Below are 111,942 nucleotides of genomic sequence, written 5' to 3' on the forward strand. Positions count from 1 at the left end.
AAGCCGAGGACCGCATTCACGGAGCGGGTGGCCATGCCGGGCGCCTCGTCGGCCCGGCGGGCGGCGGCCATGAAGGAGGTGCGGTCGCGCTGGGCCAGCGAGGCGATGGCACCCTCGGCCCGGTCGCCGATGCCGCGCTTGGGCTCGTTGAGGATGCGGCGCAGGTTGACGTCGTCGTCGGGGTTCACCAGGACGCGCAGGTAGGCCAGGGCGTCCTTGATTTCCTTGCGCTCGTAGAAGCGGGTGCCGCCGACCACCTTGTAGGGCAGGCCGACGCGGACCAGGACGTCCTCGATGGACCGGGACTGGGCGTTGGTGCGGTAGAAGATCGCGACGTCGCCGGGGCGGAGGTTGCCCTCGTCCTGCAGCCGGTCGATCTCCTTGGCGATGAACTGGGCCTCATCGTGCTCGTTCTCACCCACGTAGCCGACGATCTTCTCGCCGTCGCCCTCGGCCGTCCAGAGCCGCTTCTCCGGCCGGTTGGGGTTGCGGGAGATGACCGCGTTGGCGGCGCTGAGGATGGTCTGGGTGGAGCGGTAGTTCTGCTCCAGCTTGATGGTGCGCGCGTCCGGGTAGTCCTTTTCGAACTCCACAATGTTGCGGATGTCCGCCCCGCGGAAGGCGTAGATGGACTGGTCCGAGTCGCCCACCACCGTCAGTTCCGCCGCGCCGTCGCCCTCGCCGACGATCTCGCGGACCAGGGCGTACTGGGCGTGGTTGGTGTCCTGGTACTCGTCCACCAGCACGTGCCGGAAGCGGCGCCGGTAGGAATCCGCGAGCGCCGGGAAGGCCCGGAACATGTAGACGGTCTCGGCGATCAGGTCGTCGAAGTCCATGGCGTTGGCCTGGCGCAGGCGCTGGGTGTAGCCCTTGAAAACCTCAGCCACGGCCTGTTCGAACGGGTCGTTGTGGTTGGCGCTGGAGGAGTAGCTGTCCGCGTCGATCAGTTCGTTCTTGAGCGCGGAGATCTTGTGCTGGATGGCCTTGGGCGCGAACTTCTTGGGGTCCAGGTCCAGGTTCTTGGCCACCAGGGTGATCAGGCGGAGCGAGTCGGCCGAGTCGTAGATGGAGAAATTGGAGTTCAGGCCTACGTTGGCGGCCTCGCGGCGCAGGATGCGGACGCAGGAGGAGTGGAACGTGGAAATCCACATGGTTTTTGCCCGGCCGCCGACGAGTGCCTCGATCCGCTCGCGCATCTCGGCGGCGGCCTTGTTGGTGAAGGTGATGGCCAGGATCTCGCCGTGGTGCGCACGCCGGGTGGCGATCAGGTAGGCGATGCGGTGGCTGAGCACCCGGGTCTTTCCGGACCCCGCTCCGGCCACGATCAGCAGGGCGCCGCCGGCGTGCTTGACGGCCTCTTCCTGCTGCGGGTTCAGGCCCTGGAGGAGGTCCTCGGCACTGGGCAGCCGGTGCCGTTCGCCGTCGGCGTGGCCCTGTCCGCCGTCGCCCCCGTGCCCGTGCGCCAGGGCGGGCATCCCGGTGCCGGCGCCTGCGTGAGCCGCCGCTTTCGCGGGCGCGCCTGGGGTCGCAGCTGCTTGGAAGGGTCCGTCGGCATAGGGGTCAAACAACATATCCATGGTGATAACAAGTCTAGGTGGTGCCACCGACGGTGAGGTTCGGGGCTACTGCACGGACCCCCGCTGGAGCGCGGCGCGGAGCTCCCGCACCGCCGTCGCTCCCCCGGCGATGAACCACTCGAGGCCGTTGACGCGGACGACGTCGGTGCTGCCGCCGGCCGCCCGCACGATCGCCTGGCCGGGCAGCCAGTCCCATTCCGGGCAGCTGTGCTGGAACCAGCAGTCGAGTTCGCCGTCGGCCACGCGGGCCAGGTCGCAGGAGCCGGATCCGAACATCCGCAGCGATGCCGCGGAGACGGCGGCCGCGTGCCAGGGCATGGCGCACATCGGGTCCGCGAGCCAGGTGGGGTGGATGTAGGTGGCTGCGCCCTGCTCCGCGAGGGGGGCCTGGTCCCGCACCGGAGCTACTCCTTCGGGGGCGAAGCCGGTCAACCGTTCCCCGTTCAGGGTGGCGGGGTGGTCGGTGCCGCCGAGCCAGAGCTTGTCCGCCTCGGGCTGGAAGATGGCACCGAGGATCGGCCCGGTTGCGTCCTTGAGCGCCAGGGCGGAGCACCAGTAGCTGGAGCCGTGCAGGAAGTTGTAGGTGCCGTCCACGGGGTCGATCACCCAGGTCCGGCCGCTGGTGCCGGTCTTGGCGGCGCCCTCCTCGCCGAGGATGCCGTCCTCGGGCCGGCACCGCTGGAGCTGTTCGAGGACGTAGGCTTCCGCGGCGTGGTCGGCGGCGGTGACGACGTCGGACACGGAGGTCTTCTGGTGGCCTTCCAGCCCGGCGTGGCGCATCAGCAGGGCCAGGTTTCCGGCCTCCCGGACTAGGGTCGCGGCCAACTCGGCGTCGTCGAGGTCTGGGCTGAGGTCCGCGGCGCTGTGCCGTCCGAGCCGGTGCCGGCCGAGCTCGCTGTGACCGGGATCGTTGCTGTGGCCGAAGTCATTGCTGCCTGTTTCGCTCATTCGTTCAGCCTACCGGCGCCGGGCACCGGGGCGGGGTGCAGGGGCGATAATGGGTCCATGGCCAAAACACCCGCCCAGCGGCTCAAAAAACACGGCGCCAACGCTGCCCTCCCCCAGCATCAGCTGCCTCCGGTGATCAACCCCAGCACCTCCCGGACGCCGCAGAAGGCGCAGAGCAACGGCAACCTGATCCTGATTGCCGGCGTGGTGGCGAGCCTTTTCCTGTTTTGGTACCTGCATCTGCTGACCCTGAACCAGCTGACTCAGCTCAGCGGCGGACTGCCGATGCCCGATTCCCTGATCGGCGGCTTTGACCAGGGGTTCGTTGACCAACTTCGCACGGCCATGGATAACGACGCCCGCGGACAGTTGAGCTATGTGCATAAGACAGCCGGGACGCTCTTCCCGCTGATCTTCGGGTTCACCTGGCTGCTGTTGGTCGGGGTGAACGTGGCCAGGAAGCCGCTGCGTTGGGCGTTCTGGGCACTGCCGCTGCTGTTTGCCGTGGTGCGGCTCTGGGGGAATGCCGCGATCGACGGCATGATGTCGGCCAGCACCCTCGACGGCGGCCAGGTGGCGCTGGCTTCGGCACTCACGGTGGCCGGGTGGGTCCTGTTGCTGCTCAACTTGCTCGCCGGCGGCGGGGCCGTGTTCCTGAACCGGAAGTCGGCCCCGGCGCGCGGAGCTGCCGCGGTCTAGTGCCGGCCGAAGCCGGCCGCTCGCCACAGCCGTGACCACAGGGACACGGGGCCCAGTTCGACGGCGATGAACTCCCGGGTCTGCTCGGCGCGCAATGTCGCGCCGGCCCGGTCGAAGTGGTCGGCGGCGTCTTCCAGGGCCCGCCTAGCCTCGGCCTCGTCACCGCTCTCCAAATAGGCCCTTCCCAGCAGGAAGCAGGCATCACCGGTATTTTGCGGCGTCATGCCCCCACTGCGGCAGAGGTCCTGCAACATTTCGGCAGCCGCCTGCGGGTCGCCCGCCAGGAGGGTCCAGTGTGCTCGGTTGCGGCGCAGAAGAAGCAGGTCGTTTTCGCTGCCGCCGGTGATGTCAGTGGCCAGCTCGGCTCGCTCTATGCACCGAAGCGTTTCCCCGTCGGCAATGTTGGCCGCAAGCCGCATGGCAGCAGATGCCTTGTTGAACTTGGCCCATATATCGAGGTCGCGTGCCGGTGAAAAAGTCGCCGCTGCCAGCTCGTGATACCGCAGTCCTTCTGAAACCTTGTCGCAAAGAAAAGCCACATTACCGATAACCCAGTAGGCCTTCCCAGCCTGCTGGTCATCAACTTCATCGGAGATGACTGCGGCGAGACTTTTACTCTCGCTCCATGCCTCTTCCATTTGTCCGGCATCTGCCAGGGCGGCGATGAGAGCCTGGCGTGCTTTGACGTTGATATCTATGTGAGCTTCATCGTCAGTAAGCATGACCGCTGCCCGGGCCTCCTGTGCAGCGGATTCAAGCAAACCCGTGCCCTGGCTGGCACGGGCCATAAGGATGTGTGCCCGCGCTACGTCGTGCGGCTGCCTGGGACCCGTCGTGTCGGAGAGCAGGTGGGCAGCCAACGCCGCGCAGTCCTCGAACCGATCGGCGTCAAGGAGATTCTCGGCTTGAAGGAACGTCATATTCCACGAGGAAGTGTGGTCACCTTCTCGGTGCGCGATCTCCGCGGCCTGCCGCGCGCTGTCCGCCGCCTCAGCGAAGGCGTGGTTGCTCCGATGCTCGTGCGCTTGGAGCTCAGCGGCTGCATACAGCGGCGATACGGAGTGCATGAGACCAGTATCGAGTGCATCCGAAGAAAAAGAGAACGCGGCACGCGAACTATGCCGTCTCGTGACCACCCGCAACGCACGATTAGCACAGTATTTAAAAAGATCCACGAATTCTTGCTGTGCGGCGTGTCCGGTACCCCTATACTGAACCTGCATTACACATGAGTCACTTCAGCCACTTACGTAACAGGAGCCCTTCATGAAGAAAACCCTTGCAACCCTCCTCGTCGCCGGCGCCTTGGCTGCAGCGGGCGTCTCCGCGGCTTCCGCCGTGTCCGCCAACGGCTCCAACACGGGCTCCGTCGAGGCAGTCGGCTACTGGCCGAACTCCACCCCGAAGAACTAACACTCGGGTTAGCCGCTGAGGGCGGGTGCCGGATCTCGATCCGGCACCCGCCTTTTGTTTTGTTCTCCCGAAAGAAAGTAGCGGCTTACTCCGCGGCCGCACTCCAGGAAAGAATGTTCTCCGCAACGGTCTCGGCCGGGGCCGGCCTGCTGAAGTAATAGCCCTGGCCGCTGGAGCAGCCCAGCCGCACCAGTTCCTCGGCCTGCTCCACCGTCTCGATTCCCTCCGCCACGGCCCGCAGCCCGCAGGCGTGAATCAGGTGCAGCACGGCCTCGACAAACCGACCCTGCTCCTCGTCGGTACCCAGCCCATCGATGAGGCTCCGATCAATCTTGACGACATTCACCGGTAACCGCCGCAGGTAGCTGATGGACGAGTAGCCGGTGCCGAAATCGTCGATTTCGAGCTGGACACCCAACTGCCGCAGGCCGCTGAGCGAGTACTTGTCCACGTCGCCGCCGGTCACCGCCATGGACTCGGTCAGCTCGATGATGAGGTTGGCGGCACCCACGCCGGTCTCGCGGAGAATGTCCTGGACGTGCTCGATCAGCTCCAGGTTCTGCAGCTCGGTGGTGGAGATGTTGACCCGCATGGAGAAGTCCTCATCCAGCGGGAGCTCCTCCTGCCAGGTCCGCAGCTGGCGCACCGCGGTCTTGAGCACCCAGTGGCCCAGGTCCACAATCATCCCGGTCTCTTCGGCCAGCGGGATGAACTGGTCGGGCATCAGCAGTCCGCGCTCGGGGTGGTTCCACCGCACGAGCGCCTCGACGCCCTCCATTCGGCCGGTCGCGAGCTCCACGACGGGCTGGTAGTGCAGCACCAGCTGGTCCTCGAGGATGGCCGTGCGCATCTCGGTCACCATCAGGCTCTGCAGCCGGCGGGCGTAGAGCAGCGCCGGTTCGAAGACCTTAATCCCGCTGTGCGGCTGGGCCTTAGCCGCGTACATCGCGGTGTCCGCCTCCATCACCAGGTCGTCCACGGACTGGCCGGGTTCGGCTACCCGCACGCCGATGCTGGTGCCGCAGGTGATCCGCAGGTCGCCGATCTCCAGGCTTTCGTTCAGTGCCTTCAGGATCCGGTTCGCCACCCGGCGGGCGCGGACCAGGTTCGATTTGGGCAGCATGACGGCGAACTCGTCGCCGCCCAGCCGGGCGACGGTATCCGTGACGCGCACGGCGTCCTGGAGGCGTCGGGCGATGACCCGCAGGACGTCGTCGCCGGCGCTGTGGCCCAGCGTGTCGTTAATGCCCTTGAAGGAGTCCAGGTCAAGGATCAGCAACGCGGGCGGGGCCTCGCCGCGGGAGGTCTCGGCCAGGGCGTGGCTCAGGACGGAGTTCAACGCGGTGCGGTTCGCCAGCTGGGTGAGCGGGTCCGTCAGGGCCATCCGCTCGAGTTCCACCTGGGCTTCGCGGAGCATGGCGGTCCGGCTGTCGACCCGCTCTTCCAGCTCCTGGTAAATAGTCTGCAGGTCATCGGCCATCAGGTTGATGCCGGCAATGACGGCGGCGACGTCGTCCCGCGCGCCCGAGTGGGGAATGCGGGTGCTCAGATCGCCGCTGGCGATCCGGACAATGCCCTCGACCAGGTTATGGAGCCTGGGATCCGGTTCACTTTTCACTCGGTGTACTGCCTTAACCATTCGAGGGCCGCTGGACGGGAAAGAAAAAATTGGGCCGGGATGCTCTCGCTGCGGGAGCGCAGCAGGTAGTGCGCGATCACCCGGTCCACGGGGCCCTCCCCAACGATGGCGACGGCGCGGGCGGCGATCGACTCGGAGTAGGCGTGCCGGGCCTCGGGGCTGACGCCGATGACACCGGAGATGTTGAGCATGACGCCGACGCGGTTGCGTCCCGCGATCGCCTGGACGGCGGCGGCAGCCCGCCGCGCCTCGGGGCCGCCGATTTCGACGTCGCGCGGCATTTCCAATTCAACGAGCGACGGAGTGACGAGCGTGACGGTGATCTCCGACGTCGTCGTTTCGGGAGAGATATCCAGCGGCGGGGCCACCGGGGGTGCTGCCGTCATGGGCGTCCCTCCGGCGCAACAACTACGCGCCCGCAGGCGGGGGCGGGGTCGCCAAATGCCGTCGCTGCCGTGACCGGCACAACCCTTGGTTCAGACATTCGTCCCCAGCACTGCTCAGTCGTTGATTTCGCATGCGCCGAATGGAACCCGGCACAAGAATCCCGGCGTTCCGGCGAATGACCCCATGATAGTGCACGCCAGCGGCCGAATGAGATGCACGACACCCCGTCGCCTGGACGTCCCGGCCGCCCGCAGTCCAACCAGCCAGCGTCCAACCAGCCAGCGTTCAGCCAGCCAGTCTCCAGCCGGCCAGCGCCCCGCCGGCCGCTTACCCTCTGGAACGCAGGGTCTGCGCCTTGCGCGTCGTCCGTTCCTTCCGCACCCGCTGGGCCACGACTAGACCCACCGCCGCGGTGCCGATGGTGATCGGGTAGCCCATCAGCCGTTCGAGGGTTCCCGGCTCGGGGACGGCCATCCCTGTGATGCCACCGGTGATCAGGGCGGCGATTCCCATTGCACCGCAGGCCAGGATGAACCAGCCCAGCGGCGTCCGGCGCCGCCAGAGCCAGCCGATCAACCCCAGGGCCAAGCCGCCGGCCGAGAAGTACGCCACGGCGCCGATGTAATGCCACGGGGAGCCGGCGTCCTCGGGCACCAGCCCCACCACCACGGTCCCGGCACCGGCGATGGTGGTGAGAGCCCGGGCGATGAACGCCGGCACGGACGCCGGGCGCCGGCCCCTGGTGAGGGGCAGCCGTTCGCCGGCACGGGCCGCCACGCCGATCACCGCGGAGGTGAGCAGCATGGCCCCCACCATCATGCCGATGCCCTGAACGATGAAGGAGGCGTTCATGAGCAGGTGGGCCGGGGAGCAGACGTCGCGGCCCGAGTAGGTGCCGCAGTGCAGGGCCCCGAGGTCGCTGATGTAGCCCGTGCGGCGGCTGTAGGCCTCCCTGCCGGCCCAGGCGCCGATCACGGCGGTCTCGGCCACGAAATATTGGAGGACACTCAGTTTGGCCAGCGCCCCGGCGTAGAACCGCGTGGACGCCACATCCGGAAGGTAGAGGAGCTCTCGGTCTGCTGCGCGTGCGGGGGCGGTCATGCCTTGAGCGTAGTACGCGGCCCCACCTTGTATGCTGGTATCCGTGTTCGGACGGGTCGGCTGTGGCCGGCCGCGACGGACGCCCGCCCTCGTAGCTCAGTGGATAGAGCACGGCTCTCCTAAAGCCGGTGTCGTTGGTTCGATTCCAATCGAGGGCACGTGGATTCCCAGAGCCCCGGCACTTCTGCCGGCAGCCACGCCACCGGTCATCACGGGGCGGTCGAGGACATGCACTCTTACCTCGCGGGCACCTGGACCGTGGCCCGCACCATGCTGGACCGCGCTACGGGCACCCGCGGCTCCTTTGCCGGCGTCGTGCGCTTCACCGCGACGGACGACGGCGGCCTCCGCTTCCGCGAAGAGGGCACGGTGACCTGGAACCCGGCCGGCGCCCTGCCCTTCACCGGGCCCGCGAGCCGCGAGTACCTGCTCCGCCCCACCGCCGCCCCCGGCGTCATGGACATGCACTTCGCCGACGGCCGCCCCTTCCACCGGATGGGTTTCGGGCCTGACACCGCCAGCGACAGCCACTGGTGCGATCCGGACACGTACCGGGTCCGCTACACCCGGCTCGGCCCGGACGCCTTCCACTACACCTGGGATGTCACCGGCCCCGCCAAGGACCTGCTGCTGGAGTCGGAACTGCGCCGGGACCCCGTTTCCGGCTCCGCACCGCCGCCCGGCACCAACCCGGACATCGTGGTCTCCGCCGTCTGCGTCTACGACGCCCGCGGCCGGCTGCTCACCGTGCGCAAGCGCGGGACGGACAAGTTCATGCACCCCGGCGGCAAGCCCGAAGCCGGGGAATCAGCGGCGCAGGCCGCGGCCCGCGAACTGGCCGAGGAGGTCGGCATCGTCCTGCCGCCCGAGGCCCTGCAGCCCCTGGGCCGGTGGCTGGCCGACGCCGCCAACGAGGCCGCCACCCGGATCGACGCGACGGTCTTCACCGCGCCCGGGACCTGGACCGCGGCGCCGTCGGCCGAGATCGCGGAGATCCGCTGGCTGGACCTGGCCGGCGAGCTTCCGGGCGACCTGGCCCCGCTTCTGACCGACCACGTGCTGCCTCTGCTCGCGGCGGCGCGCGACGCCGGGGCCTAGGCGGGCCCGGGCCCGGGTCCCCTGCGGGCCGGGCCCTCTGCGTCCGGCCTAGGCGTCCGGCAGCGCGTCGGCCGCGACCGCGGTGGCCTCGGCGAACTGCGTCCGGTACAGCTCCGCGTAGCGGCCCTCGGCGGCCAGCAACTCGCTGTGCGTCCCCCGCTCGACAACCACGCCGCCCTCGATCACCAGGATCGCGTCCGCGGCGCGGATGGTGGAGAGCCGGTGGGCGATCACGACGGCGGTGCGGCCTTCCAGCGCGGCACCGAGCGCGTCCTGGACCGCGGCCTCGTTGGTCGAGTCCAGCGCGGCGGTGGCCTCATCGAGAATGACCACCCGCGGCTGGGCGATGAGCAGCCGGGCGATGGTGAGGCGCTGGCGTTCGCCGCCGGAGAGCCGGTAGCCGCGCTCCCCCACGATGGTGTCCAGGCCGTCCGGCAGCGAGCGGATCATGTCCTCGAGCCGGGCCTGGCGCAGCACGTCCCACATCAGCTCCTCGGTCGCGTCCGGGCGCGCCAGGCGCAGGTTGGAGGCGATGCTCTCGTGGAACAGGTGGCCGTCCTGGGTCACCATGCCCAGGGTCTCGCGCATCGAATCGAAGGTCAGGTCGCGGACGTCGACGCCGGTGCCCGGTTCGCTGCCGCCGAAGCGGACCGCCCCGGAGTCGACGTCGTACAGTCGGGACAGCAGCTGGGCGATGGTGGACTTGCCGGCGCCGGAGGACCCCACCAGGGCCACCGTCTGCCCGGGTTCGACCCGGAAGCTGATGCCATGCAGGACTTCCTCGCCGCCCCGGGTGTCCAGGGTGGAGACGTCCTCGAGTGAGGCCAGGGACACCTTGTCGGCCGAGGGGTAGGAGAATCGGACGTTGTCGAATTCCACGGAGAGCGGTCCACGCGGGGATGCCACGGCGTCCGGCTTCTGCTGGATCAGCGGCTTGAGGTCCAGGATCTCGAAGACCCGCTCGAAGCTGACCAGCGCACTCATGATCTCCACCCGGGCGCTGGAAAGCGCGGTGAGCGGGGCGTAGAGGCGGGTGAGCAGCAGGGCCAGCACGACGACGTCGCCTGCGGCGAGCTGGCCGCCGAGCGCCAGCCAGCCGCCCAGGCCGTAGACCAGCGCCAGTGCCAGCGCGGAGACCAGGGTCAGGGCGGTGACGAAGGTGAACTGCAGCATCGCGGTGCGGACGCCGATATCCCGCACCCGGCCGGCGCGCACGGCGAATTCATGGGATTCCTCGTCCGGGCGGCCGAAGAGCTTGACCAGGGTGGCGCCGGGCGCCGAGAAGCGCTCGGTCATCTGGGTGCCCATGGTGGCGTTGTGTTCGGCCGCCTCACGCCGCAGCTCGGCCAGCCGGGAGCCCATCCGCCGGGCCGGGATCAGGAAGATCGGCAGCAGGATCATGGCCAGCACCGTCACCAGCCACGACTTGTTCAGCATCACGGCCAGGGTCAGGACCAGGGCCACCACGTTGCTGACCACGCCGGAGAGGGTGCCGGCGAACGCGGACTGGGCGCCGATGACGTCGTTGTTCAGCCGGCTCACCAGGGCGCCGGTGCGGGTGCGGGTGAAGAATGCGATAGGCATCTTCTGGACGTGGTCGAAGACCCGGGTGCGCAGGTCCAGGATCACGCCCTCGCCGATGGTCGAGGACAGCCACCGCGTCACGAGGCCCAGGCCGGCCTCGGCAACGGCCACGATCGCGATCAGGACGGCCAGCCAGATGACCGTGCCCGCGTCCGTCTTGGCGATGATCGCGTCGACCACTTGGCCGGCGAGCACCGGCGTGGCGACGGCCAGGACCGCCATCACGATGGAGAGCAGCACGAAGGCGATCAGCCGGTTGCGGTGCGGCCGGGCGAAACCGAAGACGCGCTTGACCAGGGCCTTGGAGAAGCTCCTGGAGCCGTCGGCGCCGCGGGTGATGTTGTAGAGGGAGCTCCAGGCGACCCGGTCCATACTCATGTGTTGGTGCCTTTCGGGGCGCTCGCGCCCAGCAGTTCGGTGACGGTGCCGTCCACGACGTTCCAGCGGACGTCGAGGCGGACGTTTTCCAGGAGCCGGCGGTCGTGCGTGACCAGCAGCAGGGCGCCGTCGTAGCTTTCCAGCGCTTGCTCCAGCTGTTCGATCGCGGGCAGGTCGAGGTGGTTGGTGGGTTCGTCCAGGACCAGCAGGTTCACGCCGCGGGCCTGCAGCAGCGCCAGCGCCGCGCGGGTTCGTTCCCCGGGCGAGAGGGAGTCGACGGTTCGGGAGGTGTGGTCCGCCTTGAGCCCGAACTTGGCCAGCAGGGTCCGGACCTCGGCCGCCGTCTGGTCGGTCAGGACGGCCTCGACGGCGTCGGCGAGCTTAAGGTGTCCGGCCAGCAGCCCGCGGGCCTGGTCGATCTCCCCGACGGCCACGGAGGCGCCCATCGAGGCGTCCCCGGAGTCGGGCCGTTGCACGCCAAGCAGCAGGCGCAGCAGGGTGGACTTGCCGGCCCCGTTGGGGCCGGTGATGCCGATCCGCTCGCCGGCGTTGAGCTGCAGGTTCACCGGGCCCAGGGTGAAGTCGCCCTGGCGGACGACGGCGTCGCGCAGGGTGGCGACGACGGCGCTGGAGCGCGGGGCGGCGCCGATGCTGAACTGCAGCTGCCATTCCTTGCGCGGTTCCTCGACCTCTTCCAGCCGGGCGATCCGGGACTCCATTTGGCGGACCTTCTGGCCTTGCTTCTCCGAGGACTCGGTGTTCGCGGCGCGGCGGATCTTGTCGTTGTCCGGGCTCTTCTTCATCGCGTTCCGGACGCCCTGGGAGCTCCATTCCCGCTGGGTGCGGGCCCGTGAAACCAGGTCCGCCTTGGTGGCGGCGAACTCCTCGTAACGTTCGCGGGCGTGCCGGCGGGCGACGGCGCGTTCCTCGAGGTAGGACTCGTAGCCGCCGTCGTAGACCGCGACGGCGTTCTGGGCCAGGTCCAGTTCCACCACGGTGGTCACGCAGCGGGCCAGGAACTCGCGGTCGTGGGAGACCAGCACGACGCCGCCGCGCAGGCCCTGGACGAAGGCCTCCAGCCGGGCCAGGCCGTTCAGGTCGAGGTCGTTGGTGGGCTCGTCCAGCAGCACGATGTCGAAGCGGCTGAGCAGCAGGGCCGCGAGCGCCACCCGCGCCGCCTGGCCGCCGGAGAGCCCGGTCATGGCCGCGTCCTCGCCTACCTCCAGGCCCAGGTCCGCGAGTACGGCTGGGATGCGGTCGTCCAGGTCGGCGGCGCCGGAGGCCATCCAGCGGTCGAAGGCGGCCGCGTAGGCGTCGTCGGAGCCGGGTGCACCGGAGCCGAGGGCCTCGGCGGTGGACTCCATCTCTACCGTGGCCTGGGCGCAGCCGGTCCGCCGGGCAATGTAGCCCGCGACGGTTTCGCCGGGGATCCGTTCGTGTTCCTGGGGCAGCCAGCCAACAAATGCGTCCGCAGGGGCCAGGCTGACCGTTCCCTCCTGGGGTTCGTCGACGCCGGCCAGCAGCCGGAGGAGAGTGGACTTGCCGGCACCGTTCGCGCCGACGACGCCGACCACGTCCCCGGGCGCCACCGTGAGGGAGAGTTTGGAGAAAAGAGTGCGGTGGTCGTGGCCGCCGGAAAGGTCTTTCGCAACGAGGGTTGCCGTCATGAATCCATCCTCTCACCGGCCGCCCGGACGGGGCTGCGGGGGCATGTTCCGGCTCGCAGCGGGCCGGGCATAGAAGAACCCGCTGGTCCGGACTTGGGGGGTGTACGGACCAGCGGGTTCGAGCAACTAGCATAGTTGATTCGGGCCCGCCGGCAAAATCGCCGGCGTCAGGGTCCGGACTCATGACAGGGCACAGCGGGGGCAGGTGCGAACACGCCGAAAGAGGAACCAGCCCGTGATCACCACTCTCCTGGTCTGCGTCCTGGCGGTCTGCGCCGTCATCACGGTGCTTAGGATTCCCGCTGCGTTGCGCGGCGAAAACCGATCCCTGTTCGGCATTTTCCTGCTGGCCACCGTGGCCATGGTGCTCAGCATCCAGGCAAGCTATAACGCCATCGACCATCTACTGGGGTCTCAAAACTACGCGAACCTGCTGCTGCGGTTCGTCATCTACGGCACCGTGCTGCTGGCCGGCTACAAGATCGCCAAGGGCTTCGAGAACAAACGGAGCCTCCGGCTCCTGCTGGGCCCGGTCGGGCTGACCGCTCTGGCGCTGATCTGCCTGGCCACCGCCGTGCCATTCCTGCTGGCGAACACCGCCGGCACCTCGGTAGGACTGGCCACGCTGCCGGACCAAAGCGAGCACAACCGCCAGCTCATCGCCCTCTACACCCTGGCCGGTCGGCTCTACCCCGCCTACGTGGCCGCCTGCCTCCTGCCGGCAACCATCCACGCGCTGCGGTCCCGCCTCCCGGGGCTGGTTCGGGGAGGGGCGGCGCTCCTGACGCTGGGTTCTATCGCCATGGTTGTGATGCCGTTCAGCGATCTCGTCCCCCGCGGCCTGACTTTCCTCCAGTACTACATCAGCTCGGCTGCCGTCCTGGGGCTGGTACTGGGACTGGCCCTGATCTGGCTGGGACGGCTGTCCGCCCGGCGGTCCGTGGGCTCCGGGCTGAAGAATTCCCACGAATCCCGCATGGCGGGACCGGCGAAGACGGGCAAGAGCGACCTATAATGGTTCTCAGCATTGGGGGGTGCCGGCCATCGTCGGCGGCGTACCGTTAGTGCTGTGAGGCCCTGCCAACCCGCTCCGGTACGAATCCGCAGAAAGTCATAGATGCCCTTACCCGCCAAAGCCTTCCAACTCTGGCTCCATGGTGTTGCGCCCGCGGCAAGCACCGCTGACATCTGCAGGATCTCGGGACTGAAACGGACGACCCTGGCGCAGCAGTTGGTGCGGGGCAAGGTGGCCGAAACCTCCGTGGTCAGCATCAGCCGGGCACTGGGGATCAACCCCGCCGAGGCCCTGTCCTCTTTCGATCAGTACGCCGAGCTCAAGCAGCTGAGGCGGCCTCCCACCTCCGCGGAACTCGTGAGCCAGATCGCCACCATGGACCTCCTGGAGGCTGTCGTGGCGCGCTCCTCGGGCCGGAGCGGACGACTGACACTGAGCCCGCCGCCCCACGCCACCTCCGTGCGGAACTGGGTGGACGCCGTCGACGACGGCGAACTGCGGCACCGGGTGTCGGCCGCCTCCGGCGTCGCCCCGCAAAATTACTCGGCGCAGCTGACCGCCAACCGGTTGTCCCCGGAACTGGCCATTGCCACATCGCGGGCTGCCGGCGTCGGCTTCAGCGCCGGCTTTGTGGCTACCGGCCTGATCACGGAGGCGGAGGCCGGTTGGTCCCCCTCAGCCCGGCAGGAAGCCCTCGACGCCCTGTCCGACGGTGACCTCGTTTCCCTCGGCGGTGACCGGCTCCAGGCCCTGGGCCGCACCCTGCGGCGGCAGGAACAGGAACAGGCCCAGACCGAGAAGATCTGGGAGAACCTGGGGTGATCGACATCCTGCAATGGACCACGCTGGGCGTCTGCGCACTCCTGGCCGTGTTTCGCATCCCTAGCGCCCTCCGCGGGGAGAACCGGCTCATGTTCGGGATCTTTCTGCTGATGACGCTCGCCATCCTGCTCAGCATGGAGGCGCCCTACGTCGCGGTGGACCAGCTCCTGGGCGGCACCAACATTGCCAACCTGGTGCTCAGGTTCGTCATCTTCGGGGTCATTCTGCTGATCGGGCTGCGCGTCGCCCGCGGTTTCGGCGCCGGGCGGGCGCTCTCATGGATTGCCGGGAAGCCGGGCGTCACCGCACTGGCCCTGGCCTGCGCCGCCGTCATCGTGACCTTCCTGCTGATGGACACCCAAGGGTCCTCTGCGGGCCTCAAAGCTATTGCAGCCAAGGACGCTCGTAACGCCGCACTGGTAGAGGTTTACGGCGCGTTCGGCCGGCTTTACCCCTGCTACATCGCGGTGGTCCTGTTGCCGACCATGATCCGTACCGTGCGCAGCCGCCTCCCTGTGCTGATCCGGCTCGCGGCGGTGTTCCTGTCGGTCGGCGCGGTGGGGTTGGTCCTCAGTCTGTCGTCACCGATCATCCCACCGGGCATGGGATTCATCCGGTTCATCGTCAATTACACCGCCGTGCTCTGCTACGTCCTGGGCCTGGCCGCCGTCTGGGCGGACAAAATCAGGGCGCAGGCCCGGCGCCGAAATCCGCTGCCTTCATCCGAGAGCAGCTTCTCCCCCTAGAAACGAGGCATCATGACGTTGCTGGGATGGGGAACCCTGATTGTTTGCGGCGTGGCTCTGCTGCTCCGTGTGCCCGACGCCGTCCGCGGCCGGAACCGGACCGTCTTTGGCATCCTGTTCCTGGCCACCCTCTGCAGCCTGCTCAGCCTCCCGGGCCCCTATGCCGCCGTCGACGGCGCCCTCGGCGGGATCAACCTGACCAATCTCGTCCTGCGCTTCCTGGTCTGTGCCATGGTCCTGCTGGTGGGGCTGCGCCTATCCCGGGCCCTGGGCGGCGCCCGTACCCGGGAACTGGTGACGGGCCGGTGGGGACGCCTGGCCATGGCAGCGGCGTGCGTGGCGCTTGCGGTGACGTTCTTCCTGATGGACACCCGCGGCTCCTCGGCGGGGCTGGAGGCGCTGCCGGACCGGGGTGGGCGCAACGCCGCACTCGCGCCGATGTACGCGGGCTTCGGACGCGTCTACCCTGCTTACATCTCGCTGGTCCTGCTGCCCGCCCTTCTCGCCGCGGTGCGGGCACAGTTGCCCCGGCTGGTGCGCAGCGGCGCGGGCCTGACCGCCGCCGGAGCGGTCGCCGCCATCCTCACGGTCCCCGTTAGTTTTGCGCCAGACGCCTGGGACGACGCACGCATCGTGGTGAACTACGCGGCGGTCCTCGGCTACGTGCTGGGTCTGCTGCTCTTCTGGTTGTCGGGGCGCCTGTCCCGGCCGCAAGATAACGCTCCGGCAACGTTCCGGGAAAAATAACGTCATGCATTCACAAAATCATTAGACCGTGAGAGAATCATGAATGTGTGAAAACGCCGCCCGGTCCCTTGAATGGGGATTCAGTCTGATTGGACCGGCGGTCGTCCAAGCGCCATTGGGGGGATGAGTGGTAGCGGTCCGCAAGGACCGCTCCCACTCAGCCTGGTTTAAGGCCACTTTCCGCCCCGCGGCCGCCCGCAGGTTGCCGGAACCGCCGGAAAGACCCGGTTCAGCAGGCCAGGCGCAGGGTCACCAGCTGGAACGGGCGCAGCTCCAGCACCGCATCGGCCCCGCGGATTTCGACGCCGGGCGCGTCCGCCGGACGCTCCAGCAGGTCCACAGACCAGACCCGGGACACAGCAAAGTACGCCGAGAGTACCCCACGCGAGCGTCGGCCGAGGGCCTCATAGAGCCTGACCACCACGTCACCGGAGCCGTCCTCGGCCAGTTTTACCGCCTCCACCACCAGGGCCGGGTTGCTCACGGCGACCAGCGGCTCCGCCCCGTGCGCCCCCTTGACCATGCGGGGCGCAAGGTTGGTGCGGTACCCCTCCTCGACGGCGTCGGCAATGCCCGCACCGGGCCGCACCGTCACGGTCAGCTCGTGCGGCCCCTGGTCTGCGCCGGGGTCGGGGAACTTCGGCGCCCGCAGCAGCGAGACCCGCACCGTGGTGGTGGTTCCCCCGTCGTCCCTGACCTGGCGGGTGACGTCATGGCCGTAGCTGGCCGCGTTGCTGACCGCCACGCCATACCCGGGCTCCTCCACGTGGATCCAGCGGTGGGCGCAGATCTCAAACTTCGCCGCCTCCCAGGACGTGTTGACGTGCGTGGGCCGGAAGACATGGCCGAACTGAGTCTCCGCGGCGGAACGGTCCGCCCGCAGGTCCAAGGGGAACCCCAGCTTGAGCAGCTTCTCGCGCTCCCGCCAGTCCACGGCCGTGGCGATCTCCAGCGACGCGGACCCCGGCGCCAGCCTCAGCCGCTGCGTCACGGGTGAGCCGCCCGCCATCCGCTCGATCACGACGACGGCATCACCGCCGTCGCGCTCCAGGGTCACGGACCTGGCCTCGGTCAGGGCGGTGACGTTGCGCCGGTAGAAGGAATCGATGTCCCAGGCGTCCCATTCGTTGGGGGTGTCCCGGTGCAGTTCCAGGAGGTTGCCGGCGGCGCCGGGGGCGATCGCCTCCCGTCCGCTGGCGTGGTCCCGGAGCGAGACCAGCAGCCCGTTCGCGTCCACTACGGCACGGATGATCCCGTTGTCCAGCACGAAGCCGCTGTCGGCCGCCGTCGCGTTCACGGCGGCGCCGGCCGGTTCCGGTTCGGCCGCGCCGAGCGCGGGGACCCCGGCGCGGGCGTGCGGGGCGGCGTTGAGCAGGATATCGCGGTCCCCGTCCCCGAGGACGGCGGCGGCCGCGGCCGCGATGATCGCCTCAAGGTCACGGGCGACGGCGTCGTAGTTCCGTTCCGCGTCCTGGTGCACCCAGGCGATCGAGCTGCCGGGCAGGATGTCGTGGAACTGCTGCAGCAGCACCAGGCGCCACAGCCGCTTCAGCTCGGCCGCCGGGTAGGCGGCGCCGGCCCGGACCGCCGCGGTGGCGGACCAGAGCTCCGCCTCCCGGAGCAGGTGCTCGCAGCGGCGGTTCCCCCGCTTGGTGTTGGCCTGGCTGGTGTAGGTGCCGCGGTGGAGCTCCAGATACAGCTCCCCCACCCACACCGGCGGGGACGGATAGTCTTCCGCCGCCTCGCTGAAGAAGTCCGCCGCGGAGCCTATCCGCACCCGCGGCGAGCCCTCCAGGTCAGCGGTGCGCCGCGCGGCCGCCAGCATCTCCCGGGTGGGTCCGCCGCCGCCGTCGCCGTAGCCGAAGGGCAGCAGGGACATGCTGCCGCGACCGTGGTCCCGGTAGTTGCGCTCGGCGTGGGCCAGTTCGCGGCCGCTGATCTCGGAGCTGTAGCTGTCCACCGGCGGGAAGTGGGTAAAGAGGCGGGTGCCGTCGATTCCCTCCCACTCGAAGGTGTGGTGCGGCATCCGGTTGACCTGGTTCCAGGAGATCTTCTGGGTCAGGAACCAGCGGCTGCCGGCGGCCTTGACGATCTGCGGCAGCGCGGCGGAGTAGCCAAAGGTGTCCGGCAGCCACGCCTCGTGGCATTCGACGTCGAACTCGGCCAGGAAGAAGCTCTTGCCCTCGAGGAACTGCCGCGCCATGGCCTCGCCGCCGGGAATGTTGCTGTCCGCCTCGACCCACATCCCGCCGACGGGGACGAACTGGCCGGCGCGGACCTTGTCCCGGATGCGTTCGAACAGTTCCGGGTAGAACTCCTTCATCCAGGCCAGCTGCTGCGCGGAGGAGCAGGAGAAGACGAAATCGGGGTCCTCGTCCATCAGCGCCACCACGTTGGAGAAGGTCCGGGCGCACTTGCGGATGGTCTCCCGGACCGGCCAGAGCCAGGCCGAGTCGATGTGCGCGTGGCCGGTGGCCAGCAGCTGGTGGGCCGAGGCGTAGGCCGGGCGGGACAGCACCTCGGCGAGCTGCGCGCGTCCGGCGTCGGCCGTGCCGGCGACGTCGTCCGGGTCCATGGTGTCCAGCATCCGCTCCAGGGCGCGGAGGATCTCGTGGCGGCGGGGCAGCTCCGTGGGCAGTTCGTGCATCAGCCCCCGCAGCGTCCAGATGTCCTGGTGCAGTTCCCAGACGCACTGGTCCAGTTCGGCGATCACGATCCGGCCCAGCCGGTAGCGGGGCTCGGTACCCGCGGTGGCCTTGTCCCCCAGCGGCGTGGCGGCGAAGGTCCAGCCCTGTGAGAGGTCGGGGTTCGCGGCCGCCTCGACGTAGAAGTCCACCGTCATGCCGCTGCCGAGGAGTTTCAGCGGAATGTACTGGTTCCGCGGCGAGATGGCTTTGATCACGGTACCGTCCGGCCGCCAGGCGGTGCCCTCACACTGGAAGCCCGGCAGGTCCGCGCTGAACCCCAGGTCAACCAGGACCTCGACGGCGGTCGGCGCGCTGCCCCAGGTCTCCGGCACCTCGCCCTGGAGCCGCAGCCAGGTGGTGGACCACGGGCCGCCCCAGGGTGCCCCGGGGTCCTGCGGGGTGAAGTCCTCCTGCTGCAGGGCTTCCAGGGCCGGGACGGGTTCCCCGGGCGCGGTCCAGCTGCTCAGGCGCAGCGGGACGGTGCGGGGGTAAATGGCCGGAACGATGCGTTCGCGCACGAAGCGGTCCAGCCGGACTTCCGTGAGACGGCGGTCGTCGTGCACAGTGAACCTCTTTTTGCTCTGGTGCGGAGGAACCGGGCGCAGGCCTGAATCCAGTCGTTGGATTAATCTACGGCGCCACGGGTGCTTAGGCCAGCCGTCCGGTTGAGGGCAGGGCGGCCGGCACGCCGATCCGTTCGTGGCCGGCGTACACGTTCAGGCTGGTGCCCCGGCTGAAGCCCGCCAGCGTCATCCCGCTGGCTTCGGCGAGTTCCACGGCCAGGCTGCTGGGTGCGCTGACGGCGGACAGGACGGGAATTCCGGCGAGCGAGGCCTTTTGCACGAGTTCGAAGGAGGCGCGGCCAGAGACTTGCAGGACGGTGCCGCGCAGGGGCAGCAGCCCCTCCCGGAGTGCCCAGCCCACCACCTTGTCGACGGCGTTGTGGCGGCCGACGTCCTCGCGCAGGCAGAGGAGCTCGGCGCCGCCGTCGTCGGAGATGCGGAACAGCCCCGCCGCGTGCACGCCGCCGGTCGCGTCGAAGACCGCCTGGGCCTCACGCAGCCGGTCCGGGAGCGCGGCCAACGTCTCGACGGGCACGGCCACCGGGTCCCCCGCGGGGCTGAAGTGCGAGGACTTCTCGACGGCCTCGATCGAATCGGTGCCGCAGATCCCGCAGGAGCTTGAGGTGAAGAAGTTCCGTCCGGTGTCGGGGCGGACGACATCGGGCCGGAGCTGGGCTTCCACCACGTTGAAGGTCTGCACGCCGTCTTCGTCCTCGCCGGCGCAGAAGCGCAGCGAGACGAGCTGGTCGGCGGACCAGATGATCCCCTCGGAGACCAAGAAGCCGGCCACCAGGTCGAAGTCGTTGCCCGGGGTGCGCATGGTGACGGAGAAGGACGTGCTGCCCAGCCGCACCTCCAGTGGTTCCTCCACCGCCAGCACGTCCTCGCGGTACCGGACCGGGAACTCACGCGCCTGCGGGGATCCGTCCAGGACAAACTTGTGCACTTTGCGGCGTTGCGTCACGCGGCCCATTCGGTACTCCTCATCAGCGGTGCGGTGGGGCGGCCCGGCCTGCGGCCGGTTCCCGCCCCTGGATCCATTCTGAACTCGGCCGTGGTGCCAGCCAAGCGGGCGCCAGCCACGCCGGGCCACGTCTGGCCGGTGTCAGCCAAGCAGGGCGCTCCAGTCGACCGGACCGTTGCCGGCCGGTTTCTTCGGGGTGCGCCGCGCGGAGGGTTTCGGTGCGGGCTTGCCGGCGTCGGGCTCGGGCAGCGGCCGCCCCCAGGGCAGCGCGAACGCCGGGACGGGTTCGCCCAGCTGCGCCCCGTGCGGCGGGACCACCAGGACCCCGTCGGCGGCGGCCAGTCCGCGCATCATGCCGGGGCCGGTGTGCTGGGCCGGGGAGGCCATGCCGTAGACCATGCGGAAGGGCATCAGCCGGGTGCGGCCGGGATCGGCGTCGATCATCGTGCCGCACGGGACCTCCGTGACGGGCGGCGGGGGCCGGTGACCCAGCGCGGCCAGGAGTGGTCCGCCGATGGTGGAGAGCGCCATCATGGCTGCGAGCGGGTTGCCGGGCAGCCCGATGATGAAGCGTCCGTCGGGCAGTTCGGCCAGGACCGCGGGGTGCCCGGGACGCATCGCGATGCCGTCGATCAGCAGCCTGCCGCCCAACTGCTCGACGGTGCGGCGGAGGTGGTCGGTTCCGGACCGGCCGGTCCCCCCGGTGGTGATGACGACGTCGGCGGGCGGGGTGTCCTCGTCGTCGCCCACGGGTTCGGGGTCCTCCAGGGCGGCGAGCCATTCGCCGTCCCCGTCACCGATCTTGATCTCGCCGGCGGGGACGCCGCCGAGCAGGTCGACGACGGCGGACAGTTGAGGACTGAAGGTGTCCCGGACCTCCCCCGGCTGTGGCACGCCGCTGGCGACCACCTCGGAGCCGGTGAAAACCAGGCGGACCACCGGTTTCCCCAGCACGGGCAGCGCGTCGTGGCCGGCGAGGGCGGCGAGGGCCAGGTGGGCCGGGTTGAGCACGGTCCCCTTGGGGATCAGAACCTCACCCTCGGCCCCTTCCTCGGCGGCTTTGCGGATGTGGTCGCCGTTGCGGGGCTCCCCCGGCTTCGCGCCGCCGCCAAGCTTGAGCACCGGCAACTGGTCCTCGTCGGGGCCGATCACACCGCTCTCGCTGCGGAGCACGGCCTTCGCACCGGCCGGGATCAACCCGCCGGTGACAATGGGACTGGCCTGGTGAGGGGCGAGGCGCTGCCCCGGCTCGGCCAGGATCCAGGGGCCGCTGCCGTTCACCGCCCAGCCGTCCATGGCCGAGGACGCGTAGTGCGGCATGTCGTGCAGGGCCGTGACGTCGGCGGCGAGGGTGCGGCCGAGGGCGCGGCGCAGGGCCACCGGGGCCGGCGGGATCGGGCTGGCGCAGTCGAACGAGAGCTCCCGGGCTTCCTGCCACGTGTGGGCCAGGTGCCGGTGCGCGGCGGGCTCGGTCCGGGCGTCGTCGGCGTCGTCGCGGGGTGGCTCGGACGTCATTCCCCGGGGGCCTCGGCGGCGTATTCCTTGGCGAGTTTCCGCGCGACGCCCATGGCGGCCCGCATGGAGACCTCGTCGGTGGCCTGGCCGGTGCCGGAGGCCAGCCCGGCGGCGAAACCGGCGATGAAGGTGGTCAGCGGTGCGGCCGGGCGGATCACGGAGTGCGCGGCAACCCCGGCGAGTCCCAGTACCTCGTTGATGTCGATGTCGACGCCGTCGAGCTCGAGGGCCTGGAGCAGCGCGCGGCACCAGTCCTCGAGGGTTTCGTCCTGGCTCTTCACGGTGGGCCTTTCATGTCGTGTGCGGGCGGCCGCTTCCGTTCCCGGCCACGCCGGGACGCGCGACCCCAAGGGCCTGGGCGTCCGCCCAGGTGTCGACGTCGTCGGTGGACCCGGGCGGCACGGGAACCGTCCGCAGGTCCAGACTAGCAAGCAGGCCGAACAACGATCCGCCCACCAGCGTGCCGTGCCGTGCCGCGTCCGCCACCGATCGTTGTAGCGCGGCCGTGTCATAAAGACCGGCCAACGGCTGGATCCGGCCGTCCGCGGAAACGGCGACGCTGCCTTCCGAGCCGGGCTGCGCCCGGGAGCGGTCGGCGAAGAGGGCGTGGACGGCGTCGGCAACCAGCGGCATGTCGCAGGCCAGGACCAGCGTCAGCGGCGCGGGGTTTCGGCCCGCCGCCCCGCCGCCGGCAAGGGCCTCGAGCCCGGCGGCCAGGGCTGCCGCGGGTCCGGCGAAGGGCGGGTCTTCACGGCACAGGAGGATGCCGCCCGGGAGGCTGCCGGCTTCCGGGCCCACGACGGCGACGCTGCGTGCCCCGGCCGCCGCGAGCAGCGACCGCTCCAGCAGGGTGTCCCCGCGAAAGCGGAGGGCGGCCTTGGGGGTTCCGCCCAGCCGGGAGGACCTGCCCCCGGCGAGGATGACGGCGTCGAATTCCACCCGCCCAGCCTAGCCGCCTGCGGGCGGCCGACGGTGCTAGTGCGCGGATTCCGGCAGCAGGAACGGGTCCCATGCGGGGGTAGGCTTCTCCAGCTCCTTGATCTGCCAGATGGTGCCCTTCGGCGGACCGGGAGTGAAACCGAGCTTCCAGCCCATCTCGGCCGGGGTGTGGTCGCCCTTGACGTTGTTGCAGCGCAGGCAGGCGGCCACCAGGTTCTCCCAAGAGTCGGCGCCGCCCCGGGACTTGGGCTGGACGTGGTCGATGGTGTGGGCCGGTTTGGCGCAGTACGCGCACCGGTGGCCGTCCCGGCGGAGCACTCCGCGGCGGCTGACCGCGGTCACCGTGTTGTAGCGGGGGCGGATGTAGCGGTTGAGCAGGATGACGCTCGGCCGGCCGAGGATGTCCTGCGGCCCCACCACGGGGTCGTCCCCCTCGGCCACGACACTGGCCTTGCCCGTCAGCACGAGCACCAGTGCCCGGCGGAAGGTCACTACCGCCAGCGGTTCATATCCAGCATTCAGAACGAGTGTGCGCATCCGCATCCCTCTTCACGGCCGCACCCGCCAGTGGCACGAGGGCCGGCTGCCCTCTGCATGGTCAGGCTAAGGATCGACACCACAAGAGTAAACACGGGTGGCCCGGATTACCGAATTTCGGGCCCCAGGGCATCCGTGGCGGATCCCGGGCCGGTCTGGCACCGGAGGGTTCCGGCACCAATCCAGGCGGTTAACAGAGAAGGACCCCCGCCGGTGGCAGGGGTCCTTTTCGAAGCTTCGCGGGAAGCGGCGGTCTTAGCCGCCGACGCGGATGAAGACCGGGCCGGAACCGACGTTGACGCTGTAGAGGGCGGTGGTGCCGCCGTTCCAGCCGCCGTGGACGGCCATGCCGTTGCCGACGTAGACGGCGATGTGGGCCATGCCCATGCCGCCGTTCTGGTAGTACGCGAGGTCACCCGGCTGCGCTTCGGCGGCGCTGACGGTGCGGCCCAGGGACAGGTAACCTGCCGGCCAGCCGTGGTAGTGGATGCCGACGGCGGCCAGGGCGTTGGTGGCCAGCATGGTGCAGTCCTGGGACACGCCGATCTGAGCGTAAGCGGCGGCGGCGATCGAGGCGCCCATGCCGCTGGTGGCGGCCGGAGCCTTGGTGGCGACGGACGCGTTGACCGCGGTGCCGGCGGCCGGGGTGGCTGCGGCGGTGGTGTCTGCTTCCTGCACCTTGACGACGGGCTTCGGGGCCTCGACGACTGGGGCGGCCGCGGTAGTCACAGCAGGCTTCTCGTAGGAGATGGCGATGCTGGAGGCCGCCGAGATGGTGGCCGGAGCGGTGGACTGAACCTCGGTGGCGGAAGCAGAGGTGGATTCGCGCTGAACGTTGGTCTCAGCGGCGTTGGCCGCGATACCGCTGGTCAGGACCAGGCCGGAGGCAGCAGCGATAACCGCGGCCTGGCGACCCATGCCACCGGCGTTGTCGCCGACGGCCTTGGCAATGACAGCCAGCGAGTTGGTCTTGGTGACCTCCGCGCGGTGGCGTGCAATGGTTGCACGAGTAGTCATTTAGTTCTCTCTTTCGTGATCCTTTGTGTCCGCGCTCTTGAACAGGCGGGACTAAGGACGCTCCGGCATCTTGGGGGTACGCCGGATCGCCCCGAAACGGGTTTCTTTAGCGAAGGGTGTACTGCGAAGACGCGCCAAAAGCAGGAACTGCATTGCGTGAACCATCCCGGGCGCCGGCAAGGGCAACGCGGTGCATGGTAATCAGCGGGCTCGACTGAGCCTCGCCGGCGCGAAAACGCGCAGCATTGTGGCGTGAAGACACGAAAGTAGCCTCTCCCAATGCCTACGAGGTGAGCTGTCGGATTCGGATGGGAGTCACCCGGCCGCTCCGCTTCCTGGGAAGCTTTGCGACTTAACCCCTAGGCCTTCTTGCGAAGACCAAAATTGGTTCCCCCGCCCCTGCCAGACGATGTCATGCGAACGGACCTTGAGCGGTGGCAGAGTTAGGCAATCCACTCAAGAGCGCCAACTTCGGTGAAGTTGGCGTGCTTCATACGGTACAACAGTTCGGACTCAATGTCACATTCAGATCACGGCGTGTCACGGAAGTGTGAGCATTGCGAAGGGCTCTTCTAGAGCCAGCCCAGCGGATCAACGACGTCCCCATTGACCATCACCTCGAAGTGGAGGTGGCAGCCGGTGGAGGCACCGGTTGTTCCGCTCATCGCTATCACATCGCCACGGGAGACCTTCTGGCCGACGTGGACGCTGGATGACGACAAGTGGTTATACGTGGTCTCCAGGCCATTGCCATGGTCGACCACAATCCGGTTGCCGCCCCCGTAGGGGTGCCAGCCGGAGAAGGTTACGGTGCCGCTTGCTGCGGCATGGACGGCCGTCCCGCACTGGGCGGCGTAGTCCTGGCCGCGGTGGAATTCGCCCACCGCGCCGGTAATGGGGCTGATCCGGTAACCGAAGGGCGAAGCCGTGATCATGGTGTCCAGCGGGGCGCCGAGCGTCCCCGCGGATGCGGCGCGGGTGATGGAGCCGACGGATTGCGCGCTGAGCAGCTGCTTGAGCTTGCCGTCCGGGTCGCCCTTGGTGGTGACGGCGGTGCGGTTGAAGTCGATCTGGGCCGCGGCGGCCTTGACCTCGGGCTGGGCCGCCGCGGAGACAGATCCCGAGGTGGGGGCGTCGACGGCCAGAGCGGGGCCGGTAACGGGGACGGCCACGGTGAGCGCGATGCCAGCGGCGGCCAGGGTCATGCCGGCCTTCTGGCCCATGCCGGTGACGGCGGCGAAGTCTGCGACCTGGCGGAGCGGGCTGCGCCGGCTGCGGCGCTCGTCCCGGTGCGCGTCGCGGGGGCGCGGGGCGGTGACGTCGACGGCGGGGCGCGGCTCCGGAGCCGGGCCGGCGGCGCGGCGGCGCCCGCGGACGGTCTGCGTGCTCAAGTGGTTCCTCTCTGAAAAGCCTGCGAAGTTAGCTGTCGGATTCGGGTCAGAGAGTGCATAGACCCGGTCCGCCGATGCAAGCATCCAGGCAGAGAGGCACCCGGAAATGGTGTCCTCAGAGAGTTCGCTTGCCGCTAGCGGACTTCACCCCAAGGCCGGAATTACCGGCCGGTAGTGGTTCCCCCGCCTCTGCCAGAAGGTGATTCGCACCCTGATCCGCTGGCAGAGCTCGGCTTCGGATCAGGTAACGCTTTAGTCTCGGTACTAGTCGATAACTATAGGGGATTAAGACCCGTAGTAATAATTTCGTTATCTCCTAGACGGGCTAGTAAACAGCACACTTACGGTATGCTTCCGCGTCGCCCTACCCGCGGGTAACGAAAACGTGGGCGGCGACCTCGGGCGGCAGCTCGAGCGCGCCCTCAATGTCGGGGACGCGGACGGAGATGTACTCCCCCACCCGCTCCAGCGAGACGGTGGCCCCGGGCCGGATACCGCCCTCGTCCAGCTGCACCAGCAGCTCGGGTTCCACCTGGATGGGTTCGGCAAGCCGGCTCACGGTGATTCTGGAGTCCGCGGCATATCCCGCCATGGCGTCCAGGAGGTTGACGACGCCGTCGGCCTGTTCCGCCGTCGGCAGACCGCCCAGTTCGGCGAGGCCCGGGATGGGGTTGCCGTACGGGGAGACGGTGGGGTGGTCCAGCATCTCGAAGATGCGGCGCTCAACCCGTTCGCTCATCACGTGCTCCCAGCGGCAGGCTTCCTCATGGACATAGGCCCAGTCCAGGCCGATCACGTCGGCCAGCAGCCGTTCGGCGAGGCGGTGCTTGCGCATCACCTCGGTGGCGCGCCGCCGACCCACCTCGGTCAGTTCCAGGTGGCGGTCGCCGGAGACCACGACCAGCCCGTCGCGTTCCATCCGGCCGACGGTCTGGGAGACGGTGGGTCCGGAGTGGCGGAGTCGTTCGGCAATGCGGGCCCGGAGCGCGACGATGTTCTCTTCCTCAAGCTCCAAAATGGTCCGAAGATACATCTCCGTAGTGTCGATCAGATCCGTCATCCAGCTCAGCTCCTTGAGCGCCGTCCTTGCGTCATTCCACCGTACAGCGTGCGGGGTGCGGCCACCCGGGATCCGCCATACGCTCCGGACAGCCTAGCCTATTGTGAATTACTCCGGATAATTTGAGGGCCGGCTTCCTGACCGGACTATGACAGCCCGTTTTCCGGCACCGGGGCCGCCGTCGGGCAGAATGGAAGCGGTCCTTACCGGCCGACCAGCCACCTCTCGCACCCAGCCGACCATTGGAGCCATTGTGAGCGACACCAGCATCACCATTCCCGCGAACCTTCTTCCCAAGGACGGCCGGTTTGGCGCCGGGCCCTCGAAGGTCCGCCCGGAACAGATGGAGGCCCTGGCGTCGGCCTCGACCACCCTGCTCGGCACCTCCCACCGCCAGGCCCCGGTCAAGAACCTGGTGGGCTCGGTCCGCTCCGGCCTCAGCGACTTCTTCCGCGCCCCCGAGGGCTACGAGGTGGTCCTGGGGGTGGGCGGCTCGACGGCGTTCTGGGATATCGCCAGCTTCGGGCTCGTGGAGAACAAGGCACAGCACCTCTCCTTCGGCGAGTTCGGCTCCAAGTTCGCCGCCGCCACGAACAAGGCGCCCTTCCTGGCCGAGTCCTCGATCATCAAGGCCGAGCCGGGCACCCGGCCCGAGGCGCGGGCGGAGGCCGGTGTGGACGTCTACGCCTGGCCGCAAAATGAGACCTCCACCGGCGTGGCCGCCCCGGTCCGGCGGGTGGCCGGTGCGGAGGAGGGTTCGCTGGTCCTGGTCGACGCGACCTCCGCCGCCGGCGGCCTGGATGTCGACGTCGCGGAGTCCGACGTCTACTACTTCGCGCCGCAGAAGAACTTCGCCTCCGACGGCGGCCTGTGGCTTGGCCTGTTCTCCCCCGCGGCCCTGGAGCGGGCCGCCCGGGTCAAGGCCTCCGGCCGCTGGATCCCGGACTTCCTGGACCTGCAGACCGCCATCGACAACTCGCGGCTGAACCAGACCTATAACACCCCCGCGCTGGCGACCCTGGTGACCCTGGACGCGCAGGTGCGCTGGCTCAACGCCAGCGGAGGCCTGGACTTCGCCGCGGCGCGCACCGCCGACTCCGCCGGACGGATTTACCGGTGGGCCGAGGCGTCCAGCTTTGCCACCCCGTTCGTTACGGACCCGGCCGACCGCTCCAACGTGATCGCCACGATCGACTTCGACGAGTCGGTCGACGCGGCCGCGATCGCCAAGGTGCTGCGCGCCAACGGGATTGTCGACACCGAGCCGTACCGGAAGCTGGGCCGTAACCAGCTGCGGATCGCGACCTTCGTAGCGATCGAGCCGGACGATGTGTCGGCCCTGCTGGAGTGCATCGACTACGTCGTGGCAGAGCTGGCGAAGTAGGCCCGGGGCCGCCCTCCGGGGCGGCCTAGCGGCTGGCGGCGTCGTCGGGGTTTACCGCCCGGACGACGCCGTCGTCGTCTGCCGTGCCGATCGCCCCGCCGGGCACCAGCCGGAAGAAGCGCAGGCCGCGGGCCCGCCGGTTGAAGGCGATCCGCAGGTGGCGTGCCCGGATGATCCAGGCCATCCCGATCAGGGCCGCGCCCACGCCGGCTGCAGCGGCGACGCCCATGGACCAGCGCGGGCCGGCGACGTTCGCCACCCAGCCGACGAACGGCGCCCCGATGGGTGTTCCGCCCATGAAGATCGCCATGTACAGGGCCATCACGCGGCCGCGCATGGCCGGGTCCGTGGTGGTCTGCACGTAGCCGTTGGCGCTGGTCATCATGGTGATGGCGCACAGGCCCACCGGAACCAGGGCCACGCCGTACCAGAAGTAGTTCGGGGCCAGAGCGGCCAGCCCGGAGGTGATGCCGAAAACCCCGGCGGCCCCGAAGATCATCCGCATCCGCGGGCGGCCGCGGCCGGCCGAGAGCAGGGCCCCGGCGACCGAGCCGATGGCCATGATCGAGTTCATCAGCCCGAAGGCACCGGCGTCGAGGCCGAACTCGGTGCCCACCATCGCGGCGATGAAGAGCACGAAGTTCAGGCCCAGGGTCCCGACGATGAAGACCGCCACGAGGACCACCACAATGTCCGGCCGGTGCCGTACGTAGCGCAGTCCCTCCCGGATCCGGCCCTTGCCGCCGCGCGCCTTGGGGAGTTTCCGCAGCGACGCCGTCGGGATCCGGGCGAGGCTGGCCAGCAGCGCCACGAAGGTCAGGGTGTTGACCAGGAACACCCAGCCGGGCCCGATCGCGACGGTCAGGACACCGGCGACCGCGGGCCCGATCATCCGGGCGACGTTGAAGGAGGCGCTGTTGAGGGCGACGGCGTTGGGCAGGTAGTCGTCCTTGACCAGCTCCGAGACGAAGGTCTGGCGGACCGGGGCGTCGACGGCCGAGACGACGCCCAAAAGCAGGGCAAAGATGTACACGTGCCAGAGCTGCGCCGCCCCGGAGAGCACCAGCGCGCCCAGCAGGGCGCTCAGCAGCGCCATGGACGACTGGGTGAGGTTCAGGAGGGTCTTGCGGTTGAAGCGGTCGGCCACCAGTCCGGCGACCGGGGCCAGGAACAGCTGGGGTCCCAGCTGGAGGGCCATGGTGATGCCCATGGCGCCGGCGTCCTGGTGGCTGAGGTGATCAAAGACCAGCCAGTCCTGGGCGGTCCGCTGCATCCAGGTGCCGATGTTCGAGACCAGGGCCCCGAGGAACCAGATGCGGTAGTTCAGGATGTGCAGCGATTTGAAGGTGGACCTCATGGAAGGTCCTCCCGCTGCTCCGCCCTGAACGCCGCCAAACCGCTAGTCGGTCCCGGCGACGGACCGGGCGTCCGCTGCGCGTTCGTCGGGTTCGTCCCCGGGCTCGTCCGTCGCGCCGGTCCCGGACTCCGCGGGAGCGTCATCCTGGCCCGACTCGTCCTGGGCGGCGTCCCGCACGGCGTCGTCCCGGGCGGCGTCGGGGCTGCCCGCGTTGTCGGACTCGGCTTCGGATTGGTTCCGGTGCTCAGCCCCGGTGTCCTCGTGACCGTCGTCGGGCTGGGCGTCCTCGGGCCGGACGCGTTCGGCCCACGGCACCCACTCGGGGGCCAAGATGGAGTCCTCCGAGGGCAGCAGCCCCAACTCGTCCACCGTCACCACCTTGGAGCGGGAGTTGCGGGTCAGCACGGCGTACCACTGCCAGCCGCCGTAGCCGGGAAGCTTGGACTCGAACAGGTGGGTCACCAGGCGGTCACCCTCGCTCTTGGCGGCCAGGTGGCGGCCGACCTGCCCGGGCTCGGCGATGCCCTCCACCGCGGCACGGGCTACGTCTACGGACGCGGCCAGGAAGGCGTCGGGCTTGCCCACCCGCCACACGGGCACCCCATAGCGCGGTTTGGCCGCCGACTTCGTGCCCTTCGCTCCGGCGGCGGACGCCTTGGACGCCGGCTTCCGTCCGGAGTCGGGCACCGGGGAGCCGGTCTCTTCAGGTTCCGCAGTCATCGGCCGGACCCTACGCGTCCAGCTCGTCGGCAACCTTGCGCAGGGCGGCGGCAATAGCCTTCGCCTTGTTGCCCTCGGGGTACTTGCCGGCCGACAGGGTGCCGGAGAGGTTGTCCAGCACCGTCACCAGGTCCTGGACCAGGGGCGCGAGGTCCTTGGCGCTGGGCCGCTTTGCCTTGGCGATCGACGGAGTCTTGTCCAGCACCCGCAGGCCCAGGGCCTGGGCGCCCTTGCGGCCGTCGGCCACGCCGAACTCAACCCGGGTTCCGGCCTTCAGCTCAACGACGCCCTCGGGCAATGCGGACTTGGGCAAGAAGACCTCCTGGCCGTCCTCGCCCGCGAGGAATCCGAAGCCTTTTTCCTTGTCATACCACTTGACCTTGCCGGTAGGCACGTAATCAACCTTCTTCGTTCTGCTGGGACGCGGCCGGCGGTCACCGCATCCGCACCGATGTGCGGGTTCAGGGTATGACCGCCCCGACCGTGTTGGTCTGTTCCTTCAAGGTTATCGTGCCCGGGCAGATTTGAGCGCTTGAGGCGCGGATGCAGGCGGACTGTTAGCGTTGCTGTCATGACTCCACAGCGTCTCCGGCGCTCCCTGCTGATCCTCGCCGCCGCCGTCGCCGTCCTTTCCCTGGCCGCCTTCGGCGCGGTGATCGCCCTGGCCGCCGGCAACGCCTTGGCGCCGGTCTGGCTGACCTCGGCCGCGCTGTACGGCCTGCCGGCCGCGTTCTTGCTGATGGCCCTCCTGGTGCTCGACGCCGTCATCGCCCGCCGCCGTGCCCGCGGCCTCGGCAGGGGCTGACGGAGACCCCATGTCCCAGATCCGCGCGCTCGGCGAGGACCTGCAGGCGCGCAGCGACGAGTCGTTGCGCGCGCTGTTCGCCGCGCGGCCGGACCTGATGATCCCCGCGGTCCCCGACTTCGCCGCCCTGGCCGCTCGGGCCAGCGGCCGCGTCAGCGTCCAACGCGCCTTGGAACGGCTGAACCGGCCGCAGATGCAGGTGCTGGAGGCGCTGCACCTGTGCACCAACGCCGACACCGGCCACAGCGCCTCGGCGGCAACCCTCAAGCGGCTGATCAAGGGCTCCACCGTGGCGGCGCTGGAGCGGCTGCTGGCCTCGCTCCAGGACCTGGCCCTCGTGCACCGGGCCGATCCGCCGCACGGCACGGGGGCCCCGGCGGCACGGCAACGCCACTACCTGCCGGTCGGCAGCCTGAAGGATGTCATCGGCATCTATCCGGCGGGCCTGGGCCGCAGCTACACCGAGCTCGTGCGCCTGCAGCCGGCGTTCGCGCAGCGGGTGGTCCAGCTGGTGGCCGAGCTGCACCAGTCCGGGGCGGGGATCGCGCCGGCGGACACCCCGATGGACGCCGCCCTCGCCCTGCAGCACTGGACCGGCTCGCCCGAGGCGCTGCAGGCCCTGCTCTCCCGCGCCCCGGACCGGACCGCCGCGCTGCTGGACCGGTTCGGGAACTGGGCCATGGGCGCGGTCCCGCAGGCGCAGCGCCGCGTGTCCGTGCTGACCGAGACTGTCGACGCCGGGCCGGTCGACTGGCTGCTGGCCCGCGGCCTGCTGGTCCCGCTGGACGCCGCGCACGTGGAACTGCCGCACAGCGTGGGGCTGGCCCTGCGCGGCGGGTACGTGATCGACCACTTCGCCCTGGCCCCGCCGGTGCCGAACCTGGGCCTGACCAGCGCCGCGCTGCGCCGGAACGCGGCGCTCGGCGCGATCGCCGAGACCCTCCGGCTGGCCGGCGAACTGCTGCACGCCGTCCAGGCCCAGCCGCTTGTCACGCTCCGCAGCGGCGGCGTCGGCGTCCGGGAAATGAAGCGGCTCGCGGACACGCTGCGGATCGGGCTGCCGGAAGCCGGGGTGCTGGTGGAACTGTGCGCCCTGGCCGGACTGCTCCGGCTCGACGTGGACAGCTCGGCCTGGGTCCAGCCCGAGCAGCTGGAATGGTTGACCCTGCCGCGGCAGGAGCAGTGGCTGTGGCTGGTCAACGCCTGGCTCTCCAGCGAACGCGTCCCCTCCCTCGTGGGCCAGCCGGCCGGCGGCGCGTCCGCCCCGTCGGGCCGGGCCGCGGGGGCCGCAGGCACCATCAACGCGCTCTCCGCCGAGGCCCAGCGGCCGGACGCTCCGGTGGTGCGCAAACGGATCCTGGAGATCCTGCAGGAGCTCACCATTGAGGCCGGTGCCGCGGACGGCCAGGCACCGGTACTGGACGCCGCGGCGGTGCTGGAACGTGCCGACTGGTCGCAGCCGCGCATGGCCCGCCGCTTCAGCTCGCTGATCCGCGGCGTGCTGGCGGAGGCGGAGATGCTGGGCCTGGTGGGTTCCGGGGCGCTGAGCCAGATCGGCGCCGAGATCGCCTTGGACCATCCGGAGACGGCGCTCGGCATCCTCGGCGAACACCTTCCGGCGGCCGTGAACCACGTGCTGCTTCAGGCCGACCTGACCGCCGTCGCACCCGGCTACCTGGACCCGGAGCTAAGCGGGAAGCTGCTCGCCATGGCCGACGCCGAGGGCCAGGGCCCGGCGACCATCTACCGGTTCTCGGTCGGCTCCATCCGGCGCGCCCTCGACGCCGGCCAAGACGCCGCGGGCCTGCTGGAATTCCTCCGGACGCACTCGGCCACCGCGGTGCCGCAGCCGCTGGAGTACCTGATCGAGGACACCGCGTCCCGCCACGCGCGGCTGCGGGTGGGCCCGGCGTCCAGTTTCATCCAGAGCGAGGACGAGACGGCGCTCCTGGAACTACTCAACGCCCCCGCCGCCGCGGGACTGGGCCTCATCCGCCTCGCCCCGACGGTCCTGGTCTCCACGGCCGCTCCCCGGGACGCGGCCCAGGTGATGCGCGGACTGGGCATGACGCCCTCCCTCGATGACGCCGCGTCCGCCGTCGTCCGGCTGCGGCGCAGCGCCGCCGCGCCCGGCAGCGCACGCCCCGTCTACACGGCGCCCCGCTCGGCCCCCGAGGACGCCGACGTCGACGCCCAGCTCGCGGTGCTCCGCGGCGGGCACCCGGCCGGCGGCGCGGGACCCGGCTCCGCCCACGGTCCGGGCGGTCCCGGCGCCGCGGGGACGGCGGCCGAGGCCAGCACCCAGCTGGGGCTGGAGACCCTGCACCGGGCGATCCGGTTGAAGCAGGCGGTGATGATGAACGTGGTCGACGGCCTCGGGAATGCCACCCGCGAGCGCGTTGTTCCGCTTGCAGTGAGTGGTGGACGGGTCCGTGTGTTCGACCCCGCGAGGGAGACCGAACGGGTCCTGTCCGTCCACCGGATCATTGATGTCGAGGCCACCGAGGAACTGCTCCCGTGAATGACGGACCACTGATCGTCCAGAGCGACAAGACCATCCTGCTGGAGGTCGACCACGAGCTGGCCACCGAGGCCCGGCACGCCATCGCCGCCTTCGCCGAGCTCGAACGCGCCCCCGAACACGTGCACAGCTACCGCCTGACGCCGCTGGGGCTCTGGAACGCGCGGGCCGCGGGCCTGGACGCCGAAAAAGTGCTGGACACGCTGCTGAAGTACTCCCGCTTCCCGGTGCCGCATGCCCTCCTGATCGACGTCGAGGAGACCATGTCCCGGTACGGCCGGCTGCGGCTGGAGAAGGACCCCCAGCACGGCCTGGTCATGCGCACCTCCGACTACCCGGTCCTCGAGGAAATCAGCCGCGCGAAGAAGATCGCGCCGCTGCTCGGCCCGCGGATCGACGCGGACACCGTGGTGGTCCACTCCTCCCAGCGCGGGCAGCTCAAGCAGCTGTTGCTGAAGCTCGGCTGGCCCGCCGAGGACCTGGCCGGCTACGTGGACGGGACCCCGCACCCGATCATGCTGGACGAGACCGGCTGGAAGCTCCGGCCCTACCAGCGGCTGGCCACGGAGAACTTCTGGGCCGGCGGCAGTGGCGTCGTCGTGCTCCCCTGCGGCGCCGGCAAGACCCTGGTGGGCGCCGCCGCGATGGCCACCAGTTCCACCACCACGCTCATCCTGGTCACCAACACCGTCTCGGCCCGGCAGTGGAAGGACGAGCTGCTCAAGCGCACCTCCCTGACCGAGGAGGAGATCGGTGAGTACTCCGGCTCCGTCAAGGAGGTCCGGCCGGTGACCATCGCCACCTACCAGGTGCTCACCACCAAGCGCGGCGGCCTGTACCCGCACCTGGAACTGGTCGACGGCAACGATTGGGGCCTGATCATCTATGACGAGGTCCACCTGCTGCCGGCGCCGATCTTTCGGATGACCGCGGACCTGCAGGCACGGCGCCGGCTGGGGCTCACGGCCACCCTGGTCCGCGAGGACGGCCGCGAGGGCGAGGTCTTCAGCCTGATCGGCCCCAAGCGCTACGACGCCCCGTGGAAGGACATCGAGGCGCAGGGCTACATCGCACCGGCGGACTGTGTTGAGGTCCGGGTGGACCTGCCGCGGGACGAGCGGGTGGCGTACGCCATGGCCGACGACGCCGACAAGTACCGGCTCTGTGCCACGTCCGAGACCAAGACCGGGATCGTGGAGCGGCTGGTTGCCGAGCACAAGGGCGAGCAGCTGCTGGTGATCGGCCAGTACATCGACCAGCTGGACGAGATCGGCGGGCGCCTCAAAGCCCCGGTGATCAAGGGCGACACCTCCGTCAAGGAACGCCAGCGCCTCTTCGACGCCTTCCGCGCCGGCGAGGTCCGCACCCTGGTGGTGTCCAAGGTGGCCAACTTCTCCATCGACCTGCCGGAGGCGTCCGTGGCCATCCAAGTCTCCGGGTCCTTCGGGTCCCGTCAGGAGGAGGCGCAGCGGCTGGGCCGGCTGCTGCGGCCCAAGCAGGACGGCCGCGCCGCCCGCTTCTACTCCCTGGTGGCCCGGGACACCCTGGACCAGGACTTCGCCGCGAAGCGCCAGCGGTTCCTGGCCGAGCAGGGCTACGCCTACCGGATCATGGACGCCAAGGACGTCGGCGCCGGGGACTAGGCCCCGCCGCTCCCCTGTCGCACTAGCCGCATCACTTCCCGGACGCGGAACGGCCCGGTCCCGCCGCCGCAGCGGACGGTCCCGGGCCGCCGTTATCCTTGCCTGCCTCGCCGCCTAGGTGACGCCGGTGGAGCCGTCCTGTTCCATCAACCCGGTCCGCGGATCGAGCTGCGGCTTCTGGTAGGCGAACTCCCCGCCGCTTCGCCCACCGAAGGGGCGTCCGTGGTCGGCGAACTCCTCCCGGAAGTAGGCCAGGCACCACGGACCCATCTGCAGCCGTGCTCCGGTGCGGAGGATGGAGCTGTCCGCGGGGCCGAAGCTTCCGGTGACCACCCCGTGCCGGACCAGGACGTACTCGTCCCGTTCGTTGTGGACGATCTCCGCATGGATTGGTTCGAGGCCGTCCAACTGCAGGTCGGCGTCCGGCCCGCTGCCGATGCTCATCCGTTCCCCGGAGAGATTGAACTCGCGCGGCACCTGGCCGTCCCACGTTGCCGAGTCCTGGACGAAGATCAGCCGTGGACGCCCGCTGCCCCTGGTGTGGTGCGTCGTGGTCACCTTGCGCACGATCCGCCGCTTGACCGTGGGCAGCAGCGGCAGCGGGGTTTCCGGCGGGAGCAGGGACATCCCGACGTCCTTGGTCCGCCCGCCGCGCCGGGCCAGCGGAGCCACGGTGCGCACGTTGCCGAGCCGGATATGCGGGGACCGGGTCAGCAGCCGCTGGGCCCGGCCCGTCCGGACCGACCCCAGGGATGCGATGAGACCCTGCGGTCCCTCGATCACTACGGTGAGTCCCTGCTCGGCCAAGGTCTTAGCCAGCGGGCGCAGCTGCTGCAGGGATGGCATCCGCTGGCCAAACGACGCGTCGAGGCTGCCCAGCGTCACCTTCACCTCGGTGCCGGCCGCCTGAAGCGTGCCGGAAGTACCCCCACCGGAGGGTTCCGTCACGGAGAACTCCAGGTCGGCGTCGACCCTGAACCGGGGTCCCATGTCAGCGTCTGTTCTTGTCGGACCCCGCCGCATCGCGGTCGCTGGTCGTCACGCGGAGGCTGCCGTTGAGCTTCCACGTGGCCCGCGGCGCATCCGGGCCGATGTCACGCGGCACCTCTACGGTCATGTCGACGAACTCGTAGTTGATCGCGGCGCCCTTACCCGTCAGGTAGGACCACATTTCCTCTGCAAGATCCGCCCAGTCCCGGATGGAACGGTTGGCCGCTGAGTCCGCCCCGCCGGACTGTGGAATTGTCGCTTCAGACATCGTTTACTCCAGTCGTAGAGTGACGCTCCCGGCTGGAACCGGGCCGTTAGCCAACTCTAATCCGGGACCCGCCGCACGGGAATGGCTTCGCCAAGGTTCTCTCCGGAAGGGCACCCGGAGATGATCACGCAACACACACGATTCGTCCAGAAAACTCACAGAGTCTGGGAGCAAGATGGGAATCATGAAAAAGAACGGTCCCGAAGCCAAGCTGCTCGTCGTCGATGATGAACCGAACATCCGCGAGCTGCTGTCCACCTCGCTGCGCTTCGCAGGCTTCGAGGTTGTTTCGGCCGGCACCGGGCGCGATGCCCTGGCAGCCGCCGACCAGCACTCCCCCGACCTGGCCGTCCTGGACGTCATGCTCCCGGACATGGACGGGTTCACCGTCACACGGCGCCTGCGCGCCGCCGGGAAGCACTTCCCCGTGCTGTTCCTGACCGCCAAGGACGACACCGAGGACAAGGTCACCGGGCTCACCGTCGGCGGCGACGACTACGTCACCAAGCCGTTCAGCCTCGACGAGGTCGTGGCCCGGATCCGCGCGGTGCTGCGCCGCACCCAGCCGCTGCAGGACGACGACGCCGTCATCCGCGTCGATGACCTGGAGCTCGACGACGACGCCCACGAGGTGCGCCGCGGCGGCACGGTGATCGAGCTCTCCCCCACCGAGTTCAAGCTGCTCCGCTACCTGATGCTCAACCCCAACCGGGTGCTCTCCAAGGCCCAGATCCTGGACCACGTCTGGGAGTACGACTTCAATGGCGACGCCTCGATCGTGGAGTCCTACATCTCGTACCTGCGGCGCAAGGTGGACACCGACCCCGGTGCCGCCGCCCTGATCCAGACCAAGCGCGGCGTCGGCTACGTGCTGCGGACGGCCGAGAAGCGCTGACCTTGCTGCGCCGGTGGAAGGCGGCCTCGCTGCGCTCGCAGCTGGTGGCCATCATGATGGCCCTGATGCTGGTGGCGTTGACCGCCACCGGCGCGGGAACGCTGGCCCTGCTGCACAGCTACCTGCAGGGCCAGGTCGACGACCGGCTCAAGGTCGCCGTCGAAACGGCCCACCAGCAACAGTCCTTCGAGCAGCTGCAGGACCAGGGGCCCAACGTCCCCACCGACTATTCGCTGTTGCTTTTCACCCCCGGCCAGCCGTCCATCATCTTCGGCGGCAAGGGTCCCCGGCCTGCCATCGGCAGCATCAGCCCGGAGGACGCCCGCAGCCGCGCGGAGGTTCCGTTCCAGGTCCGCGGCACCGACGGCCGGAACTGGCGGGTGGTGGCGGTCAACGTCCTGGACGCCAACCGGCGCAACGCCGTCGTCGTCATCGGCCTGCCCCTCTACCCGGTGGACTCCGTCATGGAGCACGCCACCCTGGTGGTGGTCGGCGTCGGACTGCTGACGCTGGTGCTGGCCTTCTTCATCGCCACCTGGACCGTTGGCCGGTCCTTCCGTCCTCTGTCCCGCGTGGAGAAGACCGCGGCCGCGATCGCCGCCGGGGACCTGTCCCGGCGCGTGGACGTGGAGAATCCGGACACCGAGGTAGGCCGGCTTAGCCGCTCCCTCAATGCCATGCTGGCCCACATCGAAACCGCGTTTGCCGCGCGAATGGCCTCCGAGGCCAAGATGCGCCGCTTCGCCGCCGACGCCTCCCACGAGCTGCGCACCCCACTGGTGACCATCCGCGGGTTCTCCGAGCTGTACCGGCACGGCGCCCTGGCCACCCCCGAGGACGTGGCCACCGCGATGGGACGGATCGAGAGCGAGGCCATTCGCATGGGCGCCATGGTGGAGGACCTCCTGCTCTTGGCCCGGATCGACGAGCAACGGCCGCTGCAGCAGAAACCCATTGACCTGCTCCTGCTGGGCCATGACGCCGTGGTGGACACCCAGGTTGCCGACCGCAGCCGGGTCGTCTCGCTGCGCGGGCTGGACGGCGGCGCCGCGTCCCCGGCGCCTGTGCTGGGCGACGAGGCGAAGCTGCGGCAGGTGATCAGCAACCTGGTGGGCAACGCTTTGCGCTACACGCCGGAGGGCAGCCCGATCGAATTGGCCGTGGGGGTGCGGACCGAGGCCGACGGCGGCCGCCGCTCGGTGATCGAGGTGCGTGACCACGGCGCCGGCGTCTCCGAGGAGGAGGCCGTCAGGATCTTCGAGCGGTTCTACCGCGCCGATACCTCCCGGACCCGGGAGACCGGCGGCAGCGGGCTGGGGCTGGCGATCGTCGCCGCCATCGTCGCCTCCCACTCCGGCAGCGTCCGGGTCCAGCCGACCGACGGCGGCGGCGCCACCCTGGTGGTAAGCCTGCCCTACCTGGACGAGGCGCCGTCAGAGGAGCCCGGGACGGCGGAGGTTCTTCCGGCTTTCGGCGACGGCACCGACCGGGCCGCGCCGGCTGACGGGCCCGCCGACGAAGTTGCTGCAATCGGTGGTGCGGACCGCGCCGCGGGCGGCAGCCAGGGAACCGGGTTATCCACATAGCGACCTTGCGGCGTGGAAGCCGACGGCGGCGCCTTCGTAGGCTCGAGGAGTCCGGAAAGCCCGGACCCTCCACCGCAGGCAGCCGGGAGCCCGCCGCACGGCCCTCCCTGTGGCCGCCCCTACCGGTCCGGCGCCCGGCTGCCTGCCCCTCGAAAGGCCGCACCGTGAGCATTCTTTCCGTCGATACCGAACTGTTGCAGCTCAAGTCCGCCACCGTCCAGGCCACGGTCGACCGGATCAGCGCCGACGTCCAGGCGATGAAACGCGGGCTGGAGGAACTTCAGTCCAGCTGGCGCGGCGCCGCCGCCACCAACTTCCAGGCGCTGGTCGTGGAGTGGTCCCTGACGCAGGGGAAGGTGGAAGCCTCCCTCGCCTCGATCAACCACGCCCTCAGTTCGGCGGCCGCGAACTACGACCAGACCGAGCTGAGCAACGCGCAGCGCTTCGGCTAGGGATCAGGCCTCGGCGGTGCCCTGGTGGAACCGCAGCCGCCACTGGTGTCCGTCGAGGACCCAGAGCGAGCTGCGCAGCACCGTTCCGGCCCGGGTCCGGCTGCGGTAGGTGAGCAGGACGGTGTCCGGGCCGATGCGCTCCGCCGCCAGCGTCTCCAGGGCCGCGTGGGGGCCGGGGTTTTCCTCCAGCGCCATCATGACCTCGTCGCGGGTCCAGAGCCGCCCGGAGCTGCCGATCTCGGTGAACTCCGGGTGCAGCAACACCCCGGTCCGGCCCAGGTCGGCCCTGGTCTCCGGCTGCAGCAGTTCCCGCTCCAGGGCCTCCACGATCCGCTCCGGCTCCTGCGCCGTCGCTGCGGCCGCGGTCTGGTCCGCCAGCTCACTGAACAGGTCCGGTTCCGCGTACCCGTCCGGGCCGCCGAAGAGGGTGGGCTCGTCAAAGGCCACGGGTGTCGCGGGTGACGCGGCTGCCGGGGCGGTTGCCTGCGAGGGCGCTGCCTGCGGGGCCGCCGGGGTGCCGGGCCGGACGAAGCCGGGGCCTTGCCGGACGGCGACACCCTGCTGGTAGGCCATGGCGGCGCCGCGGGCACGGTCATCCGCGGCCTCGTTTAGTTCGTGGCCGGCGTGGCCGCGGACCCACTCGAACCGGTATTTGCGGCCGACCAGGGCCCGGTCAATGTCCTTCAGGAGGTCCACATTGAGCACAGGTTTGCCGTCGGACTTCTTCCAGCCCTTCCGCTTCCAGCCCGGCATCCACTTGGTGACCGAGTTGATGACGTACTGGCTGTCGCAGAGGATGTGCAGCTCCTCGTCGGCGAGGTGGGCCGTGGAGCGGAAGAGGTCCAGCACGGCCATCAGCTCGCCCTGGTTGTTGGTGCCGTGCGGCCAGCCGCCGGCGTGCCAGCAGTTGTCGTTCACGTACCAGGCCCATCCGGCCGGACCGGGGTTTCCAAGGGCCGAACCGTCGGCCGCAGCTGTAATCGTCACTGCACTATCCTGCCAGACCTGCCTGCCTCCACCGCTCCCTCACCCCCGGCGCGGGCGGCTTAAACGCCGGCGGCGGCCCCACCATAAGGTGGGACCGCCGTCGTCGTTGTACCGGGGCCTGCAGCGGACTACCGGCCGGGGTGGGCCGGGTGGCCGGGTGGCTAGAAGCCGCCCATACCGCCCATGCCGCCCATGTCGTCGCCGCCGCCCATGGCCGGAGCGTTCTTCTCCGGCTTGTCGGCCACGACGGCCTCGGTGGTGAGGAACAGGCCGGCGATGGAGGCCGCGTTCTGCAGGGCAGAGCGGGTGACCTTCACCGGGTCGTTGATGCCGGCAGCCAGCAGGTCGACGTATTCGCCGGTGGCGGCGTTCAGGCCGTGGCCGGCGGCGAGGCCGCGGACCTTGTCCACCACAACGCCCGGCTCGAGGCCGGCGTTGAAGGCGATCTGCTTCAGCGGAGCGTCGATGGCAACGCGGACGATGTTCGCACCGGTAGCCTCGTCGCCCGAGAGCTGCAGGTTGGCGAACGCCTTGGCGCCGGCCTGGATCAGGGCCACGCCACCGCCGGCGACGATGCCCTCTTCAACGGCAGCCTTCGCGTTGCGGACGGCGTCCTCGATGCGGTGCTTGCGTTCCTTGAGCTCGACCTCGGTTGCGGCACCGGCCTTGATAACTGCAACGCCGCCGGCCAGCTTGGCCAGGCGCTCCTGCAGCTTCTCGCGGTCGTAGTCGGAGTCGGAGTTCTCGATCTCGGCGCGGATCTGGGACACGCGGCCGGCGATCTGGTCGGCGTCGCCGGCACCTTCGACGATGGTGGTCTCGTCCTTGGTGACAACAACCTTGCGGGCCTTGCCGAGCAGCTCCAGGCCGGCGGTCTCAAGCTTGAGGCCGACTTCCTCGGAGATGACCTGGCCACCGGTGAGGATGGCGATGTCGGCCAGCTGGGCCTTGCGGCGGTCGCCGAAGCCCGGAGCCTTGACGGCGACGGACTTGAAGGTGCCGCGGATCTTGTTGACGATCAGGGTGGCCAGGGCCTCGCCCTCGATGTCTTCGGCGATGATCAGCAGCGGCTTGTTGGACTGCATGACCTTCTCGAGGACAGCAACCAGTTCCTTGACGTTGGAGATCTTGGAGTTGACGATCAGGATGTACGGATCCTCGAGGACCGTTTCCTGGCGCTCGGCGTCGGTGACGAAGTAGGCGGAGATGTAGCCCTTGTCGAAGCGCATGCCTTCGGTGAGCTCCAGCTCGAGGCCGAAGGTGTTGGACTCCTCGACCGTGATGACGCCTTCCTTGCCGACCTTGTCCAGGGCCTCGGCAATGAGGGCACCGATCTCGTTGTCGCCGGCGGAGATGGACGCGGTGGCGGCGATCTCTTCCTTGGTCTCGATTTCCTTGGCGGAGGCCAGGAGCTCGGCGGTGACGGCGTCGACAGCCTTCTCGATGCCGCGCTTGAGGGACAGCGGGTCAGCGCCGGCCGCGACGTTGCGCAGGCCTTCCTTGACCAGGGCCTGGGCCAGCACGGTGGCGGTGGTGGTACCGTCGCCGGCGACATCGTCCGTCTTCTTGGCAACTTCCTTGACCAGCTCGGCGCCGATCTTCTCGTACGGGTCGTCCAGCTCGATCTCCTTGGCGATGGAAACACCATCGTTGGTGATCGTGGGGGCGCCCCACTTCTTCTCGAGGACGACGTTGCGTCCACGCGGGCCGAGGGTGACCTTGACGGCGTCGGCGAGGATGTTCAGACCCCGCTCAAGACCGCGGCGTGCCTCTTCATCAAATGCAATGATCTTGGCCATAACGGCAGTAGTCCTTTCGGGACAGTCGTTAAAGAATGAACCTTGGCGTCGGTGCCCGCGACGGACGATACCTGCCCGGCAGCCTCTGTACGCCGCCGGACCGGGATCTCACCCAGCCAGGTGTTTCCTTTGCTCCCGCGGCACCGATGCTGCGCCCGGACCGGGGCCCGGCGTTAGCAGTCGATGAGCGGGAGTGCTAACTCCATAATTAGCACTCCCCCGGGGAGAGTGCAAGAAGGCTTCGCGCTCCGGGGCCTGTCCACGCGGAGCGCTTCGCCGAGGGCGATCAGGACCCGCCGCTGCGGGCCGTTTCACTGCCGGTCATCTTCGCCGTGTTGTCCGGCCCGTAGGTGTACACCATGTAGGCCGCGGCGGTCACGTCGCCATTGCTATCGAAGCTCACGGGGCCGGACTGGCCCTCGTAGTTGGGGCGCTTGCCGGCGTGGAGGACGTCGACGCACTCCTTGTAGTTGTGGCAGTCGGCGGGCTCGCCGGCCACTGCCCCGCCCGAGCCCGCGGTGCCGCCGGAGACGGCGATGAGCCGGGAGGCGATGGAGGTGCCGGCGTCGTCCTGCGCCGCGGCGGCGGCGATGGCGGCGAGGTTGACGGCGTCGTAGGCCTCCGCGGCGAAGGTCATGTCCTTGAGCCCGGGATCGATGCCGACCAGGCCCGCCTGGAACTGCGCGCTGGGGAACGTGCCGGGGAGCACTCCGCGGGCACCGTCCAGGGCGTGGGAGCCCAGGCCCTGGCCGTACTGGCCCACCGCGCCGTCGGAGAGCACCAGCTTTTTCCCCGCGAGTCCGGCGTTGTTGAGTTCGGCGATGGCGCCCTGCGCACCCTGCCGGGCGATGAGGACCACGGCGTCGGGCGCGGCGGCCTTGGCCGCGGTCGCCGCCTGCTGTGCCTGGCCGGCCGGGAATTCGGCGTCGATGGGCGTGCCGAGGCCGGCGGACTTCGCCGCGGCGGAGACCGCCACGGAGACCTCCTTGCCGTAGCTTCCGGCCTCGTGCAGGACGGCGAGCGTCTTGGCGCCGCCGTCCTTGGCGAGCTTGACCAGGATGGAGGCTTGGGCGACGTCGGCGGCGGCGGTTCGGAAGTAGTAGCCTCCGCTCCGGTAGCTGCTGAGTCCCGGTGCGGCGGTGGCCGGGGAGATCATGGCGATTTTGGCTTTGGAGAGCACGTCGATCGCGGCGGCGGCGTGGCTGGAATCCGTGGGGCCGATGACGACGTCGGCCCTGGCCGCCGCGAGGGCCTTGGCCTGGGCGGCGGTGTCCGCACTGATGGTTTCGGGGAGCAGTTCCACGGGCTTGCCCTTATGGCCGCCGGCGGCGTTGATCTCCTTGACGGCGAGTTTCACCGCGGCCAGTTGCGGGGCGTTGAGGAAGCTCTGGTCCCCGGTGTTGTCCAGCAGCACACCGATCCGCAGGGTTCCGTCCCCGCTGGCCTCGGCGGCGTCCGTCCGGGCGTTGCCGGTGGCACCGGAGCACCCGGTGAGGGCCAGGGCGGAGGCAAGAAGGGCGGACAGGACGACGGCGGCGCCGCCGGCCGTTTGTCGGCTGGCTGTTCGTCGGCCGGCTGTGGCCCGCGCCGCGGCGGTCGGCGTTGAGTCAGGACGGGCCACTAGGCGGGCCTGACGCTCTCGGCCTGGGGGCCCTTTTCGCCTTCGCCTACCTCAAGTTCCACCCTCTGGCCCTCGGCCAGCGCACGGTAGCCCTCGCCGGCGATGGCGGACCAGTGGACGAAGACGTCGATGCCCGAGCCGTCCACGGTGATGAAGCCGTAGCCCTTCTCCGCATTGAACCACTTGACGGTGCCCAGAGCCATCGTTTCCACACTTTCAGCTAGCTTGGCCGCGGTGCACCTCGCTGTGCGCCGCGGAGCGGTCATGAACTCCGGCCACTGTACCCGCCGGTCCCGGGCGTGCCGGTCCGCGCGTCAGGGGGTCGGCCGGAACGTTATGCAGGCGTAACCGGCCCGGCCAGCAACCGGGTCAGCGGTAGCCGGGGCCCAGGACGACGACCAGGGGCATCTTGAAATCGGCCGAATCGACCAGGGTGGCGATTCCCAGCAGGGCGGCGAGTTCCTGGGCATTGGCCTTCTGCGCGGCGCCGTTGTAGTAGACCACGGAGGTCTGCTGCCGCGGGCCGGTCCAGTTGCCGAGCGGGCCCAAGACCCACCCGTCGGAGGTGACCGTGCTGCCGACGCGGCCGGCGAGGCCCGCCGTCGTCGTGCCGTTGTAGACCGCCACCGGCTGCGTCTTGTCGACGGCGGCCGCGGTTGCCGTCGGGGCCGGGGTGGTGCCGGAGGAAGCGGCAGCCACCGTGCTGCCCGGGTCGCTGGTGGGCGACGTTGTCGGCTGCGCGGTCGGGGCCGCGGTGGGCTGCGCGGTGGCGGACGCGGCTGCCGTGGCGCTGCTCTTATCCGCGGCCATCGCCGTTCCGCCGGCGGGACCAAAGCCCAGCCGGGGCAGCAGCAGGAAGGCAACCAGGCCGACGGCCAGGGCGAACGCTCCTACCGACAGGATGGGTGCCAGTCCGCGGGACCTGGCGGCCGCGACGGTGCGGTGAACCCCTTGGCGCGTGGAGGTCTCCGGGACCCGGTCGAATTCATCCCGTGGGTATCTGGTCATGGTGAAGCGCTGTCCTTGCTGATTTCTAGTGGTCCGCGGCCGGAACCGGTGCAGATTCCGGGACTCCGGCGCCGCGTTCTGCCCGGGGCGTACCCGGCGGGTTCAGGCGTCCGAACCCAGGCGCCGGGCCGTGCGGGCACGTTGTCGTGACGTACGTAGTCTACGCAATCGCTTCACCAGCATCGGGTCATGGGCCAGCGCGGCCTCGGTGTCGATGAGGGCGTTGAGGATCTGGTAGTAGTGCGTGGCGGACAGGTCGAAGAGTTCCCGGACGGCCTGTTCCTTGGCCCCGGCGTACTTCCACCACTGCCGTTCGAGGCCCAGCATTTCCTTGTCGCGGCTGCTCAGCCCGGACTCGTCCGGTCCGGCTTCCCCGTGGCCTGCGTCGACCGGAACCTCGTCCGCCGTCGCGTTCTCCGGCACTGCTTCGGCCACGGCTCACTCCCTGCTCGCTGTTGTGGATTCCTCCCCAATGCTACGGGCGAATAACAGCCCTGTCATTCGGCCGGCGCCGTGCCGCGCCGGAGGTCTGCCCGGATCGCCGGCCCGAAACGCCACCGCTCGCGCCTGCCAGAATGAAGGGGTGAGCGAATTCCCGCAGGCCGAAGCGCTGTTTCCCCTGGATGCCGTTTCCGGCCCGACCGTTGGGGCGCCGCAGGGCTCCGACGACGGCGGCGTCGGCGGTTTTGCCGCGCTGGTCCAGCGCCCGCTGGGCGAGCTGGTGGCCCCGGACTGGGCTGCCGCCCTGGAACCCGTGGAGCCGCAGCTGCGCCGGGCCTTGGAGTTCGTCGCCGCCGAGGCCGCGGCAGGCCGCCAGGTCCTGCCGGCTCCGGACCGGCTGCTCCGGGCCTTCCAGCAGCCACTCGCCAGCGTCAAAGTGCTGATCGTGGGCCAGGACCCCTACCCCACCCCCGGCCACCCGATCGGGCTGTCCTTCGCCGTCGAGGGCCACACCCGTCCCCTCCCCCGCAGCCTGGCCAACATCTACAAGGAGCTCCACGCCGACCTGGGCCTGCCGCCGCGGATCCACGGCGACCTGAGCCGCTGGACGGGGCAGGGCGTGCTCCTGCTGAACCGGGCGCTCAGCGTGCGCGCCGGCGCCGCGGGATCGCACCGGAACAAGGGCTGGGAAGAGGTCACGGCCGCCGCCATCCGCGCCGTGGCGGCCCGCACGGACGCCTACGGCGGGCCGGTCCCGCTGGTCGCCATCCTGTGGGGCAAGGACGCGGAGTCCGTCCGGCCCCTGCTCGGAGGGACCGCCGTCGTCAGCAGCCCGCACCCAAGCCCGCTCTCGGCCGCCCGGGGATTCTTCGGATCCCGGCCGTTCAGCCGGGCCAGTGAGCTGCTGGTCGCCCAGGGCGCGGAACCCGTCGACTGGGAACTGCCGCCGCTGCCCTAAGCCTTCCCAGAGCCTCCCGAGCCCGGCGCCACCCCAGCTTCCCGGCTGTCCGGGGACGGCGGTCCCGGCGCCCCTGGACAGACAAGAAGGAGGTCCGGTTGGCTAGGCTTAGCCGCATGACTTCTGTACCCGCCGCCACCTCCGCCAACCGGAACTCCCGGCCCCAGACCACCCTGACGGTGCTGCGGCGCGAGCAGCTTTCACCGCACATGGTTCGGATCATCGCCGGCGGCCCCGGCTTCACGGACTACCGCAACAACGTGTACGTGGACCGCTACGTCAAGATCGCCTTCCCGCAGCCCGGCGTGGACTACCCCCAGCCGCTGGATCTCTGGGCCGTCCGCGAGACCCATCCCCGGGAGCAGTGGCCCTACACCCGCACCTACACGGTCCGCTGGGTGGACGAGGCGGCGCAGGAGCTGGCCATCGACTTCGTGATCCACGGGGATGAGGGGCTCGCCGGGCCCTGGGCCGCGTCCGCGCGGGAGGGGGACGCCCTGATCTTCACCGGCCCGGGCGGCGGCTACAACCCGGACCCGCAGGCGGACTGGCACCTCTTCGCCGGGGACGAATCGGCGCTGCCCGCCATCGGCGCGGCCTTGGCGGTTCTCCCCCGCGATGCCCGCGGTCTGGCCTTCCTGGAGGTGGGCTCCGCGGCGGACGTCCTGGCCCTGGCCGCCCCCGCCGGCGTCGAACTGCGCTGGCTTTTCCGCGGAAACAACACGGGGGCCGACGACGAGCGCCGCCTGGCCGACGCCGTCGGGTCCGCCGACTGGCCGGAGGGACGCCCCTCGGTCTTCGCGCATGGTGAGCGGGGTGCCATGAAGGCCCTGCGGGAGGTGTTCTTCACCCAGCGGGGGCTGGAACGCGGGCAGGTCTCCCTCTCCGGTTACTGGGCCCGCGGCCGGGTGGAGGACGACTTCCAAGCCGAGAAGAAACTCCCCATCGGCAAGATCTGAGTGCCCGGCAGCCCGCTGACGGCCGCTGCCGCCGGGCGGGGACGGACTAGCGGCGGCGGGCCCGGCGCCGTTCGTTGCTGGCCTAGCGGCGGCGGGCCCGGCGCCGTTCGTTGCTGGCCAGGCTGCGGGTCAGCGGCCGGGCCAGGGTGTCGCCGAGGACGATTCCCGCGGCGACGCCCAGCACGATGGCGCCGGCGTTCAGCATCCCGCCCGCGCCCATGAGGATTTCCTGCTCCTCGATGGTCAAAACATACATGGACCGGAATATGGTCAGGCCGGGCAGCAGGATCAGCGCCGCGGGCACGGCCACCACCAGCTGCGGGGCACCCATCCTCAGGGCCACCACCCGGGCCAGCAGGCCGATGACGACGGCGGCGAGGGCCGGGGCGAAGCGCGGCCCGATGCCCAGTTCCGTGCCGCCGATCAGGACGAGGTGGCCGACGACGCCGACCGCCGCCGTCGGCAGCAGCAGCTTCAGGGAAGTCTGCTCCGTCACGCCGATTGCGACGACGGCGATCGCCACCAGCGGCACCAGCACCCAGAGCGGATACCTCGGCGGGAATGTTTCGGTCACGTCGATGGACTGCATGCCCGTCATCGCCCCCACCACGAAGCCGACGGCGATCCCCGAAACCAAGGCGCCGAAGGTCAGCATGGTGGAGAGGAACCGGCCGGCGGCGGTGACGGGGAAGCCGTTGATGGCATCCTGCACCGAGGACACGAGCCGTCCCGTGGGCAGCAGCAGCAGGATGCCGCCCACCACCACGATCGCCGGGGCGATGGTGATCCCCACCGGGCTCCCGAACCGCCAGAGCAGCAGGGCGATGATGGTCACCACGAAGGAGCAGGAGGCGGTGATGAAGAAGTCCGGGGTACGCCAGCGGCCGAGCTGCCGGGCCAGGAGGCTGACTAGGAGGTTGGACAGGAACGCGATCCCGGACGCCGCGATGCCGCCGCCGAGTACCGCCACGAAGACGGCGGAGAAGACGCCGAAGGCCACGGTGACCATCCAGCGCGGGAACGGCTTGGCGCTGTGAGTGATCTCCTCGAGGCGCCGGGCGGCCTCCTCGCGGCCCACCCCGCCGGCGACGATGTCGGTCACCAGCTGGTGCACCTCGGCGAGGCCGGCGTAGTTGTTGGTCCAGGACCGGACCACGCGCAGCAGGGAGAGCGGCGTCTGGTCCTTCGGGGCGTAGTTGATTGCCACCGACTGGTTGGTGATGTCCACCTCGATGTTCTTCAACCCCAGGGCGGCGGTCACCGCAATGATGCTGGTCTCCACCTCGAGGGCGCCGGCGCCGTACCGGAACATCGATTCCGCGAGCTTGAGCGCGAAGTCAATGGTTTTCCGGGCGGACGCGTCCACGCCGCCGACCTGGATCATCGGGTTCGCGTACGGGCTGCCGGCGAGCCGATCCACGATGCTCAACGGCGCCGTCGGCGGGTTCTCCCCCTGGACCAGGCGGCGGAGCATGCGCCGGGCGGCGGCGTTCTGCCGCACCTGCATGGCCGACATCGGTTCGGTGCGGGGCAGGCCGTCCGTCTGCGGTCCGCGGCGGCCCTCGGGGGTCTTGTTCATCCCGGCCATCTCACTTCACCTTGCTGGGCGGTCTAGTAGAACTGCTGGCCGGTGCGGCGCGTGTAGAGCTGGCGGGCGACCCGCTCCCCCGCTGCCGTCCAGGCCTTGTACTTCAACGGGCTGAGGACCTGGTCGTAGCAGCCGACGAAGTCCGTGACGGTCTTACTGAAGCTGGTCTTGAACAGGCCCAGGCCGTGGAAGGGGTTGGACGTGTCCTTGAGCTTGTCGCTCGGCGGGGTGCCGCAGAAGTCGTACTCGGTGCAGCCGAGCTCCTTCAGCTGGTTGATGGCGGTCCACTGGACCAGGTGGGAGTCGCCGTACTGGCCGCGCTGCTGCAGGGAGCCGCCGTCCTTGTACGTTCCCTTGCGGCCGTAGTTGATGACGAAGGCACCCACGGAGGGGACACCGTTTTCGTAGACGAACAAGAGCCGGCCCTGGCCGCGCTTGAGGAAGTTGGTCCAGAAGCGCTGGTAGTACCCGAAATCCCGGACGCGGACCTGGGACTTGGCCTCGACGGTGGTGCTCATCAGGCCGTACATGGCCCGGAAGTTCTCCTCCGTGGGCTCGACGTTGTGCACTTCCACGCCCTCGCGGATGGCGCGGCGGACGGCGTTCCGGCCGCGGGAGTGCAGGTTGCGCAGCAGCTGGTTCTCCTCCGGGGAGATGTCCAGCAGGGCGGTGGAATCGTTGGGCTGCAGGTTGTGCGTCTTGACCAGGCCCGCGCCCGCGATGACACGACGGGCGTCGTCGGAAAGGACGACGTCGGGCTCGATCTTGATCGCGAAGACGCCCAGCCGGGCGCGCTTGACGAAGTCGGCGTTGGCCTTGGCGATCCCCGGAATGTCCTCGACGGAGGCGACGCCGGGTCCCTTGATCATGTACCAGAGCTTGCCCAGCACGGGGAAGCTCTTCTCCAGGACCAGGTTGTAACTGGTGTAGTCGGCCGTCTCGTACACCAGGTGCAGGGGCTTCCAGCCGTAGTGCTGCTTGACCTCGGCAAAGGCCTCCGACTGCAGCAGGTTCCCGCCGTTGGGATTCGCGGTGACGCGGGCGTCCCAGGTGGCGACCTCTTCGGCGGAGGCAAAGCGGGCGGTGAATTCTCGCAAGGGTGCGGTATCCAATCTTTGCGGGACGAGCTTCGGCGGCATGGCTGGCATGCACCACCAAGTCTATCGGCGTCACGGGTGGCCGGGGCGCCGACCCTGTGGCCGCCACCGGCGCCCGGGCTAGGCTGAAGGCATGCAACCACAGCCGGAACTAGGCGCCTCCCGCCCGGCCGGCCCGGGCGCGTCGGCGCACCGCGGAGCCGGCGCCCAGGTGCTGGGCCTGCTCGTTCTGCTCGCCGCTTCCGCGCTGGTGGCCGGACTCGGCGGGCTGGCCTCCGCCAGCAACGTTGACGGCTGGTATGCCGGGGCGGACAAGGCCCCGTGGTCGCCGCCGAACTGGGTATTCGGACCGGTCTGGACGCTGCTCTACACCGCCATGGCGGTGGCGGCGTGGCTGGTGTGGCGCACCCGCGCCGAGGGCACCCGCCGGGCGCTGACCTTGTACGCCGTCCAGCTGGTGCTGAACCTGCTGTGGACGCCGGCCTTCTTCGCCCTCTACCCGGCCTTGGGCACGCCGGCGCTGTGGATTGCCCTGGCCATCATCGTGGCGCTGGCCGTGGTCCTGGCCGCAACGCTGGTCCGCTTCCGGTGGATCAGCCGCCCGGCCGGGTTGCTGCTGGTCCCCTACCTGGCGTGGGTGGTCTTCGCCTCGACGCTGAACCTGTGGGCGGCCGTCACCAACTGAGCGGGCGCCTCAGCACTCCACCACGTTGACGGCGAGGCCGCCCATGGCGGTTTCCTTGTATTTGGAGCTCATGTCCTTACCGGTCTCGCGCATGGTCACGATTACCTCGTCGAGGGAGACCCGGTGCGACCCGTCGCCCCAGAGCGCCATTTTGGCGGCGTTGATGGCCTTGGCGGCCGCGATCGCGTTGCGTTCGATGCACGGGATCTGCACTAGTCCGCCGATCGGGTCGCAGGTCAGGCCGAGGTTGTGTTCCATCGCGATTTCCGCGGCGTTCTCCACCTGCTGCGGGGTGCCGCCCATGACCTCGGCGAGGCCGGCGGCGGCCATCGACGACGCCGACCCGACCTCGCCCTGGCAGCCGACCTCGGCCCCGGAAATGGAGGCCTGTTCCTTGTAGAGGACACCGATGGCACCCGCGGCGAGCAGGAACTTCACCACCGTCTCGTCCCGGTCCTGCTGGGTGGCCTTGTCCATGCCGGGGGCGAAGTGTAGCGCGTAGTAGAGCACGGCGGGGATGATCCCGGCGGCGCCGTTGGTGGGTGCGGTGACGACGCGGCCGCCCGAGGCGTTTTCCTCGTTGACGGCCAGGGCGATCAGGTTCACCCATTCCTGCCAGTACTTCGGGTCCCGGAAGTCGGGGTCTTCCTCGCAGCTTTCCTTCATCAGCCGTTCGTGCCAGTCCGGGGCGCGACGACGGACGTTCAGGCCCCCCGGCAGCAGGCCCTTGCGCTTGAGGCTGACGGCCACGCATTCCTCCATGACAGAGTAGATGTGCAGCAGGCCGGCGCGGATGTCCTCGGCGGTGCGGCTGTCCTCCTCGTTGACCAGCATCACGTCGCTGATCCGCAGGGAGGTGTTCCGGCAGTGCTCGAGCAGTTCCGCGGCGGTGCGGAACGGCAGGGGCAGTTCCTTCTTGGATTCGTCGAGTTCCTGCTGCGCCGCCTCTTCCTCGCCCTCGCGGACGATGAAGCCGCCGCCGACGGAGAAGAAGGTCGCCTGGTGCAGGACGCCGCCGTCGGCGTCGGAGACGGTGAACGTCATCCCGTTGGTGTGCCGGGGCAGTACCGTGAGGGGGCGGAGGACCATGTCCTTGACCCCGTAGGGAAGGTCGACGGCGCCGGCCAGCTGCAGCGTCCCGGTCCCGGCGATCGCGGCGAGCCGCTCCTCGACCTCGTCGGGGAGGATCTTCTCGGGGTGGTAGCCCTCGAGGCCCAGCAGGATGGCGGTCATGGTGCCGTGCCCGTGCCCGGTCGCGGCCAGCGAACCGTACAGATCCACCCGCAGCGAAGCCACCCGCTCAAGGTCGCCCGACGCCTTCAGCTCCTCGGCAAACACCGCAGCGGCCCGCATCGGCCCCACGGTGTGCGAACTCGAGGGCCCGATCCCAATCGAGAACAGATCAAAGACGCCTACAGCCATTACTAAATCCTAACTAAACACTGCTTAAGTGAGCTTCGCCGTCGGGCCGGCTTGGGTGGGAGTGCACCGGACATCCTCTGCATGCTGCTCCTTCGTCGCTTTGACGCATGCTGCCGGATGCCCGTCACCCTCCCTTGGCCCGTCACCTTTGCGCTGTGGTCCCGGACGCCCATTTGAGTGATGCCAACGGCAAGCGTCCCCCGAGGGGGCGGCGGAGCCGGGCTTTTCGAAAGCGTGCGTCTAAGCGAGGTACGAGCGAGCACGCGTGAAAAGTCCGGTCCGCCGGCCCCGGAGCCGACCACGGAAGCAGGCACGGGAGCCAGCAACGGCAGCCTGCACCGGGGGACGGAGAACGAGGGGCGAGTTAGCCCAGGTTCGTGACCGACGGGTAGAGCGGGTGGGCGGCGGCGAGGGCCTGGACCCGATCGCGGAGCCCGGAGAGGTCGGCGTCGGCGTCGGCCATGAGGGCCTCGGCGATGATGTCCGCCACCTCGGTGAAGGCCGCCTCGCCGAAGCCGCGGGTGGCCAGGGCCGGGGTGCCGATCCGCAGCCCGGAGGTGACCATTGGCGGGCGCGGGTCGAACGGTACGGCGTTGCGGTTGACGGTGATGTCGATCGCGGCGAGCCGGTCCTCGGCTTCCTGGCCGTTGAGTTCGCAGTCGCGCAGGTCCACCAGGACCAGGTGCACGTCGGTGCCGCCGGAGACCACGGAGATGCCCTTGGCGGCGACGTCGTCGCGGGTGAGACGGTCGGCGAGGATCCGGGCGCCGGCCAGGACGCGTTCCTGGCGCTCCTTGAACTCGGCGGACGCGGCGACCTTGAAGGCGACGGCTTTGCCGGCGATGACGTGCTCCAGCGGCCCGCCCTGCTGGCCCGGGAACACGGCCGAGTTGATCTTCTTGGCGATGTCGGCGTCGTTGGAGAGGATGATGCCGCCGCGCGGACCGGCGAGGGTCTTGTGCGTGGTCGACGTCGTGACATGCGCGTGCGGCACCGGGGAGGGGTGCAGCCCGGCGGCGACGAGGCCGGCGAAGTGCGCCATGTCCACCATCAGGTAGGCGCCGACGGCGTCGGCGATCCGGCGGAATTCCGCGAAGTCGAGCTGGCGGGCGTAGGCGGACCAGCCGGCGACGATCAGCTGCGGCTTGTGCTCGTGCGCCAGGCGCTCGACCTCGGCCATGTCGATCCGGTGGTCGTCCTCGCGCACCTGGTACGGGATGACGTTGTAAAGCCGGCCGGAGAAGTTGATCTTCATGCCGTGGGTCAGGTGGCCGCCGTGGGCCAGGTTCAGGCCCATGATGGTGTCGCCCGGACGGATCAGGGCGTGCATGACGGAGGCGTTGGCCTGGGCGCCGGAGTGCGGCTGGACGTTCGCGAATTCGGCGCCGAACAGGGCCTTCACGCGGTCGATGGCGAGCTGCTCGATCACGTCGACGTGCTCGCAGCCGCCGTAGTAGCGCTTGCCCGGGTAGCCTTCGGCGTACTTGTTCGTCAGGACCGAGCCCTGCGCCTGCATGACCGCGCGGGCGGTGTGGTTCTCGGAGGCGATCATCTCCAGGCCGTCGCGCTGGCGGGCGAGTTCGGCGTCGATCTTCGCGGCGATCTCCGGGTCCAGCTCCGAGAGGTCCGCGTCCAGGGACGGGGAGACAACCTGTTCAAACGCTGCGGTGTGGGTGCCTGCGGCCGCGCTCACAGTTCGCCGCCGTTCTTGGAGGCGTAGTCCTGGGCGGAGAGGAGCGGTCCGTCGGAGACGGCGGCGACCTTGAAGAGCCAGCCGGCGCCGTACGGGTCGCTGTTGATCAGGGCCGGGTCGTCGACGACGGCGGAGTTGGTCTCGGTGACCTCGCCGGTGACGGGGGCGTACAGGTCGGACACGGACTTGGTCGACTCGACCTCGCCGCAGGTCTCCCCGGCGGTGACCGTGGAGCCGACCTCGGGCAGGTCGACGTAGACGATGTCGCCGAGGGCGTCGGTCGCGACGGCGGAGATGCCGATGGAGACGACGTCGGTGCCGTCCTCCCGGGCAACCCACTCGTGCTCGTCGGAGTACTGCAGTTCAGGAGCTACTTTTGCCATGAAAAATTCCTAAGTTTAGAGGGTAAAAAGCCTAACGTGTGGGCGCACCCCTGGAGGGCGCGCCCACGGAGTGTTACTTCTGGCGCTTGTAGAACGGCAGAGCGACGACCTCGAACGGTTCGGGCTTGCCGCGCAGGTCGATGTCCAGGGCGGTGCCGGGTTCGGTGTAAGCGACGTCGACGTAGGCCATGGCCACCGGGTAGCCCAGGGTGGGTGAGGGCTGGCCGGAGGTGACTTCGCCGACGACGGCGCCGTCCTTGAGGACCGGGTAGTGGCTGCGTCCGGCGCGGCGGCCGAGGCCCTTGAGCCCGACGAGGCGGCGGCCGGTGGTGGTGCCGGCGCCCGCGTCCTTCTTGGCGGCGAGCGCGGCCTTGCCGACGAAGTCGGCCTCCTTGGAGAGGGCGACGACGGGGCCGAGGCCGGCGGCGAAGGGATCGCCCTGGAGCGAGAGTTCGTTGCCGTAGAGCGGCATGCCGGCCTCCAGCCGCAGGGAGTCACGGGAGGCGAGCCCGGCCGGAGTCAGTTCCCCCTCCTCGGCGATGGCGATCAACGCCTGCCAGAGGGCGGCGGCGTCGTCGTTGTCCACGAAGATCTCGAAGCCGTCCTCGCCGGTGTAACCGGTACGGGCGAGCAGCAGGTCCTTGCCGGCGCCGGCAACCATGAAGGGCACCTCGACGGCGGCGTAGTACTTCAGGCCGGTGACGAGTTCGTGCTGGGCGGCGGGAACCAGGCGGAGCAGGATGGCTTCGGCCTTGGGGCCCTGGACCGCGACCAGCGAGATCTCGGCGGACGCGTCCCGGACCGTGACGTCGAAGCCGCCCTCCCGGGCAGAACCGGCCCGCTCCGCCAGGGCCGCGGCGACGACCTTGGCGTTGCCGGCGTTGGGCACCACGAGGAAGGCGTCCGTACCGTCGGCCCCCGCCGGGCGGCGGTAGGTGATGAGGTCGTCGATGATGCCGCCGTCTTCGTTGCAGATCAGCGAGTACTTTGCCTTGCCGACGGCCATGGCGGAGATCTTGCCAACCAGGGCGTAGTCGAGGAAGGCCGCGGCCTCGGGGCCGGTGACCCAGACCTCGCCCATGTGGGAGAGGTCGAACAGGCCCGCGGAGGCGCGGACGGCGTGGTGTTCGGCGAGCTCGGAGCCGTACTTCAGCGGCATCTGCCAGCCGCCGAAGTCGGTGAAGGAGGCGCCGAGCTTCTTGTGCTCTTCGTACAGGGCGGTGTAGTTCTCAGTCATCGGTGGCCTCAGTTTTCGAATTCGGACAGCGGCGGGCAGGAGCAGATCAGGTTGCGGTCCCCGGCGGCGCCGTCGATCCGGCCGACCGGCGGGAAGTACTTGTCCTGCTTGAGCGTGTGGACCGGGAAGACGGCCTGCTCGCGGGAGTAGGAACGGTCCCAGTCCGTGCTGATGGTCGCGGCCGCGGTGTGCGGGGCGTTGCGCAGCGGGCTGTGCTCGACGGTGAAGTCGCCGTGGGCGACCTGGTCGATCTCGGCGCGGATCGCGATCATCGCGGTGATGAACCGGTCGATCTCGCCGAGATCCTCGGATTCGGTGGGTTCGACCATCAGGGTGCCGGCCACGGGGAACGCCAGGGTGGGGGCGTGGAAGCCGTAGTCGATCAGGCGCTTGGCGACGTCCTCGGCGGTGACGCCGGTCTTGGCGGTGAGTTCGCGCAGGTCCAGGATGCACTCGTGCGCCACCAGGCCGCCCTCGCCGGTGTAGAGCACCGGGAAGGAGTCGTTCAGGCGGGCCGCGATGTAGTTGGCCGCGAGCAGCGCCGACTTCGTGGCCTCGGTCAGGCCCTCGCCGCCCATGAGCTTCACGTAGGCCCAGGAGATGGGCAGGACGCCGGCGGAGCCGTAGCGGGAGGCGGAGATCGGGGTGTTGTCAGCGCCGTTGGCCGGATCCGCCGCGTTGCCGGGCATGAACGGTGCCAGGTGGGCCTTGGCGGCGACCGGGCCGACGCCGGGTCCGCCGCCGCCGTGCGGGATGCAGAAGGTCTTGTGCAGGTTCAGGTGCGAGACGTCCCCGCCGAACTGGCCCGGCTGGGCGAGGCCGACGAGGGCGTTGAGGTTGGCGCCGTCGATGTAGACCTGCCCGCCGGCGGCGTGGATCGCGTCGCAGACCTCGCGGACGTCGGCGTCGTACACCCCGTGCGTGGACGGGTAGGTGATCATGATGCAGGACAGGGCGTCCTTGTGCTGCTCGATCTTGGCCTGCAGGTCGGCGTGGTCGATGGTGCCGTCGGAGTCGGTGGCGACGACGATGACCTTCATGCCGGCGAGCACCGCGGAGGCGGCGTTGGTGCCGTGCGCGGAGGCCGGGATGAGGCAGACGTTGCGCTGCTCGTCGCCGCGGGAGAGGTGGTAGCCGCGGATGGCCAGCAGGCCGGCGAGCTCGCCCTGGGATCCGGCGTTCGGCTGGATGGAGACCTGGTCGTAGCCGGTGATCTCGGTCAGCTGCGCTTCGAGGTCATCGATCAGTTCGCGCCAGCCGGCGGTCTGGGATTCCGGGGCGAACGGGTGGATGGAGGCGAATTCCGGCCAGGAGATGGCTTCCATCTCGGCCGTGGCGTTCAGCTTCATGGTGCAGGAGCCCAGCGGGATCATGGTGCGGTCCAGGGCCAGGTCGCGGTCCGAGAGACGGCGGATGTAGCGCAGCAGCTGGGTCTCGGAGCGGTGGGTGTTGAAGACCGGGTGCTGGAGGTAGTCGGAGCTGCGTTCGACGGCGGAGTCCAGGGCGAAGGCAGTATCCGTGCCTGAGGCAGGGTCGGCCACGCTCGCGCCGAAGGCGGCGACGACGTCGGCGACGATCGCCGTCGTCGTGGCCTCATCGGCGGAGATGCCGACAGTATCGGCGTCGATGGAACGCAGGTTGATGCCCTTGGCGTCGGCGGCGGCGATGATCTCGGCGGCCTTCCCCGGCACCGAGACGGTGACGGTGTCGAAGAACGAGGTCTGCAGCACGTCCAGGCCGGCGGCCTTCAGCGATGCGGCGATGGTCCGGGCGTGGCCGTGGACGGTCTCGGCGATGGCCTTGAGCCCGTCGGGGCCGTGGTAGACGGCGTAGAACGAGGCGACGATGGCCAGCAGCGCCTGCGCGGTGCAGATGTTGGAGGTGGCCTTCTCGCGGCGGATGTGCTGTTCGCGGGTCTGCAGGGCCAGGCGGTAGGCGGGGATGCCGGCGGAGTCCTTGGAGACGCCTACCAGGCGGCCGGGCATGGAGCGCTCCAGGCCCTTCTGGACTGCCATGTAGGCCGCGTGCGGGCCGCCGAAGAACAGCGGTACGCCGAAGCGCTGGGCGGAGCCGACGGCGATGTCCGCGCCCTGCTCGCCGGGAGGGGTGATCAGGGTCAGGGACAGCAGGTCAGCGGCGACGGTGACGAGCGCGCCGCGTTCCTTGGCCTCGGCGATCACGGCGGAGTGGTCGAGGACGCGGCCGGAGGCGCCGGGCTGCTGCAGCACGATGCCGTTGATGGCACCCTCCGGGAGACCCTTGGACAGGTCGGCGACCTCAACCTCGAAGCCGAGGGCCTCGGCGCGGCCCTTGACGATCGCGATGGTCTGGGGCAGGCAGTCGGCGTCCATGACGGTCTTGCCGTCGCGGGCGTCCTTATTTTTGTTGGCCCGGCGCATCATCAGCACGGCCTCGGCGACGGCGGTTGCTTCGTCCAGCAGCGAGGCGTTGGCGATCGGCAGGCCCACCAGGTCCTGGACCATGGTCTGGAAGTTCAGCAGGGCCTCGAGCCGGCCCTGGGAGATCTCGGGCTGGTACGGGGTGTAGGCGGTGTACCAGGCCGGGGCTTCGAGGATGTTGCGGCGGATGACGGCCGGGGTGACGGTGTCGTAGTAGCCCTGGCCGATCATCTGCACGGCGGTCTTATTCTTGGCGGCGAGCTTGCGCAGCTCGGCCAGGACCTCCACCTCGCTCAGCGCGGCGGTCAGTGCCAGGCCGGAGTCCTGACGGATGTCCTTGGGAACGGCGGTGTCAACGAGCGCGTCAACGGTGTCGTAGCCGACGGCCTTGAGCATGGTCTCGACGTCGGCCTGGCGGCGGGCGCCGATATGCCTGTCGACGAAGGACGTGGAGGCTGAGGTAACGGTCACAAGGAACTCCATAACTAAGGCGGCGCAGGGTACGCCGCAGTGATTCGGGTTCCTCCCCGCTCTGTATTGGACCTGAGAGTTTCCGCGGGACCCTTGGCGGGGTCCCGCTTGCACCGTCGGTGAGCGCGGCATCCCGGGGGACTTGTGGCGCGCTGCTTTCCAGAGTGGCCTCGCCGCGGCGGTACATGGGCCTGAGAGATTCCTGGGGAGGATTTGCTCCTACGGCGCCTGCGTGTACTACTGGCAGGACTCTCCCGCCGCAGATCAAAGGCATATTCAGTTGCTCGTGACCATGGTCACAGCATTCATTGTCCTACGCCGGAGCCCGCCTCCGCAAACTTCATTTCTCCCCGCCCGACGCTCCCTCACTTTCGGCGCGGTTTCCCGCGACCCTCCCTCACCTCCGGCTTACATTTCCACGACGCTCCCTCAGGTTCGGAGGTTAATTCCAGAAAGCCCGCTCACCCGACTTGCGGGTGCGTCCCTCAAATGAACGCCGGACGTGAGGGAGCGTCGGCCGGAGTGACGCCGGACGTGAGGGAGCGACCGCCGGAGAAGCACCAAATCTGAGGGAGCGTCCGCTGGAGTGACGCCGGACGTGAGAGAGCATCCGCTGGAGTGCCGCCGGACGTGAGGGAGCGTCCCGTTGAGTGACGCCGGACGTGAGGGATCGTCCACTGGAGAGGTGCCGGACGTGAGGGAGCGTCCTTAGGGGCGGAGGCGGTCGACGGCGGCGAGGAGGCTCTCGACGTCGTCGTCCACCGCCAGCGGCGTGGCACCCGCACTGCGGGCCAGCATGGCGTTGAAATACAGCCCGTCCCCCATGTAGAGCACAGCCTTGGCCATTCCGGGCCCGACGTCGGCGGCGAGCAGTTCCAGCCAACTGGCCTGCACACCGGCCATGCGGCGCAGGGTCTCGGCGTGCGCCACCTCGGCGAGCCGGGTGGCCGCGACGAAGACCCGGTCCAGGGCGGTATCAGCCCAGACCGAAGACCTAATGAAGTAGGCGGCGGCGCCCTCCGGCGCCGCGGCCATGGCGGCCAGGTCCTCGGCCAGCAGCCGGTCCAGCCGTTCCAGGAGGACCGCGATCATGGCCTCCTTGTTCGGGAAGTGGTACAGCAAGCCGCCCTTGGAGACCCCGGCCCGCTTTGCCACCGCGTCGAGGGTGGCGGCCCGCTCCCCCTCGGCAATGAGCAAAGATTCGAAGGCGTCGAGGACGGCCTCGCGGGCGACGGGTTTCCTGGGCATGGCTCCCATCATGCCCGGTGGGCGCCGGATTTCTTAACTATACCGTCCAGACGGTACAGTTATTCGGATGAAGACCTTGCTTCCTGATGCCGGGCATCCCGCGACGCGCTCCCGGGCGCCGTGGCGGGACTGGCTGGCGTTGTCGCTGCTGATGTTCCCGGTCCTCCTGGTGGCGGTCGACAACACCGCACTGACCTTTGCCCTGCCCGCGATCGCCCGGGACCTGAATGCCACCGGCGTCCAGCTGCTCTGGATGGTCGATGTGTACCCGCTGGTGCTCGCAGGCCTGCTGGTTGCGATGGGCAGCCTCGGGGACCGGATCGGCCGCCGGCGGCTGCTTTTCACCGGCGCAGCCGGCTTCGCGGCAGTGTCCGCCGCGACGGCATTCGCCCCCGGCCCCGAGTGGCTGGTGGCCGGCCGTGCGGCTCTGGGGTTCTTCGGGGCCATGCTGATGCCCTCCACGCTGTCGCTGATCCGGAACATCTTCCCGGAACCGAACCGGCGTCGCCTGGCGGTGGCCATCTGGGCAGCGGGCTTCTCCGGCGGCGCGGCCCTGGGTCCGGTGCTGGGCGGCTGGCTGGTGGAGCACCTCTGGTGGGGCGCGGTATTGCTGATGGCGGTTCCCATCATCGTGCCCTTGCTGCTGCTCGGGCCCTCCTTCATCCCCGAATCCCGGGACCCGAACCCCGGGCCGGTGGATCTGCCCAGCATCGCGCTGTCCATGCTGGCCATGGCGCCGACCGTCTACGGCATCAAGATGCTGGCCGTGGAGGGTGCGGGCCCGGTGCCGCTGGCGGCCCTCGGCGCGGGGCTGGTCATGGGGTACGCCTTTGTCCGGCGGCAGCGCAGGCTTGCCGCGGGCGCAACCACCGCTCCCCTGCTGGATCTGGGCCTGTTCGGCAATCCCGTGTTCAGCACGGCCATCACGGCCAACGTCCTGGCGTTGTTCTCCTACAACGGCTTCATCCTCTTCCTTGCCCAGCACCTCCAGCTCCTGGAGGGACAGACACCGTCCGAGTCCGGGCTGGCGATGGTGCCCGCGCTGGCCGCGACCGTGACGGCCGGGCTGCTGGTGGTCCCGCTGGTGCGGAAGGTCCGGCCCGGGTTCGTCGTCGCCGGCGGCCTGCTGTTCAGCGCCGCCGGGTACGCGCTGGTGGCCTTCGGTGGCCACAGTTCCGGGCCCGCTATGCTGCTGGCGGCACTCCTGGTGCTGTGCCTGGGTGTGGGGGCGGCCGAGACCATCTCCAACGACCTGATCCTCGGCGCCGCCCCGGCCGCAAAGTCGGGCGCCGCGTCGGCGATCTCGGAGACCGGGTATGAGGTCGGGTCGCTGCTGGGCACGGCCGTGCTGGGCTCCATCCTGACCGCGTCCTACCAGCGGAATCTGGTCCTGCCGGCCGGCCTCCCCCAGGCCGACGCGGCCGCCGTGGGCCAGGCCCGGGAAACCCTGGCCGGGGCGGCGGAGCTGGCCGGGACGCTGCCCGGGCCCCTGGCCGACGCCGTGATGACCGCCGCGCGCGCGGCGTTCGATTCGGGTGTCCACATCACCGCGGCGATTGCGCTGGTCCTGATGGCCGGCGCCGCCGTGCTAGCCGCCGTCGTCCTCCGCCGGGTGCCGCGGGCGCACTGACCGGGCCCATTGACCCACGCCCACTGACTCGGACGCCCCAGAGGACACCAGCGGCCCGGCGCCAGCCCAAAAAACGGCAGCGTCCGACGCCGGACTCCCGGGGCCGGACGCTGCTCCGTGTGTGTTCCGGTTTAGTTGCCGGCGTCCGGCGTCGTGACGGAGGCCGTGGCCCGCATGGTTTCGGCGTTGACCAGCCAGGCGAACTGCTCGAGCTTGGCGATGAAGGCGTGCAGCAGGTCCGCGGTGGTGGGGTCCTCCTCGTCCACCTCGTCGTGCACCTTGCGCATGGTGCCGACCGCGGCCTCCAGCGCGGCCACGATCTTCTCGATCGCGTCCTTGGTGTTGATCAGGCCGGTGGGAAACTCGGGCAGGGCGGTGGTCTTCGACACCGTCGAGCTGCGGCCGTCCGGGAGGGCATGCAGGGCCCGCATGCGCTCGGCCATCTCGTCCGCGAAGGTGCGGGCGGCGTCGATGATCTCGTCGAGCTGCAGGTGCAGGTCGCGGAAGTTGGTGCCGACGATGTTCCAGTGCGCCTGCTTGCCCTGGACGTGCAGTTCGATCAGGTCCACGAGCACGGCCTGCATATTGCCTGCGAGGGTGGGTGTTGCTTTCATGAATCCTCCTTGGTGGAGCGTCTGGACGGGCTGATGCCACAGACGCTACCGCAGGCAGGAGACGGCAGGGAGGGTTTTCACGATTAGCTTAGTAAGTGAACTTACTAAGCTGGATTCGGGGTCTAAACGGCCTGATTCAGCGCGGGTCCCTGCGGGAATATCGCCCGCGTGATCCCGCCGGCGGTGGCCTCGGACAGCTGGGCCAGGTAGTCGTTGCGGCGCCGAGGCGTGATCCGGGATTCGGGCTCGAAGCCGCGGTCCGGGTCGTCGGCGTAGTGCGCGGTGAGACCGTCGCGCATCAGCCGGATGGCTTCGGCGCGCTGCTGGGAGACGGCGGCGTGGGTGGAGCCGAGTTCCGCGGCGAGGTCCTTGACGGTCCGGTCGCCGAAGTAGATCTCCTCCACCACGTAGCGCATCCGCTCGGGCAGCGACTTCACGGCGGCGCGCAGGTACTGGAGCCGCTCGTCGGCCAGGACCGAGCTCTCCGGGGACAGCGTTTCGGCGGCCAGGGTATCGACGACGGCGTCGTCCAGCGGGGTGAGGGTGCGCGAGGCATCCGCGAGCGCTGCCTCCACGACGCTTTGCTGGACACCGAGGGCCGCGGCGATCTCGTCGACGGTGGGGGTCCGTCCGAGGGCGGAGGCCAGGGTCTCCTGAACCGACATGGTCTCTTTGATCCGGCGGCGTGCCGAGCGCGTCGCCCAGTCAGAGGCACGCATCTCGTCGGCAAATGCGCCGAGGATGCGGCGGCGGGCGAACGCGCCGAAGGGAACCCCGAGCTCGGGGTCGAAGGAATCGGCCGAGGTAATCAGGGCTACGGCACCAGCCGACGCCAGGTCATCGCGCGAGAGGTGGGACGCCTTCGAGCACAAATCTGAGACGAGGTAGCCAACCAGCGGAAGGTGCTGAGTGACCATCTCGTTGCGTTCCACGCGATTCAATAGTGTGTCCCCCCATGAGACCGGTTCAGGAGCTGTAAAACAGCGGAAGCCGCATCCCCAAACGGCCCCGTGCTCCCCCCATGGGAGTCGGTCTTCGACGGTCGGGTGCAGCACCCAGATCGAAACCTATCACCTGATCCGGAATCTGCGTGTACCCTCAGGAAAAAGCTTGGCCGAAAATGCGGAAAGCCGTCATACGGCCGGGATGGCAAGGGAATGGGGCCCATGGGTGCGGGGGATCTTTCGGCGGCGCTGTGGCAGGAACGCCGGCAGCTTGAGCTGCTGTTGTTCCGGCTCGAAACGCAGCGCCTCCATCTGGCCGCCGGCAACCTCGCCTGGCTGAATTTCACCTCGTCCGAAATCGAAGCCGTGCTGGACCGGCTCCGCTTCGAGGCGCTGGCCCGCAACGTCGAATCCGCGGCCGTGGCCGGTGAGTGGGGCCTCCCGGCGCAGGCCACCTTAGTAGAGCTGATCGCCGCCGCGCCGCCCGGCGCGTGGCCCGCGGTCCTGCAAGATCACCTCGACGGGTTGCGGGCCCTGCTCCGGCGGCTCGCCGCTGCCTCCGCCACTAACGAAACTGCTCTCCTGGGGCTTGAACCGCCGGCGGCCGCGAGCTCCGAGGCGATGCTCGACCAGCTGACGCTGGCCGCCAACATCGAACGTGCCCTGACCATCACCCGGCGCGCCGCACAGCCGCTGATGGCCCAGTACCTCGGGGACGACGCGAACTCGCTCTAGCCGTTGGCGCCGGCAACGGGTTCGGCATCGGATGCCGGTGTGGCTGGGTTGGACTGTACCGGTGTGGCGGGAACCGGTGCTGACGGAACCGCCGTGGCGGGTGCGGGAGCCGGCGCGAGCAGGCCGCGCAGCGCGTCCTCGGTGCCGGACCCGTCGTCGGCTCCCGCTTGGGCGGCCGCGAGGTTCGCCGCGGCGATCGCCTCGATGACTTCACGGCGCTGGATCGGGACACCGCGGGGTGCCTCGATGCCGATCCGGACGCCGTCGCCGCGGCCCTCCAGAACAGTGATGACGATGCCGTCGCCGATCATGATCTGTTCGCCCGGCTTGCGTGTGAGTACCAGCATGCTCTCAATCTACCCTTCGCTGCCGTCTGCGGCGGCCCATGGAAGCGGGTGACCGGCCGGCCTCCCGTCGATCCATCCCACCGGGATGTTCAGTGCCTCGACGGTCTCCGGCGAGGAAGTGTAGGCGGCGCCAACGACGGCCATGGCGTCGATCTCCAGCCGCGACCGGACCAGGTTGATCCAGCGGGCAGTGTCCGCGGTTTTCCGGCCGGCATCCACCACCACCCAGACCTGGTCCGGGGAAAGGGCCGCGAGGGCCTGGAGCCGCGCCAGCGCGTGCCGGCCCTTGCCGAGGCCGAAGGCCGCAATGACCGTTTGTTCGGTTTCCACGGCGTGGGCGCGGGCCGCCGTCGCGCTTTGGCGCCCGTCCAGGTGCAGGTGGCCGTAGGCGCTGAGCTCGCCCGCGGTGCGCACGTCCGCGCCGCCCGCGGCGATGGACATGTCCAGGGCCGTGTCGAGCGGGTCGTCGCCCAGGCCCACCAGAACCACCAGGTCTCCGGTGCCGCGCAGTGGAACCGGAGCCGGGATGCGTTTGGGAGCCGCGGGCGCCTCGGACCGTTCCTCGGTGCGGCGAGCACTTTCGGCCGGTTCGGCGGGCCCGAGCAGGCTCACGGCGGCGGTGCGGGCACCGGCTGCCGCGGCGCCGGGTGCGGATCCCGCGGGTGCGCCTGACGGCGCGCCGGCGGGCTGCGGCGCCCGCGCGGGTGCCGGAGCGGCGGCGGCCGACGGCGGTTGCAGCCCGGAGCCGAGCTGATTCAGCAATTCGGCGAAGCCGGGCGTCTCCGTGGACAGTGCCGGTTGTGCCGGGCGGTGCATGGTCATCTCGGCGGCATCTGCCTCGGCCAGCAGGGCCGCGATGGCGCCGCCCTGCAGGGCATGGCCGGGGGCGGATACCCGGGCCTGCTCGCCGGGGGCGGCAGCAGAAGCGGCGGGCCCCGGGGCGGCTCCCCCGGCGGCGCCCGCCGGCGGCGCCGGCGTGGCGGAACCGGCGGGCTCAGTCTTCGCTGCCCGGCCGGACTTGGCCGCCTTGGCGGCCTTGCGGCGGGACTTGCGGCCGGGCTCCTCGGCAGCCGGGGCTGCCGGGGACGCGCTCGGCGCCGTCGACGCCGGTTGAGGTGCAGCGGCCGGGGCGCCCGGCACGGACGGAGCGGCCGGCACCGACGGCGAGGACGAGTCAGGCGCCGCAGACGTCGCGGACGCCGGGGCCGGGGCCGCCGGGACACTGTCGACGGTGGCGGCCGGCGCGCCGTCGCCGTCGGCGTTCAACACGTCGGCGTCGGGCAGCACCTCACCGGTGACGACGTCGTGCCGGGGCTGCAACTCGACCACCGCCTCGTAGCGGTTGGCCGCGAACATGCCCGCGATGCCCGGGCTGATGACGCGTTCGGCCGAGACGATCCGCGCCGCGGGGCCGTACTGGGCCCGGGCCTTAGCCTGGATTTCCTCGAGCGAGGCCCCCTTAAGCCGATAGCGGTTCGGCATGGCGCACGACTCCTACGGTCTCGATCCGGACATTGGCGGAGGTGACCTCCCGGTAGGAGAGCACCGGGAGGGACCCGGGCTGGGCACCCATCAGCCGGTGGATGGCCGGGCGCAGGGCGGGTGCGCAGACCAGCACGGGCTGCCGGTTGGCGGCCGCCGCGGAGTCCATGGCGTTCTGGACCGAGCGGAGCACGGCGTCGAGGCGGTCCTGGCCCATGACGATCTGGCTGCCGCCCTCGGCCGGGCGCATGTCCTCCAGCATGGACTGCTCCAGCAGCGGGTCGATCATGATCACGTTGAGCACCGGTCCGTCCATGAACCGTGCGGTCAGTGCCGGGCCCAGGGACTGGCGGGCCGCCTCCACGAGGGACTCCGGATCGGTGGAGACCTTGGCGCGGAGCGTGAGCGCCTCGTAGATCCGGGCGAGGTCGTTGATCGGAACCTGCTCGTCCAGCAGGCCCTGCAGGACCCGCTGCAGTTCGGCGAGGGAGAGCAGCGCGGGCGTAAGTTCCTCGACGGCGGACGGGCTCTGCTTCCGCACGCCCTCGGTGAGAACCCGGACGTCTTCGCGGGAGAGCAGCCGGGCGGCGTTGGCCGTGACGATCGAGGACAGGTGGGTGACCAGCACGGACACGCGGTCGATCACGGTGGCGCCGGTCATCTCCGCGTTGTGCCGCATCTCGGCGGGGATCCACTTGCCGGCCAGGCCGAAGACCGGTTCGATCATCGCCACGCCCGGCAGGGACTCCAGGGAATCGCCGAGGGCCAGCATCTGCCCGGCCGGGGCGCTCCCCCGCCCGGCCTCCACGCCGGCGATGCGGATGGCGTAGGTGGCCGGGGGCAGGTCCACGCTGTCGCGGGTCCGCACCGGCGGGATGACCAGGCCCAGATCCATGGCGATCTTGTGCCGCAGGGACCGGACCCGGGCCAGCAGGTCGTCGGAGGCGCCGGAGACCATGTCCACCAGGTCCGGGGCCAGCAGGATCTCCACGGGGTGGATCCGCATCTCCTCGAGCAGCTTCTCGTTCGGGTCCTGTTCGGGGGCGCTCAGGGCGGCGGCCTCGGCCTCACTGGCCTGGACGGCCTGCCGCTGCGCGGCGACGGTGCGGCGCGAGGCCAGCACCAGGCCGGCGCCCACCAGGATGAACGGCAGTGGCGGCATGCCGGGGATCAGCGCCATGGCCATCGCGGCCACGCCGGCGATCATCAGGGCGTTCGGGGACTGCAGCAGCTGGGTGGACGCGGTCCGGCCCATGTCCGCCTCGGCGTTGGACCGGGTCACGATCATGCCGGTGGAGACCGCCATCAGCAGCGCCGGGATCTGGGTGACCAGGCCGTCGCCCATGGTCAGGAGACCGTAGGTGCCCAGCGCGTCGCCGATCTGCTGGCCGCGCTGGAGCATGCCGATGGCGATGCCGCCGACGAAGTTGATGATGATAATGATGATGCCGGCGATCGCGTCGCCCTTGACGAACTTGGAGGCACCGTCCATGGCGCCGTAGAAGTCGGCCTCGGCGGAGACCTCGGCGCGGCGGGCGCGGGCCTGGGTGTCCGTGATGAGGCCGCCGTTGAGGTCGGCGTCGATGGCCATCTGCTTGCCGGGCATCGCGTCGAGGGTGAAGCGGGCCCCCACCTCGGCGACGCGCTCGGCGCCCTTGGTGACGACGACGAACTGGATGACCACAAGGATCAGGAAGACGACGGCGCCGATGATCATGGAACCGCCCACGGTGACCTTGCCGAAGGCCTCGATGACCTGGCCGGCGTAACCGTTGCCCAGGACCAGGCGGGTGGAGGCCACGTTCAGGCCCAGCCGGAACAGGGTGGCCACCAGCAGCAGCGAGGGGAAGACGGAGAAGTCCAGCGGCTTCTTCACGAAGATGCTGGTCAGCAGCACCAGCAGCGCCAGCAGGATGTTGCAGACGATCAGGAAGTCGAGCAGCGGTGCCGGGACCGGGACCACCAGCAGGAGCACGATGCCGACGATGCCGATGGGCACCGCCAGCCGGGCGAGCCTGTTGTTCATGACGCGGTCCTTTCACTGGGGCGTGCGCAGCAACGAGGGTTCATAGTGTGGCTCCCGCCATCCGGTGCAGCCCGGCGGCGGAGCCGCGGGCCTTGAGCGACATGACGAAGGCCAGGACGCCGGCGACGGCGTGGTAGAAATCGACCGGGATCTCCTGGCCCAGTTCGCAGGCGCCGTGCAGGGCCCGGGCCAGCGGGATGTCCTGCACCATCGGCACCCGCTTGTCCTCCGCTTCCTGGCGGATGCGGGCCGCGACGTGGCCGGCGCCCTTGGCCACCACGCGCGGGGCTGACTTGCCGGGCTCGTATTTGAGCGCGACGGCGACGTGCGTGGGGTTGACAAGGACGACGTCGGCGTCGCTGATCGCGGCGATCATGCGGTTCCGGCTCATCGCCAGCTGCCGTGCCCGGCGCTGGGAGCGGATCAGCGGGTCTCCCTCGCTGCTCTTGTTCTCGTCCTGGACTTCCTTCTTGGACATCCGGGTCTTCTTGCGGTTCCGGCGCATGACCACGAAGAAGTCCACCGCCGCCAGGCCGATGCCGGCGAAGACCGCGAACTGCACCAGCGAGGCGACGCCGCCGCCGGCCGCCGCGACGACGCCGGAGACCGGCAGGCCGCCGGCGGTCAGCAGCACCGGGATCAGCCCCTGCACCACGGAGTAGAGCACCAGCCCGACGACGGCGACCTTGAGCAGCGCCTTCGCCCCGCCCCAGAGCGCCTGGGTGCCGAAGCTGCGCTTGAGCCCGTTGAGCAGGTTGAAGTTTTCGAAGTCGACCTTGAACTTCTTGACGTGGATGCCGCCCTGAAGGGCGGAGCCGATCAGCACCGCAAGGAACACCACCACCAGCATCGGGGTGATGATGCCCGTGACGGAGCCGAGTCCGTCGGTGAGGGCCTTCAGCGCCTTTGCCGGGTCCGGGTCCGCCATGACGGAGCGGACGCTGAAGAGCTGGTCCACGGCGGAGTTGGCGCCGCTCTGGATGGTGGCCGGGATCATCACGGCGGCCGCGCCGACGGCCAGCCAGGCGGTGAGGTCCTGTGAGCGGGAGAGCTGGCCCTTGGACCGGACTTCCCGCATCCGTTTGTCGGTGGCCTGCTCGGTTTTTTCCTGTGAATCAGCCATCAGCCCACCCCCAGCACCGTCTTGGCGGCCTGCCCGGCCAGGGTGGACACGATCCGCGGCAGCGCAAGGAAGAGGAAGGCGGCCAGCGAGAGGGTGAGCATGATCTTCAGCGGGAAGCCCAGCGAGAACGCGTTCAGGGCAGGCGCCACGCGGGTCAGGAGGCCCAGCCCGACGTCGGCGAGGAACAGCACCACCAGCAGCGGCCCGGCAATCTGCACCGCGGCCAGGAACATCCCGGTCACGGCGGAGGTCATGGCCTGGACGGGCTGGGCGAGATCGAGCCCGCCGGCCAGGGGCAGCGCGGTGAAGCTGCCGGTGAGTCCGGCGATGACCAGCTGGTAGCCATCGGAGGCGAAGAGCAGCGCCAGGGCAGCCATCTGCAGCAGGCGGGTGAACTGCGCGCCGTTGACCATCATCTGCGGGTCGAACGCCTGGGCCATCTGGAAGCCGCTGAACAGGTCGATCAGGCTGCCGGCGGACTGCACGGCGGCGAAGACCAGCAGCACCAGGAAGCCCAGGACCAGACCGGTGGCCAGTTCCAGGACCACGGCGGTGAAGAACCCCGCGGTGTCCTTGGCGGTGTAGCTGCCGGAGACGCGGCTGGTGACGGCCAGGCCGAGGCCCACGCCCAGCATCGCCTTGATCCGCGCGGGGAAGGCCGCGTGCGCGAACGGCGGTGCCACCACCAGGAACGCGGTCATCCGGACACTCGCCAGGAGCAGGACTTCCAGCCAGGTCTGGTCGATCGGGATGCCCACCTCACATGCCCCCGAGCAGTCCGGGGATCTTGGCGAAGAGGTCGTTGGTGAAGGAGACCATCTCGGTGATCATCCAGTGGCCGCAGACCAGCAGGGCCACGGCGACGGCGGCGAGCTTGGGCACGAAGGACAGCGTGGCTTCCTGCAGCTGGGTGATGGACTGCAGCAGCGAGATGGCGAGGCCCACCACCAGCGCGGTCACCAGCACCGGGGCGGAGAGCTTGGCGGCGACGATCATGGCCTGGAGGCAGATGTCCAGGACGGCGTTGGCGTTCATCCGGATCCCGCGTAGCTCTGGATCAGCGAGGTGATGATCAGGCCCCACCCGTCCACCAGGACGAACAGCAGGATCTTGAACGGCAGCGAGATCATGACCGGCGGCAACATCATCATACCCATGGACATCAGGGCGGCGGAGACCACCAGGTCGATTACCAGGAACGGGATGAAGATGACGAAGCCGATGATGAAGGCCGCGCGCAGCTCGGAGATCATGAACGCCGGGATGAGGGTCTGCAGCGGCACCGCGTCCGGATTGGCGGGGTTCTCCATCCCCGCGGCCCGGGTCATTAGCGCGATGTCCTCCTCGCGGGTGTGCGCCAGCATGAAGTGCTGCAGCGGCACGGAACCAGCGTTGAGCGCGCCGTTGAAGTCGATGGTGCCGTTCAGGAAGGGCTGCACGCCGGTGGTGTTCATCTCGTTAATGACCGGCCACATGACGAAGATTGAGAGGAACAAGGCGAGCCCGGCCAGGACCTGGTTCGGCGGGATCGAGGGCAGCGAGAGCGCATTCCGGGTCATCGCCAGCACCACGAAGATCTTGGTGAAAGAGGTCATCATCAGCAGCAGCGCCGGTGCCACGGAGAGCAGCGTGATGCCGATCAGGGTCAGGACGGCGCTGGAGGGCTTCCCGTCCATGCCGTTGATCTCGATGTTGACGCTGCCGGTGTCAGGGGTCGCCGGGGCGGAGGGGGTTGCCGGGGGCGTCGGCGGCACCGGCGCGGCGTGGCCGGCGGCGGCGTTGAGCCACAGGATGAGGATGGCCAGGAGCACGGCGGCCAGGCCGAGGGCCAGGATTTTCTGGAAGCGGTCGACGGCGGCGGGTGCGGGCTGGAGCGTGGAGGACGTGAGCGGGCGGATCAATTGCGGCGTCCGCTCCTGAGCGCGGCGGCGGCCTGCTTCCAAGTGGATCCGGAGAGGATCGACCCTTGCAGCGGCGGGTGGGTGGTGCCCGGGGTGGGGCGGCCGGCGGCGGTGCGGGGGTGGCCGTCGCGGTGCATGGAGCTACGGCGGGAGAGCGGGAGCTCCGCGGCGGGGACGCCGGGGACGGGAGCGTCCGCGGCGACGGTTGCGGCGGGCGCGGCGGTTGCGCCGGCGGCCCCGGTGGCACCATTGGCACCCGTGGCGGCGAGGATCTGGGCGAAGGCGCCGGCGGCACCACGGCGCGGTTCGGCGTCGGTCGCCTCCACCGGTTCCTCCGGGATCTCCCCGGTGTGCAGGACGTTGACGGCATGGTCGGTGACGCCCAGCAGGAAGCGCTGCCCGCCGGCGTCGACCACCACCACGGAGGCGCGCTGGCCCACGCTCTGGCGGCTCACCACGCTCAGGGTGGCGTCAGCCCGGCGTCGTCCCGGGCCCTTGCCCAGGCGGCGCTGGAGCACCGAGATCAGGCCCAGCACCGCGCCCAGGGCTACGACTACCCGCAGCCCAAGGATCAGCGAGTCCATTCAGCTAAGTCCCTCGGCCACGTCGAGGATCCGGGTGATGCGCACGGCGTAGTCCTGGTCCAGGACCACGACCTCCCCGTGGGCGATCAGGCGGCCGTTGAGCAGGACGTCGGCGGGGGCACCGGCGGAGCGGTCCAGTTCGATGATCTTGCCCGGTTCGAGGGAGAGCACGTCCCGGACGGACATCCGGGTGCGGCCGATCTCCACGGTCAGGGCCATTTCGATGTTGTTGATGCGGCCCAGGCGGCCGGCCACGGTGTCGCCGCCGCCGAAGAGGTCGCCGCCGCGGTCCTGGCCTCCGCCGTGTTCGCGCAGGCGTACCGCGAACCAGGCGGCCGGGTTGGTCCCGTCGGAGAGTTCGAACACGGCCGTGTCCGGGTCCGTGAGCAGGCCGGAGGCGTCGGATTCCCGCAGGTCGGAGAGCACGCCGGCGCCGAAGACCGAACTGGCGGCCTCCATCGCGGGGCGGAGCACGTCGGTGACGGAGACGACGCCGCCGCGGCCGCCGGCCATCCCGCCCGCCGCCTCGTCCAGGAAGGTGCGGTCGCTGAGCATCAGGGCCAGGTCCGCGGTGACGGATCCGACGAAGGTAGCGGTGACGGCCTGCCGGGCGTACGCCACGGCGGCCCGCGCCGGGACGAGGGCCGTTACCTTGAGGGCCACCGGGCTGGGCAGCTCCTCGACGAGCCGTTCCGCCGACGATTCGTGCTTGGTCAGGGTCATGCTCATTGGTGGTTCTCCTCGATGGTGACAATGACTGCAGCGGCCCGGGACCCGTTGCGGGCGGGAGCGGCCGTTGCCAGCCGCGTGCCGTCCAGGGTCAGGTCAAAGGGCCGGTTTTCCAGGTGCGGGAGGGTCAGCACGTCGCCGACGGCGAGGCCCAGCACCTGGCTGGGGGTGACGTAGGAGGTGGCGAGCCGTACGGAAAGTTCCACCGGAACCCGCTCCAGCTGGGAGCTGACCCTGGCGGCGGCGTCGCCGCGGTTGTCCGTGGGGTTGACCTTCTTCAAGCGGCCCAGCAGCAGCGCCGCCGGGACGGCCAGGGTGGCGGGAGCGCTGATGTTGCCGACGTTGATGATGAACGCGGCGACGATCATCAGCTCGCTCGGCGCGGCGGCCTGGGCGAACTGGGAGTTGTACTGGACGGTGTCCACCTTGATGGCTTCGCTCAGCAGCGGCCCCAGCGAGTAGCCGAGGTCCTCAAGGGCTTCATCCATCAGCCCCTTGACCAGCGCCTGCTCGATCTGGGTGAACTTCCGGTCCGGCATGGCCGTGTCATTGGAGGCGCCCAGCATCCGGTTGATCCAGCCCAGGGCGGCTGGGGCGGGGAACTGGACCACCAGCTTGGAGTCCTGGGTGTCGACGGCGCAGAGCACCATGGCGGTCACCGCCGGCAGGGACGCGGCGTACTCGTCGTAGCTTTGCATCCGCACGTCCTCGAGCCGGACCACCGACTTGACGCGCACCTTGGCGGTCAGCTGGGTACCCCACTGCCGGGCGAAAGTCTCGAAGGCGAGCTCCAGGACCCTGCTGTGCTCACGCGCCAGCGTCGCGGGACGCCGGAAGTCATAGACGCTGACGGTCCGCTCCCGTGCCACTTCCCGTTCATCCATAACACTCACGGATGCCACTATCGGCAAGGGAACCGGGCCGGTAAGGCTGCGGCGGCGCCTATTTCTCGGTGAGTTTCAGTGCCTCGGGGATAAGTGCCCGGACGGTCTCCGGCTCGTTCGAGATGACCACGATGTCCACGCGGCGGTTGCGTTCCATCAGCTCCGGCGTCGAGTCGTCGTTGACCTGCCGGGCCGAGCCGAACGCGACGGCGCCGATCCGCTCGGGCGGGATGCTGCCGCGGTCCACCATGAAGCGCAACACGTTGACGGCCCGGGCGGAGGATAGTTCCCAGGTGGAGGGGTAGGCGGTGATGCCGTTGGCGGCGTGGCCCTCCACCATGATCTCCAGCCCGGCCGGGGCGAGGATGGGCGAGATGATTTTGAGGACCTGGGTGGCACGGTCGGTCAGCTCGGGCCGGTCCGGGGCGAAGAAGGCCTGCGAACCGATCAGCTTCACGGTCAGCCCGCGCTGATCGATCTGGAACTCGACGTTCTCGGTCAGTCCGGCGGCGGAGAGTCCGGCCTTCATCTTCTCCTGCAGGGCGCGCAGCCGGTCCACTTCCTTCTTGGCTTCCTCCAATTGCTGGGCCTGGTCCGCCGGCGCGGTCGCGGGAATGGAGGGCGGCGTGGAGGCCGGGGCCGACGCCGGGCTGGAGGCGGCGGCGAAGGCCTCGAGGTTCTTGTCGACGAAGTCGGGCGGCACCACCGTGCCCTCCGCGGTGTCCACGGTCTGGGTGGCGACCGTGCCGAAGCCGGTGGCCAGGGAGTTGCGGAGCTTTTCGAACTTGTTCGCGTCCACTGTGGACATGGCGTAGAGCACGATGAAGAGGCACATCAGGACGGTGACCATGTCCATGTAGGAGGCCATCCAGCGTTCGTCGACGTGGTGTGCCTCGGGCTTCTTGCGCCCGCGACGGCGGGAACTCACGCCGCGTCGTCCAGGCTGGCGGCCAGCCCGTCGCCGCTGGGGGCCTTCTTGCCGGAGCCGGCGCTCTTGAGCTGGTGTTCGGGCACCATGGAGCGGAGCCGTTCGGCCAGCAGCAGGGGCTGGGCACCGGCCTGGACGGCGAGCATGCCCTCCATCACCAGGGTCATGCGTTCGATTTCCAGTTCGGAGAGCCGGGCCAGGCGGGAGCTGAAGGGCAGCCAGATGAAGTTCGCGGAGAGCAGGCCCCACAGGGTGGCGACGAAGGCCGCGGCGATCATGTGGCCGAGTTCGTCCGGCTTGGAGAGGTTCTCGAGGACGTGGGTCAGGGAGACGACGGTGCCGACGATGCCCACGGTCGGGGCGTAGCCGCCCAGGCTGGCGAAGAACTTCGAGGACGCGTGGTCGCTGCGGGTCTTCGTGTCGATCTCGTCCTCCATCTGCACGCGGAGGTCTTCGGCGTCGGTTCCGTCGGCGATGTTCTGGAGGGCGCGGGCGAGGAACGGGTCCTTGAGGCTGGCGGCCTCCTCCTCGAGGGAGAGCAGGCCCTCCGCGCGGGCCTTCTCCGCGAAGCGGACCATCTGGTCGATGCTTTCCTGCGGTTTGGCGGTCTTGCCCATGAACATTGCCGGCACGGCTTTGAAGGCCTGGATGACGTCCTTGAGCGTGTTGCCGGCCAGGCCGACGGCCAGGGTGGCGCCGAACACCAGGACCATGGGCCCGGGCAGCAGCAGCGACGTGATGTTGCCGCCTTCGATGAACACCATGCTGATCACGGCACCGAAGGCGAGGAGTATTCCGATGATTGTTGCGGGATCCATGGGTTACTTCCTCGGTGCTTCGGGGTCCGGCGAGCCGGCGTCGTCGTCCGTCTCCGCGTCCGGGACCAGGCTCAGCGGATAGCCGGTCACCGCGGGAAAGTCCCGGGCCTTGCTCAACACGTAGGCGCGGTAGTCGGCGATCAGTTCGACCACTTCGGCCAGGCTTTCCAGCACCACGTAGGCGGCGCCGTCGAGCGTGACCAGATGGGTATCCGGGCTCTCGTGGATCCGTTCAATCAGGTCCGGGTTGACCGCGAAGCGCGTTCCGTTGAGGCGTGTGACGACGATCATGGGCCGATTCTGCTTTGGGGACGGCCTGGCCGGGGCGGACAGGCGGGACGGGTGTTCTCCCTTCACTGTCGGCCGGCGGGGCCCGTTCGTTAGGCAGGGGCGTTCCCGGACCCCGCTCCCCGTGCGCTCGACCGCCCGGCAACGCCGTGTTGCCCTATCACCTGCCGCTGTTATCCGGCCGGTTTGGCCGCGGTAAGTGATAGGGCAACGACGACGGCGATGCTAGCGCTTGAGCTGGGTGAGCTCCTGCAGGACCTCGTCCGAGGTGGTGATGATGCGGGCGTTGGCCTGGAAACCGCGCTGGGCGACGATCAGGTTGGTGAACTCCTGGGAGAGGTCCACGTTGGACATTTCCAGGGATCCGCCGGCCAGGGTGCCGATGCCGGGGTCGCCGGCCGCACCGAGCTGGACGTTGCCGGAGTTGGCGGTGGCGACGTAAGAGGAACCGCCCGCCTTCTCCAGGCCCGCCGGGTTGGTGAACTTGGCCAGCGCGATCTTGGCGAGCACCTGCTTGGTGCCGTTGCTGAAGGATCCGATCAGGGAGCCGTCGTTGCCCAGGGTGAAGGATTCGAGCTTGCCGACCGCGGAGCCGTCCTGCCCTGCGACGGTGAGGGAGTTCATCGTCGCATATCCGGAGACCTTTGACAGATCGATGGAGATTGCGCCGAGCTGGAAGGGACCGCTGGGCGTCAGGGTGCCATCGGTGTTCTGGTTGAGCGTGATGCTGCCGGTCGCGCCATTCTTGTCTGCCCCGGAGGCGTTCCATCCCGTTGCGGTCTTGCTGAAAGTAAGCGTCACGTCGCGGGCAGCGCCGGTGGCGTCGTAAACCTTGACGACACGCTCAAGGTCGGGGCTGCCGACTGCCGCGTCGCTGGGGAGGTTGCCGTCCAGAGTGACCTTCTTCGTGGCCGTGGCCACCATGGTGTTCGGGTTCAGCGTGATGTTGCCGATCGGACCGGCCGGGTCCACGGTGCCGCCGTTAGCGGTCCAGCCCTGCAGGATGGCGCCGTCGGGGCTGACCAGCTGGCTGTTCGCATCGAAGGTCATGGACCCGGCGCGGGTGAAGAGCTGCTGGCCGCCCTTGTTGGTGATGAAGAAGCCGTCGCCGGAGATCATCATGTCCGTGGCGCGTCCGGTGCTCTGCGAGGAGCCCTGGGAGAAGTTGGTGCTGACGCCTGCCACGCGGACGCCCAGGCCGATCTGCGCCGGGTTGCTGCCGCCGGTCTGGCCCTGCGGTGCGGAGGCACCCTGGGTCATCTGGGAGAGGGTGTCCTGGAACTGGGTGGTGGAGGACTTGAAGCCCGCCGTGTTGACGTTGGCAATGTTGTTGCCGGTGACGTCGAGCATGGTCTGGTGGGCACGGAGGCCGGAGATTCCGGAGTACAGCGAGCGGAGCATGGGAACTGCCTTTCTACGGGGAAGAGCTGATTAGGAGGCGGCTGGCGCCGTAATGCCGGAAATCGAATCGAGCGGAATGGAGAGGGTGCCAACCTTGACGGTCGGCACGCTGCCTGCGAATGACACGGAGCCGGCGAGGCCGGTCCCGGTGGTGCCGTCGCTGAGGGTGTAATCAACGTTGTGACCCACCAGCTGTGCGGCGGCGGAGCGCATCTGCAGCGAGAACGCTTCCTTGCTGTTGGTGGTCATCTCGGTGGTCTTTTCCATCATGGAGAGCTGGATGGTCTGGCTCATCATCTGGTTGGTGTCCATCGGGGCGCTGGGGTTCTGGTTTTTCATCTGGGCCACCAGCAGCGTCATGAAGACATTGGCGTCCATGGTCTGGACGGGTGAGCGCACGGATGACGCCGGTGTGGAGGTTCCCCCGACAGCCTGCGGGGTGACCGGCTGAGGGGTAACGGACTGCGGGGTGATCGGCTGGATCGTCATGGGTCGCGTTCCTTCGTGTCAGGCGAGAATGTCGAGGGTGGTCTGGGGACCGTTCAGGATCCGGGCGGTTCGGAGCGAGGATTCGTCCGCCAGGTCGTCCCACCGGTGGCCCGGCCGGCGGGCGCCCGGGGTGTCCTGGCCTCCACCGGACCCATATCCGCTGCGGCCGGGGTCCTGTCCCCCGCCCAGCCAGGCGTCGGGCCGGTTTTGCTGGGCCCCGTCCTGGCCCCCTGCCGGCGGGCCGCTCTGGTTCGAGAGGTTCAGGCTGGCACCGAAGCCGGCGCCTGCGAGTTCCTTCCGCAGTTCCGGCAGGAGATTACGCACCGCCTCGCGGCCGGCCTCCGCCGGTGCGAACAGTTCGATTCTCACGCCGGCCGCGTCGATGTGGGCGCGGACGGTGAGCGGCCCCAGGTCCTCGGGGGAAACCTTCAGAGTCATGATGTGCTGCCCGGGCGCGGCCGCGGCGAGGGTGAAGAGCGGCTTGGCCAGCTGGGGCAGAAGCGGCGGCTGCGGCGCGGCGGGCGGGGCGGGAGCGGGTGCTGCCGACGCCGGGACGGCGGACGGCGCGGCGGGGGCAGAGGCTGCACCGGCGAAGGCTGCAGCGGCCGAAGCGTCGACGGCGGGAGCCACGGCGGCCGGCGTTCCGGAAGCGTCCTGTGCGGCGGGTGCGCCGGCGGCGGCAGCCGCCGCGGGAACCGGCTGCGCAGCCAGCACTGCCGTGGCGACGGCGGCCGGCACTGCCGCGGATGCGGCGCCCGCCGGGGCCCCGGCAGGCGCGGCCGCGGCCACTCCTGCGGCGCTCACGACGCCGGTCCGGTCCTGACCCGCGCCGAGGCTGGACGGTGCGGTCACTTGGGTGGTGGCCCCGCCGGCAGGATCCGCGGCAACGGCTCCGGCGGCAGCGCTCTCCGGCTGGTGACCCGGGGCTGCGGAGCCGGGACGGGCACCTGCCTCCCCGGCAGCGGTAGCGGCTGACGCGAACTGCTGAGCCGCGGGCGCCGCACCGGGCGCTGCAGCGTCAAGGCCAGCGATAGGTTCGGCTGCCTGCCCTCCGGTTGCGGTGGGGCGTCCTGCCGGTGCTGCGGCCTGGCCAAGGGTGCGCGCGAGCGCCCCCGGCAGGCGGAGCGCGTCGGCGGCTACGGCTGTCGGGGCAGGCAAGGTGGCTGGCGTTTCCCCGCCGGTTGCGACGGCGGACTGCGCGGCACGGGGATCAGCAGTCACAATGCCGGCAGTCGCCGGTCCGGTCAGATCAGGTGTGGCCGCAGCGGCCTGAGCCGCATCGGAAGACGTCGCACCGGCCTGCGAGGCCCCGGGCTGCGCGGCTACGGCCTGCGGAGAAGCGGGCTGCGCCGTGGCGGCAGCGGCAGAGGCTCCGGCACCAGCGCCGGCGGCCTCATCGCTCGGAGTGGAAGCGACGCCGCGGCGCGCAGTCTTGCCGGTCGCGTGGCCGGCGGCGTGCCCGTCCGGGCCGCGGTCGTGCCCGGAACGTGGTCCGGCGGCAGCCGGCGCCGGGCGCCCTGCCCGGGCCCCGGCGTCGTACGTGGTTTCCGGCTGGGACCTGCGCGTGGCGGCCCCGACGGCGTCGTTCAGGGCGCTGCCGAAGCGTTCCCCCGTGCCGGCGGCGGCACGGGAACCCGACTGCGCGCCGCGCGCCGCGGCCGCCGTCTTCGTGAGGGCGGAGGCAAGGTCCGCCGTGGCCGGGGCCTTCACGAGCCCGCCCCGGCCGGGACAATCCGGCGGATCGCGGTCAGGTTGGACTGCTGCTCCCACGCGTCACGGATCTGGATGGTCTTGCCGGGGACGGGCGCGTCGATCGCCTTGCCGTTGCCGAGGTAGATGGAGATGTGGTTGCCGCCGAAGCTGATCAGCAGGTCACCCGGCTTGGCCTGCGCCAGGGACGCCACCGGGGTACCCACCTTCATCTGGTCGCTGACGACGCGGGGAATGTCGACGCCCAGGTCCTTGAAGACCCGTTGGGTGAAGCCGGAGCAGTCCATGCCCGTGGCCGGGTTGGTCCCGCCCCAGACGTACGGCACGCCGATGTACTTCTTGGCCATGGCGACGACGTCGGTGCCGGTGGCGCTGCCCGGCGCGACCGGCGCTGCTGCGGGGGTAGTCGGGAGGGCGAGCCCGGTGAGGGCGCCCAGGCCAAGCCCCGGGGCGGCCCCCGTCAGGGAGGACAGGTCGGTCTGCGTGGTGCCGCCGGTGCCGCCGAGGGCCGCCGTCAGCGCGTCGGTGAACGCGGCGGAGTTCGCGGTTCCGGTGCCGGACGCCAGCGTCGACGCGGCCGAGGCTTTCTGTGCCGCGGCGGTGCTCTGCGCGGTCTGCGCGGGACGGGTCAGTTCCGCGATCATCGATTGGATGCCCTGCATCCGGCCCAGGGCCTCCGCCATGCTCATGAGCGCACCTGCTGTTCGTCCCAGTGCCAGATGGTGGAGGAGATTTCATCCAGGGCGGACTGTTCGGCGCGGAGCTCCTCGGAAGCGACCTCGGCGTGGTGGCGGGCGGCCAGCTTCTCCAGGCCCACCGAGCGGGTGCGCGCGGCGATGAACTCCTCGCGTGCTGCCATCTCGTCGGCTTCGGCCACGCGGCTCAGGGTCTGCAGGTCCGCGAGCATGCTGTGCGATGCCGAGCGGGCCGCCGCGACGGCGCGCATCGACGCCGAGCTGACGATGTCCGGGTCCGTGTCCGCCAGCTGGCGGCGGGCCGAGGCTTCCCGGGCGCGCGCCGAAGTGGATCGTGACCGGGCGCGGGCCAGGCCGGAGGCGGCCTGGTCCTGCTGGATTTGGCGCAGGCGCAACAACCCGGCCAGAGAGAATTGCCGGCTCATGCTGCGGCTCCCAGGATCGACGTGAGGTGGCCCAGCTGGCGCCAGGACTCGGGGTGGGGGGTTGACTCTTCCATCGGCTGCTGCAGGAACGCGGCTACGGCGTCTTCGTTGGCCAGTGCCGCGTCCACGAGCGGGTTGGTGCCTGACTGGTAGGCGCCGACGTCAATCAGGTCCTGCGCGGACTTGCGGGCCGCCATGACCTTGCGCAGGGCTGCGGCGGCCGCCAGGTGGGGCCTTGCGTTGACCTTGGACGCGACGCGGGAGACGGAGCCGAGCACGTCCACGGACGGGAAGTGACCGGTCACGGCGAGCTTGCGGTCGAGCACCACGTGCCCGTCCAGGATGGAGCGGGCCGCGTCGGCGATCGGTTCGTTGTGGTCGTCGCCGTCCACCAGGACCGTGTAGATCCCGGTCACGGACCCGGTTTCGGCGGTGCCGGCACGCTCCAGCAGGCGGGCCAGGATGGAGAAGGTCGACGGCGGGTAGCCGCGGGTGGCGGGTGGTTCGCCGGCGGAGAGGCCGATCTCGCGCTGGGCCATGGCGACACGGGTGAGCGAGTCCATCATCAGCACCACGTCCTGCCCGGCGTCGCGGAAGGACTCCGCGATCCGGGTGGCGGTGAACGCGGCGCGCATGCGCATCAGAGCCGGCTCGTCGGAGGTGGCGACCACGACGACGGAGCGGGCCAGGCCTTCGGGGCCGAGGTCGTCCTCGAGGAATTCGCGGACTTCACGGCCGCGCTCCCCCACCAGGGCGATCACGGACACCTGGGCGTCGGTGCCCCGGGCGATCATGGAGAGCAGCGAGGACTTGCCGACGCCGGAGCCGGCGAAGAGGCCCATGCGCTGGCCCTTGCCCAGGGTGGTCATGGTATCCAGGACCCGCACCCCGGTCTGCAGCGGGGTGTCGATCCGGGCGCGCTTCATGGCGTTGGGCGCCTCGTTGTCGATCGGCACGCGGGGGCCGCTGAGCAGCGGTCCCTTGTCGTCGATCGGCCGGCCCAGGCCGTCGACGACGCGGCCGAAGAGCCCCGGGCCGGTAGGCACCAGGACGTTGCCGCCCTTGGCACGGACCGGGTCCCCGGCGGCGATGCCGGCAAGCCGTCCCAGCGGCATGCAGCGCACGGAGCCGTCCAGGGCGGCGACCACCTCGGCGTCGAGCCCGGGGTGTTCGCCCACCGTGAGCAGGTCACCGAGCGCGCAGTCCAGGCCGGAGACCTCCAGGCCCAGGCCCATGACGGAGGTGACGATGCCGACGCGCTGCGGGGCGGCAGCGGCGAGGGCGGCTTCGAAGTCCGCGGCGCGGGGCCGCCACAGGGTTTTCATGGCCGGGCTCCCGGGGCGGGAGGGGCGGCGGGGTATTGGTGGTCGTCGAGCAGGGCAGCCTTGGCCCGGGCCAGGGCGGTGCCGAGGCTGGCGTCGAGCCAGCCCTGCTGGTATTCGACCTTGGCGTCGCCGCGCTGCAGGGACGGGTCCGCCACGAGCGGCAGCCCGCCGGGTTCGTCCTGGCCTTCGCGGCGCAGGACTTCGATGTCGGCCGGGTGCAGCCGGATGGCCAGCACGGTGGCGGCGTCGGACCCGGAGAGGGCGCGGGCCAGCGCGGCGCGGGCCGTCCGGGTGCCCTCGGCCAGCTCGTAGCCGAGGATGGCCTCGGCCAGTTCCAGGGCGGTGCGGGCCAGCACCTCTTCTGCGTCGTGCAGGGCCTGGACGTTGCGGTGGGCGAAGTCGGTGCGGGCGACGGCCAAGGCACGGACGGCGCGGTCCAGGTCCTGCTGCCCGGCGGCCAAGGAAGCTGCCTGTTCGGCGGCCATCCGGTCACGCCAGCGGCGCTGTTCCTTGGCGGCTGCGCGGACGCCGGCGGCGTACCCGGCGGCGTGGCCCTCGGTGTAGCCGGCCTGTTCGTTGGCGGGGCCGGTGGAGCGCAGCGACGGGAAGACGATCCGGGCAGGGGCCTCCCCCGCCGCGCCCGCCGTCGTCGCGCCCGCCGTCGTCGCGCCCGCGGCGCTCCGCCCGTCAGTAAACATAGTCCTCTTCGTCCCCGCGGTGGATGACGATCTGGCCCTCGTCGACGAGCTCCCGGATGGCGCGGACGACGGCGGCGCGCGCCTCCTCGATCTGCGACGCGCGGAGCGGGCCGAGGGCTGCCATCTCGGATTCGAGGATCTCCAGGTTGCGGCCGGAGACGTTGGTGGTAATGGTTTCCAGAACCTGCTCGGTGGCACCCTTCATGGCCACGGCCAGGACGGAAGCGTCCAGGCCGCGGAGCACCAGCTGCACGTCACGGCGTTCCAGCTTGATGATGTCGTCGAAGGTGACCATCTGCGCGCGGATCTCCACGGCCAGGTCCGGGTCCAGCAGATCGAGGCCGTCCAGGACCGAGCGTTCGGTGCCGGCGTCGGTCCGGTTGATGATCTCCAGCAGCGGCTGGATGCCACCCACCACCTTGGAGGCCTGCTGCGAGACGGCCGCGCCGCCGCGGAGCTTCAGGGTGTCGGCGACGATGCCGATGGCCTCGGGCGCCCCGGAGCCCATGGTGGCGATGCTGAGGGCGACGTCGGCGCGCAGCGAGCCGGGCAGCCCGGACATCACGGCGGAGGCCTTGCGGGGGCTCAGGTGGGCCAGGACCAGGGCGATGGTCTGCGGCAGTTCGCCGTCGATCAGTGCCAGGATCTGCACCGGCTCGATGTCTTCGAGGAACTCGAAGGACTTCCCGGCCATGTTCACCGTCAGGCGGTTGATCAGGCCGGCGGCCTTCTCCGAACCGAAGGAGGCCTCCAGCAGGCCCTCGGCCAGTTCCCGGCCGCCGCGGGCGGAGCGCGGGCTGCTGAGGGCTGCCTCGTGGAAGTCCTTCATGATCTTCTCGGCGGTCTCCGGGTCCACCTTGCGGAGCCGGACGATCTCCGCGGCGATCTCCTCGGCCTCCATGTCGGTCAGCTGCGCCATCACCAGGGCTGCATTGGTGGGGCTCATCTGCATCAGGACGACGGCGGCGCGCTGCGTGCCGGTCAGGGCCTCACCGGTTTTCATGCCGGCTGCCTGTCATCCATCAGGCCCCGCAGGTAGTCGGCGGCCTTCTCCGGGTTGTTGGCCACCATCGCGTCGATTTCCTGCATCCGGCGCTCGGCCTCGAGGACCTCCGGGGCCGGTGCGGGCAGCGGCAAGGGCTCCAGCGGCCGCGCGATCAGCGGGATGGCGGAGGTGGCCGGTGCGGGATCGAGCGCGGTGACGGTGGGGACCGGCGGGAGCAGGTCCAGGCGTTCGCCCAGGTCCACCGGTTCCCGCTTCTGGCGGCGGCGCAGGATGATCGTGATGATGAGGGCCAGGATCAACAGGCCCAGCAGGATGCTGCCGGCGGTGACGAGGGTGCCGAAGAACGCCTGCTGCTTCTGCGCCTCGATCTCGGCCTTGGCGGCATCCAGGGAGGCGTTGGCCTGGTCGGCCGCCGCTGTGCTGAACGGAATGACCTCCACGGTGACGACGTCGCCGCGGTTCTTGTCGACGCCGGCGGCGGAGGTGACCAGGGCCGTGAGGGAGCCGATGTTCAGTCCGCCGGCGGCGGACTGGCTGACGGCCACGGAGATGGTCTGGCGCTTGATGGCTCCCGGCGGGATGGTCCGGTCCTCGGTGACCTTGTTGACGGCGTTGTTCTTGGTCTCCGTGGTGGAGTCGAAGTTGCCGTTGCCGCTGCTGCCGCCGGGCACGGAGATGTTGTCCGGGCCCAGAACGCCGGCGGCGCCTCCCCCGGTTCCGGTGTACTTCTCGGTCTTGGACGACTCGCTCAGCGGCAGGGCTCCGGCGGTGTTGGAGAAGGTCTCGCTCTTCTGCTGTGCGGATTCTCCGGTGACGTCGGCGGCGACGGCCACGGTGGAGTTGCCCGGGCCTACCACGCGGTCCAGGACGGCGCGGACGGCGTCGCCGGTGCGCTGCTGATAATCCGTCGCCTGCTTGGAGGAACTGCCCGCCGTCGTGCCGCCGACCGTGGACAGGACGTTGCCCTGGGAGTCCACGACCGAGACGTTGGAGGGCTTGAGGTTTTCAATCGCGGCGGAGGTCAGGTGGACGATCGCCTGGACCTTGTCGCTGGAGAGGGTCACTCCGGGGGCGGTCTCGATGAAGACGGAGGCGGTGGTGTCCGGGGTCTTGGAGACGAAGACGGTCTTCTCGGGGATGGCCAGCCGGACAGCGGCGGTCTTCACGCCCTCCATGGCGCCGATGGTGCTGGCGAGTTCGCCTTCGAGGGCGCGCTTGTAGGTGACCGACTGCTGGAACTCCGAGGACGTGACGCCCATCTTGTCCAGCAGCGAGTAGCCGGTTGCGGCTGCGGTGGGCAGGCCCGCGGAGGCTGCCTTGAGCCGCTCGTCGTAGACCTTTTCCTGCGGCACCAGGACGGTGGCGCCGCCGTCGCTGAGTTCGTAGGGGACGCCGTCCTTTTTCAGCTGGTCAACGACGGCGCTGGCGTCGGCGCTCTTCAGCCCGGAGAACAGCGGCGTCAGGGTGGGCTTGGACAACCAGGCCGAGAGCGCCACGATGCCTACCACCAGGAGGGCGGCACCGATGACGGCCAGGGTGCGCTGGCCGGTGGTGAAGCTTTTGAGTCCGTTGCCGAAGCGCTGGAAGAAGATGGTGATCTGCGGAGGCATCAGGCCTGCATCCTCATGATCTCGTTGAACGCGTCAACGCCCTTGTTGCGCAGGGACGCGACCAGTTCCAGGGTCACCTGGGCGCGGGTAGCGGCGATGGTGGCGTCCTGGATGTCGTTGAGGTTGCCGGTGACGGCGGAGACGGCCAGCTGGTTCGACGTCGACTGGAGTTGCTGGAGGTTATCGACGGCGCCGGTGAGGGACGCCGCGAAGCCGGAACCGTCGGTGCCGGACACGGCCGAGGCGCCGCCCACGTAGTCCGTGGGCATGACGCCCTGGACCGGGGCGATGGGGGAAACAGGCATCAGGATCGTCCAATCTCAAGGGCAGCCATGTAGGTCTCACGGGCGCGGTCCACCACCTGGGCGTTGGCCTGGTAGCCGCGCTGGGCAACGATCAGGGAACCCATCTGTTCGGCCATGTCGATGTCCGGGTATTTGACGTTGCCGTTGGCATCGGCCAGCGGGTGGTCCGGCTGGTAGACGATCCGGCCGGCGCCGCTGCCCAGGGGTGTGCTCTTGACGTAGACACCCTCGCCGCCGGTGTTTTCGGCCGCCTCCACATACTTCTGCTGGAAGGCGTTGCCGGAGGTGGCGGAGACGTTGTTCATGTTCGCGAGGTTGTCCGAGACGGCGTCGAGCCACTTGCGGTGGACCGTGAGGGCGGAGCCGGCGATGCCGATGGCGTCAAAGGTCATGAGCTGGTCCTCATTGCCGAACGGACGCCGCTGAACTCGTAGCCGATCGCCCGCGAGGCGAACTGGAAACGGAGCACGGTGTCGATGTTGGAAAGGGTCTCGGTATCCAGGTTCACGTTGTTGCCGTTGAGCTGGGTGGGTTCCAGGGAGGACGCCGTCGTGGCCTGCACCCGGCCGTCGCCGGACTGCACCGACTGGGCCAGGGCATCCTCGAAGCTGACGCGCTGGGCGTGGTAGTTCGGCGTGTTGACGTTCGCGATGTTGTTCGCGATCGCGCGCTGGCGCTGGGACAACCCGTTGAGGGCGCTGGCCAGGGCGGCGGAAGTCACGGATTCGAGCACAGAGTCCTGCCTGGGAAAGGGTGGGGCTTGGCCGATCCGTGGCCGGGAAACGAGCGATCCGTGCTCTTACTGTGGTTATCGGCACAGCTCAGGGCCGCGTTAGGGAAATTTGAAACAACTTTGTCGGGAGGGTTTTGCCGAACGCCGGCGACCGGGACTGGCGGCGGAAATCAGCCCTGGACGTCGAGGTACACGGCCCGCGACGGGGAGCTCAGGCTCGGGACGGTGCTGAGCGCGTGGAGCTGGCGGGAAACGTCCTGTTTGGCCGCCTCCAGGCGTTTGGCGACGCGCTCCTGCGCGGCGGAGAGGGCCATGGCGCGGCGCCGGGCCTCGGGAGGCAGGGGTCCGCTGAGCACCGGCGGGCTCCAGCGTTGCACGGGCAGCGCTGACTCCGGCTGGTGCAGCGGCGCCGAGAGCGGCCCGAGCGGATCATTCAAGGTTCTCTCCGCGGCAGTCACGGCCATTTCCAGGACGTCCAGCACCAGGAGCCATGCGGCAGCTGCGGGATCATCCGGCTGCCCGGTGCGATTGCCCTCCCCCAAGGAATCTTGTTCAGCCAAAGCCCAGGCTCCCGCTTCCCGCTCCGGAGGAGGCAGCCCAGGAACCTGCGGCGGCGAAGGACGACGGCGCCGCCGCGGTCCGGGCAGGCTGTGCCGCGGGGATCGCTGCCGCGGCCTCGTGCCAGGCCTGGCGCAAGGGTTCCAGCAGGTCGATCGCCTCCCGGGTCAGCTCGGGGTTCCGCTGGATGTTGGCGTTGACCAGGGCCGTGAAGGCGTAGTTGTAGAGCCCCAGCAGCCCATCCGCGCCGTCCCAGGAGTCGGTCTTCAGGGAGGAAATCAATTCCGCGATGATGGACTGGCCATGGAGCAGGTTTTCGGAGGCGACCTGCCAGTTGGCGGCCTGCTGCGCAGTCTCTGCGCGGCCAAGGTCCAGCAGCAAACGGTCGTAGAGCATGGTCAGCAGTCGGGCCGGTGGTGCAGACAGTACGGAGTCCTCCAGGTACTGGTTGCGCTGGCTGGTGCCGTAGCCAGCACCGAAGCCGCCGAGGGGGTTGCTTGTCATTACTTGGAACTTCCGGTGGAGAGGCCTGCCAACTGCGAGGACAGCCAGGACTGTTGAGCCTTCATGTTACTCATGGCCACTTCAAGGGCCGAGTAGGTGCTCTTGAGCGTCGCTTGGCGGTCCGCGAGCCGGGTGTCCCAGTCGCTGATCTGGCTCGCCAAGTCACTGACCTCGGACTGCTGGCCCTTGATGGTGGTGGTCAGGGAGCCGGTGTAGGGATCCGAGCCAGCCTTCGCAGCCGCCGCGATCCGCCCGGCAATTTCCTGCACCTTGGCCTTCGTGCCTGCCGGGTCGGCGGCCAGGGCCGCACTGAACTTGGTGGCGTCGAATTCCATCGTGCCGGTCTTGGTGATGCTGATGCCCATGTCCGACGGCGATGTCGGCGGCGTGCCGACAGGCAACGAAGCGGCAGACAAAATGTCCTGATTCACGGAGCGAACCGTGCTGTCGCCGGAGAAAATTCCGGCGGAGGTCGTCGTACCGGTGGTCGTGGTGCTGGTGCTGACGGCGGTCCGGCTGGCCACATAGGCAAAAATTCCGTTGACACCGTCCACCAGGTCCGAGGCCATCTTGGTGATGCCTGCGTTGTCGCTGGCGACCGTCAGCGTCGCGGTTCCGGCGGTGACGTCCTTGGCCGTGATGGTCACTCCGGGGAGCAGGTTGGTGAAGGTGTTCGTCGAGGAGGTCACAGTCTGCGCGACGGCCGAGCCCGGCCAGAGGGTCGCCTGCGCGTCCTGTGCGGTCTTGACGTCCGTGTAGGTGGTGCCCGGGTCTGTAATGGTGAAGGCGCCGGCCGTTCCGGACTTGGCGGCGGTGAACTGGAGACGGAAATTTCCGCCGCCAACGTCGACCTTGCTGGCGGTGACGCCCGAGCCGGAGGCGTTCACCGCGCTGACAACGTCATCCAGGCTGTTGGATGCCGGAGTGACGGTGTAGTTCGCGCCGCCGGTGTTGATGGTCAAGGTGGTGTAGGGCCAACCTGTCACCCCGTTCACCATGGGCGTCACCGTGACCTGGGTCTGGGCCAGCCGGGTGACCTGGAAGTCGAGGGAACCGGGCTTCGCACCGCTGGACGTCGTCGTCGTGACGTTGGGGCTGGTCGTGGTGGCGGTATAGAGGTCCAAAGCTGCTGGCTTGGCGGCGGCAGTTGCCTGCGTGGCCAGGGCGGCGACCTTGCTGTTCAGCCCCTGAAGGGCCGACACCATGTTTTGGACGTCGTAGGACTTGTTCTTGAGCAGGGTCTGGGGCAGCGCCTCGGTCTGCATGATCGAGCTGATCAGGGCGGTGGTGTCCAGTCCGCTGGCCAGTCCGTCGAGGGAAATTCCCATCGCTGCCTCTCCTTGCTGAAGAAGTTCGTCTTTGTCGCTTATTTTTTGGGGTATTGGTGTTGCACGTAAGGGCCGGACGATGGTTATGCCATCATCCGGCCCTTTCGCGGTGATCGGGGGTGTATCTTCGTCCGACCAGGTGGAAGGCTCCTAAGAATTAGAAGCCTGCCGGATCAGGCCTAGCGCAGGAGGGAAAGAACGCCCTGGCTGGACTGGTTGGCCTGGGCCAGCATGGCGGTGCCTGCCTGGGACAGGATGTTCGCCTTGGTGAACTTGACCATTTCCGACGCCATGTCGACGTCGGCGATGCGGGACTGTGCGGCCTGCAGGTTCTCACCGGCAACGTTAAGCGACTTGATGGTGTGCTCAAGACGGTTCTGCGCGGCACCGAGGTCGGCACGCTGCGCGGAGATGTTCTTGATCGCGGTATCGATCTTGCCAATCGTGGCCTGGGCGTTGGTGGCCGTGTCCACAAGGAAGTCGCCGGCAGTCGTGGCGCTGGACAGCGCACCGACTGCAGTCGACACGTCGCCGACCTTGATCTTGATGCTGTCGGTGCCGGAGGTGCCGCCGGTGCCGACCTGGATCTCCAGGGAGCCCGGGGTCGCCGTGGCGGTAACGCCCGCGCCGGTTGCACCCTTCAGCAGGTCGATGCCGTTGAAGTTGGTTCCCTTGGTGAGGCGGTCCAGCTCCTGGCCCAGGGAATCGCCTTCGTTCTTGATGGCGGTGCGGGCGTCGGCGTTGTTCGTATCCGAGGCACCCTGGACAGCGAGGTCACGCATGCGCTGCAGGATGGAGTGAACCTCGGTCAGGGCGCCTTCAGTGGTCTGGATGACCGAGATGCCGTCCTGCGCGTTGCGGGCGGCCTGGGCCGAACCGGTCACCTGGGCCTTCAGGCCCTCCGAGATAGCCAGACCGGCCGCATCGTCGCCGGCGCGGTTGATGCGCAGGCCGGTGGACAGCTTCTCCAGGGACTTGGAAAGGTCGCTCTGAGTAGCGTTCAGGTTGCGGTACGAGTTGTTCGCCGCGAGGTTGTTGTTGATAACGAAGCCCATGGTATTTCCTCCGTGAGTTGGGACTGTAAGCGATGGCCCATCCGTGGGCCTTCAGGAGTAGTTATCGCCCCGGAGGGGAAGCTGGTAAGGAGAAATCGAAAATTCTTTTTGGCGACATCCGCCGACGTCACCCCAGCAGTTATCAGCCTTATTCCTGCTAACACCTGCGAAAACCCTGCCGATAGTTTGTACGAACCCTGCTGCGGTCCGCACCGTCCGCACGTTGCACACCGCCGCAGTAGGTACCGCTTAACCCGCGCATCATCGACACCACTGAGGGAGCCGTCCGGATCATGGCCATCCACGAACTTTCTGCCTTGCTTTGGCGGGAGCGTGAACTCCTGGACGTACTGACTTTTAAGCTCGAAGAGGAGCAACTGCTCCTGACGTCCGGCAAATCACGCTGGCTGCCGCACGGCACCAAGGAAGTCGAGCAGGTGCTCGGACACCTGTCCGAGGCGAGCCTGGCCCGGACCATCGAGGCCGCGGTAGTCGCAGAAACGTGGGGGCTTCCGACGGACGCGACGCTCAGCGAATTGGCAGCGGCCGCGCCGGAGGGCGCCTGGGCCGAGGTGCTGACGGCGCACCTGACCGCACTGACCCGACAGACGTCCCTCATCAAAGAGCTCCGGGACGCCAACGAGCAGTACCTGCGCTCTGCCGTCCGATCCACCCAGGAGTCCTTGGCGGATCTGCGACCGGCCGCAGCCGGCACCTACGACGCCCAAGGGAAAACCGGGAACTCCGCCGGCTCACGCATCTTCGACCAGCGATTCTAAGGAAGCGACCATGAGTACCTTCGGCGCCCTGAATACCGCCTATCGCGGGCTGACTGCCGCACAGCAGGCCATGACGGTGGCCGGCCAGAACATCGCCAACGCCGCGACCGACGGTTACACCCGGCAGCGGGTCGAGCAGTCCGCCATCGCCGCGCCCGCCCAGGGCCTGAACGGCTCGGGGCGCCCGGAGGTGGGCCAGGGGGTCTCCGTCGACTCCATCGCCAGGCTCGGCAACACCAGCCTGGACGCCAGCGTCCGCTCCGCCAGTGCACAAGCCGGTTACGCCAGCACACGCTCCGCCGCGCTCCAGGGAATTGAAGGCGTGCTCCAAGAGCCCGGAGACAATGGCATCTCCACAGCTCTGCAGGGCTTTTGGGCCGCCTGGCAGGGAGCCGCCAGACAGCCGGACGACGACGGGCCCAAGGGCCTGCTGCTGACTGCCTCCAACTCCCTCACTGACAAAATTTCGACCGGGTACCAGGCCCTGCAGGCTCAGTGGAGCAGCGTCCGCGCCAAGGCCTCCGACGCCGTGGACGCCGTCAATGCTGCCGCCAGCCAGGTCGCGGCCTACAACGCGACCATCCGCTCCACGGTCGCCGCCGGCGGCACAGCCAACGAACTGATCGACGCCCGCGCAAAGCTCACTGAAACCATCGCCCGCCTGGCCGGCGGCACTGTCCGGGAGCAGCCGGACGGCACCGTGGATGTCCACATCGGTGGGAACGCCCTGGTCATGGGCACCTCCGTCCGTACCCTGGCGTTGTCCGGGCAGTCGACGGACGCCCTCGGCGCGCCCGTGCAGCTGCTCTGGAAAAACCCTGATGGCGTCGCCTCAACCGATGGTGGGGAAATCGCCGGAGCGCTTTCGGTCCTTGCCCCGGCGGCCGGCGGCAACGGAGGCGCAATCGCGGAGGCAGCCGCCTCCTACAACGGGTTTGCTAGCGCTTTAGCCACAGCCGTCAACGCTGTCCACCAGACCGGCACCACGGGAAGCGGCACCACGGGCACGGACTTCTTCACCGTCACCGGCCCCTCGGCCGCGCTCGGTATCAAGGGACCGATCTCCACCTCTGCAGTGGCCCTCGGCAAGTCAGGCGCCGGCGCGTTCGACACCAGTGTCGCCGACGCCATGTCCCAGCTGGGCACCGGCTCCACGTCCCCGGATAAGCTCTGGTCCGGCATCGTCACCGGCATCGGGGTGCAATCCCGGGGAGCCCAGCAACGCGAGGACCTCGCCGCCGCAACCCAAGCCTCCGCGGTGACGGGCCGGGCATCCCAGACCTCCGTCAGCCTGGACGAAGAAAACGTCAACCTGCTCACCAACCAGCACGCCTACCAGGCGGCGGCACGCGTCATGACCGCCGTCGACGAGGCCTTGGATGTCCTGATCAACCGCACCGGCCTGGTAGGAAGGTAGAACCATGCTTAACCGCGTTACAAACCTGACCATGACCGCGGCGGCGCAGCGGACCCTGCAGACGCAGCAGTCCAAGCTGGCCGACCTGCAGGACAAAGCGAGCACGCTCAACAAAATCTCGCGCCCCTCGGACGACCCAGCCGCCACCGCGCAGGCACTGGAAACCAGGGCGTTGCAGGCCGCGAATGCCCAGTACGGCCGGAACATCGACGACGGCAATACCTGGTTATCGGCGGCCGACTCCGCCCTGCAGCAGGCCAGCAACGTGATGCAGCGGATCAAGGACCTCACCGTCCAGGCCGGCAACGGCACGCTGCCGCAGTCCGGCAAGGACGCGATTGCCAACGAACTGGACTCGCTGAACCAGGACCTCATCAACGTTGCCAATTCCAAACACCTCGGCCGCAACATCTTCGCGGGCAATTCAGACAAGGCAACGCCCTTCGACGGCGCAATGCCGCCGACGTTCGTCGCCGCCGGGACCAGCCCGGTGGAACGGCGCATCAGCGAGACGCAGACCGTGCGGGTGGACGCCGACGGCGGCACGATCTTCGGCAGCGGTACCGGCTCGGTCTTCGATACCGTCAATAAACTGGCTACGGACCTGCGCAACGGCGCCGACACCATGCCGCGCGTGAGCGAGATCGACGACGCCTACAAGAAAATCGTCAACGGACGCGCCGACGTCGGAGCGCGCCAGGCGCAACTGGACCGCGCCGGCACCGTCAACACAGGAATGGAGGCTTCCTTGGACGCCCAGCGGACCGGGATTGAAAAAGCTGACCTCGGCAGCGTGATCATGGACCTGAAGCTGCAGGAAACCAATTACCAGGTGGCCCTGGCCGCCACGGCGCGGGTCCTGCAGCCCACGCTGATGGACTTCCTGCGATGAACTCCGTCCTGAGCAGCACCCCAGTGACCTTCACCGCCCCCATGCCGGGGCTGGAAGCGGTCCACGACTTCGCGCTCCGCAGCATCGACAGCGCCCCCGGACTCTTCGCCCTCGAATCGGAGTCCGCGCCCGTGCGGCTGTTCCTGGCGGACGCCGCCGTGTTCGTCCCCGACTACAGCCCCCGCCTGCCGCGCCCCGCGCTGGAGGCCCTTGAGCTCTCCGACGGGGAGTCGCCCCGCCTGCTCGTGGTGGTCAACCACTCCCCCGAGGGCACCACCGTGAACCTGATGGCGCCGATCGTGCTGAACGAGACCGCCCGCAAGTGCACCCAGCTGGTGCTGGACGGCAGGGAGTATCCGCTCCGGGCAGTCCTCGGCGCCGCCTAAAAGCTGTAACCGGCCCGGCTTAGCGCCTACCAGTAGTGCCCGACGTCGATCACCAGCCGTGAACCGGCGTCCGGACCCGGCAGCGTGAACACCCGGAACGGCAACCTGGCCCGCACCCCGAGCCCCAGGGTGCTGTACCCCTCGAAACTGCCCGCCCAGGCGACCTGGCGGAACGTCCGGTATCCGGTGACATCAGTCAGTTCGTTCTTGTTGGCCGGCGAATACGTGGCCTGCCCGGCGTCGTCGTAGGCCGGTGAATTTACCGTGATCTGCAGGAACGCCTGGCCGCGCAGCGGTACCGGCATCCCGGAACCCTCCTGCGCCACCTGCGGAACGTACCGCACGGTGTACCCGCCTGCAGGCCCCCTGAGGTCAACCACCAGCCGGTCGTAACAGTAATGCTGGCCGGTCCGGACGTTCGTCACCGGAGCCCGGCCCATCGCCGGATCCGATTTGGCCAGCGAGCCCCAGACCTGCCCGCAGTACGGCGCTGCGACGGCGGCCCCGGGAGCCGCCAACAGCAACCCGGCCGCGAGCAGCAGGGCCATCAGCCAGCCTGCAGGTTTCCGTGAACGGATTCGAGTCATCACTGCCACCCCTCGGGCCACCCGGATTTCATGCTTTTCCCGGATTCTTCCAGCGTAGGCCCGCTGTCGCCGGACGGGGAGGGCCCAAGGTCCGGCGGTCCATCAAGCGTGACCCGTCATCAACCGCAGGTAACGCCAGTATAGGAATGCAGTACACAAAAGCGCCCGGCGCCGCTCCCCAAGGGAGTCGGCGCCGGGCGCTCAGGCGGTAAAAACTGGTACGGGCCGTGGTGCCGGCCCGACGGTAAGGCTGTTTAGCCCTCGCAGTCGCGGCAGTACTTCAGGCCGTTCTTTTCCTTGGCGACCTGGGACCGGTGACGGACCAGGAAGCAGGAGGAGCAGGTGAACTCGTCGGACTGTTCGGGAACGACGATCACCGTCAGTTCTTCGCCGGAAAGATCGGCTCCGGGAAGGTCGATGCCCTCGGCGGTGTCGTTCTCGTCGACATCGATAACAGCAGTCTGGGCGCCGCCGCCACGGGACGCCTGAAGGGCCTCCAGCGATTCAGCGGGAGATTCTTCTTCTGTCTTGCGTGGGGCGTCGTAATCGGTAGCCATAACGGGATTCACTTTCGTTGCTGCATAGCGCCATTTCAGGCACCTCAGTGAAGCAGTTTAGGGCATCATCGCAGAAGTTGAAGAATAGTGTGCGCAAGGCGACATCCGGGGCAAAAAATCCCCGTGATGGCGCGGAAGATGTCAGTTTTTATGGTGCTGTTGCACGGCTCAGGCGACCGGCCATACCACCAGCGTTTTCCAGGTGGCGGGGTCCGGCTCCGCGGCCGGGTCGGTGAGGTAGTACTCCCACATGGCCTCCCCCGGGGTGAGCCCGTCCGCCTGCATCTTTGCCATGACGGCTCCGTAGGTTTGCGGGAGGGTGTCATACGGGCCAACGTGCGTGGCCTCCAGCGCCCGGCCGCCGGGAAGGGTCCCGGCGACGACGGCGCCGTCGCCCCCTCCCGGGTAGGGGCCGGCCAGGGGGAAGCCGGCTTCGACATCGACGACGTCGGTGGGTGTCCCCCGGTACAGCGCGAACGGCGGGCCGGCCAGCTGGACGTTCTGTTGCTGGACGGCGGTCATGACGGAACGGTATGCCCGGTCGAAGAAGTCCCGCAGGTCCGCCATCGGCACGGTTTCGTGGATGACCGCGGTGGGCTGCTCCTGCCGGTCGCTGACGGTGATCTCCGGGGCGGCGTGGGGCTGGTGTTCGTTCATACGGCCACCCTCCCCGCGCCCCACGGTTCCGGTCAAGGGCCGGTTGGACCCCAGATTGGCCCCCGGTCGGTCCCCCGCGGGGAACTCCCCCGCGACCCTAGGACGCGCCCCTAGGAAGCTGCCGGACGGCGGTTGCGGTGCAGGAACCGGTTGACCCGTGCCCGGAATTCCACCGGATCCGCGGCCGGACCCGGCGGCAACGCCTTGGCCGGCTGTTCCACCGGGGCCAGTCCCTGGTTAACCGCCGCCTTGGACGCCCGCAGCGAAGCCAGGGACAGTCCGGCCCACTGCTCCGTCAGCCCAGCCACCGCGGCAGGACCACGGCCGGGGCCCGCCAGGGTGCTGACAAGTCCCGTCGCGTAGGCCTCAGCGGCGGAGAGGATCCGGCCGCCGAAGAGCAGATCCTTGGTCCGGGACGGCCCGATCCGCAGGGACATCCGGTTGGCAAAGGTGGGCGGAATGAGCATCCCCAGCCGGGCGATCGGCATCCCGATCCGCGCATTCTCCTCCAACACTTGCAGGTCGCAGGCGAGCGCCAGCTGGCAGCCCGCGCCTGTGGCGACACCCTGCACCAGGGCCACCGTCGGCACCGGGATGGCCTCCACGGCCTGCAACGCCTCCTCTATGGCACCGAAGGCGCCGGTCACCTGGTCCCCGCTCGCGTCCTGCCACTCCCGCAGGTCCGAGCCGGAGCAGAAGGTCCCGCCGGCACCCCGAATCACCACGGCCCGGACGGCGGGGTCCGCGGCGAGCGCCCGGGCCTCCGCCGCGAGCGCCCGCCACTGGTCCGAGTCGAGGGCGTTGAAGCGTTCGCCGGTGCCCACCTCCAGGTCGGCGACGCCGTCGTCGTCGATATCCAGCCGGACTCCCGGGGCGTGCCCCACCGCGGCCGTCACTGCACCGCGCCGCTGCTGTGCAGGGCGTGGATCCGGTCCGCGTCCAGGCCCAGCGACGCCAGCACCTGGTCCGTGTCCTGGCCCAGGACCGGCGGGGCGGTCCGCACCGAGGCGGGCGTCCGGGTCAACCGCACCGGGCAGCCCACCACCTTCATGGGTCCGGCGGTCGGGTGGTCCAGCTCGGCCACCATCCCACGGGCCAGGACCTGGGGATCGGCGAGTGCCTGGTCCACAGTCTGGATCGGTCCTACCGGCACACCGGCCTCGTCCAGGGTGCGCACCCAGTCCTCCGTGGTGCGGCTCCGCATGATGGCCTCGATCGCGGGAATCAGCTCCTCCCGGTGGGCGACGCGGGACGGATTGCTCGAGTACCGCGGATCCCCGGCGAGCGCCGCGTCGCCGAGGGCGTCCGCGAAGCGCCGCCACAGCCCGTCGTTGCCGACGGCGACCATGACGAAGCCGTCCGCAGAGGGGAACGCCTGATACGGGGCGATCGTGGGGTGTGCCGAGCCGTAGCGGCGCGGAACCTCTCCGCTGGCGAAGTAGCCGCTGGAGACGTAGGTCAGCCAGGAGACGGACCCGTCGAGCAGGCTGATGTCCACCCACTGGCCCTGCCCGGTGCGCTGCTTCTCATGCAGGGCGGCCAGGACGCCGATGGTGGCCCACATCCCGGCGACCAGGTCCGCGCTGCTGACACCCACCCGAACGGGCGGGCCGTCGGTCTCCCCGGTGACGCTCATGATCCCGCTGCGGGCCTGGGCGATCGCGTCGTAGCCGGGCCGGAGCGCGTCCGGGCCGGTCTGGCCGTAGCCGCTGATGGAGGCGTAGACCAGGCCGGGGTTGTCCTTGGAGAGCTCCTCGTAGCCCAGGCCCAGGCGGGCGGCGGTGCCGGGGCGGAAGTTCTCCACCACGATGTCGGCGCGGCGGGCGAGTTCCCGGACCACCTCGAGTCCCTCAGGGGACTTCAGGTCGACGGCGAGGCTGCGTTTGTTCCGGTTCACGGAGAGGAAGTACGCGGCCTCCTCGCCTTGGAACGGAGGGCCCCACTGGCGGGTGTCGTCGCCGGAACCGGGCTGTTCGATCTTGATGACGTCGGCGCCCAGGTCCGCAAGGGTCATGGTGGCGAACGGTCCGGACAGGATCCGGCTTAGGTCCAGGACCAGCAAGTCGTTCAGCGGGCCGGTGGCGTCCGTGGTCTCCGGCCGGCCCGCCTTCTGCGGCACTGCCGTCTGCGGGGCTGCCGCCCCGGCGTCGTTCGTTGCCTCTTGGCGGGGTGCCGTGTCAGTCAGGCTCATACCGTGGCTTCCGTCTTGGTGGTGGCGCTGGCCTGGAAACGGTGGCCGGCCTTGGGCAGGAAGATCAGTGCCACCATGGCGACGGCGCAGCAGGCGATGATGTACAGCGCGATCGCCGTCGAGTTCCCGTACTGGGCCAGCAGGGCCGCGGCAATCAGCGGCGCGGGGCCGCCGGCCACCACGCTGGCCAGCTGGTAGCCCAGGCCGGCGCCGGTGTAGCGGATGTCGGCGTCGAAGCTCTCCGCTATCAGCGCAGCCTGCGGGCCGTACTGGATGTCGTGCAGGATCAGGCTGACCACGATCGCGACGCCCACAATGAAGGGTTCCCGGGTGTCCAGCAGGGCGAAGTAGGGAAAGGCGAAGAGCGCGGTCAGCACGATGCCCACGCCGTAGACCCTGCGCCGGCCGAAGCGGTCCGAGAGCCGGCCGAACAACGGCACGCTCACCAGGCCCAGCGCGGCGGCGATCAGGGTGTCGTCCAGGATCGAGTTGCTGTTGAGCTGCAGGTGCTTGACGGCGTAGGTGATCACGAACGTGATAAAGAGGTAGAACGGTGCCTGCTCGGACATGCGGACCAGGGCCGAGAGCAGGATTTCCTTGGGCTGGCGCTTGATGACCTCGATCAGCGGGTTGCGGACGACCTTGTTGGACTTGCGGATGGCTTCGAACTCGGGGCTCTCGATCACGCGCATCCGGACGAAGAGGCCGACGCCGATCAGCAGGATGCTGATGATGAACGGGATGCGCCAGCCGAAGCTCGCAAAGCCCTCGGTGCCTGTGATGCCGGAGGTGATGCGGACGACGCCGGTCGAGAGCACCAGGCCCAGCGGCACGCCGATCTGCGGCCAACTGGCGGAGAAGCCGCGGCGCTGCTGGTGGCCCCATTCCATGCTGAGCAGCACGGAGCCGCCCCATTCGCCGCCGACGCCGATGCCCTGGATGATGCGCAGCAGGGTCAGCAGGATGGGGGCGGCGACGCCGATGGCCTGGAAGGTGGGGAGGAAGCCGATCAGCACGGTGCCGAAAGCCATCAGGAAGAGGGTGACCATGAGGGTGGTCTTGCGGCCGATCCGGTCGCCGTAGTGGCCGAAGATGGCGGCGCCGACGGGGCGGGCCACGAAGCCGACGAACTGGGTGCCGAAGGCGGCCAGGACGCCGGCGAAGGCCGACTGTCCCGGGAAGAAGAGCTGCGGGAAGACCAGCGCCGCCGCCGTCCCGTAGAGGAAGAAGTCGTACCACTCGATGGTGGTGCCCACGACGCTGGCGACGGTTGCCCGCCGTGCGGCCTGCTCTCGGGTTACTGCCTGAACTGTCATCATCACTCCGTTGTTATGACGCGGCTGGGCCCAATGCCCTTGCTTGGATGGAGGCGTTGCCGGGTGCTCGCGGGCTCCTGGCCCTTTTCACCCTTTGTGCAAAACCCACAATATGGTTTCGCAACCCATATTGCGGGTTTAGCCTAATGCTGTCAATGGAAACTCGGAGGTTTAGCCGACGATCGCGGGGCGCGTAATCCGTCAGGACACCGGGACCCGCTGGCTATGATGGACACCCGTAGAGAAAGACGGTGGCAGGTGGCAGCTGGCAACGCGGCGGCAAAAGAGCAGGGTGACCGGACGACCCCCATCCTTGTGCTGGGCAAGGTCAGCGACATCCTGAATTGCTTCTCGATTGATGCGCCCGAACCGACACTGCAGCAGATTGCCCGGGCTACTGGCCTGCCGGCGAGCACCTGCCAGCGGCTGGTGCAGAACATGGTGCGCGAGGGATTCCTGGACCGCGACGGAGACCGCTACCGGATCGGCCTGCGGCTGGTCCAGTGGGCCGCGCCGGGCACCCTGGGCCTGGACGTGGTCCGGCTGCTCCACCCGATCATCCAGCAGCTCCGCGACGACAGTGGTGAGACGGCGTGCGTCTACATGCGGGACGGGCAGTACCGCACCGTGGTGGCCGTAGCCGAAACCCGGCACGTGGTGATGCGGCCCTTCCTGGTGGGCCAGGTGATGCCGATCCACGCCGGCGCACCGGGCAAGATCTTTCTGGCCTTCGACCCGGGAGCGCGGGAGGCCCTCAAGGACACCGAACTGACCCGGTTCACCGACATCACGCCGGTCAGCTGGAAAGAGCTTGACGCGCAGGCGGAACAGGCCCGCGAGCAGGGCTTCTTCGCCGCGTTCGGCGAACGGAACAGCGACGTCGGGTCCATCAGCGCCCCCGTCTTCCGCTACGACGGGCAGCTCGCGGCCGTCCTCGGCGTGGGCTTCCCGACCCAGCGGGTCAGCGCGGCGGACGTCCCGCGGCTGGGCCCCATGGTGGCCCGCGCCGCCCGGGACGCCAGCGCCGCCCTGGGCTACCGGCCACCCACGCCAGCATCCGCTATCGAAGGGAACCATCCGTGACCGCTGCCGACGCCGCACCCCGCCGTCGTACCTACGACGCGCTGCTGCAGGACATCGAGGCGGACCTGCGTTCCGGGAAGATCAAGCTCGGCGACCGGCTGCCCGGCGAGCGCACGCTCGCCGAGAATTACGGGATCTCCCGCGCCTCGGTGCGGGAGGCCATCCGCATCCTGGACGCGATGGGCGTGCTGCGCAGCTCGGTCGGGTCCGGTCCCACCTCCGGGGCGATCGTCATTTCGAACCCGTCGGCCGGCCTGTCCTCGGCCCTGCGGCTGCATGTGGCCAGCAACCGGCTGCCGGTGGAGGACATCGTGCAGACCCGCATCCTGCTGGAGACCTGGTCCGCGCAGGCCGCCGCCACCCGGCTCCGCGATGAGGGCGATGCGGGTCTGGAGCAGGCGGCCCAGCTCCTGGCGGCCATGGACGATCCGGAGCTGGACCGGCCCACCTTCCACGAACTCGACGCCCGGTTCCACGTCGCGCTCAGCTCTTTGGCCGGCAATACGGTGGTCGCCACCATGATGGAGTCGCTCAGCGGCGCGATCGTAGACTACGTCAAGGGCGCCATGGACGCGATGGAGTCCTGGCCGGAGGTCCTCGCGGTCCTGCGTGCCCAGCACCACGGGATCTACGAAGCCGTCCGGGACCAGGACGGCGAGCGCGCGGCCCGGCTGCTGCGCGAGCACATCGAGTGGTTCTACGAGCGGGCCCAGGAAGTGTCCCCGCGGCAGCCCTCCCCGGTACCTAGCGATTAGACTCGGCCCCATGCCACGTCGTGGGGGAACGAGGACCATCCGGACCGGTGCCGTGGTGAGCGGGGCCGTGCTGCTGTGCCTGGCGGCCGGATCGCTGGCCGGTTGCACCTACGAGGACGACGACGGCGGGCGGCCACCTGCCACACCGACGTCGGCGGTTACCCCCAGGCCGGGCCGCACCATCCCGGCCGGCCCATCACCCGATGTTCTGGCCGCGCAGCAGCGGAACGAGGCCGCACTGGAGCGGCTGCTCGCGGGGGCGACGGGGCCCGTCGTGCTCGCAGATTCAGGACCGGCGGACGGCAACGGCGTCGGCTTCCAGAAGGCGGGACGGGTCAGGACCGCGGGCGACTACCAGGTCACGGCCGCCTGCGTCGGGGTCGACGCCTCGCAGGTCATCATCTTCCAGGACCAAACCCCGACCGGCCCCACGTCCATCGCTGTGGACTGCACGGCGCCTGTGTCCCGGACGGTGAGCCTCCTGCCCGGCCCCGTGAGCGTTCAGTTGACCCGAAGAAATCCCACCGGCCCGTGGACCGGTGCGGTGGCCGGCGTCCGGATCACCGGGCCCTGAGCCTTCCCGCCGGGAAAAAACCCCTCCACCCCGGGCAGAATCGCCGGAACGGAGGGGTTTCACTGGGCCCCCTGTCGGATTCGAACCGACGACCCCCGCTTTACAAGAGCGGTGCTCTGGCCAACTGAGCTAAGGAGGCAATCCGCCGTCGTCTTATCCGGCGGAAAGCGCAGGAGGACAACGGCTAGATAAGGGTAGCCCACCGATGCCCGGCGGTAAAAAATCCTCCGCCACACGAAAGCGGCCCGGCCCCGGAGAACTCCGGGACCGGGCCGCACCAGCGGACGTGGCGCTTACTTCTTGGCGTCCACCGCTGCCTGCAGGTACTGGTCGAACGGGGTGTTGGCGCTGTCGCCCTTGCCCCACTGCTTACCCTCGACGAAGACCGTCGGCGTGCCGGTGACCCCGATGGCCGCGGCTTCCTGGGTCGTGTACTTCACGTACGGGCGGTAGGTCTTGTCATCCACGCACTTGTCGATGTTCTGCGCACCGGTGTCGGTGGCCAGCTTCTTCAGCTCGTTGTCGGAGAGGCCGGCGCTGCCCTCGGCGGGCTGCTTGGCGAACAGGGCGTCCACGAAGGCCGCGTACTTCTCCGGCGACTCGTTCACCACGCAGGCCGCCGCGGCGGCGGCGCGGGAGGAGTAGTTGGTGGTGGAGCGGGTGTCCAGGAAGCCCAGCGGACGGTATTCGACGGTGATCTTGCCGTCGTTGCGCAGCTTGGTCAGGGTGTCGTTGTACTGCGCCTCGAAGTTCTTGCAGACCGGGCAGATGAAGTCGATGTAGAGGACAACCTTGACGGGCTTGCCGGCCTCGGCATCGGCGCCGGGGGCCTTCAGGTCTGCCGGCGGGGTGGCCGGGGCTGCGGGAACATCGGAGAGCTTGACCGTGGCGGCGTCAGTCTTCGCCACCTCCGTGTTGGCCAGCAGGGTCACGCCGCCGTGGACGTTGCCGTTGGCGGGCGTGGGCCCGGAGTCAGCAACGGGGGCGTTGTTCTTGATGTTGGAGGTCACCACGAGGGCCACCACCACGATGATGGCGACGACGGCGGCGACGATGCCCCAGCCAATGAGCAGTTTGTTGCGCTTGTCCTTCTTGAGCTGGGCCTCACGGATCTCACGGGCCTTCTCGCGGGCCGCGGCGGTGCGCTCAGCTTTGGACTGACGGGGTTCGTTTGCGGGGCTCATTGGTTCCTCGTGTCGATCGGCCTGGACTGCGCCAGCGGGTGGCACGGTCATCATTTTAGGTGAGAAAGCTGGGGAGCTTGCGCTTTCAAGTTTCTTCCCGTGTGCCCAACGGACGAATAGCCCGGAAGATTCCGCCCCGATAGGGTGAACACAAGCCACAAGCGACCCCAGGGAGCACTAATGCAAGCAACCGAGCGCGAGCAGCGCACCGAGCACGCAGCACACCAAGCGGACGTGCAACCCGCGGGCGGAGGGCACAAGGGCGGGACGGACGACGTCGACCGTTTCGATTTCATGGTGGTGTCCAACCGCATGCCGGTGGACCGTTGCTCCGCGGACGAGCCCGGCTGCGAGGACGGCTGGCGCCGCTCCCCCGGCGGCCTGGTCACGGCGCTTGCGCCGATGATGACCAAGACCGACGGCGCCTGGGTGGGCTGGCACGGCGCCCCGGACGAGCACCTCGAACCGTTCAGCCATGGCGGCATCGACCTGATACCGGTGCAGCTGAGCACCCGCGACGTCGAGCTGTACTACGAGGGCTTCTCCAACGCGACCCTGTGGCCGCTCTACCACGACGTGATCGCCCCGCCGGAGTTCCACCGCGCCTGGTGGGACACGTACCGGAAGGTCAACAAGCGGTTCGCCGACGCCGTCATCCGGCACGCCGCCGAGGGCGCCACGGTCTGGGTCCAGGACTACCAGCTGCAGCTGGTCCCCCGGATGCTTCGCGAGCAACGACCGGACCTGAAGATCGGCTTCTTCAACCACATCCCGTTCCCGCCTCCGGAGATCTTCGCCCAGCTGCCTTGGCGCCGCGCGATCATCGACGGCCTGCTGGGCGCGGACCTGATCGGCTTCCAGCGCAGCAGCGACGCCGGGAACTTCATGCGCTCCGCCCGCCGCTTCCTCGGCGCCAGCGTCAAGCAGCAGCAGGTGCACGTCAAGGGCGCCGACGGCCAAACCACCCACATCGCCCGGGCCCAGGCCTTCCCCATCTCCATCGACGTGAAGCAGATCAGCGAGCTGGCGCAAAAGCCGGAAGTCATCGAGCGGGCCAAGCAGATCCGCCGCGACCTCGGCAACCCCAAGACCATCCTTTTGGGCGTGGACCGGCTGGACTATACCAAGGGGATCCGGCACCGGCTCAAGGCCTACGAGGAACTCCTCGAGGACGGCAAGGTCACGGTGGAGGACGCGTCCCTGATCCAGGTGGCCAGCCCCAGCCGCGAGCGCGTGGAGCAGTACCGACTGCTGCGCGAAGAGGTCGAGGGCACGGTAGGCCACATCAACGGCACCTACGACACCATGCAGAACACCGCCGTCCGCTACCTGCACCACAGCTACCCCATCGAGGAGATGGTGGCGCTCTATCTGGCCGCGGATGTCATGCTGGTCACCGCCCTCCGCGACGGCATGAACCTCGTCGCCAAGGAGTACGTCACGGCCCGCACGAACAACGACGGCGCGCTGGTGCTCAGCGAGTTCGCCGGCGCCGCGGACCAACTCAAGCAGGCCCTGTTGATGAATCCGCACGACATCGACGGGCTCAAGGACACCATCATGCGAGCCGTGAACATGGAGCCCGCCGAGGCTGCCCGCCGAATGCGGGCCATGCGCAAGCAGATCCTGACCAACGACGTCGATCTCTGGTCCGCAGACTTCCTCCGCGCGCTGCAGGAAAAGGTGGTGCGTGATGACTCCTGAGCCCGACGCCAAGCTCTCCCTGTCCCCCGAGCTGCTCGAGGCGGTGCGGCGTATCGCCGGCACCGAGGAGCTGCTGGTGGCCATGGACTTTGACGGCACCATGGCCCCGCTGGTGGACCACGCGGAGGACTCCCGCGCCCTCCCCCGCTCGGCCGCGGCGTTTGCCGCCCTGGCCGAACTGCCGCGGACCACGACGGCGCTGATCTCCGGCCGGGCACTGGACAGCCTGCGCTCGGTCGCGTCCCCGCCGGAGAAGACCCTGCTGATCGGCAGCCACGGCGCGGAGATCTGGATGGGTCCGGGCTCGGCCGAGCTTCAGCTCGACGAGGACCAGCGCCGGCTCCTGGCCGACGTGCGGGCCGTCCTGGAGGAGATCGTCCACGTGGCACCCGGCACCCTGCTCGAGGAGAAGCCGGCCGGCGTCGTGCTCCACACCCGGCTGGCCGCGGACGACGTGGCCGAGGACGCCGTGGCCGCGGCGAAGTCCGCCCTGAAGGACCGCGCCGGGGTTTACCTGAAGACCGGCAACCGGGTCCTGGAGACCTCCGTGGTCCACGCCTCCAAGGGCGAGGCGGTGTCCTTCCTTCGGCAGGCCACGGGCGCGTCGGCGGTGGTCTTCGCCGGGGACGACACCACGGACGAGGACGCCCTGCGCAGCCTGGTCTCAGGCGACCTGGGAGTGAAGGTGGGCCTGGACTTCACCCAGGCGGAGTTCCGGGTGGAAGCCCCGCCGCACGTGTCCGAACTGCTGGAGGCACTGCTGCGCGAGCGGAAGGCCGCCGTCGGCAGCTGACCGCGCCACCCAACCCCACTGACTCGCAGCTCAGGCCGTCTTGAGCGCCCATAACGGCCTTACCTGCCAGTCAGTTGGGGGATGACTCGGGTTCGTAGCCGATCAGCCAGTGCAGTCCGTGCCGGTCCACCACCTGGCCGTCGGAGGCACCCCAGGGCTTCGGGCCCAGCGGGTCCACCACGCGTCCGCCGTCGGCCAGCCGGTCGAACCACCGGTGCAGGACCGCGGGCTCGGCCGTCCCCAACAGCGAGAGCATCAGCCCCTCGCACCGGACGGTGGCTTCGCCCTCGGCCGCGTCGGAGCCGGCCAGGCGCACGTCACCCCTCAGCTCACCGTGGGCGATCGCATCGGCCGGACCGTCGGTGCGGTTGAACTGCTCGTAGGTGAACAAGGCCAGGTCACCGCCGAAGACATCGGCGTAGAACCCGAGCGCCTCGCGCGCGGTACCGGGGAAACTCACGTAGATCTGGAGGGCCGTCATGCGCACAGCCTACACAGCGCCGCACGGCCACGGGTGGTAGGGATCACCAGTGACATCCGTAACCTTTTCCCCCATTCGCGATCCATCTGACATACTCTGTATGTGATGTGGCGCACAGCTACCGTGCGGCGTCGCTGGCTGCTCCTCGGCTTCGGCCGGGGAGCAGGCGCAAGACTCACAACTGAATAAAAAGACCATTCACAACGGATCGTCCGGCACGTACCTGCCGGTGAAGGGATTGAAAACTGTGGCAACAGTTACTTTTGACAACGCAACGCGGCTCTACCCGGGCACCGAAAAGCCCGCGGTCGACAAGCTGAACATCGAAATCGCCGACGGCGAGTTCCTGGTTCTCGTCGGCCCCTCCGGCTGCGGCAAGTCCACCTCCCTGCGCATGCTCGCAGGCCTCGAAGACGTCAACTCCGGCCGCATCCTGATCGGTGACCGCGACGTCACCGACATGCCGCCCAAGGACCGCGACATCGCGATGGTGTTCCAGAACTACGCCCTGTACCCGCACATGACCGTCGCGGACAACATGGGCTTCGCCCTCAAGATCGCCGGCGTCAGCAAGGAAGAGCGGGCCGAGCGCGTCCGCGAAGCCGCCAAGCTGCTGGACCTCGAGCCGTACCTGGACCGCAAGCCGAAGGCCCTCTCCGGCGGTCAGCGCCAGCGCGTCGCCATGGGCCGCGCGATCGTCCGTAACCCGCAGGTCTTCCTGATGGACGAGCCGCTCTCCAACCTCGACGCCAAGCTCCGCGTCCAGACCCGCACCCAGATCGCGTCGCTGACCCGCCGCCTGGGCGTCACCACCGTCTACGTCACCCACGACCAGGTCGAGGCCATGACCATGGGTGACCGCGTCGCCGTGCTCAAGGACGGCCTGCTAATGCAGGTGGACACCCCGCGCAACCTCTACGACAAGCCGAAAAACGTCTTCGTCGCCGGCTTCATCGGCTCCCCCGCCATGAACCTGCTGGAACTGCCCGTCGTCGATGGCGGCGTGCAGTTCGGCGGAACCGTCTACCCGGTGCCGCGCGATGTCCTCGAGGACGCCTCCGGCTCCACCGTCACGCTGGGCAGCCGACCCGAGGACCTGGAGACCGCCAGCCAGGGCGAGGGCCTGCAGGTTGAGGTCGACGTCGTCGAGGAACTCGGCGCCGACGCCTACGTCTACGGCCACACCACGCTCGACGGCAAGGACCACGACATCGTGGCCCGCGTCGACGGCCGCCGCCCGCCGATGAAGGGTGAGACCATCTGGGTCCGCCCGCAGTCCGGCCACGTGCACCTGTTCGACACCAAGACCGGCGAGCGCCTCGGCGACTGACGCAGTCTTCAACCGACGGCGGTCCTCCTGCGGGAGGGCCGCCGTCGGCCGTTAACCGCCCCTTGTTTAGGCGCGCCGCCGCCGGGTGCGGGAGAATTGCCCCATGACCGAGGAGAACCGCATGAGCGAGGACAACGGTGCCCAGTGGCACGACGAACCCACTGACTACGGCCAGATCGGGAAGCTGCCCCGGTACGTGCCCGCGAGCGCCAATGACGACAAGGCGATCTCCAGCTCGCTGAGCATCACAGCAGCCGCCACCGAGCCGGAGCTGCTGGACCTGCCCTGGCACATCGCCCTCGAGGACTGGCCCGCAGAGTACCTGGCCGCACTCCCCCGCGGCATCTCCCGGCACATCGTCCGGTTCGCGCACCTGGGCGGCTCGGTCATCGCCATCAAGGAAACCTCCGAGCACATCGCCCGGCACGAGTACCACATGCTCCGCAAGCTGGCCCGCCTGGATGTCCCCTGCGTGGAGCCGGTGGCGGTCATCACCGGCCGCACCACCCCGGACGGCAAACCCCTGAACCCCGTGCTGGTCACCCGGCACCTGAAGTTCTCCATGCCCTACCGCGCCCTGTTCTCACAGATGCTGCGCAAGGACACCCTCACCCGCCTGATCGACGCCCAGGCCCTCCTGCTGGTCCGCCTGCACCTGATCGGCTTCTACTGGGGCGATGTGTCCCTCTCCAACACCCTGTTCCGCCGCGACGCAGGCGCCTTCGCCGCCTACCTGGTGGACGCCGAGACCGGCGAGCTGTACCCGGACCTGTCCACCGGCCAGCGCGAGTACGACCTGGAAATCGCCCGGGTCAACATCGCCGGGGAACTGATGGACCTGCTCGACGGCGGGCTGATCGAGGAGAAGGTGGACCCCGTGGCCACCAGCGAGCTGATCATGGAGAGCTACCGCCGGCTCTGGACCGAGCTGACGGAGAAGGAATCCTTCGAGGTCGGCGAGCGCTGGCGGGTGGCCGCCCGCATCCGGCGGCTCAACGAACTCGGCTTCGACGTCGAGGAATACGCGATCAAGACCACCCAGAACGGTTCCACCATCCAGCTTCAGCCCAAGGTGGTCGACGCCGGCCACCACCAGCGCCGGCTGCTGCGGCTCACCGGCCTGGACGCCCAGGAAAACCAGGCCCGCCGGCTGCTGAATGACATGGACTCCTTCCGCGCGGACAACAACCCCGGCATGGACGAGGAGTACAGCGCCCACCTGTGGGTCAGCCAGATCTTCGAGCCGATCGTCCGCGCCATCCCCCGCGACCTGTCCGGCAAGCTGGAACCGGCGGAGGCCGTGCACGAGATTCTGGAGCACCGCTGGTACATGTCCGAGAAGGAAAACCGGCACATCCCGCTGGCCGAGGCCGTGCAGTCCTACATCGACTCCGAGCTGCGGCACCGGCGCGACGAGGCCGCGATCATGCTGAACCCGGACACCGAGCTGCTCAAGATCCTTGAGGTCGAGACCGAGGAGTCCCGCTACGACGGCGACGAGACCCCCGGCGACGAAGACGAGTACCCGGACGCGGACGACTAGGCCGGTTGAAGCACAGCCGGGCTAGATGGCCTTGCCGGGGTTCAGGATCCCGGCCGGGTCGAAGAGTTCCTTGATCCGGTACTGCAACTCCCGGACCGGTTCCTTCTGCTCCAGGCCCAGCCAGCGCAGCTTGTACTGGCCCACGCCGTGCTCGCCGGTGATGGTGCCGCCCATCGCGAGGGCCACGGTCACCGACTCGTCCAGGGCGGCGCCCAGCCGTTCCATCGCGCCGGGGTCCACGCCGTCGCCGTCCCGGTCCACCCAGAACGTGGGGTGGAGGTTGCCGTCTCCGGCGTGCGCCACCACTTTGAGCTGGACCTCGTGCCGGGCCGCCATCGCCTCGAGTTCGGCCACGTAGTCCACCAAGCGGGAGCGCGGGACGGCGACGTCCTCGCCCACCCGGTATTCGTCGTCGACCTCGGCGCCGCGGCTGTGCCGGCGCAGCTCCACCAGAGCCTCGGCTTCCGCGTCCGCCTCCATGGTTACCACCGCGCCGCCGGCGGCCAGCAGCGGCCGGATGGCGGCGGCCTCGGCGGCGGCGCCGAAGCCGTCCGTCTGGAGCAGCAGCAGCGAGGCGCCCCGGGCCGAGAGGGTCGAGCCGTGTATGGCGTCGAGCTGGACGAGGGTGCCGCTGTCCAGCAGCTCCATGATGGCGGGCTGTACCCGGGCCTTGCCCACGGCCAGCACCCCGGCCGCGGCGCTGCGGAAGTCCGGGTAGAACGCGGCGATGGTGTGCACCTCGCGCGGGAGGTATTTGAGTCGGACGGTGATCCCCACGACGATCCCGAGCGTCCCCTCGGAGCCCACAAACAGCCCCGTGAGGTCGTAGCCGGCCACACCCTTGAACGTCTGGTGTCCGGTGTGGATCAGGGTACCGTCCGCCAGGACGACGTCGAGGGCCAGCACCGAGTCCCGGGTGACCCCGTACTTGGCGCAGCGCAGGCCCCCGGCGTTGGTCGCGACGTTGCCGCCGATCGTGGAGCTGCGATAACTGGCCGGGTCCGGCGCGTACATGAGGCCATAGACGGCGGCGGCCGCGTTGAGGTCGGCGTTGACGACCCCGGGTTCGACGACGGCGGTCTCGTCATCCGGGTTGAGGTCCAGGATGCGGTTCATCTTCTCCAGGCTGAGGACAACGCAACCCTCGCTGGCGTGGGCTCCACCGGAGACGCCGGTGCCGGCGCCGCGGGCCACGAGCGCAACCCGGCGCGCGGCGCAGGCCCGGACCACGGCCTGCACGTCCTTGACGGATTCGGCGAAGACCACGGCCTGCGGCAACTGATAGTCCAGCACGGGGGCCTGGTCCACGGCATAGGCGGCGAGCGCAGGATCCTCCGTCACGACCTTGTCCGCCCCCAGGGCCGCCGTCAGATCCCCAATAATGCCGCGCATGTGCCGCTCCCGTTCGCCGTTGAACCCGCCCTGTATCGGACCCAGTCTAGGCGCCCGGGACGGCAACCCCAGGCAGCACCCATATGGCCGCCGCCCGGCCGGCGGAGCGCAGCCGCGGCTGGGCGTCACGGGCCAAGCCGCCGGGAGCCAACCCGCCGGCATCATCGAACACCAACTCCCCGACGACGAGCGCGGGGGCACCCACCAGGCCCTTCCACTGTGCGGCGGTCAGCAGGGCCGGGTCGAATCCGGCGTCGGCGGCGGCCCGGGTGACGGCCACCAGCACCGTGGCCCCGGCGGTTTCGCGGATGAAGGCCAGCACGTCGCCGTCGGCGTAGAGCCAGCGGACTCCGCCGGCGGTGAGCGCGGGCTGGTCCCGGCGCAGCCCGGACAAAGCGGCGTACAGGCCGCGAAGGTCGTGCCGGACCCGGTCGGGTCGGTCCCAGGGCATGGGGGTCCGGGAGAACTCGCCGTTGTCCCCGGTGAGCCCGAATTCGTCGCCGGCGTAGAGCACCGGCACGCCGGGCAGGGTGAACATCAGCACCGCGCCCAGCTGCTGGCCGCCGTCGATCATGGCGGTGGCCGCGCGGGCGGTGTCGTGACTGTTCAGCGCGTTCATGTTCTGCCGGCGGACGTCCCAGCTGAACGCGGCCGCCAGGTCCTGGTGGGTGGCGAGGAACTCGGCGGCGTCGATCCGGCCGGGGCCCGGCAGTGGCGTGCCGAAGAAGTTCACGTGCCGGGCCTCGCCTGCCAGCCAGGCCCAGAGCGGGCGGGTGAAATTCGAGTAGGTCATGGCGCCGTTCCAGTGCTCGCCACTGAAGTCCGGGGCCGCGTCGTTGGTCGACTCGGCCAGCAGCGCCGCTTCCGGGTTGATGCCGCGGACCCGGTCCGCGATCAGCCGGGCCACATCCTGGTTGAGGTCCGTCGCGCCGAGCCGTCCGGTCATGTTGCCGACGTCGATCCGCCAGCCGTCCAGGTTGAACGGCGGCAGCAGCCAGCGCGCCACCGGCGAGTCCTCATCCCGGACGAACGCGTCACGCAGCGCCTCGGAGGACCAGTTGAGCTTCGGCAGCGAGGGCACGCCGTACCAGGCCTCGTAGCTGCTGTGGTCCGGGGAGAAGTAGTAGTAGCCGGCCTCGGGCGCGGCCGGGCCGGCCAGGGCGTTCCGGAACCATTCGTGGGCGTCGCCGGAGTGGTTGGCGGTGAGGTCGCCCATCACCTTGAGGCCCCGGGCGTGCGCCGCCTCCACGAGGTCCACCAGCGCCTGGTCCCCGCCGAGGAGCGGGTCCACGGTGGCGAAGGTGGCGGCGTCGTAGCGGTGATTGGAGCGGGCCGGGAAGAAAGGGGTGAGGTAAATGATGTCCGCCCCGAGCGCCTGGATGTGGTCCAGCCGTTCGGTGATGCCGGGCAGGTCGCCGCCGTAGAACTGGTAGGGCGTGACCGCGGAGGCGCCTTCCACCGCGGTGGTGTGCCAGTCCGCGGGGACGGCCCAGTCCGGTGCCGGGTGCGTGTCCGCCTGGACGGAGCGGGCGAACCGGTCCGGGAAGATCTGGTACATGGTCCCGGTCCGCAGCCAGTCCGGGCCGGCCGGGTAGGTGCCCAGCCGGAAGTCGGCGTAGTCGGAGACGTCCCGGCCGAAGAGGCCCTGGGCGTTCAGCTGCCAGTTCCGGCCGCCGGCCTCGATCAGGAACCGGTAGCGGAGGACGGGGTTGGTGGCCGTCGTCGCCGCTTCCCACCACGCCCAGCCGTCGGCGATCCCGAGGAGGTCGCAGGGATCGTAGCGTGGTTCGCCGTCGTGCAGGGAGCGGAGCCAGACGCGGGACGCCTCGCCCCACCCGACGGGGATCCGGAGCCGCAGGCGGACCGGGCCGCCGCGCTCCACGCCGTCAGGGGCGTGGAGCGCGGACCCGTCGTGGTGCGGCAGGAGCCCGGCGGCAGCGGCGCCGGACACTCTAGCCCTTGACCGAGCCGGCCGTGAGGCCGCTGACGATGTAGCGCTGCAGGTAGAGGAACAGGGCCATGACCGGCAGGGCGGAGATCACGGCGCCGGCGGCGAAGACGCCCCAGTTCTCCGAGCGCTGCTGGGCGACGAAGGAGTAGAGGCCGACGGCGAGGGTCTGGCTGTCCGGGTCGGTGAGCACCACGGAGGCGATGACGAACTCGCCGGAGATGGCGATGTAGGTCAGGAGACCCACGACGGCCAGGATAGGGGTGACCAGGCGCATGATGATGCCGAAGAAGATCTGGGTGTGGCTGGCGCCGTCGATCTTGGCCGCCTCGTCCAGGGACTGCGGCACGGTGTTGAAGAACCCGTACATCAGGTAGGTGTTTACGCCCAGGGCGCCGCCCAGGTAGACCATGATCAGGCCCAGCTGGCTGCCCAGCCCCAGGGCCGGGATAACCTCGGAGATGCCGCTGAGGAGCAGGAAGATCGCGACGACGGCGAGCAGCTGCGGGAACATCTGCAGCAGCAGCAGGCTGAGCAGCCCCACCCGGCGGCCGGTGAAGCGCATCCGGGAGAAGGCGTAGGCCGCCATGGCGCCGAGGAAGACGGTGGCCGCGGAGGTAATGCCGCCGACCACCAGCGTGTTCAGGAACCAGCGGGCGAAGGGCCGGGACGGGATGTTGAACAGGGCGGTGAAGTTGCCGAAGTCGATCTTGCTGAACAGGGCGTTGGAGCCCACCAGGGTGCCGGTGGAGTTCAGCGCGGCGGAGAGCACGTAGAGCAGCGGGAAGACCGCGAAGATGGTCACGGCGATGCCCACCAGGTGCCGCCAGCCCTTGTCCGCGAACCAGACGCCGAAGGGGCGGCTGCGGTGCAGGGACTTGAGGCGTTCGACGTCGGCGGCGGTGGCGCGGGCTGCCTCCCCCGTTGCCGGCTCCGCCGTCGTCCCGGTGGCCTGGTCCGTCGGGGTCGCCGACGATGCCGTGCGCGGTGCTGGCCCGTTCATGAGTTCACGTCCTCGAGTGCCTTGGTCTGCTTGAAGCTGATGGCCGATACGGTGGCCACGATGATGAAGATGATGATGGCTAGGGCGCTGGCCAGCCCGTAGTCGCGGCCGGTGCCCTGCCCGAAGGCCACCTTGTAGACCAGGGTGATCAGGATGTCCGTGGCGCCGATGTCCCGTGTGGTGTCCGCGAAGCGCGGGCCGCCGCCGGTGAGCATGAAGATGACGTTGAAGTTGTTGAAGTTGAACGCAAAGGACGAGATCAGCAGCGGGGCGATCGAGACCAGCAGCAGCGGCAGCTTGATCGACCGGAATACCCGCCAGGCGCTGGCGCCGTCCATCCGGGCAGCCTCGTCCAGTTCGGAGGGCAGGGACTGGAGCGCGCCGGTGCAGACCAGGAACATGTACGGGTAGCCGAGCCAGAGGTTGACCACCAGGACGCTGATCTTGGCCAGCACCGGATCCGTCAGCCAGCCGATATGGGCGCCGCCCAGGAGGGTCTGGTTCAGCCAGCCGAACTCCGGGTTGAGGATGCCGGACCAGACCAGGCCGGTGAGGAAGGCGGGGAAGGCATAGGGCAGGATCATCAGGATCCGGTAGACCTTCTTGCCCTTGAGGTCCTCGCGGTTGAAGGCGATGGCCAGGAACAGGCCCAGGGCGAAGGTCAGCGCCACGGAGGCAATGGCGAAGGTGAAGGTCCAGAGAATGACGCCCACGAGCGGCCCGCGCAGGCTCGGGTCGGTGAAGGCGCGGGAGAAGTTTTCGAAGCCGACGTCGATCTTCCAGCCGGTGGACAGCGTCTGCCCGTCCGCCGCGGCGAAGGCGCCCTTGCCGTTGTCGCGGTAGACGGCGCCGCTGTCCGTGTCCGTGAAGGTGTCCGCACCGGCGTCGTACTTCAGCGAGGGCTTGAACTGGTAGGCGTTGCTGCCGTCCGCGGTGCGCAGGGTCCCGTCGGCCGGGTCGGCGGAGACGGGGACGGTGAGGGCCAGGATCTTCTGCTGGTTGGCGACGATCTCCTGGAAGTTCAGGGTCTGGTAGCCGTCCAGGGACTTGGCCTTGCCGGTGGAGTCCTTGACCGCGCCGGCGGCGTCCTCGAGGGGCTTGTCCGTGCTGCCGAGGGAGACCTTGCCGGCCGGGTCTGTGAAGAGCAGGTAGAACGAATCCCCCTTGGCCAGGACCGAGGTCTTGTAGGCCGGGGAGTCCGGGACGCGCTTCTGGGCGGTGAGCTGGATGGCGGAGATCGCGTCATCCTTGGTGCTGTTGTGCCCGTCGCCGTAGTTGGTGAAGGCGATGTAGCCGCTGAAGACCACCACGAAGACCTGGAAGATGAGCAGGAACAGCACGCCGGGTGCCAGGTATTTGGCCGGGAGGCCGCCCTTGCGCAGGT

General features: G+C 69.4%; 109 protein-coding genes, 2 tRNA genes, 1 pseudogene and 3 riboswitches (2 of these 115 only partly in view). Of the genes and pseudogenes, 32 read left to right on the forward strand and 80 right to left on the reverse strand.

The window, feature by feature from the left end:
* Together pcrA and AB0O44_RS14795 are read right to left on the reverse strand one after the other, a co-directional pair.
* Positions 1-1,577: the 5' portion of a DNA helicase PcrA gene (gene pcrA / locus AB0O44_RS14790; RefSeq protein WP_364138713.1), read on the reverse strand. The gene continues 931 nt to the left of window position 1, outside the view; only the first 1,577 of its 2,508 coding nucleotides appear in the window; it begins with the start codon at positions 1,575-1,577; its stop codon lies beyond the left edge, outside the window.
* Between the two features lie 45 nt (positions 1,578-1,622).
* Positions 1,623-2,525, reverse strand: a complete 903-nt coding sequence (locus AB0O44_RS14795) for an inositol monophosphatase family protein (RefSeq protein WP_364138715.1) — start codon at positions 2,523-2,525, stop codon at positions 1,623-1,625.
* Between the two features lie 57 nt (positions 2,526-2,582).
* Between AB0O44_RS14795 and AB0O44_RS14800 the strand changes: the two genes are divergently transcribed.
* A complete protein-coding gene (locus AB0O44_RS14800; protein WP_364138716.1) occupies positions 2,583-3,224 on the forward strand; it encodes a hypothetical protein in 642 nt (213 codons plus the stop codon).
* Here AB0O44_RS14800 and AB0O44_RS14805 read toward each other — a convergent pair.
* Positions 3,221-4,399 carry a hypothetical protein gene (locus AB0O44_RS14805; RefSeq protein WP_364138718.1) on the reverse strand — a complete coding sequence of 393 codons (1,179 nt, stop codon included), beginning with the start codon at positions 4,397-4,399 and terminating at the stop codon, positions 3,221-3,223. The genes AB0O44_RS14800 and AB0O44_RS14805 overlap by 4 nt on opposite strands.
* A 91-nt stretch (positions 4,400-4,490) precedes the next feature.
* Between AB0O44_RS14805 and AB0O44_RS14810 the strand changes: the two genes are divergently transcribed.
* A complete protein-coding gene (locus tag AB0O44_RS14810; RefSeq protein WP_364138719.1) occupies positions 4,491-4,637 on the forward strand; it encodes a hypothetical protein in 147 nt (48 codons plus the stop codon).
* A gap of 85 nt (positions 4,638-4,722) precedes the next feature.
* Here the strand turns inward: AB0O44_RS14810 and AB0O44_RS14815 are convergent, their stop codons facing one another.
* The 3 genes from AB0O44_RS14815 to AB0O44_RS14825 all read right to left on the reverse strand — a co-directional run bounded on the left by AB0O44_RS14815 (position 4,723) and on the right by AB0O44_RS14825 (position 7,764).
* Positions 4,723-6,255: an EAL domain-containing protein gene (locus AB0O44_RS14815; protein ID WP_364138721.1), complete on the reverse strand. Its 1,533-nt coding sequence runs from the start codon at positions 6,253-6,255 to the stop codon at positions 4,723-4,725.
* Entirely contained in the window at positions 6,252-6,662 is a 411-nt protein-coding gene (locus AB0O44_RS14820) for a hypothetical protein (protein ID WP_364138722.1), read from the reverse strand. The genes AB0O44_RS14815 and AB0O44_RS14820 overlap by 4 nt, the downstream gene beginning before the upstream one ends.
* Before the next feature lie 328 nt (positions 6,663-6,990).
* Positions 6,991-7,764: a DUF998 domain-containing protein gene (locus tag AB0O44_RS14825; RefSeq protein ID WP_364138724.1), complete on the reverse strand. Its 774-nt coding sequence runs from the start codon at positions 7,762-7,764 to the stop codon at positions 6,991-6,993.
* Between the two features lie 85 nt (positions 7,765-7,849).
* Between AB0O44_RS14825 and AB0O44_RS14830 the strand changes: the two genes are divergently transcribed.
* From AB0O44_RS14830 to AB0O44_RS14840, 3 genes and pseudogenes are all read left to right on the forward strand, one after another.
* Positions 7,850-7,922 (forward strand) — tRNA-Arg (locus tag AB0O44_RS14830).
* Between the two features lie 70 nt (positions 7,923-7,992).
* Positions 7,993-8,415, forward strand: a pseudogene (locus tag AB0O44_RS14835) (DUF6314 family protein); the annotation flags it as partial.
* 48 nt (positions 8,416-8,463) lie between these two features.
* Positions 8,464-8,862: an NUDIX domain-containing protein gene (locus tag AB0O44_RS14840; RefSeq protein WP_364138850.1), complete on the forward strand. Its 399-nt coding sequence runs from the start codon at positions 8,464-8,466 to the stop codon at positions 8,860-8,862.
* 48 nt (positions 8,863-8,910) lie between these two features.
* On the opposite strand, the gene AB0O44_RS14845 is transcribed toward AB0O44_RS14840, so the two are convergent.
* A complete protein-coding gene (locus AB0O44_RS14845) occupies positions 8,911-10,824 on the reverse strand; it encodes an ABC transporter ATP-binding protein (RefSeq protein WP_364138725.1) in 1,914 nt (637 codons plus the stop codon).
* Positions 10,821-12,491, reverse strand: coding sequence for an ABC-F family ATP-binding cassette domain-containing protein (locus AB0O44_RS14850; RefSeq protein ID WP_364138726.1), 1,671 nt, complete (start codon positions 12,489-12,491; stop codon positions 10,821-10,823). Before AB0O44_RS14850 ends, AB0O44_RS14845 begins: the two co-directional genes overlap by 4 nt.
* Positions 12,492-12,726: 235 nt before the next feature.
* Between AB0O44_RS14850 and AB0O44_RS14855 the strand changes: the two genes are divergently transcribed.
* The 4 genes from AB0O44_RS14855 (at position 12,727) to AB0O44_RS14870 (ending at position 15,821) form a co-directional block, all read left to right on the forward strand.
* Positions 12,727-13,506, forward strand: coding sequence for a hypothetical protein (locus AB0O44_RS14855; protein ID WP_364138728.1), 780 nt, complete (start codon positions 12,727-12,729; stop codon positions 13,504-13,506).
* Positions 13,507-13,608: 102 nt separating this feature from the next.
* Entirely contained in the window at positions 13,609-14,328 is a 720-nt protein-coding gene (locus AB0O44_RS14860; RefSeq protein WP_364138729.1) for a hypothetical protein, read from the forward strand.
* Positions 14,325-15,074 (forward strand): hypothetical protein, encoded by a 750-nt coding sequence (locus AB0O44_RS14865; RefSeq protein WP_290258689.1) that lies wholly within the window; start codon positions 14,325-14,327, stop codon positions 15,072-15,074. The genes AB0O44_RS14860 and AB0O44_RS14865 overlap by 4 nt, the downstream gene beginning before the upstream one ends.
* Positions 15,075-15,086: 12 nt before the next feature.
* Positions 15,087-15,821, forward strand: a complete 735-nt coding sequence (locus tag AB0O44_RS14870) for a hypothetical protein (RefSeq protein WP_364138731.1) — start codon at positions 15,087-15,089, stop codon at positions 15,819-15,821.
* Between the two features lie 229 nt (positions 15,822-16,050).
* Here the strand turns inward: AB0O44_RS14870 and AB0O44_RS14875 are convergent, their stop codons facing one another.
* The 9 genes from AB0O44_RS14875 to AB0O44_RS14915 all read right to left on the reverse strand — a co-directional run bounded on the left by AB0O44_RS14875 (position 16,051) and on the right by AB0O44_RS14915 (position 26,494).
* Positions 16,051-19,071: a glycoside hydrolase family 38 C-terminal domain-containing protein gene (locus AB0O44_RS14875; protein ID WP_364138732.1), complete on the reverse strand. Its 3,021-nt coding sequence runs from the start codon at positions 19,069-19,071 to the stop codon at positions 16,051-16,053.
* Positions 19,072-19,156: 85 nt separating this feature from the next.
* Positions 19,157-20,044 carry a formate dehydrogenase accessory sulfurtransferase FdhD gene (gene fdhD, locus AB0O44_RS14880; RefSeq protein ID WP_290258692.1) on the reverse strand — a complete coding sequence of 296 codons (888 nt, stop codon included), beginning with the start codon at positions 20,042-20,044 and terminating at the stop codon, positions 19,157-19,159.
* A 132-nt stretch (positions 20,045-20,176) separates the two neighbouring features.
* Complete coding sequence (locus AB0O44_RS14885; RefSeq protein ID WP_364138733.1) at positions 20,177-21,550, reverse strand: molybdopterin-binding protein; 1,374 nt, start codon at positions 21,548-21,550, stop codon at positions 20,177-20,179.
* Positions 21,547-21,831: a DUF6457 domain-containing protein gene (locus AB0O44_RS14890; protein WP_364138734.1), complete on the reverse strand. Its 285-nt coding sequence runs from the start codon at positions 21,829-21,831 to the stop codon at positions 21,547-21,549. Before AB0O44_RS14890 ends, AB0O44_RS14885 begins: the two co-directional genes overlap by 4 nt.
* Positions 21,832-21,841: 10 nt before the next feature.
* Positions 21,842-22,489: an NTP transferase domain-containing protein gene (locus tag AB0O44_RS14895; protein WP_364138735.1), complete on the reverse strand. Its 648-nt coding sequence runs from the start codon at positions 22,487-22,489 to the stop codon at positions 21,842-21,844.
* Between the two features lie 36 nt (positions 22,490-22,525).
* A complete protein-coding gene (locus tag AB0O44_RS14900; RefSeq protein WP_364138737.1) occupies positions 22,526-23,026 on the reverse strand; it encodes an HNH endonuclease in 501 nt (166 codons plus the stop codon).
* 255 nt (positions 23,027-23,281) lie between these two features.
* Complete coding sequence (locus AB0O44_RS14905; protein ID WP_364138739.1) at positions 23,282-24,043, reverse strand: NlpC/P60 family protein; 762 nt, start codon at positions 24,041-24,043, stop codon at positions 23,282-23,284.
* 266 nt (positions 24,044-24,309) lie between these two features.
* Positions 24,310-24,503, reverse strand: a riboswitch (cyclic di-AMP (ydaO/yuaA leader).
* A 112-nt stretch (positions 24,504-24,615) separates the two neighbouring features.
* Complete coding sequence (locus tag AB0O44_RS14910; protein WP_290258699.1) at positions 24,616-25,434, reverse strand: peptidoglycan DD-metalloendopeptidase family protein; 819 nt, start codon at positions 25,432-25,434, stop codon at positions 24,616-24,618.
* Positions 25,435-25,436: 2 nt separating this feature from the next.
* Positions 25,437-25,679: riboswitch (cyclic di-AMP (ydaO/yuaA leader) on the reverse strand.
* Positions 25,680-25,798: 119 nt separating this feature from the next.
* Positions 25,799-26,494, reverse strand: coding sequence for a metal-dependent transcriptional regulator (locus AB0O44_RS14915; RefSeq protein ID WP_364138741.1), 696 nt, complete (start codon positions 26,492-26,494; stop codon positions 25,799-25,801).
* A gap of 253 nt (positions 26,495-26,747) precedes the next feature.
* Between AB0O44_RS14915 and serC the strand changes: the two genes are divergently transcribed.
* Positions 26,748-27,878 (forward strand): phosphoserine transaminase, encoded by a 1,131-nt coding sequence (serC, locus tag AB0O44_RS14920; RefSeq protein ID WP_364138743.1) that lies wholly within the window; start codon positions 26,748-26,750, stop codon positions 27,876-27,878.
* A gap of 25 nt (positions 27,879-27,903) precedes the next feature.
* Here the strand turns inward: serC and AB0O44_RS14925 are convergent, their stop codons facing one another.
* The 3 genes from AB0O44_RS14925 to AB0O44_RS14935 are packed head-to-tail and all read right to left on the reverse strand — an operon-like array spanning position 27,904 to position 30,349.
* Positions 27,904-29,235, reverse strand: coding sequence for an MFS transporter (locus tag AB0O44_RS14925; RefSeq protein WP_364138745.1), 1,332 nt, complete (start codon positions 29,233-29,235; stop codon positions 27,904-27,906).
* Positions 29,236-29,277: 42 nt separating this feature from the next.
* Positions 29,278-29,955: a DUF3027 domain-containing protein gene (locus AB0O44_RS14930; RefSeq protein ID WP_364138746.1), complete on the reverse strand. Its 678-nt coding sequence runs from the start codon at positions 29,953-29,955 to the stop codon at positions 29,278-29,280.
* A 10-nt stretch (positions 29,956-29,965) separates the two neighbouring features.
* Positions 29,966-30,349 (reverse strand): cold-shock protein, encoded by a 384-nt coding sequence (locus tag AB0O44_RS14935; protein WP_290258705.1) that lies wholly within the window; start codon positions 30,347-30,349, stop codon positions 29,966-29,968.
* Positions 30,350-30,526: 177 nt separating this feature from the next.
* Here AB0O44_RS14935 and AB0O44_RS14940 point away from each other — a divergent pair, with 177 nt between their 5' ends.
* The 3 genes from AB0O44_RS14940 to AB0O44_RS14950 are packed head-to-tail and all read left to right on the forward strand — an operon-like array spanning position 30,527 to position 34,924.
* Entirely contained in the window at positions 30,527-30,760 is a 234-nt protein-coding gene (locus tag AB0O44_RS14940; protein WP_364138748.1) for a hypothetical protein, read from the forward strand.
* Between the two features lie 10 nt (positions 30,761-30,770).
* The gene (locus AB0O44_RS14945) at positions 30,771-33,281 is read left to right on the forward strand and encodes a helicase-associated domain-containing protein (RefSeq protein WP_364138750.1); all 2,511 of its coding nucleotides are present in this window, start codon (positions 30,771-30,773) and stop codon (positions 33,279-33,281) included.
* A complete protein-coding gene (locus AB0O44_RS14950) occupies positions 33,278-34,924 on the forward strand; it encodes a DNA repair helicase XPB (RefSeq protein ID WP_364138751.1) in 1,647 nt (548 codons plus the stop codon). Before AB0O44_RS14945 ends, AB0O44_RS14950 begins: the two co-directional genes overlap by 4 nt.
* A 114-nt stretch (positions 34,925-35,038) precedes the next feature.
* Here the strand turns inward: AB0O44_RS14950 and AB0O44_RS14955 are convergent, their stop codons facing one another.
* Positions 35,039-35,914: an FHA domain-containing protein gene (locus AB0O44_RS14955; protein WP_364138753.1), complete on the reverse strand. Its 876-nt coding sequence runs from the start codon at positions 35,912-35,914 to the stop codon at positions 35,039-35,041.
* A 1-nt stretch (position 35,915) separates the two neighbouring features.
* The gene (locus AB0O44_RS14960; protein ID WP_290258710.1) at positions 35,916-36,182 is read right to left on the reverse strand and encodes a hypothetical protein; all 267 of its coding nucleotides are present in this window, start codon (positions 36,180-36,182) and stop codon (positions 35,916-35,918) included.
* A gap of 184 nt (positions 36,183-36,366) precedes the next feature.
* On the opposite strand from AB0O44_RS14960, the gene AB0O44_RS14965 reads away from it, so the two are divergent.
* From AB0O44_RS14965 to AB0O44_RS14975, 3 genes are all read left to right on the forward strand, one after another.
* The gene (locus tag AB0O44_RS14965) at positions 36,367-37,077 is read left to right on the forward strand and encodes a response regulator transcription factor (RefSeq protein WP_290258711.1); all 711 of its coding nucleotides are present in this window, start codon (positions 36,367-36,369) and stop codon (positions 37,075-37,077) included.
* Positions 37,078-37,079: 2 nt separating this feature from the next.
* Positions 37,080-38,663, forward strand: coding sequence for a HAMP domain-containing sensor histidine kinase (locus AB0O44_RS14970; protein WP_364138755.1), 1,584 nt, complete (start codon positions 37,080-37,082; stop codon positions 38,661-38,663).
* 164 nt (positions 38,664-38,827) lie between these two features.
* Positions 38,828-39,115 carry a WXG100 family type VII secretion target gene (locus AB0O44_RS14975; protein WP_290258714.1) on the forward strand — a complete coding sequence of 96 codons (288 nt, stop codon included), beginning with the start codon at positions 38,828-38,830 and terminating at the stop codon, positions 39,113-39,115.
* A gap of 3 nt (positions 39,116-39,118) precedes the next feature.
* Here the strand turns inward: AB0O44_RS14975 and AB0O44_RS14980 are convergent, their stop codons facing one another.
* From AB0O44_RS14980 to AB0O44_RS15005, 6 genes are all read right to left on the reverse strand, one after another.
* Complete coding sequence (locus AB0O44_RS14980; protein ID WP_364138757.1) at positions 39,119-40,102, reverse strand: ribonuclease HI family protein; 984 nt, start codon at positions 40,100-40,102, stop codon at positions 39,119-39,121.
* A gap of 161 nt (positions 40,103-40,263) precedes the next feature.
* Positions 40,264-41,901, reverse strand: a complete 1,638-nt coding sequence (gene groL, locus AB0O44_RS14985) for a chaperonin GroEL (protein WP_290258716.1) — start codon at positions 41,899-41,901, stop codon at positions 40,264-40,266.
* 286 nt (positions 41,902-42,187) lie between these two features.
* Positions 42,188-43,426, reverse strand: coding sequence for an ABC transporter substrate-binding protein (locus tag AB0O44_RS14990; RefSeq protein WP_364138852.1), 1,239 nt, complete (start codon positions 43,424-43,426; stop codon positions 42,188-42,190).
* A 95-nt stretch (positions 43,427-43,521) separates the two neighbouring features.
* Positions 43,522-43,725 carry a cold-shock protein gene (locus AB0O44_RS14995; RefSeq protein WP_290258717.1) on the reverse strand — a complete coding sequence of 68 codons (204 nt, stop codon included), beginning with the start codon at positions 43,723-43,725 and terminating at the stop codon, positions 43,522-43,524.
* Positions 43,726-43,891: 166 nt separating this feature from the next.
* A complete protein-coding gene (locus AB0O44_RS15000; protein WP_364138759.1) occupies positions 43,892-44,530 on the reverse strand; it encodes a LytR C-terminal domain-containing protein in 639 nt (212 codons plus the stop codon).
* A gap of 102 nt (positions 44,531-44,632) precedes the next feature.
* A complete protein-coding gene (locus AB0O44_RS15005; protein ID WP_364138853.1) occupies positions 44,633-44,878 on the reverse strand; it encodes a DUF3263 domain-containing protein in 246 nt (81 codons plus the stop codon).
* Between the two features lie 235 nt (positions 44,879-45,113).
* On the opposite strand from AB0O44_RS15005, the gene AB0O44_RS15010 reads away from it, so the two are divergent.
* The gene (locus tag AB0O44_RS15010; protein ID WP_364138761.1) at positions 45,114-45,929 is read left to right on the forward strand and encodes a uracil-DNA glycosylase; all 816 of its coding nucleotides are present in this window, start codon (positions 45,114-45,116) and stop codon (positions 45,927-45,929) included.
* A gap of 116 nt (positions 45,930-46,045) precedes the next feature.
* Complete coding sequence (locus AB0O44_RS15015; protein WP_364138763.1) at positions 46,046-46,888, forward strand: siderophore-interacting protein; 843 nt, start codon at positions 46,046-46,048, stop codon at positions 46,886-46,888.
* A gap of 82 nt (positions 46,889-46,970) precedes the next feature.
* Here AB0O44_RS15015 and AB0O44_RS15020 read toward each other — a convergent pair whose 3' ends face one another.
* Together AB0O44_RS15020 and AB0O44_RS15025 are read right to left on the reverse strand one after the other, a co-directional pair.
* The gene (locus AB0O44_RS15020; protein ID WP_364138764.1) at positions 46,971-48,467 is read right to left on the reverse strand and encodes a threonine/serine exporter family protein; all 1,497 of its coding nucleotides are present in this window, start codon (positions 48,465-48,467) and stop codon (positions 46,971-46,973) included.
* A gap of 32 nt (positions 48,468-48,499) precedes the next feature.
* Positions 48,500-49,573: a peptidoglycan bridge formation glycyltransferase FemA/FemB family protein gene (locus AB0O44_RS15025; protein ID WP_364138766.1), complete on the reverse strand. Its 1,074-nt coding sequence runs from the start codon at positions 49,571-49,573 to the stop codon at positions 48,500-48,502.
* 133 nt (positions 49,574-49,706) lie between these two features.
* Between AB0O44_RS15025 and AB0O44_RS15030 the strand changes: the two genes are divergently transcribed.
* Entirely contained in the window at positions 49,707-50,258 is a 552-nt protein-coding gene (locus tag AB0O44_RS15030) for a TspO/MBR family protein (RefSeq protein WP_364138768.1), read from the forward strand.
* Positions 50,259-50,267: 9 nt separating this feature from the next.
* Here AB0O44_RS15030 and AB0O44_RS15035 read toward each other — a convergent pair whose 3' ends face one another.
* The 6 genes from AB0O44_RS15035 to AB0O44_RS15060 all read right to left on the reverse strand — a co-directional run bounded on the left by AB0O44_RS15035 (position 50,268) and on the right by AB0O44_RS15060 (position 59,111).
* The gene (locus AB0O44_RS15035) at positions 50,268-51,680 is read right to left on the reverse strand and encodes an L-serine ammonia-lyase (RefSeq protein WP_364138770.1); all 1,413 of its coding nucleotides are present in this window, start codon (positions 51,678-51,680) and stop codon (positions 50,268-50,270) included.
* 364 nt (positions 51,681-52,044) lie between these two features.
* A complete protein-coding gene (glyA, locus tag AB0O44_RS15040; RefSeq protein ID WP_364138772.1) occupies positions 52,045-53,373 on the reverse strand; it encodes a serine hydroxymethyltransferase in 1,329 nt (442 codons plus the stop codon).
* Positions 53,370-53,756, reverse strand: a complete 387-nt coding sequence (gene gcvH / locus AB0O44_RS15045; protein WP_364138774.1) for a glycine cleavage system protein GcvH — start codon at positions 53,754-53,756, stop codon at positions 53,370-53,372. The genes glyA and gcvH overlap by 4 nt, the downstream gene beginning before the upstream one ends.
* A 73-nt stretch (positions 53,757-53,829) precedes the next feature.
* Positions 53,830-54,993, reverse strand: coding sequence for a glycine cleavage system aminomethyltransferase GcvT (gene gcvT / locus AB0O44_RS15050; RefSeq protein ID WP_364138776.1), 1,164 nt, complete (start codon positions 54,991-54,993; stop codon positions 53,830-53,832).
* Between the two features lie 8 nt (positions 54,994-55,001).
* The gene (gene gcvP, locus AB0O44_RS15055) at positions 55,002-57,863 is read right to left on the reverse strand and encodes an aminomethyl-transferring glycine dehydrogenase (protein WP_364138778.1); all 2,862 of its coding nucleotides are present in this window, start codon (positions 57,861-57,863) and stop codon (positions 55,002-55,004) included.
* Between the two features lie 169 nt (positions 57,864-58,032).
* A riboswitch (glycine riboswitch) is annotated at positions 58,033-58,130 on the reverse strand.
* Between the two features lie 441 nt (positions 58,131-58,571).
* On the reverse strand, positions 58,572-59,111 hold the full coding sequence (locus AB0O44_RS15060) for a TetR/AcrR family transcriptional regulator (RefSeq protein WP_290258729.1): 540 nt from the start codon (positions 59,109-59,111) through the stop codon (positions 58,572-58,574).
* 67 nt (positions 59,112-59,178) lie between these two features.
* Between AB0O44_RS15060 and AB0O44_RS15065 the strand changes: the two genes are divergently transcribed.
* The gene (locus AB0O44_RS15065) at positions 59,179-60,741 is read left to right on the forward strand and encodes an MFS transporter (RefSeq protein ID WP_364138780.1); all 1,563 of its coding nucleotides are present in this window, start codon (positions 59,179-59,181) and stop codon (positions 60,739-60,741) included.
* Positions 60,742-60,872: 131 nt separating this feature from the next.
* On the opposite strand, the gene AB0O44_RS15070 is transcribed toward AB0O44_RS15065, so the two are convergent.
* Together AB0O44_RS15070 and AB0O44_RS15075 are read right to left on the reverse strand one after the other, a co-directional pair.
* Positions 60,873-61,355: a DNA starvation/stationary phase protection protein gene (locus tag AB0O44_RS15070; RefSeq protein WP_364138782.1), complete on the reverse strand. Its 483-nt coding sequence runs from the start codon at positions 61,353-61,355 to the stop codon at positions 60,873-60,875.
* Positions 61,356-61,477: 122 nt separating this feature from the next.
* The gene (locus AB0O44_RS15075; protein ID WP_290258733.1) at positions 61,478-62,296 is read right to left on the reverse strand and encodes a sigma-70 family RNA polymerase sigma factor; all 819 of its coding nucleotides are present in this window, start codon (positions 62,294-62,296) and stop codon (positions 61,478-61,480) included.
* Between the two features lie 216 nt (positions 62,297-62,512).
* Between AB0O44_RS15075 and flgN the strand changes: the two genes are divergently transcribed.
* Positions 62,513-63,034, forward strand: a complete 522-nt coding sequence (gene flgN, locus AB0O44_RS15080; RefSeq protein WP_290258734.1) for a flagellar export chaperone FlgN — start codon at positions 62,513-62,515, stop codon at positions 63,032-63,034.
* Here the strand turns inward: flgN and AB0O44_RS15085 are convergent.
* The 29 genes from AB0O44_RS15085 to AB0O44_RS15225 form a co-directional block, all read right to left on the reverse strand.
* Positions 63,031-63,381: a carbon storage regulator gene (locus AB0O44_RS15085; protein WP_364138783.1), complete on the reverse strand. Its 351-nt coding sequence runs from the start codon at positions 63,379-63,381 to the stop codon at positions 63,031-63,033. The genes flgN and AB0O44_RS15085 overlap by 4 nt on opposite strands.
* A gap of 9 nt (positions 63,382-63,390) precedes the next feature.
* On the reverse strand, positions 63,391-64,863 hold the full coding sequence (locus tag AB0O44_RS15090) for a hypothetical protein (RefSeq protein WP_364138784.1): 1,473 nt from the start codon (positions 64,861-64,863) through the stop codon (positions 63,391-63,393).
* The gene (locus AB0O44_RS15095; RefSeq protein ID WP_364138785.1) at positions 64,841-66,889 is read right to left on the reverse strand and encodes a flagellar biosynthesis protein FlhA; all 2,049 of its coding nucleotides are present in this window, start codon (positions 66,887-66,889) and stop codon (positions 64,841-64,843) included. The genes AB0O44_RS15090 and AB0O44_RS15095 overlap by 23 nt, the downstream gene beginning before the upstream one ends.
* 40 nt (positions 66,890-66,929) lie before the next feature.
* Entirely contained in the window at positions 66,930-68,012 is a 1,083-nt protein-coding gene (locus tag AB0O44_RS15100) for an EscU/YscU/HrcU family type III secretion system export apparatus switch protein (protein WP_364138786.1), read from the reverse strand.
* Positions 68,012-68,770, reverse strand: coding sequence for a flagellar biosynthetic protein FliR (locus AB0O44_RS15105; protein ID WP_364138788.1), 759 nt, complete (start codon positions 68,768-68,770; stop codon positions 68,012-68,014). The genes AB0O44_RS15100 and AB0O44_RS15105 overlap by 1 nt, the downstream gene beginning before the upstream one ends.
* A 1-nt stretch (position 68,771) precedes the next feature.
* The gene (gene fliQ / locus AB0O44_RS15110) at positions 68,772-69,047 is read right to left on the reverse strand and encodes a flagellar biosynthesis protein FliQ (RefSeq protein WP_290258740.1); all 276 of its coding nucleotides are present in this window, start codon (positions 69,045-69,047) and stop codon (positions 68,772-68,774) included.
* Positions 69,044-69,832, reverse strand: coding sequence for a flagellar type III secretion system pore protein FliP (gene fliP / locus AB0O44_RS15115; RefSeq protein ID WP_364138855.1), 789 nt, complete (start codon positions 69,830-69,832; stop codon positions 69,044-69,046). Before fliP ends, fliQ begins: the two co-directional genes overlap by 4 nt.
* A 77-nt stretch (positions 69,833-69,909) precedes the next feature.
* Entirely contained in the window at positions 69,910-70,497 is a 588-nt protein-coding gene (gene fliO / locus AB0O44_RS15120) for a flagellar biosynthetic protein FliO (protein WP_364138790.1), read from the reverse strand.
* Positions 70,498-71,226 carry a flagellar motor switch protein FliN gene (fliN, locus tag AB0O44_RS15125; RefSeq protein ID WP_364138791.1) on the reverse strand — a complete coding sequence of 243 codons (729 nt, stop codon included), beginning with the start codon at positions 71,224-71,226 and terminating at the stop codon, positions 70,498-70,500.
* Positions 71,223-72,110: a flagellar motor switch protein FliM gene (locus AB0O44_RS15130; protein ID WP_290258803.1), complete on the reverse strand. Its 888-nt coding sequence runs from the start codon at positions 72,108-72,110 to the stop codon at positions 71,223-71,225. The genes fliN and AB0O44_RS15130 overlap by 4 nt, the downstream gene beginning before the upstream one ends.
* Positions 72,111-72,168: 58 nt before the next feature.
* Positions 72,169-73,038, reverse strand: a complete 870-nt coding sequence (locus AB0O44_RS15135) for a flagellar motor protein MotB (protein WP_364138792.1) — start codon at positions 73,036-73,038, stop codon at positions 72,169-72,171.
* A complete protein-coding gene (locus tag AB0O44_RS15140; RefSeq protein ID WP_290258745.1) occupies positions 73,035-73,856 on the reverse strand; it encodes a MotA/TolQ/ExbB proton channel family protein in 822 nt (273 codons plus the stop codon). Before AB0O44_RS15140 ends, AB0O44_RS15135 begins: the two co-directional genes overlap by 4 nt.
* Before the next feature lie 3 nt (positions 73,857-73,859).
* Positions 73,860-74,147: a flagellar FlbD family protein gene (locus AB0O44_RS15145; protein WP_290258747.1), complete on the reverse strand. Its 288-nt coding sequence runs from the start codon at positions 74,145-74,147 to the stop codon at positions 73,860-73,862.
* Between the two features lie 222 nt (positions 74,148-74,369).
* Positions 74,370-75,545 carry a flagellar hook protein FlgE gene (locus AB0O44_RS15150; RefSeq protein WP_364138794.1) on the reverse strand — a complete coding sequence of 392 codons (1,176 nt, stop codon included), beginning with the start codon at positions 75,543-75,545 and terminating at the stop codon, positions 74,370-74,372.
* 30 nt (positions 75,546-75,575) lie between these two features.
* Positions 75,576-76,034, reverse strand: coding sequence for a flagellar hook capping FlgD N-terminal domain-containing protein (locus tag AB0O44_RS15155; protein WP_290258749.1), 459 nt, complete (start codon positions 76,032-76,034; stop codon positions 75,576-75,578).
* 18 nt (positions 76,035-76,052) lie between these two features.
* Complete coding sequence (locus AB0O44_RS15160) at positions 76,053-76,886, reverse strand: flagellar hook-length control protein FliK (protein ID WP_364138795.1); 834 nt, start codon at positions 76,884-76,886, stop codon at positions 76,053-76,055.
* An 854-nt stretch (positions 76,887-77,740) separates the two neighbouring features.
* Complete coding sequence (locus AB0O44_RS15165) at positions 77,741-78,433, reverse strand: C40 family peptidase (RefSeq protein WP_364138797.1); 693 nt, start codon at positions 78,431-78,433, stop codon at positions 77,741-77,743.
* Entirely contained in the window at positions 78,430-78,864 is a 435-nt protein-coding gene (locus tag AB0O44_RS15170; RefSeq protein ID WP_364138798.1) for a flagellar FliJ family protein, read from the reverse strand. Before AB0O44_RS15170 ends, AB0O44_RS15165 begins: the two co-directional genes overlap by 4 nt.
* Positions 78,861-80,189 carry a FliI/YscN family ATPase gene (locus tag AB0O44_RS15175; protein ID WP_364138799.1) on the reverse strand — a complete coding sequence of 443 codons (1,329 nt, stop codon included), beginning with the start codon at positions 80,187-80,189 and terminating at the stop codon, positions 78,861-78,863. The genes AB0O44_RS15170 and AB0O44_RS15175 overlap by 4 nt, the downstream gene beginning before the upstream one ends.
* Entirely contained in the window at positions 80,186-80,887 is a 702-nt protein-coding gene (locus AB0O44_RS15180) for a FliH/SctL family protein (protein WP_364138800.1), read from the reverse strand. The genes AB0O44_RS15175 and AB0O44_RS15180 overlap by 4 nt, the downstream gene beginning before the upstream one ends.
* Positions 80,877-81,890: a flagellar motor switch protein FliG gene (gene fliG / locus AB0O44_RS15185; RefSeq protein WP_290258756.1), complete on the reverse strand. Its 1,014-nt coding sequence runs from the start codon at positions 81,888-81,890 to the stop codon at positions 80,877-80,879. The genes AB0O44_RS15180 and fliG overlap by 11 nt, the downstream gene beginning before the upstream one ends.
* Positions 81,887-83,503 (reverse strand): flagellar basal-body MS-ring/collar protein FliF, encoded by a 1,617-nt coding sequence (gene fliF, locus AB0O44_RS15190; RefSeq protein WP_290258758.1) that lies wholly within the window; start codon positions 83,501-83,503, stop codon positions 81,887-81,889. Before fliF ends, fliG begins: the two co-directional genes overlap by 4 nt.
* Positions 83,503-83,808 carry a flagellar hook-basal body complex protein FliE gene (fliE, locus tag AB0O44_RS15195; protein ID WP_290258759.1) on the reverse strand — a complete coding sequence of 102 codons (306 nt, stop codon included), beginning with the start codon at positions 83,806-83,808 and terminating at the stop codon, positions 83,503-83,505. Before fliE ends, fliF begins: the two co-directional genes overlap by 1 nt.
* On the reverse strand, positions 83,808-84,200 hold the full coding sequence (locus AB0O44_RS15200) for a flagellar basal body rod C-terminal domain-containing protein (protein WP_364138802.1): 393 nt from the start codon (positions 84,198-84,200) through the stop codon (positions 83,808-83,810). Before AB0O44_RS15200 ends, fliE begins: the two co-directional genes overlap by 1 nt.
* A complete protein-coding gene (gene flgB / locus AB0O44_RS15205; protein WP_290258761.1) occupies positions 84,197-84,541 on the reverse strand; it encodes a flagellar basal body rod protein FlgB in 345 nt (114 codons plus the stop codon). Before flgB ends, AB0O44_RS15200 begins: the two co-directional genes overlap by 4 nt.
* A gap of 170 nt (positions 84,542-84,711) precedes the next feature.
* Positions 84,712-85,101, reverse strand: a complete 390-nt coding sequence (locus AB0O44_RS15210) for a hypothetical protein (protein ID WP_364138803.1) — start codon at positions 85,099-85,101, stop codon at positions 84,712-84,714.
* The gene (locus tag AB0O44_RS15215; RefSeq protein ID WP_364138805.1) at positions 85,094-85,603 is read right to left on the reverse strand and encodes a flagellar export chaperone FliS; all 510 of its coding nucleotides are present in this window, start codon (positions 85,601-85,603) and stop codon (positions 85,094-85,096) included. The genes AB0O44_RS15210 and AB0O44_RS15215 overlap by 8 nt, the downstream gene beginning before the upstream one ends.
* Positions 85,603-86,931: a flagellar filament capping protein FliD gene (fliD, locus tag AB0O44_RS15220; RefSeq protein WP_364138807.1), complete on the reverse strand. Its 1,329-nt coding sequence runs from the start codon at positions 86,929-86,931 to the stop codon at positions 85,603-85,605. Before fliD ends, AB0O44_RS15215 begins: the two co-directional genes overlap by 1 nt.
* Before the next feature lie 179 nt (positions 86,932-87,110).
* A complete protein-coding gene (locus tag AB0O44_RS15225) occupies positions 87,111-87,986 on the reverse strand; it encodes a flagellin (RefSeq protein ID WP_364138808.1) in 876 nt (291 codons plus the stop codon).
* Positions 87,987-88,279: 293 nt separating this feature from the next.
* On the opposite strand from AB0O44_RS15225, the gene AB0O44_RS15230 reads away from it, so the two are divergent.
* From AB0O44_RS15230 to AB0O44_RS15245, 4 genes are read left to right on the forward strand one after another with little or no spacing between them, the layout of a single operon-like run.
* A complete protein-coding gene (locus tag AB0O44_RS15230) occupies positions 88,280-88,765 on the forward strand; it encodes a flagellar protein FlgN (RefSeq protein WP_364138810.1) in 486 nt (161 codons plus the stop codon).
* A 10-nt stretch (positions 88,766-88,775) separates the two neighbouring features.
* Entirely contained in the window at positions 88,776-90,182 is a 1,407-nt protein-coding gene (gene flgK, locus AB0O44_RS15235) for a flagellar hook-associated protein FlgK (protein ID WP_364138811.1), read from the forward strand.
* A 4-nt stretch (positions 90,183-90,186) separates the two neighbouring features.
* Positions 90,187-91,074: a flagellar hook-associated protein FlgL gene (gene flgL, locus AB0O44_RS15240; RefSeq protein WP_364138813.1), complete on the forward strand. Its 888-nt coding sequence runs from the start codon at positions 90,187-90,189 to the stop codon at positions 91,072-91,074.
* Positions 91,071-91,460, forward strand: a complete 390-nt coding sequence (locus AB0O44_RS15245; RefSeq protein WP_364138815.1) for a flagellar assembly protein FliW — start codon at positions 91,071-91,073, stop codon at positions 91,458-91,460. Before flgL ends, AB0O44_RS15245 begins: the two co-directional genes overlap by 4 nt.
* Before the next feature lie 26 nt (positions 91,461-91,486).
* Here the strand turns inward: AB0O44_RS15245 and AB0O44_RS15250 are convergent, their stop codons facing one another.
* From AB0O44_RS15250 to AB0O44_RS15275, 6 genes are all read right to left on the reverse strand, one after another.
* A complete protein-coding gene (locus AB0O44_RS15250) occupies positions 91,487-92,047 on the reverse strand; it encodes a hypothetical protein (protein WP_290258770.1) in 561 nt (186 codons plus the stop codon).
* Positions 92,048-92,301: 254 nt separating this feature from the next.
* The gene (locus tag AB0O44_RS15255; RefSeq protein ID WP_056741192.1) at positions 92,302-92,604 is read right to left on the reverse strand and encodes a DUF4193 domain-containing protein; all 303 of its coding nucleotides are present in this window, start codon (positions 92,602-92,604) and stop codon (positions 92,302-92,304) included.
* A gap of 168 nt (positions 92,605-92,772) precedes the next feature.
* Positions 92,773-93,261, reverse strand: coding sequence for a GyrI-like domain-containing protein (locus tag AB0O44_RS15260; protein ID WP_364138817.1), 489 nt, complete (start codon positions 93,259-93,261; stop codon positions 92,773-92,775).
* A gap of 110 nt (positions 93,262-93,371) precedes the next feature.
* Positions 93,372-94,157, reverse strand: coding sequence for an enoyl-CoA hydratase/isomerase family protein (locus tag AB0O44_RS15265; RefSeq protein ID WP_364138819.1), 786 nt, complete (start codon positions 94,155-94,157; stop codon positions 93,372-93,374).
* On the reverse strand, positions 94,154-95,452 hold the full coding sequence (locus AB0O44_RS15270) for a CaiB/BaiF CoA-transferase family protein (RefSeq protein ID WP_364138821.1): 1,299 nt from the start codon (positions 95,450-95,452) through the stop codon (positions 94,154-94,156). The genes AB0O44_RS15265 and AB0O44_RS15270 overlap by 4 nt, the downstream gene beginning before the upstream one ends.
* Entirely contained in the window at positions 95,449-96,771 is a 1,323-nt protein-coding gene (locus tag AB0O44_RS15275) for an MFS transporter (protein ID WP_364138822.1), read from the reverse strand. Before AB0O44_RS15275 ends, AB0O44_RS15270 begins: the two co-directional genes overlap by 4 nt.
* A gap of 255 nt (positions 96,772-97,026) precedes the next feature.
* Between AB0O44_RS15275 and AB0O44_RS15280 the strand changes: the two genes are divergently transcribed.
* From AB0O44_RS15280 to AB0O44_RS15290, 3 genes are read left to right on the forward strand one after another with little or no spacing between them, the layout of a single operon-like run.
* Positions 97,027-97,851 carry an IclR family transcriptional regulator gene (locus AB0O44_RS15280; RefSeq protein ID WP_364138823.1) on the forward strand — a complete coding sequence of 275 codons (825 nt, stop codon included), beginning with the start codon at positions 97,027-97,029 and terminating at the stop codon, positions 97,849-97,851.
* A complete protein-coding gene (locus AB0O44_RS15285; RefSeq protein WP_364138824.1) occupies positions 97,848-98,606 on the forward strand; it encodes a FadR/GntR family transcriptional regulator in 759 nt (252 codons plus the stop codon). The genes AB0O44_RS15280 and AB0O44_RS15285 overlap by 4 nt, the downstream gene beginning before the upstream one ends.
* Before the next feature lie 10 nt (positions 98,607-98,616).
* On the forward strand, positions 98,617-99,180 hold the full coding sequence (locus tag AB0O44_RS15290; RefSeq protein ID WP_364138825.1) for a hypothetical protein: 564 nt from the start codon (positions 98,617-98,619) through the stop codon (positions 99,178-99,180).
* Positions 99,181-99,245: 65 nt separating this feature from the next.
* On the opposite strand, the gene AB0O44_RS15295 is transcribed toward AB0O44_RS15290, so the two are convergent.
* Together AB0O44_RS15295 and AB0O44_RS15300 are read right to left on the reverse strand one after the other, a co-directional pair.
* Positions 99,246-99,319: transfer RNA gene (locus tag AB0O44_RS15295), tRNA-Thr, on the reverse strand.
* Positions 99,320-99,473: 154 nt separating this feature from the next.
* On the reverse strand, positions 99,474-100,364 hold the full coding sequence (locus tag AB0O44_RS15300) for a DsbA family protein (RefSeq protein ID WP_364138827.1): 891 nt from the start codon (positions 100,362-100,364) through the stop codon (positions 99,474-99,476).
* 294 nt (positions 100,365-100,658) lie between these two features.
* Between AB0O44_RS15300 and AB0O44_RS15305 the strand changes: the two genes are divergently transcribed.
* Positions 100,659-102,068 carry a trehalose-6-phosphate synthase gene (locus AB0O44_RS15305; protein WP_364138857.1) on the forward strand — a complete coding sequence of 470 codons (1,410 nt, stop codon included), beginning with the start codon at positions 100,659-100,661 and terminating at the stop codon, positions 102,066-102,068.
* Positions 102,058-102,861, forward strand: a complete 804-nt coding sequence (gene otsB / locus AB0O44_RS15310; RefSeq protein ID WP_364138829.1) for a trehalose-phosphatase — start codon at positions 102,058-102,060, stop codon at positions 102,859-102,861. The genes AB0O44_RS15305 and otsB overlap by 11 nt, the downstream gene beginning before the upstream one ends.
* Before the next feature lie 70 nt (positions 102,862-102,931).
* On the opposite strand, the gene AB0O44_RS15315 is transcribed toward otsB, so the two are convergent.
* Entirely contained in the window at positions 102,932-103,342 is a 411-nt protein-coding gene (locus tag AB0O44_RS15315; protein WP_364138831.1) for a VOC family protein, read from the reverse strand.
* A gap of 247 nt (positions 103,343-103,589) precedes the next feature.
* Here AB0O44_RS15315 and ugpC point away from each other — a divergent pair, with 247 nt between their 5' ends.
* Both ugpC and AB0O44_RS15325 read left to right on the forward strand, forming a co-directional pair.
* Positions 103,590-104,672: a sn-glycerol-3-phosphate ABC transporter ATP-binding protein UgpC gene (ugpC, locus tag AB0O44_RS15320; RefSeq protein ID WP_290258783.1), complete on the forward strand. Its 1,083-nt coding sequence runs from the start codon at positions 103,590-103,592 to the stop codon at positions 104,670-104,672.
* A gap of 121 nt (positions 104,673-104,793) precedes the next feature.
* Positions 104,794-106,215 carry a DUF4032 domain-containing protein gene (locus AB0O44_RS15325; protein ID WP_364138859.1) on the forward strand — a complete coding sequence of 474 codons (1,422 nt, stop codon included), beginning with the start codon at positions 104,794-104,796 and terminating at the stop codon, positions 106,213-106,215.
* Positions 106,216-106,236: 21 nt separating this feature from the next.
* Here the strand turns inward: AB0O44_RS15325 and AB0O44_RS15330 are convergent, their stop codons facing one another.
* The 4 genes in view from AB0O44_RS15330 to AB0O44_RS15345 are tightly spaced (at most 46 nt apart) and all read right to left on the reverse strand, a layout consistent with a single transcriptional unit that may run on beyond the window.
* Positions 106,237-107,607: an FAD-linked oxidase C-terminal domain-containing protein gene (locus AB0O44_RS15330; protein WP_364138833.1), complete on the reverse strand. Its 1,371-nt coding sequence runs from the start codon at positions 107,605-107,607 to the stop codon at positions 106,237-106,239.
* 46 nt (positions 107,608-107,653) lie between these two features.
* A complete protein-coding gene (locus AB0O44_RS15335) occupies positions 107,654-109,558 on the reverse strand; it encodes a glycoside hydrolase family 13 protein (RefSeq protein ID WP_364138835.1) in 1,905 nt (634 codons plus the stop codon).
* 1 nt (position 109,559) lies between these two features.
* The gene (locus AB0O44_RS15340; protein WP_290258786.1) at positions 109,560-110,558 is read right to left on the reverse strand and encodes a sugar ABC transporter permease; all 999 of its coding nucleotides are present in this window, start codon (positions 110,556-110,558) and stop codon (positions 109,560-109,562) included.
* A protein-coding gene (locus tag AB0O44_RS15345; protein ID WP_364138837.1) for an ABC transporter permease subunit crosses the window boundary here: on the reverse strand, positions 110,555-111,942 show its 3' portion. The gene runs 274 nt beyond the window's last position; only the last 1,388 of its 1,662 coding nucleotides appear in the window; the start codon falls outside the window, past its right edge; it ends in the stop codon at positions 110,555-110,557. Before AB0O44_RS15345 ends, AB0O44_RS15340 begins: the two co-directional genes overlap by 4 nt.

The organism is Arthrobacter sp. NPDC080082 (genome assembly GCF_040686595.1).
Taxonomy (GTDB): domain Bacteria; phylum Actinomycetota; class Actinomycetes; order Actinomycetales; family Micrococcaceae; genus Arthrobacter.

Coding starts and splice junctions, on each gene's coding strand:
- AB0O44_RS14795 (WP_364138715.1), bottom strand. CDS start 2,525: ATGAGCGAAACAGGCAGCAATGACTTCGGCCACAGCAACGATCCCGGT.
- AB0O44_RS14800 (WP_364138716.1), top strand. CDS start 2,583: ATGGCCAAAACACCCGCCCAGCGGCTCAAAAAACACGGCGCCAACGCT.
- AB0O44_RS14810 (WP_364138719.1), top strand. CDS start 4,491: ATGAAGAAAACCCTTGCAACCCTCCTCGTCGCCGGCGCCTTGGCTGCA.
- AB0O44_RS14820 (WP_364138722.1), bottom strand. CDS start 6,662: ATGACGGCAGCACCCCCGGTGGCCCCGCCGCTGGATATCTCTCCCGAA.
- AB0O44_RS14825 (WP_364138724.1), bottom strand. CDS start 7,764: ATGACCGCCCCCGCACGCGCAGCAGACCGAGAGCTCCTCTACCTTCCG.
- AB0O44_RS14845 (WP_364138725.1), bottom strand. CDS start 10,824: ATGAGTATGGACCGGGTCGCCTGGAGCTCCCTCTACAACATCACCCGC.
- AB0O44_RS14850 (WP_364138726.1), bottom strand. CDS start 12,491: ATGACGGCAACCCTCGTTGCGAAAGACCTTTCCGGCGGCCACGACCAC.
- AB0O44_RS14860 (WP_364138729.1), top strand. CDS start 13,609: ATGCCCTTACCCGCCAAAGCCTTCCAACTCTGGCTCCATGGTGTTGCG.
- AB0O44_RS14870 (WP_364138731.1), top strand. CDS start 15,087: ATGACGTTGCTGGGATGGGGAACCCTGATTGTTTGCGGCGTGGCTCTG.
- fdhD (WP_290258692.1), bottom strand. CDS start 20,044: ATGGGCCGCGTGACGCAACGCCGCAAAGTGCACAAGTTTGTCCTGGAC.
- AB0O44_RS14885 (WP_364138733.1), bottom strand. CDS start 21,550: ATGACGTCCGAGCCACCCCGCGACGACGCCGACGACGCCCGGACCGAG.
- AB0O44_RS14900 (WP_364138737.1), bottom strand. CDS start 23,026: ATGCGCACACTCGTTCTGAATGCTGGATATGAACCGCTGGCGGTAGTG.
- AB0O44_RS14905 (WP_364138739.1), bottom strand. CDS start 24,043: ATGACTACTCGTGCAACCATTGCACGCCACCGCGCGGAGGTCACCAAG.
- AB0O44_RS14915 (WP_364138741.1), bottom strand. CDS start 26,494: ATGACGGATCTGATCGACACTACGGAGATGTATCTTCGGACCATTTTG.
- AB0O44_RS14925 (WP_364138745.1), bottom strand. CDS start 29,235: ATGAGGTCCACCTTCAAATCGCTGCACATCCTGAACTACCGCATCTGG.
- AB0O44_RS14930 (WP_364138746.1), bottom strand. CDS start 29,955: ATGACTGCGGAACCTGAAGAGACCGGCTCCCCGGTGCCCGACTCCGGA.
- AB0O44_RS14940 (WP_364138748.1), top strand. CDS start 30,527: ATGACTCCACAGCGTCTCCGGCGCTCCCTGCTGATCCTCGCCGCCGCC.
- AB0O44_RS14945 (WP_364138750.1), top strand. CDS start 30,771: ATGTCCCAGATCCGCGCGCTCGGCGAGGACCTGCAGGCGCGCAGCGAC.
- AB0O44_RS14955 (WP_364138753.1), bottom strand. CDS start 35,914: ATGGGACCCCGGTTCAGGGTCGACGCCGACCTGGAGTTCTCCGTGACG.
- AB0O44_RS14960 (WP_290258710.1), bottom strand. CDS start 36,182: ATGTCTGAAGCGACAATTCCACAGTCCGGCGGGGCGGACTCAGCGGCC.
- AB0O44_RS14965 (WP_290258711.1), top strand. CDS start 36,367: ATGAAAAAGAACGGTCCCGAAGCCAAGCTGCTCGTCGTCGATGATGAA.
- groL (WP_290258716.1), bottom strand. CDS start 41,901: ATGGCCAAGATCATTGCATTTGATGAAGAGGCACGCCGCGGTCTTGAG.
- AB0O44_RS14995 (WP_290258717.1), bottom strand. CDS start 43,725: ATGGCTCTGGGCACCGTCAAGTGGTTCAATGCGGAGAAGGGCTACGGC.
- AB0O44_RS15000 (WP_364138759.1), bottom strand. CDS start 44,530: ATGACCAGATACCCACGGGATGAATTCGACCGGGTCCCGGAGACCTCC.
- AB0O44_RS15015 (WP_364138763.1), top strand. CDS start 46,046: ATGACTTCTGTACCCGCCGCCACCTCCGCCAACCGGAACTCCCGGCCC.
- AB0O44_RS15020 (WP_364138764.1), bottom strand. CDS start 48,467: ATGAACAAGACCCCCGAGGGCCGCCGCGGACCGCAGACGGACGGCCTG.
- AB0O44_RS15030 (WP_364138768.1), top strand. CDS start 49,707: ATGCAACCACAGCCGGAACTAGGCGCCTCCCGCCCGGCCGGCCCGGGC.
- AB0O44_RS15035 (WP_364138770.1), bottom strand. CDS start 51,680: ATGGCTGTAGGCGTCTTTGATCTGTTCTCGATTGGGATCGGGCCCTCG.
- gcvH (WP_364138774.1), bottom strand. CDS start 53,756: ATGGCAAAAGTAGCTCCTGAACTGCAGTACTCCGACGAGCACGAGTGG.
- gcvT (WP_364138776.1), bottom strand. CDS start 54,993: ATGACTGAGAACTACACCGCCCTGTACGAAGAGCACAAGAAGCTCGGC.
- AB0O44_RS15060 (WP_290258729.1), bottom strand. CDS start 59,111: ATGCCCAGGAAACCCGTCGCCCGCGAGGCCGTCCTCGACGCCTTCGAA.
- AB0O44_RS15065 (WP_364138780.1), top strand. CDS start 59,179: ATGAAGACCTTGCTTCCTGATGCCGGGCATCCCGCGACGCGCTCCCGG.
- AB0O44_RS15070 (WP_364138782.1), bottom strand. CDS start 61,355: ATGAAAGCAACACCCACCCTCGCAGGCAATATGCAGGCCGTGCTCGTG.
- flgN (WP_290258734.1), top strand. CDS start 62,513: ATGGGGCCCATGGGTGCGGGGGATCTTTCGGCGGCGCTGTGGCAGGAA.
- AB0O44_RS15085 (WP_364138783.1), bottom strand. CDS start 63,381: ATGCTGGTACTCACACGCAAGCCGGGCGAACAGATCATGATCGGCGAC.
- AB0O44_RS15090 (WP_364138784.1), bottom strand. CDS start 64,863: ATGCCGAACCGCTATCGGCTTAAGGGGGCCTCGCTCGAGGAAATCCAG.
- AB0O44_RS15095 (WP_364138785.1), bottom strand. CDS start 66,889: ATGAACAACAGGCTCGCCCGGCTGGCGGTGCCCATCGGCATCGTCGGC.
- AB0O44_RS15100 (WP_364138786.1), bottom strand. CDS start 68,012: ATGGCTGATTCACAGGAAAAAACCGAGCAGGCCACCGACAAACGGATG.
- fliQ (WP_290258740.1), bottom strand. CDS start 69,047: ATGAACGCCAACGCCGTCCTGGACATCTGCCTCCAGGCCATGATCGTC.
- fliO (WP_364138790.1), bottom strand. CDS start 70,497: ATGGACTCGCTGATCCTTGGGCTGCGGGTAGTCGTAGCCCTGGGCGCG.
- fliN (WP_364138791.1), bottom strand. CDS start 71,226: ATGAGCATGACCCTGACCAAGCACGAATCGTCGGCGGAACGGCTCGTC.
- AB0O44_RS15130 (WP_290258803.1), bottom strand. CDS start 72,110: ATGGATGAACGGGAAGTGGCACGGGAGCGGACCGTCAGCGTCTATGAC.
- AB0O44_RS15140 (WP_290258745.1), bottom strand. CDS start 73,856: ATGGATCCCGCAACAATCATCGGAATACTCCTCGCCTTCGGTGCCGTG.
- AB0O44_RS15145 (WP_290258747.1), bottom strand. CDS start 74,147: ATGATCGTCGTCACACGCCTCAACGGAACGCGCTTCGCGGTCAACCCG.
- AB0O44_RS15150 (WP_364138794.1), bottom strand. CDS start 75,545: ATGCTCCGCTCGCTGTACTCCGGAATCTCCGGCCTCCGTGCCCACCAG.
- AB0O44_RS15155 (WP_290258749.1), bottom strand. CDS start 76,034: ATGACGATCCAGCCGATCACCCCGCAGTCCGTTACCCCTCAGCCGGTC.
- AB0O44_RS15165 (WP_364138797.1), bottom strand. CDS start 78,433: ATGAGCATGGCGGAGGCCCTGGGCCGGATGCAGGGCATCCAATCGATG.
- AB0O44_RS15170 (WP_364138798.1), bottom strand. CDS start 78,864: ATGAGCCGGCAATTCTCTCTGGCCGGGTTGTTGCGCCTGCGCCAAATC.
- AB0O44_RS15175 (WP_364138799.1), bottom strand. CDS start 80,189: ATGAAAACCCTGTGGCGGCCCCGCGCCGCGGACTTCGAAGCCGCCCTC.
- AB0O44_RS15180 (WP_364138800.1), bottom strand. CDS start 80,887: ATGTTTACTGACGGGCGGAGCGCCGCGGGCGCGACGACGGCGGGCGCG.
- fliG (WP_290258756.1), bottom strand. CDS start 81,890: ATGAAAACCGGTGAGGCCCTGACCGGCACGCAGCGCGCCGCCGTCGTC.
- fliF (WP_290258758.1), bottom strand. CDS start 83,503: ATGCCTCCGCAGATCACCATCTTCTTCCAGCGCTTCGGCAACGGACTC.
- fliE (WP_290258759.1), bottom strand. CDS start 83,808: ATGCCTGTTTCCCCCATCGCCCCGGTCCAGGGCGTCATGCCCACGGAC.
- AB0O44_RS15200 (WP_364138802.1), bottom strand. CDS start 84,200: ATGACCTTTGACGCCATCGGCATCGCCGGCTCCGCCCTCACGGTCCAC.
- AB0O44_RS15215 (WP_364138805.1), bottom strand. CDS start 85,603: ATGACAAGCAACCCCCTCGGCGGCTTCGGTGCTGGCTACGGCACCAGC.
- fliD (WP_364138807.1), bottom strand. CDS start 86,931: ATGGGAATTTCCCTCGACGGACTGGCCAGCGGACTGGACACCACCGCC.
- AB0O44_RS15225 (WP_364138808.1), bottom strand. CDS start 87,986: ATGGGCTTCGTTATCAACAACAACCTCGCGGCGAACAACTCGTACCGC.
- AB0O44_RS15230 (WP_364138810.1), top strand. CDS start 88,280: ATGGCCATCCACGAACTTTCTGCCTTGCTTTGGCGGGAGCGTGAACTC.
- flgK (WP_364138811.1), top strand. CDS start 88,776: ATGAGTACCTTCGGCGCCCTGAATACCGCCTATCGCGGGCTGACTGCC.
- flgL (WP_364138813.1), top strand. CDS start 90,187: ATGCTTAACCGCGTTACAAACCTGACCATGACCGCGGCGGCGCAGCGG.
- AB0O44_RS15245 (WP_364138815.1), top strand. CDS start 91,071: ATGAACTCCGTCCTGAGCAGCACCCCAGTGACCTTCACCGCCCCCATG.
- AB0O44_RS15250 (WP_290258770.1), bottom strand. CDS start 92,047: ATGACTCGAATCCGTTCACGGAAACCTGCAGGCTGGCTGATGGCCCTG.
- AB0O44_RS15255 (WP_056741192.1), bottom strand. CDS start 92,604: ATGGCTACCGATTACGACGCCCCACGCAAGACAGAAGAAGAATCTCCC.
- AB0O44_RS15260 (WP_364138817.1), bottom strand. CDS start 93,261: ATGAACGAACACCAGCCCCACGCCGCCCCGGAGATCACCGTCAGCGAC.
- AB0O44_RS15270 (WP_364138821.1), bottom strand. CDS start 95,452: ATGAGCCTGACTGACACGGCACCCCGCCAAGAGGCAACGAACGACGCC.
- AB0O44_RS15275 (WP_364138822.1), bottom strand. CDS start 96,771: ATGATGACAGTTCAGGCAGTAACCCGAGAGCAGGCCGCACGGCGGGCA.
- AB0O44_RS15290 (WP_364138825.1), top strand. CDS start 98,617: ATGCCACGTCGTGGGGGAACGAGGACCATCCGGACCGGTGCCGTGGTG.
- AB0O44_RS15300 (WP_364138827.1), bottom strand. CDS start 100,364: ATGAGCCCCGCAAACGAACCCCGTCAGTCCAAAGCTGAGCGCACCGCC.
- AB0O44_RS15305 (WP_364138857.1), top strand. CDS start 100,659: ATGGTGGTGTCCAACCGCATGCCGGTGGACCGTTGCTCCGCGGACGAG.
- otsB (WP_364138829.1), top strand. CDS start 102,058: ATGACTCCTGAGCCCGACGCCAAGCTCTCCCTGTCCCCCGAGCTGCTC.
- AB0O44_RS15315 (WP_364138831.1), bottom strand. CDS start 103,342: ATGACGGCCCTCCAGATCTACGTGAGTTTCCCCGGTACCGCGCGCGAG.
- AB0O44_RS15325 (WP_364138859.1), top strand. CDS start 104,794: ATGAGCGAGGACAACGGTGCCCAGTGGCACGACGAACCCACTGACTAC.
- AB0O44_RS15330 (WP_364138833.1), bottom strand. CDS start 107,607: ATGCGCGGCATTATTGGGGATCTGACGGCGGCCCTGGGGGCGGACAAG.
- AB0O44_RS15340 (WP_290258786.1), bottom strand. CDS start 110,558: ATGAACGGGCCAGCACCGCGCACGGCATCGTCGGCGACCCCGACGGAC.